General features: G+C 55.5%; 114 protein-coding genes and 1 pseudogene (2 of these 115 only partly in view). 67 read left to right on the top strand and 48 right to left on the bottom strand.

Features of this window, described 5'->3' with window-relative positions; genetic code table 11:
* Together PYR66_11585 and PYR66_11580 are read left to right on the top strand one after the other, a co-directional pair.
* Positions 1-1,258 carry the 3' portion of a DHA2 family efflux MFS transporter permease subunit gene (locus PYR66_11585; GenBank protein WEF30281.1) on the top strand. Its footprint begins 281 nt before the window's first position, so only the last 1,258 of its 1,539 coding nucleotides appear in the window; its start codon lies off the left edge, out of view; its stop codon occupies positions 1,256-1,258.
* An 89-nt stretch (positions 1,259-1,347) separates the two neighbouring features.
* Complete coding sequence (locus tag PYR66_11580) at positions 1,348-2,184, top strand: DUF3626 domain-containing protein (protein WEF30280.1); 837 nt, start codon at positions 1,348-1,350, stop codon at positions 2,182-2,184.
* 63 nt (positions 2,185-2,247) lie between these two features.
* Here PYR66_11580 and PYR66_11575 read toward each other — a convergent pair whose 3' ends face one another.
* Entirely contained in the window at positions 2,248-2,685 is a 438-nt protein-coding gene (locus tag PYR66_11575) for a cupin domain-containing protein (GenBank protein ID WEF30279.1), read from the bottom strand.
* 241 nt (positions 2,686-2,926) lie between these two features.
* Between PYR66_11575 and PYR66_11570 the strand changes: the two are divergent.
* The 5 genes and pseudogenes from PYR66_11570 to PYR66_11550 all read left to right on the top strand — a co-directional run bounded on the left by PYR66_11570 (position 2,927) and on the right by PYR66_11550 (position 6,445).
* A pseudogene (locus tag PYR66_11570) lies at positions 2,927-3,220 on the top strand (hypothetical protein).
* Positions 3,221-3,241: 21 nt separating this feature from the next.
* Positions 3,242-3,829, top strand: a complete 588-nt coding sequence (locus PYR66_11565; GenBank protein ID WEF30278.1) for a hypothetical protein — start codon at positions 3,242-3,244, stop codon at positions 3,827-3,829.
* 89 nt (positions 3,830-3,918) lie between these two features.
* On the top strand, positions 3,919-5,235 hold the full coding sequence (locus PYR66_11560) for an ATP-binding protein (GenBank protein ID WEF30277.1): 1,317 nt from the start codon (positions 3,919-3,921) through the stop codon (positions 5,233-5,235).
* Positions 5,235-5,852, top strand: a complete 618-nt coding sequence (locus PYR66_11555; protein ID WEF30276.1) for a response regulator — start codon at positions 5,235-5,237, stop codon at positions 5,850-5,852. Before PYR66_11560 ends, PYR66_11555 begins: the two co-directional genes overlap by 1 nt.
* Before the next feature lie 95 nt (positions 5,853-5,947).
* A complete protein-coding gene (locus PYR66_11550) occupies positions 5,948-6,445 on the top strand; it encodes a heme-binding protein (GenBank protein WEF30275.1) in 498 nt (165 codons plus the stop codon).
* A 69-nt stretch (positions 6,446-6,514) separates the two neighbouring features.
* On the opposite strand, the gene PYR66_11545 is transcribed toward PYR66_11550, so the two are convergent.
* Positions 6,515-7,750 (bottom strand): MFS transporter, encoded by a 1,236-nt coding sequence (locus PYR66_11545; GenBank protein WEF30274.1) that lies wholly within the window; start codon positions 7,748-7,750, stop codon positions 6,515-6,517.
* Positions 7,751-7,926: 176 nt separating this feature from the next.
* A complete protein-coding gene (locus PYR66_11540; protein ID WEF30427.1) occupies positions 7,927-8,835 on the bottom strand; it encodes a LysR substrate-binding domain-containing protein in 909 nt (302 codons plus the stop codon).
* Between the two features lie 78 nt (positions 8,836-8,913).
* Here PYR66_11540 and PYR66_11535 point away from each other — a divergent pair, with 78 nt between their 5' ends.
* Positions 8,914-9,864 (top strand): MBL fold metallo-hydrolase, encoded by a 951-nt coding sequence (locus tag PYR66_11535; GenBank protein WEF30273.1) that lies wholly within the window; start codon positions 8,914-8,916, stop codon positions 9,862-9,864.
* Between the two features lie 90 nt (positions 9,865-9,954).
* On the top strand, positions 9,955-11,055 hold the full coding sequence (locus PYR66_11530; protein WEF30272.1) for an NADH:flavin oxidoreductase/NADH oxidase: 1,101 nt from the start codon (positions 9,955-9,957) through the stop codon (positions 11,053-11,055).
* 54 nt (positions 11,056-11,109) lie between these two features.
* Here PYR66_11530 and PYR66_11525 read toward each other — a convergent pair whose 3' ends face one another.
* A complete protein-coding gene (locus tag PYR66_11525; protein ID WEF30271.1) occupies positions 11,110-11,268 on the bottom strand; it encodes a YqaE/Pmp3 family membrane protein in 159 nt (52 codons plus the stop codon).
* 323 nt (positions 11,269-11,591) lie between these two features.
* Here PYR66_11525 and uxuA point away from each other — a divergent pair, with 323 nt between their 5' ends.
* From uxuA to PYR66_11505, 4 genes are all read left to right on the top strand, one after another.
* Complete coding sequence (uxuA, locus tag PYR66_11520; protein ID WEF30270.1) at positions 11,592-12,662, top strand: mannonate dehydratase; 1,071 nt, start codon at positions 11,592-11,594, stop codon at positions 12,660-12,662.
* A gap of 70 nt (positions 12,663-12,732) precedes the next feature.
* Positions 12,733-14,067, top strand: a complete 1,335-nt coding sequence (locus tag PYR66_11515; protein ID WEF30269.1) for a gluconate:H+ symporter — start codon at positions 12,733-12,735, stop codon at positions 14,065-14,067.
* Between the two features lie 294 nt (positions 14,068-14,361).
* Entirely contained in the window at positions 14,362-15,738 is a 1,377-nt protein-coding gene (locus tag PYR66_11510; GenBank protein ID WEF30268.1) for a cystathionine beta-synthase, read from the top strand.
* Between the two features lie 9 nt (positions 15,739-15,747).
* A complete protein-coding gene (locus PYR66_11505) occupies positions 15,748-16,893 on the top strand; it encodes a PLP-dependent aspartate aminotransferase family protein (protein ID WEF30426.1) in 1,146 nt (381 codons plus the stop codon).
* A 45-nt stretch (positions 16,894-16,938) separates the two neighbouring features.
* Here the strand turns inward: PYR66_11505 and PYR66_11500 are convergent, their stop codons facing one another.
* A complete protein-coding gene (locus PYR66_11500; protein ID WEF30267.1) occupies positions 16,939-17,382 on the bottom strand; it encodes a VOC family protein in 444 nt (147 codons plus the stop codon).
* Positions 17,383-17,704: 322 nt separating this feature from the next.
* Here PYR66_11500 and PYR66_11495 point away from each other — a divergent pair, with 322 nt between their 5' ends.
* The gene (locus PYR66_11495) at positions 17,705-17,953 is read left to right on the top strand and encodes a hypothetical protein (GenBank protein ID WEF30266.1); all 249 of its coding nucleotides are present in this window, start codon (positions 17,705-17,707) and stop codon (positions 17,951-17,953) included.
* A gap of 211 nt (positions 17,954-18,164) precedes the next feature.
* Here PYR66_11495 and PYR66_11490 read toward each other — a convergent pair whose 3' ends face one another.
* The gene (locus PYR66_11490; GenBank protein WEF30265.1) at positions 18,165-19,364 is read right to left on the bottom strand and encodes an MFS transporter; all 1,200 of its coding nucleotides are present in this window, start codon (positions 19,362-19,364) and stop codon (positions 18,165-18,167) included.
* Positions 19,365-19,468: 104 nt separating this feature from the next.
* On the opposite strand from PYR66_11490, the gene PYR66_11485 reads away from it, so the two are divergent.
* Positions 19,469-20,428, top strand: coding sequence for an AraC family transcriptional regulator (locus PYR66_11485; protein WEF30264.1), 960 nt, complete (start codon positions 19,469-19,471; stop codon positions 20,426-20,428).
* Positions 20,429-20,434: 6 nt separating this feature from the next.
* Here PYR66_11485 and PYR66_11480 read toward each other — a convergent pair whose 3' ends face one another.
* Positions 20,435-20,710 (bottom strand): VF530 family protein, encoded by a 276-nt coding sequence (locus tag PYR66_11480; GenBank protein WEF30263.1) that lies wholly within the window; start codon positions 20,708-20,710, stop codon positions 20,435-20,437.
* A 283-nt stretch (positions 20,711-20,993) separates the two neighbouring features.
* On the opposite strand from PYR66_11480, the gene PYR66_11475 reads away from it, so the two are divergent.
* Genes PYR66_11475 through PYR66_11460 form a run of 4 tightly spaced genes read left to right on the top strand, consistent with a single transcriptional unit; the run spans position 20,994 to position 24,291 of the window.
* The gene (locus PYR66_11475; GenBank protein WEF30262.1) at positions 20,994-22,022 is read left to right on the top strand and encodes an isopenicillin N synthase family oxygenase; all 1,029 of its coding nucleotides are present in this window, start codon (positions 20,994-20,996) and stop codon (positions 22,020-22,022) included.
* A gap of 18 nt (positions 22,023-22,040) precedes the next feature.
* Entirely contained in the window at positions 22,041-22,847 is an 807-nt protein-coding gene (locus PYR66_11470; protein ID WEF30261.1) for a MetQ/NlpA family ABC transporter substrate-binding protein, read from the top strand.
* The gene (locus tag PYR66_11465; GenBank protein ID WEF30260.1) at positions 22,844-23,635 is read left to right on the top strand and encodes a methionine ABC transporter ATP-binding protein; all 792 of its coding nucleotides are present in this window, start codon (positions 22,844-22,846) and stop codon (positions 23,633-23,635) included. The genes PYR66_11470 and PYR66_11465 overlap by 4 nt, the downstream gene beginning before the upstream one ends.
* Complete coding sequence (locus tag PYR66_11460; protein WEF30425.1) at positions 23,632-24,291, top strand: ABC transporter permease; 660 nt, start codon at positions 23,632-23,634, stop codon at positions 24,289-24,291. Before PYR66_11465 ends, PYR66_11460 begins: the two co-directional genes overlap by 4 nt.
* Positions 24,292-24,311: 20 nt before the next feature.
* On the opposite strand, the gene PYR66_11455 is transcribed toward PYR66_11460, so the two are convergent.
* Positions 24,312-25,370 carry a nitronate monooxygenase gene (locus tag PYR66_11455; protein WEF30424.1) on the bottom strand — a complete coding sequence of 353 codons (1,059 nt, stop codon included), beginning with the start codon at positions 25,368-25,370 and terminating at the stop codon, positions 24,312-24,314.
* Positions 25,371-25,461: 91 nt separating this feature from the next.
* Between PYR66_11455 and PYR66_11450 the strand changes: the two genes are divergently transcribed.
* Positions 25,462-26,307, top strand: coding sequence for a LysR family transcriptional regulator (locus tag PYR66_11450; protein WEF30259.1), 846 nt, complete (start codon positions 25,462-25,464; stop codon positions 26,305-26,307).
* Here the strand turns inward: PYR66_11450 and PYR66_11445 are convergent.
* Positions 26,304-27,470, bottom strand: a complete 1,167-nt coding sequence (locus tag PYR66_11445; protein ID WEF30258.1) for a YbfB/YjiJ family MFS transporter — start codon at positions 27,468-27,470, stop codon at positions 26,304-26,306. The two genes, PYR66_11450 and PYR66_11445, sit on opposite strands and share 4 nt — an antisense overlap.
* 181 nt (positions 27,471-27,651) lie before the next feature.
* The gene (locus PYR66_11440; protein ID WEF30257.1) at positions 27,652-28,980 is read right to left on the bottom strand and encodes a PLP-dependent aminotransferase family protein; all 1,329 of its coding nucleotides are present in this window, start codon (positions 28,978-28,980) and stop codon (positions 27,652-27,654) included.
* Between the two features lie 98 nt (positions 28,981-29,078).
* Here PYR66_11440 and PYR66_11435 point away from each other — a divergent pair, with 98 nt between their 5' ends.
* From PYR66_11435 to PYR66_11415, 5 genes are all read left to right on the top strand, one after another.
* The gene (locus PYR66_11435; protein ID WEF30256.1) at positions 29,079-29,957 is read left to right on the top strand and encodes a DMT family transporter; all 879 of its coding nucleotides are present in this window, start codon (positions 29,079-29,081) and stop codon (positions 29,955-29,957) included.
* A gap of 140 nt (positions 29,958-30,097) precedes the next feature.
* Positions 30,098-30,475, top strand: coding sequence for a hypothetical protein (locus tag PYR66_11430; protein WEF30255.1), 378 nt, complete (start codon positions 30,098-30,100; stop codon positions 30,473-30,475).
* Positions 30,472-31,656, top strand: a complete 1,185-nt coding sequence (locus PYR66_11425) for an MFS transporter (protein WEF30254.1) — start codon at positions 30,472-30,474, stop codon at positions 31,654-31,656. Before PYR66_11430 ends, PYR66_11425 begins: the two co-directional genes overlap by 4 nt.
* A 245-nt stretch (positions 31,657-31,901) precedes the next feature.
* The gene (locus PYR66_11420; protein WEF30423.1) at positions 31,902-32,192 is read left to right on the top strand and encodes a hypothetical protein; all 291 of its coding nucleotides are present in this window, start codon (positions 31,902-31,904) and stop codon (positions 32,190-32,192) included.
* A gap of 56 nt (positions 32,193-32,248) precedes the next feature.
* Positions 32,249-33,097, top strand: a complete 849-nt coding sequence (locus tag PYR66_11415; GenBank protein ID WEF30253.1) for a DMT family transporter — start codon at positions 32,249-32,251, stop codon at positions 33,095-33,097.
* Here PYR66_11415 and PYR66_11410 read toward each other — a convergent pair.
* The gene (locus PYR66_11410) at positions 33,094-33,894 is read right to left on the bottom strand and encodes an MBL fold metallo-hydrolase (protein WEF30252.1); all 801 of its coding nucleotides are present in this window, start codon (positions 33,892-33,894) and stop codon (positions 33,094-33,096) included. The two genes, PYR66_11415 and PYR66_11410, sit on opposite strands and share 4 nt — an antisense overlap.
* 202 nt (positions 33,895-34,096) lie before the next feature.
* Here PYR66_11410 and tam point away from each other — a divergent pair, with 202 nt between their 5' ends.
* Entirely contained in the window at positions 34,097-34,855 is a 759-nt protein-coding gene (gene tam, locus PYR66_11405) for a trans-aconitate 2-methyltransferase (GenBank protein ID WEF30251.1), read from the top strand.
* Positions 34,856-34,897: 42 nt separating this feature from the next.
* On the opposite strand, the gene PYR66_11400 is transcribed toward tam, so the two are convergent.
* Positions 34,898-35,671, bottom strand: coding sequence for a DeoR/GlpR family DNA-binding transcription regulator (locus PYR66_11400; protein ID WEF30250.1), 774 nt, complete (start codon positions 35,669-35,671; stop codon positions 34,898-34,900).
* Between the two features lie 217 nt (positions 35,672-35,888).
* Between PYR66_11400 and PYR66_11395 the strand changes: the two genes are divergently transcribed.
* The 5 genes from PYR66_11395 to PYR66_11375 all read left to right on the top strand — a co-directional run bounded on the left by PYR66_11395 (position 35,889) and on the right by PYR66_11375 (position 40,946).
* Complete coding sequence (locus PYR66_11395) at positions 35,889-37,157, top strand: four-carbon acid sugar kinase family protein (protein WEF30249.1); 1,269 nt, start codon at positions 35,889-35,891, stop codon at positions 37,155-37,157.
* Entirely contained in the window at positions 37,154-37,783 is a 630-nt protein-coding gene (locus PYR66_11390; GenBank protein ID WEF30248.1) for an aldolase, read from the top strand. Before PYR66_11395 ends, PYR66_11390 begins: the two co-directional genes overlap by 4 nt.
* Complete coding sequence (locus PYR66_11385; GenBank protein WEF30247.1) at positions 37,783-38,562, top strand: TIM barrel protein; 780 nt, start codon at positions 37,783-37,785, stop codon at positions 38,560-38,562. The genes PYR66_11390 and PYR66_11385 overlap by 1 nt, the downstream gene beginning before the upstream one ends.
* Before the next feature lie 64 nt (positions 38,563-38,626).
* A complete protein-coding gene (locus PYR66_11380; GenBank protein ID WEF30246.1) occupies positions 38,627-39,943 on the top strand; it encodes an MFS transporter in 1,317 nt (438 codons plus the stop codon).
* A 19-nt stretch (positions 39,944-39,962) separates the two neighbouring features.
* Complete coding sequence (locus PYR66_11375) at positions 39,963-40,946, top strand: SDR family oxidoreductase (GenBank protein ID WEF30245.1); 984 nt, start codon at positions 39,963-39,965, stop codon at positions 40,944-40,946.
* Between the two features lie 440 nt (positions 40,947-41,386).
* Here the strand turns inward: PYR66_11375 and PYR66_11370 are convergent, their stop codons facing one another.
* From PYR66_11370 to sad, 6 genes are all read right to left on the bottom strand, one after another.
* On the bottom strand, positions 41,387-42,838 hold the full coding sequence (locus tag PYR66_11370; GenBank protein ID WEF30244.1) for a tagaturonate reductase: 1,452 nt from the start codon (positions 42,836-42,838) through the stop codon (positions 41,387-41,389).
* A gap of 103 nt (positions 42,839-42,941) precedes the next feature.
* Positions 42,942-43,481 (bottom strand): GNAT family N-acetyltransferase, encoded by a 540-nt coding sequence (locus PYR66_11365; GenBank protein WEF30243.1) that lies wholly within the window; start codon positions 43,479-43,481, stop codon positions 42,942-42,944.
* Positions 43,482-43,562: 81 nt separating this feature from the next.
* Positions 43,563-44,984, bottom strand: coding sequence for a diguanylate cyclase (locus tag PYR66_11360; GenBank protein ID WEF30242.1), 1,422 nt, complete (start codon positions 44,982-44,984; stop codon positions 43,563-43,565).
* Positions 44,985-45,098: 114 nt separating this feature from the next.
* On the bottom strand, positions 45,099-45,467 hold the full coding sequence (locus PYR66_11355; GenBank protein WEF30241.1) for a DUF4186 domain-containing protein: 369 nt from the start codon (positions 45,465-45,467) through the stop codon (positions 45,099-45,101).
* Positions 45,467-46,393 carry a glutaminase B gene (gene glsB / locus PYR66_11350; protein WEF30240.1) on the bottom strand — a complete coding sequence of 309 codons (927 nt, stop codon included), beginning with the start codon at positions 46,391-46,393 and terminating at the stop codon, positions 45,467-45,469. The genes PYR66_11355 and glsB overlap by 1 nt, the downstream gene beginning before the upstream one ends.
* Before the next feature lie 80 nt (positions 46,394-46,473).
* Positions 46,474-47,859, bottom strand: coding sequence for a succinate-semialdehyde dehydrogenase (gene sad, locus PYR66_11345; protein WEF30239.1), 1,386 nt, complete (start codon positions 47,857-47,859; stop codon positions 46,474-46,476).
* A gap of 105 nt (positions 47,860-47,964) precedes the next feature.
* Here sad and PYR66_11340 point away from each other — a divergent pair, with 105 nt between their 5' ends.
* Entirely contained in the window at positions 47,965-48,843 is an 879-nt protein-coding gene (locus PYR66_11340; protein WEF30238.1) for a LysR substrate-binding domain-containing protein, read from the top strand.
* A 172-nt stretch (positions 48,844-49,015) separates the two neighbouring features.
* Here the strand turns inward: PYR66_11340 and PYR66_11335 are convergent, their stop codons facing one another.
* On the bottom strand, positions 49,016-49,813 hold the full coding sequence (locus PYR66_11335) for a PhzF family phenazine biosynthesis protein (protein WEF30237.1): 798 nt from the start codon (positions 49,811-49,813) through the stop codon (positions 49,016-49,018).
* Positions 49,814-50,009: 196 nt separating this feature from the next.
* On the opposite strand from PYR66_11335, the gene PYR66_11330 reads away from it, so the two are divergent.
* Positions 50,010-51,209, top strand: a complete 1,200-nt coding sequence (locus tag PYR66_11330; GenBank protein ID WEF30236.1) for a sugar transporter — start codon at positions 50,010-50,012, stop codon at positions 51,207-51,209.
* 67 nt (positions 51,210-51,276) lie between these two features.
* On the opposite strand, the gene PYR66_11325 is transcribed toward PYR66_11330, so the two are convergent.
* Complete coding sequence (locus PYR66_11325; protein ID WEF30235.1) at positions 51,277-51,945, bottom strand: MarC family NAAT transporter; 669 nt, start codon at positions 51,943-51,945, stop codon at positions 51,277-51,279.
* Positions 51,946-52,207: 262 nt separating this feature from the next.
* Between PYR66_11325 and marR the strand changes: the two genes are divergently transcribed.
* Genes marR through marB form a run of 3 tightly spaced genes read left to right on the top strand, consistent with a single transcriptional unit; the run spans position 52,208 to position 53,280 of the window.
* Complete coding sequence (gene marR / locus PYR66_11320; GenBank protein WEF30234.1) at positions 52,208-52,642, top strand: multiple antibiotic resistance transcriptional regulator MarR; 435 nt, start codon at positions 52,208-52,210, stop codon at positions 52,640-52,642.
* Between the two features lie 17 nt (positions 52,643-52,659).
* Positions 52,660-53,043 (top strand): MDR efflux pump AcrAB transcriptional activator MarA, encoded by a 384-nt coding sequence (gene marA / locus PYR66_11315; GenBank protein WEF30422.1) that lies wholly within the window; start codon positions 52,660-52,662, stop codon positions 53,041-53,043.
* A gap of 30 nt (positions 53,044-53,073) precedes the next feature.
* Entirely contained in the window at positions 53,074-53,280 is a 207-nt protein-coding gene (gene marB / locus PYR66_11310) for a multiple antibiotic resistance protein MarB (protein WEF30233.1), read from the top strand.
* Between the two features lie 47 nt (positions 53,281-53,327).
* Here the strand turns inward: marB and eamA are convergent, their stop codons facing one another.
* The gene (gene eamA / locus PYR66_11305) at positions 53,328-54,227 is read right to left on the bottom strand and encodes an O-acetylserine/cysteine exporter (protein WEF30232.1); all 900 of its coding nucleotides are present in this window, start codon (positions 54,225-54,227) and stop codon (positions 53,328-53,330) included.
* Positions 54,228-54,507: 280 nt separating this feature from the next.
* Here eamA and ydeE point away from each other — a divergent pair, with 280 nt between their 5' ends.
* Complete coding sequence (gene ydeE, locus PYR66_11300) at positions 54,508-55,692, top strand: efflux MFS transporter YdeE (protein WEF30231.1); 1,185 nt, start codon at positions 54,508-54,510, stop codon at positions 55,690-55,692.
* Between the two features lie 115 nt (positions 55,693-55,807).
* Entirely contained in the window at positions 55,808-56,278 is a 471-nt protein-coding gene (locus tag PYR66_11295) for a helix-turn-helix domain-containing protein (GenBank protein WEF30230.1), read from the top strand.
* Positions 56,279-56,311: 33 nt separating this feature from the next.
* Here the strand turns inward: PYR66_11295 and PYR66_11290 are convergent, their stop codons facing one another.
* Positions 56,312-57,415 carry a cobalamin-independent methionine synthase II family protein gene (locus PYR66_11290; GenBank protein WEF30229.1) on the bottom strand — a complete coding sequence of 368 codons (1,104 nt, stop codon included), beginning with the start codon at positions 57,413-57,415 and terminating at the stop codon, positions 56,312-56,314.
* Positions 57,416-57,557: 142 nt separating this feature from the next.
* Complete coding sequence (locus PYR66_11285) at positions 57,558-57,971, bottom strand: rhodanese-like domain-containing protein (GenBank protein ID WEF30228.1); 414 nt, start codon at positions 57,969-57,971, stop codon at positions 57,558-57,560.
* A 68-nt stretch (positions 57,972-58,039) separates the two neighbouring features.
* On the opposite strand from PYR66_11285, the gene ftrA reads away from it, so the two are divergent.
* The 3 genes from ftrA to mgtS all read left to right on the top strand — a co-directional run bounded on the left by ftrA (position 58,040) and on the right by mgtS (position 59,559).
* The gene (ftrA, locus tag PYR66_11280) at positions 58,040-59,044 is read left to right on the top strand and encodes a transcriptional regulator FtrA (protein ID WEF30227.1); all 1,005 of its coding nucleotides are present in this window, start codon (positions 58,040-58,042) and stop codon (positions 59,042-59,044) included.
* Positions 59,045-59,105: 61 nt separating this feature from the next.
* Entirely contained in the window at positions 59,106-59,321 is a 216-nt protein-coding gene (locus tag PYR66_11275) for a DUF4177 domain-containing protein (protein ID WEF30226.1), read from the top strand.
* A gap of 142 nt (positions 59,322-59,463) precedes the next feature.
* Positions 59,464-59,559, top strand: a complete 96-nt coding sequence (mgtS, locus tag PYR66_11270; protein ID WEF30225.1) for a protein MgtS — start codon at positions 59,464-59,466, stop codon at positions 59,557-59,559.
* A 260-nt stretch (positions 59,560-59,819) separates the two neighbouring features.
* Here the strand turns inward: mgtS and PYR66_11265 are convergent, their stop codons facing one another.
* The 3 genes from PYR66_11265 to PYR66_11255 form a co-directional block, all read right to left on the bottom strand.
* Positions 59,820-60,047, bottom strand: a complete 228-nt coding sequence (locus PYR66_11265; GenBank protein ID WEF30224.1) for a hypothetical protein — start codon at positions 60,045-60,047, stop codon at positions 59,820-59,822.
* Between the two features lie 746 nt (positions 60,048-60,793).
* On the bottom strand, positions 60,794-61,039 hold the full coding sequence (locus tag PYR66_11260) for a hypothetical protein (protein ID WEF30223.1): 246 nt from the start codon (positions 61,037-61,039) through the stop codon (positions 60,794-60,796).
* Positions 61,040-61,492: 453 nt separating this feature from the next.
* Positions 61,493-62,557, bottom strand: coding sequence for a LacI family DNA-binding transcriptional regulator (locus PYR66_11255; protein ID WEF30222.1), 1,065 nt, complete (start codon positions 62,555-62,557; stop codon positions 61,493-61,495).
* 210 nt (positions 62,558-62,767) lie between these two features.
* Between PYR66_11255 and PYR66_11250 the strand changes: the two genes are divergently transcribed.
* Positions 62,768-65,875: a beta-galactosidase gene (locus PYR66_11250; GenBank protein ID WEF30221.1), complete on the top strand. Its 3,108-nt coding sequence runs from the start codon at positions 62,768-62,770 to the stop codon at positions 65,873-65,875.
* A gap of 24 nt (positions 65,876-65,899) precedes the next feature.
* Here PYR66_11250 and PYR66_11245 read toward each other — a convergent pair whose 3' ends face one another.
* The 3 genes from PYR66_11245 to dcp all read right to left on the bottom strand — a co-directional run bounded on the left by PYR66_11245 (position 65,900) and on the right by dcp (position 69,654).
* Positions 65,900-66,997, bottom strand: a complete 1,098-nt coding sequence (locus tag PYR66_11245; GenBank protein WEF30220.1) for an AAA family ATPase — start codon at positions 66,995-66,997, stop codon at positions 65,900-65,902.
* 37 nt (positions 66,998-67,034) lie between these two features.
* On the bottom strand, positions 67,035-67,295 hold the full coding sequence (locus PYR66_11240; GenBank protein ID WEF30219.1) for a hypothetical protein: 261 nt from the start codon (positions 67,293-67,295) through the stop codon (positions 67,035-67,037).
* 319 nt (positions 67,296-67,614) lie between these two features.
* Positions 67,615-69,654 carry a peptidyl-dipeptidase Dcp gene (gene dcp / locus PYR66_11235; GenBank protein ID WEF30218.1) on the bottom strand — a complete coding sequence of 680 codons (2,040 nt, stop codon included), beginning with the start codon at positions 69,652-69,654 and terminating at the stop codon, positions 67,615-67,617.
* Between the two features lie 171 nt (positions 69,655-69,825).
* On the opposite strand from dcp, the gene ydfG reads away from it, so the two are divergent.
* Positions 69,826-70,575: a bifunctional NADP-dependent 3-hydroxy acid dehydrogenase/3-hydroxypropionate dehydrogenase YdfG gene (ydfG, locus tag PYR66_11230; protein ID WEF30217.1), complete on the top strand. Its 750-nt coding sequence runs from the start codon at positions 69,826-69,828 to the stop codon at positions 70,573-70,575.
* Positions 70,576-70,668: 93 nt separating this feature from the next.
* Positions 70,669-71,355, top strand: coding sequence for a GntR family transcriptional regulator (locus tag PYR66_11225; protein ID WEF30216.1), 687 nt, complete (start codon positions 70,669-70,671; stop codon positions 71,353-71,355).
* Between the two features lie 44 nt (positions 71,356-71,399).
* Here PYR66_11225 and PYR66_11220 read toward each other — a convergent pair whose 3' ends face one another.
* The 9 genes from PYR66_11220 to PYR66_11180 form a co-directional block, all read right to left on the bottom strand.
* Positions 71,400-71,831, bottom strand: a complete 432-nt coding sequence (locus tag PYR66_11220) for a universal stress protein (protein WEF30215.1) — start codon at positions 71,829-71,831, stop codon at positions 71,400-71,402.
* A 342-nt stretch (positions 71,832-72,173) separates the two neighbouring features.
* On the bottom strand, positions 72,174-73,637 hold the full coding sequence (locus PYR66_11215; GenBank protein ID WEF30214.1) for a mannitol dehydrogenase family protein: 1,464 nt from the start codon (positions 73,635-73,637) through the stop codon (positions 72,174-72,176).
* A gap of 170 nt (positions 73,638-73,807) precedes the next feature.
* On the bottom strand, positions 73,808-75,349 hold the full coding sequence (locus PYR66_11210) for an MFS transporter (GenBank protein WEF30213.1): 1,542 nt from the start codon (positions 75,347-75,349) through the stop codon (positions 73,808-73,810).
* Positions 75,350-75,375: 26 nt separating this feature from the next.
* Entirely contained in the window at positions 75,376-76,782 is a 1,407-nt protein-coding gene (uxaC, locus tag PYR66_11205; GenBank protein WEF30212.1) for a glucuronate isomerase, read from the bottom strand.
* An 84-nt stretch (positions 76,783-76,866) separates the two neighbouring features.
* Positions 76,867-78,249 carry an MFS transporter gene (locus PYR66_11200; protein ID WEF30421.1) on the bottom strand — a complete coding sequence of 461 codons (1,383 nt, stop codon included), beginning with the start codon at positions 78,247-78,249 and terminating at the stop codon, positions 76,867-76,869.
* A 43-nt stretch (positions 78,250-78,292) separates the two neighbouring features.
* Entirely contained in the window at positions 78,293-79,312 is a 1,020-nt protein-coding gene (locus PYR66_11195) for a Zn-dependent oxidoreductase (protein ID WEF30211.1), read from the bottom strand.
* Between the two features lie 10 nt (positions 79,313-79,322).
* Entirely contained in the window at positions 79,323-80,537 is a 1,215-nt protein-coding gene (locus PYR66_11190; protein WEF30210.1) for a D-galactonate dehydratase family protein, read from the bottom strand.
* Between the two features lie 142 nt (positions 80,538-80,679).
* On the bottom strand, positions 80,680-81,963 hold the full coding sequence (locus PYR66_11185; protein WEF30209.1) for an MFS transporter: 1,284 nt from the start codon (positions 81,961-81,963) through the stop codon (positions 80,680-80,682).
* A gap of 132 nt (positions 81,964-82,095) precedes the next feature.
* Positions 82,096-82,422 carry a YnfA family protein gene (locus tag PYR66_11180; GenBank protein WEF30208.1) on the bottom strand — a complete coding sequence of 109 codons (327 nt, stop codon included), beginning with the start codon at positions 82,420-82,422 and terminating at the stop codon, positions 82,096-82,098.
* Positions 82,423-82,571: 149 nt separating this feature from the next.
* On the opposite strand from PYR66_11180, the gene PYR66_11175 reads away from it, so the two are divergent.
* A complete protein-coding gene (locus PYR66_11175; protein WEF30207.1) occupies positions 82,572-82,913 on the top strand; it encodes a DUF1283 family protein in 342 nt (113 codons plus the stop codon).
* A 52-nt stretch (positions 82,914-82,965) separates the two neighbouring features.
* Positions 82,966-83,526 carry a spermidine N1-acetyltransferase gene (speG, locus tag PYR66_11170; GenBank protein ID WEF30206.1) on the top strand — a complete coding sequence of 187 codons (561 nt, stop codon included), beginning with the start codon at positions 82,966-82,968 and terminating at the stop codon, positions 83,524-83,526.
* On the opposite strand, the gene PYR66_11165 is transcribed toward speG, so the two are convergent.
* On the bottom strand, positions 83,520-84,230 hold the full coding sequence (locus PYR66_11165) for a YnfC family lipoprotein (GenBank protein ID WEF30205.1): 711 nt from the start codon (positions 84,228-84,230) through the stop codon (positions 83,520-83,522). The genes speG and PYR66_11165 overlap by 7 nt on opposite strands.
* 103 nt (positions 84,231-84,333) lie before the next feature.
* Between PYR66_11165 and PYR66_11160 the strand changes: the two genes are divergently transcribed.
* The 6 genes from PYR66_11160 (at position 84,334) to clcB (ending at position 90,764) form a co-directional block, all read left to right on the top strand.
* A complete protein-coding gene (locus PYR66_11160) occupies positions 84,334-84,606 on the top strand; it encodes a DUF1161 domain-containing protein (protein WEF30420.1) in 273 nt (90 codons plus the stop codon).
* Between the two features lie 148 nt (positions 84,607-84,754).
* On the top strand, positions 84,755-87,190 hold the full coding sequence (locus tag PYR66_11155) for a dimethyl sulfoxide reductase subunit A (protein ID WEF30204.1): 2,436 nt from the start codon (positions 84,755-84,757) through the stop codon (positions 87,188-87,190).
* A gap of 10 nt (positions 87,191-87,200) precedes the next feature.
* The gene (gene dmsB, locus PYR66_11150; protein WEF30203.1) at positions 87,201-87,818 is read left to right on the top strand and encodes a dimethylsulfoxide reductase subunit B; all 618 of its coding nucleotides are present in this window, start codon (positions 87,201-87,203) and stop codon (positions 87,816-87,818) included.
* 1 nt (position 87,819) lies between these two features.
* The gene (locus tag PYR66_11145; GenBank protein WEF30202.1) at positions 87,820-88,677 is read left to right on the top strand and encodes a dimethyl sulfoxide reductase anchor subunit; all 858 of its coding nucleotides are present in this window, start codon (positions 87,820-87,822) and stop codon (positions 88,675-88,677) included.
* Between the two features lie 43 nt (positions 88,678-88,720).
* The gene (gene dmsD, locus PYR66_11140) at positions 88,721-89,329 is read left to right on the top strand and encodes a Tat proofreading chaperone DmsD (protein ID WEF30201.1); all 609 of its coding nucleotides are present in this window, start codon (positions 88,721-88,723) and stop codon (positions 89,327-89,329) included.
* 139 nt (positions 89,330-89,468) lie between these two features.
* Positions 89,469-90,764: a voltage-gated ClC-type chloride channel ClcB gene (clcB, locus tag PYR66_11135; protein ID WEF30200.1), complete on the top strand. Its 1,296-nt coding sequence runs from the start codon at positions 89,469-89,471 to the stop codon at positions 90,762-90,764.
* On the opposite strand, the gene bioD is transcribed toward clcB, so the two are convergent.
* From bioD to PYR66_11120, 3 genes are all read right to left on the bottom strand, one after another.
* Positions 90,717-91,412 carry a dethiobiotin synthase gene (gene bioD, locus PYR66_11130; GenBank protein ID WEF30199.1) on the bottom strand — a complete coding sequence of 232 codons (696 nt, stop codon included), beginning with the start codon at positions 91,410-91,412 and terminating at the stop codon, positions 90,717-90,719. The genes clcB and bioD overlap by 48 nt on opposite strands.
* A gap of 127 nt (positions 91,413-91,539) precedes the next feature.
* Positions 91,540-92,760, bottom strand: a complete 1,221-nt coding sequence (locus tag PYR66_11125) for an ROK family transcriptional regulator (GenBank protein WEF30198.1) — start codon at positions 92,758-92,760, stop codon at positions 91,540-91,542.
* A gap of 124 nt (positions 92,761-92,884) precedes the next feature.
* Positions 92,885-93,787, bottom strand: coding sequence for a LysR family transcriptional regulator (locus PYR66_11120; GenBank protein WEF30197.1), 903 nt, complete (start codon positions 93,785-93,787; stop codon positions 92,885-92,887).
* A gap of 131 nt (positions 93,788-93,918) precedes the next feature.
* On the opposite strand from PYR66_11120, the gene PYR66_11115 reads away from it, so the two are divergent.
* The 3 genes from PYR66_11115 to asr all read left to right on the top strand — a co-directional run bounded on the left by PYR66_11115 (position 93,919) and on the right by asr (position 97,543).
* Positions 93,919-95,169, top strand: coding sequence for an MFS transporter (locus PYR66_11115; protein ID WEF30196.1), 1,251 nt, complete (start codon positions 93,919-93,921; stop codon positions 95,167-95,169).
* A gap of 290 nt (positions 95,170-95,459) precedes the next feature.
* Entirely contained in the window at positions 95,460-96,947 is a 1,488-nt protein-coding gene (locus PYR66_11110) for a carboxypeptidase M32 (protein WEF30195.1), read from the top strand.
* A gap of 173 nt (positions 96,948-97,120) precedes the next feature.
* The gene (gene asr, locus PYR66_11105; protein ID WEF30194.1) at positions 97,121-97,543 is read left to right on the top strand and encodes an acid resistance repetitive basic protein Asr; all 423 of its coding nucleotides are present in this window, start codon (positions 97,121-97,123) and stop codon (positions 97,541-97,543) included.
* A 159-nt stretch (positions 97,544-97,702) separates the two neighbouring features.
* On the opposite strand, the gene PYR66_11100 is transcribed toward asr, so the two are convergent.
* A complete protein-coding gene (locus PYR66_11100; GenBank protein ID WEF30419.1) occupies positions 97,703-97,960 on the bottom strand; it encodes a hypothetical protein in 258 nt (85 codons plus the stop codon).
* On the bottom strand, positions 97,960-98,577 hold the full coding sequence (locus PYR66_11095; protein ID WEF30193.1) for a LysE family translocator: 618 nt from the start codon (positions 98,575-98,577) through the stop codon (positions 97,960-97,962). Before PYR66_11095 ends, PYR66_11100 begins: the two co-directional genes overlap by 1 nt.
* Positions 98,578-98,693: 116 nt before the next feature.
* Between PYR66_11095 and PYR66_11090 the strand changes: the two genes are divergently transcribed.
* Positions 98,694-99,608 carry a LysR substrate-binding domain-containing protein gene (locus tag PYR66_11090; GenBank protein WEF30192.1) on the top strand — a complete coding sequence of 305 codons (915 nt, stop codon included), beginning with the start codon at positions 98,694-98,696 and terminating at the stop codon, positions 99,606-99,608.
* 596 nt (positions 99,609-100,204) lie between these two features.
* Positions 100,205-101,017, top strand: coding sequence for a serine protease (locus tag PYR66_11085; GenBank protein ID WEF30191.1), 813 nt, complete (start codon positions 100,205-100,207; stop codon positions 101,015-101,017).
* Between the two features lie 61 nt (positions 101,018-101,078).
* Here the strand turns inward: PYR66_11085 and mdtI are convergent, their stop codons facing one another.
* Together mdtI and mdtJ are read right to left on the bottom strand one after the other, a co-directional pair.
* Positions 101,079-101,408 (bottom strand): multidrug/spermidine efflux SMR transporter subunit MdtI, encoded by a 330-nt coding sequence (mdtI, locus tag PYR66_11080; GenBank protein WEF30190.1) that lies wholly within the window; start codon positions 101,406-101,408, stop codon positions 101,079-101,081.
* The gene (mdtJ, locus tag PYR66_11075; GenBank protein WEF30189.1) at positions 101,395-101,757 is read right to left on the bottom strand and encodes a multidrug/spermidine efflux SMR transporter subunit MdtJ; all 363 of its coding nucleotides are present in this window, start codon (positions 101,755-101,757) and stop codon (positions 101,395-101,397) included. The genes mdtI and mdtJ overlap by 14 nt, the downstream gene beginning before the upstream one ends.
* Positions 101,758-102,205: 448 nt before the next feature.
* Between mdtJ and PYR66_11070 the strand changes: the two genes are divergently transcribed.
* The 9 genes from PYR66_11070 to mdcH all read left to right on the top strand — a co-directional run bounded on the left by PYR66_11070 (position 102,206) and on the right by mdcH (position 110,519).
* Positions 102,206-103,240, top strand: a complete 1,035-nt coding sequence (locus PYR66_11070; GenBank protein ID WEF30188.1) for an AI-2E family transporter — start codon at positions 102,206-102,208, stop codon at positions 103,238-103,240.
* 221 nt (positions 103,241-103,461) lie between these two features.
* Complete coding sequence (gene mdcA, locus PYR66_11065) at positions 103,462-105,117, top strand: malonate decarboxylase subunit alpha (protein WEF30187.1); 1,656 nt, start codon at positions 103,462-103,464, stop codon at positions 105,115-105,117.
* Positions 105,117-105,959: a triphosphoribosyl-dephospho-CoA synthase gene (locus PYR66_11060; protein ID WEF30186.1), complete on the top strand. Its 843-nt coding sequence runs from the start codon at positions 105,117-105,119 to the stop codon at positions 105,957-105,959. Before mdcA ends, PYR66_11060 begins: the two co-directional genes overlap by 1 nt.
* 17 nt (positions 105,960-105,976) lie before the next feature.
* A complete protein-coding gene (gene mdcC, locus PYR66_11055) occupies positions 105,977-106,276 on the top strand; it encodes a malonate decarboxylase acyl carrier protein (GenBank protein WEF30185.1) in 300 nt (99 codons plus the stop codon).
* On the top strand, positions 106,269-107,102 hold the full coding sequence (locus tag PYR66_11050; GenBank protein WEF30184.1) for a biotin-independent malonate decarboxylase subunit beta: 834 nt from the start codon (positions 106,269-106,271) through the stop codon (positions 107,100-107,102). Before mdcC ends, PYR66_11050 begins: the two co-directional genes overlap by 8 nt.
* On the top strand, positions 107,102-107,902 hold the full coding sequence (gene mdcE / locus PYR66_11045; protein ID WEF30183.1) for a biotin-independent malonate decarboxylase subunit gamma: 801 nt from the start codon (positions 107,102-107,104) through the stop codon (positions 107,900-107,902). The genes PYR66_11050 and mdcE overlap by 1 nt, the downstream gene beginning before the upstream one ends.
* Positions 107,903-108,036: 134 nt before the next feature.
* On the top strand, positions 108,037-108,996 hold the full coding sequence (locus tag PYR66_11040) for an AEC family transporter (protein ID WEF30182.1): 960 nt from the start codon (positions 108,037-108,039) through the stop codon (positions 108,994-108,996).
* Positions 108,997-108,999: 3 nt separating this feature from the next.
* Positions 109,000-109,620, top strand: a complete 621-nt coding sequence (locus tag PYR66_11035; protein ID WEF30181.1) for a malonate decarboxylase holo-ACP synthase — start codon at positions 109,000-109,002, stop codon at positions 109,618-109,620.
* Positions 109,617-110,519 (top strand): malonate decarboxylase subunit epsilon, encoded by a 903-nt coding sequence (gene mdcH / locus PYR66_11030; protein WEF30180.1) that lies wholly within the window; start codon positions 109,617-109,619, stop codon positions 110,517-110,519. Before PYR66_11035 ends, mdcH begins: the two co-directional genes overlap by 4 nt.
* On the opposite strand, the gene PYR66_11025 is transcribed toward mdcH, so the two are convergent.
* Both PYR66_11025 and mqo read right to left on the bottom strand, forming a co-directional pair.
* Positions 110,509-111,435, bottom strand: coding sequence for a LysR substrate-binding domain-containing protein (locus PYR66_11025; GenBank protein WEF30179.1), 927 nt, complete (start codon positions 111,433-111,435; stop codon positions 110,509-110,511). The genes mdcH and PYR66_11025 overlap by 11 nt on opposite strands.
* 386 nt (positions 111,436-111,821) lie before the next feature.
* A complete protein-coding gene (mqo, locus tag PYR66_11020; protein ID WEF30178.1) occupies positions 111,822-113,477 on the bottom strand; it encodes a malate dehydrogenase (quinone) in 1,656 nt (551 codons plus the stop codon).
* Between the two features lie 384 nt (positions 113,478-113,861).
* Here mqo and PYR66_11015 point away from each other — a divergent pair, with 384 nt between their 5' ends.
* A protein-coding gene (locus PYR66_11015; protein ID WEF30177.1) for a sensor histidine kinase crosses the window boundary here: on the top strand, positions 113,862-115,088 show its 5' portion. The gene runs 390 nt beyond the window's last position; only the first 1,227 of its 1,617 coding nucleotides appear in the window; its start codon is at positions 113,862-113,864; its stop codon lies beyond the right edge, outside the window.

Raw genomic sequence — 115,088 nt, 5'->3', positions numbered from 1 at the left:
GTTCCTGTGCGGTTTCGCCCACAGTATGACGGAGCTAATCATCTTCCGCGCGCTGCAGGGCTTTTTCGCCGGGCCGATGTTCCCGATGTGTCAGACGCTGCTGTTAGTCATCTTCCCGCCGATGAAACGCAGCATGGCGCTGGCGCTGCTGTCGATGGTGACCGTGGTCGCGCCGATTGTCGGGCCGATTACCGGCGGCTGGATCACCGATAACTACTCCTGGCCGTGGATTTTCTACATCAACGTACCGATTGGGATTTTCGCCTCCATCGTGGTGTGGACGCAGCTACGCACCCGCGAAGAGACCACTCAGTCTTCGCCTATCGACTACATCGGCATCATGCTGCTGGTGCTGGGCGTGGGGCTGCTGCAGGTGGTGCTGGATAAAGGCAACGACGAGGACTGGTTCTCTTCTACGCCGATTATCGTGATGTCGATTGTCTCGGCCATCAGCCTGATTAGCTTCGTAATTTGGGAACTGGGCGACCGCCATCCGATTGTGAACCTGCGTCTGTTCAAGGACCGCAACTTCGCGATTGGCACGCTGGCGCTGATGCTCGGCTATGCCGCCTTCTTCGCCATCAACATCATTCTGCCGCAGTGGCTGCAAACGCAGATGGGGTACACAGCGATATGGGCGGGGCTTGCCGCCGCGCCGATGGGCTTTTTACCGCTCTTACTGACGCCGATTATTGGACGCTATGCCACGAAGTTTGACCTGCGCATTCTGTGCTCTATCTCGTTCCTGACGATGGGCGCGTCGTGTTTGATGCGCGCGCAGTTCAACACCAACGTGGATTTCTACACCATCGCCAGCGTGCAGATGTTTATGGGGATCGGCGTGGCATTCTTCTTTATGCCACTGACCACCATCGTGCTGTCGAATTTGCACGGTAATGAAGTGGCGGAAGGCTCTGGTCTGGCGACGTTTTTCCGCGTGCTCGGCGGATCGTTCGCGTCGTCGCTAACTACGTGGATCTGGCAGCATCGCGCGATTTTCCATCACGCCAATCTGACGGAGAGCGTATCGCAATATAATCCGGCGGCGGTGGATTACGTGACGAAGATGGGCGGCCCGTCGCAGCAACATTTCGCGATGATCGACCAGACTATCACCCAGCAGGCCTACATGATGTCGACGATTGATTACTTCTGGATCCTCGGCTGGGGCTTTATGGCGTTGATTATCATCATCTGGTTCACCCGCCCGCCGTTCGTGAAATCGGGTATGCCAGACGCACCCGCATCAGGTCACTAAAACGCCTTCTGGCTGGCGGTTTCCCGTCAGCCCTCTCCTACATGGTCATTAATATGTAAGATATCCTTTACCGCAACCAAGGAAAAACGATGCTCGCTAACCCTGTTCTGGCCGCCCTTCTTCATATTTCCAGTAAAGCGGATGGTGATCCGTTACCAACAACGATGCCCGTCACGCTTAACTTCCATCCTGATGCGCTATGCCGTGGAATGACCATGATTGAGGCGTTAGCTGAGGATGGCGTGTATCGTTCGCAGTTTGAAACACATACCAGCAACGGCGGATTAACGGCGTACCCCGGTGGAGATCGTTGGGCGTGGGAAAACGCTATTTTTGGCATGGCGTATGCTGACGCAAGCCCGGAACTACGTCCTAAATATGGGGCGTTAAATTACCGGAACAGCATAACGGGCGGATCGCCGCGCTTTGGGTCATCGCATTTCCGTATGCGCCCAGCGGCCATGAAGAGAACGACCTTCTGTTACCCGGATAGCTTTTTCGCGCCGTCAAATTTTGGCACTGCCGAAAAGTGCGCGCTGATTGAATTAGCCGAGCGAGATCGCCTAACCACAGACGTGTTAGATAACTATATAGAAGCTCACATACACGGCATCATGACTATTGCGGACGATGTTGAAGCCGTGGTGCTGGATAGTTGCTATAAAGACACGCCGATCGGCATTTTCGCTCACCGGCTAGCCTGCCCGGTTGAATGGCATCCTGGTTACCGGCTAGCGGAAAAACACCTATCCGAGTGCGTCGATTACCGGGGAAAAGAGATTGCCGATCTGGCGCGAAAACTCGTTAACAACGGTTTTGTCACGCCATTTGATATCGGGCTAGCTCGCAGGAAAGGTTATGACCCACAGCATTTGAAGAAGGTATGGCATTGCGTCGCTAAATTTGGCAGCCCCATCACTGAGTAAAATATTCTGTAGACTCATGTGCTTGAAGCTGCGCTTCCCTACTATCAATTCGGCCCCCATTCATTACGGCTTACTGTCTGGCGTGGTGAGCTGAGTGTCTTTGGTGTCCACAACAAATACCGCCAGTAGTTTCGCCGGTTTAGTTTTGCTGGCGTTACGGCTGACAACATGGTGTGCGCCAGGATCTTCATACCAGCTTTCACCTGCCCGATAAGTCCGTTCAGGTTGACCTTCGACCTGACTGATAATCTCGCCTTCCACCACATAGGCGTAGATAAATGAAGAAGGAGCATGCGTATGGGGTGCCGATGCTGCGCCCGCAGGATAAATGACTTCCACCGCAGTAAGTGATTTACCCGGGATGTTGGGGATCGCATGAGAAAAATTGAGTTTAACCGTCTCGCCTTGCCCCTGTGGTTCAACGCCATGTGCCAAAACGGTTGTTGAGAAGATCATTCCAACAGCGGCTACTGCGGATAAAAATGGATTTCTGCTTATCATATAACGATCTCCTGACTGGAGTTGTTAAGTTTGCAGGTGTGACGCCGCACGATCGACACGTCACAACACGCAATATCAGGGTTTTTGCGCTTCCTGCGGTACATTGCGGAAACTGATAGCCAGACGGTTATAGGTATTGATTAATGCCTATCGCCATCGTCAAATCCGCCAGTTCTCTATCTTCGAAAATTTTTTACTTCCTTTATCAGTTGAAACTGATTCAAGCTTAACAGCTGGATTTACACTTAAAAGAACCAAAAAACGAAGATTTTGATGTACCACAGAAGAAATTATCCGTGCCCAAAACCCGGGAATCTCTAACGGTGGGATTAAAGCCGCCATGCAAGCACAGTTCTACCCCAAGCGCTTTCCATCTGAAGCATTACAACGTTCTTTGCAGCGTGAATTAACCAATGCGGTTATTAACACCTCAGCCTTCGCCGGTAGCGCACTCTCAGGGACGATACGCCATCCGCAGAATATTACCCAATCAGGCAAGTACGTCATTGGCGTGATACAGTCGTTCTCATTTTAGGAAGTTAAAGCGCACGTGATAATGAAATATATTAATGACAGCCTCAAACTGGCCACCATCGTTGAGCAAAAGATAAAAGCGCAGGATCCTAAGCAGCTTGAGTCCGTGAAAATGTACTTGATGGAGCGCATGGGAACGCCTGTCGGTTTACATACCGCTGGCGTGCCATTTATCCTAAGTGCATTGCTAAGTTTGATTAGTTTTTCCATGCCACAATTATCGCTCTGGGGTGCCATTTTCCAATGGTTATCATGGCCTGAGCATGCTGTTTTTGCTGGTATAATCCCAACCGGCTTTCTCTATTGCCTATTAATTTTCCCCTCGATGACGCTGTTTTCCCGTGGCTATATGGCAGCGCTTAAATTTTATCTTGCTCTGATTTTCGCGACCGCCGCGCTGGCCGCCTGCAACCTCCTCTATGCATTAATTGCTGTATTAACATTTGATGGTCATGCGGGTTTGCTTATCAGCGCTTTTATCGGTGTGTTATTTAGCACAGGGAGTATCAAACTCATCAACAGTGCTATGTTTGTAAAAACGTCAGCATTCTATTTGCATAACCGTGTTTGGCGCTGGCAATTAAAACATCACACACAAAATGCGTCTTAAGTATCGCAAATACTCTTGTTGTTTTTTCAGCGTAAGTTGCTTCATACTACCCCCCCTTTTTTAACCTGGCGCCAATACAAGGACTTAGCATGGTAAAAGCCATCAGCTGGCTTGTGCTCACGCTGCTTAGCGCGGCGGGACTTGGCGCCTGGTTTTTGCAACAGCAATATGAAGAACGTTCGGCGGACTTCCGCATCCTGTACCGCGAAATCACGGTAAAGGTATCGCAGCACGATGCGATCATCCCTCTGCTACCGAGCAATCAAAATGCCGCTGAAGTTCAACGAATACTGCCGCAAATCGTGCAATGGCGCCGTTATCATACTCTGGAGCCGCGTCTGCCGATTGTCGCCGAACCCCGAGCGCGCTATTGGCTGAATCTGCCAGGTATCTCGCTGCTGATTGATTTGCACACTCTGCTCAACGGACTGGGTGAGAAAAAGGTGTTTAAACATCTCGCCATCAGCTGGAACCACGTCACCTTGTTTGAAGAAGGCACCATCTCGCCAACCTGGTGGCGTTGGGAGAAAACCGTCGCCAGCCCCACTCAGCCACTGTTGATTAGCGCCGGGGATAATCCGCAGTGGTCGCAACTCCCATGGTGGCTGATACTCTCACCAGCGCTATTCTGGGCACTGACCATTTATCTCTTCAGCCAGTACCGGGTGAATAAACGTCGGCGGGACATTGCCGATCTGCGCTCCCGGTATGCTGAACTTACCCGCCTGAATACGATGGGGGAACTGGCTGCGGGTATCGTCCACGAACTAAACCAACCGCTGACTGCCATCATGAGCTACAACCAGGCGGCGGTTCGCCTGATGAAACAGAACGATCCTGGGCGAATCCCCGCGTTACTGGATGCCTCCGTGGTGCAAATCAAACGCATCGATGCTCTGCTGAGCCAGTTTCGCCTCAAGTTAACCAGCAAACGCGCCGAATATCAGCCGGTTGCGCTACCGCCACTGTGGCTGCGCGTCTGCGCGCTACTGGACAACGAGATCCGCGCCGGCAAAGTTCGCATAACCAGCGATTTTTCACAGGACCTCCCCGCGCTTCCCGCGCCGCCGCTATGGATTGAGCAGATCCTGCATAACATCGCCAGCAACGCCATCCAGGCGCAAAGCGCCAATCCCCCCGGCAGCGCCTGGATTCATCTGCAAGCCGAACAGATGAATAACGGCATCGCTTTAACGTTGACCGACGGCGGCCCAGGGTTATCGCCAGAAGCGCTGGAACAGGTATTTATGCCGTTTTACACCACCCGCGCCGACGGCGTTGGTCTGGGGATGGCGCTAACTGATACCCTTGTACAGCGCCTGAATGGCACTATCGACGCCAGCAATATCCCCGGGCGCGGTGCCTGCTTCCGACTGTGGTTTCCACTGCTCAGCGAGGAAAAATAATGGAACAATATATCTGGCTTATTGATGATGATGCGGCAATCCGCGACTCGCTGAGCCTGCTGCTTTCCACCGTCGGCTGGCAGACGCAGACCTTCGATAGCGCCCAATCGTTTCAACGGCAAGCGGGGAACCTCGCTGAATTAACCGGCTGTATGCTGCTGGATATCCGTATGCCCGGTAAAAGCGGGCTGACGCTGCTTGATGAGTGGATCCAGCAAGGTCTTACTTTACCGGTAATTATTATGACCGGTCACGGTAACATTGACTTATGTCGCCGCGCCTTTAAGAATGGCGCTGTCGAATTTCTGACCAAACCCATTGATGCCGACCTGCTGTTCGAAGTGGTTGGCGAGGCAATGACGCAGCAAAAAGCGCGTCTCGAAGCGCAACAAAAACGACTGCCGTTACAGGAGAAGCTGGCCACCCTTACCGCCCGCGAAAATGAAATGCTGGAGCAACTTATTCAGGGATATTCCAGCAAAGAAATTGCCCGTTTATGTTCACTGTCACCGCGTACCGTAGAAGCACACCGCGCCAATATTTTTAGCAAGCTTGAGGTCAACTCGCTGCCTAAGCTGCTGAAAATATATGGCGATATTGCTGCGGGGTCTAAGTAAAAATACCTGGAAAGTTAGGTATTCGCGGCAATAGTCCCTTTTCTCTCCGCTCCCTAGTATTGGCTTATCGCCACTAAAAACGACGGAGCATCACTATGAAACGTATCCTTTTTAGCGCCATCCTGCTGGGCAGCATGGTTTCTACCGCTGGCGCCGCAACGGGCGTCCTGAACCAGAAAAATTTGTCACTCGACCTCGCCGATAAAGTGGCGCAAAGCACGCTGCAGGCCTGCGCCAAAGACGGTTACAACGTCGCCGTGACGCTGGTCGATCGCTCCGGCACGCCGCTGCTGATGAAAAGAATGGATAATGCCGGTCCGCACACCGTTGAGGCCAGCCGTATGAAAGCCTTCACCGCACTGACCACGAAAAGCATGACGGGTAACGTGATGAAAGGCGCTCAGTCCAACGCCGGAGCCGCTAATCTGCGCGATATCCCCGATTTCCTGCTGTTAGCTGGCGGCGTACCGGTTAAGGTCGGCGATCAGGTGATTGGCGCCGTCGGCGTCGGCGGAGCGCCGGGCGGCAACTTCGATGAGGCCTGCGCGCTTGCCGGGATCAAATCCATCGAAAGCGAATTGAACGCGGGCTAATCGGAGATGAATAATAAATCGCGGGTAACCTGATGCTACCCGCGATTCCTCGTTTGACTCCACCAGCCATCATCGGCTGGCGTGCGGCATTTCGTTTTGGTTACTTGCCACGCTGATTTTCTTCGCCCGACTTTCATGCCCAAAGAAGGTCAATATCGCGATAATAATGGCCACCGTACCCGCCACAATCGCCATAGCCAGGCCATAGTTCTGGCCATGATGTTCCGCAATGGTGGCCTGTAATGTCGCATTAACGGAAGCAATTAAGTTACCGAGTTGATAAACAAACCCCGGCAGTACCGCGCGGGTATTGGCAGGCACCAGCTCATTCAGATAAGTCGGGATGACGCCCCAGGCCCCCTGCACCATAAATTGCATCAGGAATGCCCCAACGCCCAACATCAGCGAACCGCTGGCGAATGCCCACAACGGAATCACCGGCAACGCCAGTAGCGAGGCGATAATAATGGCTTTCTTACGGCCAATTCGTTCTGAAAGCGAGCCGAAGAACACCCCGCCGATAATTGACGCAATATTGTAAGTCACGGCAATAATACTGATCGTTTTCGGATCAAAGCCGTGCTGAACTTTTAAAAATACCGGATACAAATCTTGCGTACCGTGGGAGAAGAAATTAAACGCCGCCATCAGCACCACTAAATAACAACACAGTTTCCAGTGTGTTTTCAGCACCGGCCACAGCGCCGTACTCTCTTTTTTCGCCCGCGACGCCAGCCATACCGGCGACTCCTGTACGCAGAACCAGATAAACGGCAGCAGTAAAATAGGCGCAGCGCCAATCACAAACATGCCGCGCCAGCCAAGTAGATCAAATAACAGCCCGTAGGCGACAGCGGCAATCAGATAACCAAACGGATAACCCGCCTGGAAGATCCCCGACATCAGGCCACGCGAACGGTCCGGGATCGTCTCCATCGACAACGATGACGCCACGCCCCAAATACCGCCCATCGCCACACCGTATAGCACCCTCAAGACTAAGAACACCGCCAATGACGGCGCCGCAGCAGACAACAGCTCAAAGATGGAAAAGAAGACGATATTCAGCATCAGGATCGGCTTACGACCATACTTTTCCGCCGCCCGACCAAAGATAAGCGCGCCAATGGGTCGCACGGCCAGGGTCAGTAAAATAGCCAGCGTTACCTTTTCCAGCCCGACGTGAAACGTCTGCGCAATATCGCTGAGCAAGAAGACCAGCAGGAAAAAATCGAAGGCATCGAGGGTCCAGCTCAAAAAGCTGGCAATGGCGGCATTGCGCTGTAGTGAGGTCCAACCTAACATCGTGTTATCCCTATCCTGGCACATCGGCCGGGAGATGTTGCAGCTACCCGGTCGTGGATGCAGGGATAACCGCATATGTAAATGTAAAGTTTCTTAAGTTACTCATATGTTAATTACACCCATCAATAGTACGGCTGCAAGTTAATTAGCATGCTAATGTGTTTCAAATTAAGTAGCTATGTTTCCAGTAGCAGGGCTTTAAGCCACATTAACGCCGCATGACTGTTGTTACGCGCATGCCAGAGCAACGATAGCTCAAAATCCGGGATAGCCAGCGCAACCTTACAGGATGAAAAAGCGAACTGACGTTGCCATAACGCCCCCAGTTCAGCGGGCACGGTGGCGATAACCGGCATCTTTTGCAGCAAACCGGGGATCGCGGAAAAATGCGGTGTGGTATAGATGACCTGACGCGCCAACCCTTGCTCCTCCAGCAAAGCATCAATTTGGCTACGCTGCGCAGCTTGGTAGCTGACCATCAGCTGCGGCAAGGCGGCATAGTCTCGCAGCGATAACGGAGCCTCCAGCGCCAGCTGATTCGGGTGCCATAGGGTGACAAAGTTCATCGAGGCTATTGCGGCCCGGTTAATATGCGCCTGTTGCGGCAGCGCCACACTCACCGCCATATCCAGCCCGCCATTCTCCAGCTGCTGCGCATCACTAAAGGGATCACTCTTCACAATATTAATGCGTATGCCCGGCGCCGCTTGCGCCAACCGCGGCAACAGCATCGGCATCAGCAGCACCTCCACCCAGTCGGTCATTCCCAACGTCAACGTGGCTTGCGCATGGGCCGGATCAAATTCATCCGACGCGAAAATAGCGCTTTGCAGCTGGGTGATCAGCGGCAATAGCGACTGATGCAGCTGCTGCGCGCGAAATGTCGGCCGCATACGTTGCCCGCTGCGAATGAATAGCGGATCGTCAAACAGCTGCCGCAGACGGGCCAGCGAGGCACTGACCGCCGGTTGGCCAAGATGAAGTTTTCCGGCGGCGGCCGAGACGCTTTGTTCGCGAAATAACACCAGAAAGGCGATCAGCAAATTCAGGTCTATGCCTCTGAAATCATTTTCATTGATAGTCATCATTATTCCAATCAATTTGAATGATAATTATGCTCACATGATACTGAAAGCCTGTCAAACCACTCACAGGCTCAGAAAATGAAAACTGTATTGACCTTGCTTACCCTGCTTACCGTCGCGACAGCACAGGCCTCCCCGCTCCCGGTTTCACCACAGCAGGCCCCCGGTTACTATCGGATGATGGTCGGCGACTGGCAGGTCACCGCCGTGTCTGACGGTACCGTCAACGTGCCGTTAGACAAACTCCTGACCCATATTTCCGGCGACAAGCTGAAAGCCCGGTTGGCCAACGATGCTATGACGCCGCTTGCCGAGACCTCAATCAATGCTTTTGTCATTAATACGGGTAAAAAACTCATTCTGGTGGATACCGGCGCGGGCGCATTGATGGGCAAAGCTGGCGGCCATCTGTTGCAAAATCTGCGCGCCGCTGGCTTTGCGCCGGAAAACATCGATCTGGTGTTGTTGACTCATATACATGGAGATCACTCCGGCGGCGTCCAACGGAACGGCCGTCCGGCTTTTCCTCATGCCGCCGTCTATGTGGAGCAAAAAGATGTCGACTGGTGGCTCAACCCGGCGAATAGCAATAAGGTTGAGGCCAGCCAGCGACACACGTTTGCTGAGTCTGAGTTATCGATGCGACCGGTGATCAATGCCGGAAAACTACACCCCTTCCATGCGCCGACGGAGATCGTTCCCGGCATCACGGCGACGCCAGCCGCCGGGCATACACCGGGTAGCGTCATTTACCGCCTCAGCCGGAATGGCGAAAACATGATTTTCTGGGGCGATATTATTCACGCTAAAGCGGTGCAAATGCCGGATCCGCAAGTGGCCATCCATTTTGATGTCAACCAACAGCAGGCCATCGCGACCCGCGAACGGGTACTGGCCAGTACGGCGGTGTCGGGCGAGTGGGTGGCGGCGGCGCATATCGCTTTTCCGGGCTTCGGCCAGGTGAAAAAGAGTCCAGCGGGCGGCTACCGCTGGATCCCGGTGAACTACAGCGCCAGCGCGGTTAAATAGAACGTTTAAGCGCAACAACGGAATAGAGCCAGCCATTCAGCCATGCTACAAATAGAGGCTATCAGGCAGCACAACCTTCAAGAGGTACTCATGAGTCAACTTTTTAGCCCTGTGCGCATTGGGCAACTGGAGCTCGAAAACCGTATCGTCATCGCCCCGATGTGTCAGTACTCCGCCGACAATGGTAAAGCCACCGCCTGGCACCGTATTCATCTCGGGCAGTTGGCCTTTTCCGGTGCGGGATTATTGATTATCGAAGCCAGCGCCGTAGAACCGGTGGGCCGTATTTCCCCGGCCGATGTCGGTTTATGGGATGACGAAACCGAAGCCGCCCTGTACCGGGTGCTGGAAGATGTTCGCGCGTATTCCTCTACGCGTATTGGGATCCAGTTGGGCCACGCCGGGCGTAAAGCCTCCGTGGCGGCGCCCTGGCTTGGCGGGCATCAGTTGGCGCTCGATGCCGGCGGATGGCAAACCGTTGCCCCATCGCCGGTCGCCTTTCACGAAGGCGAGCGCGCGCCGGAAGCACTGAGCCAGCACGATCTTGCCCGCATTAAACAGGCATTTGTCGACAGCGCCAAACGCGCCGAACGCCTGGGCATTGAGCTGATTGAACTGCATGCCGCGCACGGTTATCTGCTTCATCAGTTCCTCTCGCCGCTCAGCAACCAGCGTACGGATGAATACGGCGGTTCGCTGGAAAACCGTTTACGTTTCCCGCTTGAGGTCTTCCAGGCGATTCGCGAAGCCGTAAGCGACAAGATTGCCGTCGGCGTGCGTCTTTCAGCGACAGATTGGGTTGATGGCGGCTGGGATACCGCGCAGTCGGTGGTCTTTAGTCAGCAGCTTGAAGCTCTCGGCAGCGACTTTATCCACGTCTCCAGCGGCGGGCTGTCGCCGCGGCAAGCGATTAACATCGGCCCCGGCTACCAGTTGCCGTTTGCGCGGGAAATCCGCCAGCAGGTGAACATCCCGGTGGTTGGCGTCGGCTTGATTACCGAACCGCAACAGGCTGAAGACGCCCTGCAGAACGGTGATGCCGATCTGATCGCGATCGCCCGTGCGGCGCTCTACAATCCGCACTGGCCATGGCAAGCCGCCGCGGCCCTGGGCGCTCAGGTCAGCGTGCCGCCGCAGTATCTGCGCTCGGAGCCGCATGGCCTGAAAGGAACGTTGAAAGGAAATCGCTAAGTCGATGACAAGGTGAAAACGAGCGACGCCGTCGCGCCGCTCGTCTGACAGGAATTAATCGCGGGTTTGTACCCAGAACGCGTGGATAAGGCCGGGAATATAGCCCAGCAGAGTCAGAATAATATTCAGAATAAACGCCCAGCCAAAACCTTTACCCAGCAGCACGCCCAGCGGCGGCAGGATAACAGTAAATACGATTCTCCAGAAACCCATACACTCTCCCGACAAACAAAATAAACGACGTAGACAGAAACCCTGTCTCTAAGCGTACCTATTTTACGTGACGCCTCCACGTTAGCCGTTGCATTTTACCCGACTTTACGCATGTCGTCTTTTCAGGCAAAAAAGGACATTTACTGCGTAGCCATTTCAGGATCTTCCACTTTCTTTCCTGCATCCCGCGTATTAACCACGCTGACAATTCATCTGATGTATGGTTTTGTGAGTTCGATCAAGTCAACACCCCACCCTCAACCGTTATGCTTACTCCAGCTAGTATGGTAGTAGACTATAAACGCGGTATAGGAAAAGTATTCATGCAAATGACGATGCGCTGGTTTGGGCCAGACGAAGATAAGGTAACCCTCGAACAGATCCGTCAGGTTCCTGGGATTGAAGGCGTGGTCGGCGCGCTGTACGACGTTCCGGTTGGCGAAGTCTGGCCGCTGGAAAAGATTAAGGCGCTGGTCGATCAGGCTCACGCCAACGGTTTGACTATGGAAGTGATTGAAAGCGTTAATATTCATGACGCCATTAAAATTGGTCTGCCGGAACGCGATCGTTATATCGCCAACTATCAGCAAACCATCCGTCACCTCGCCAGCCACGGCGTTAAGGTGATTTGCTACAACTTCATGCCGGTTTTCGACTGGATGAAGACGGATATGAATTACCGTCTACCGGACGGCTCGCTGACCATGGCGTTTGAAAAAGCCGGTATTGATAAAACGCTGGAACAGGTCGTCGCCGAAGTGCTCGGCAATGCCAACGGCTTCGCCCTGCCGGGCTGGGAGCCTGAGCGTCTGGCGCAGGTACAAACGCTATTCGACAGCTATAAAGCGGTGGATGACGACACCTTACGTCAGAACCTGGTCTATTTCCTGCAGCGCATTATTCCGGTTTGTGAAGAGGTCGGCGTGAAAATGGCCATCCACCCGGACGATCCGCCGTACTCTATTTTCGGCCTGCCGCGAATTATTAAAAACCGCGACGATCTCGACTGGCTATGCAATGCCGTTGACTCACCAGCGAACGGTATTACGTTATGTACCGGCTCTATTGCCGAAGAGCCGCAAAATAACGTCTATCAAATCCTCGCGGAATTCAGCCAGCGTGGGCGCATTCATTTCGCCCACGTCAGGAATATCAAACTCATCAAAGATAAAGATTTCTACGAGTCGGCGCACCCTACCCGCTATGGTTCGCTTGATATGTACCGGGTAATGCAGGCGCTGCACGACAACGGCTTCGACGGCTATATTCGCCCCGACCATGGCCGCTTTATCTGGGGAGAAACCGGGCGTCCGGGATACGGTTTGTATGACCGCGCGCTCGGCGCCACCTACCTGCTGGGACTGTGGGAAGCGCTGGAAAACCAGCGTTCCTGATCCGTTCTACTCTCGCGTGCCGGGCTTCTCCGGCACGTCACAATAATAAAACCGCTATCGGGAGGATGCCATGTCTCCAGCCCTGGCCTTGCTATGGGTGGTGATCGGTATTGCGCTACTGGTCATCATGAACCTGAAATACAAAGTACATAATATTTTCGCCTTATTAATTGCCGGCCTGTTCGTCGCCATTATGGAGGGGGTGCCTCTCGATAAAATTGTCTCCATGGTCCAACAAGGGTTGGGCGGAATCATGGGACATCTGGCGCTGATCATTATTTTCGGCGCGATTATCGGCAAGTTTATGACGGAATCCGGCGCCAGCCAGCAGATCGCCGATACGGTAATCAGGCGCTGCGGTACCCGTTATCTGGCGGCCGGTTTAATGTTCATCGGCGTGATCTTCGGCATCGCGATGTTTTATGAAGTGGCGTTTCTGATTGCCATGCCGCTGGTGCTCAATATCGCCAGTAAAGCCAATATTCCGTGGATGAAACTGGTGATTCCAACGGTGGTCGGCGCTACCATGGGTCATAGTCTGTTTCCGCCGCAGCCGGGGCCGGTCGCGCTTGTCAGCGCCTTCCAGGCCGATATTGTTCAGGTTTACCTCTACGGCATTATCGTCATTATTCCGGCGCTCTTTTGCGCGGGGATCCTGCTGCCAGCCTGGCTTCCGGGGATCCGCAAGATGAAGCTAAACGCCATGATCTCGCCGCAGGAGGAGAAACCCGCCGACGCGCTGCCGTCGTTTGCCGTTAGTATCGCGATTCCGCTGATCCCGGCCTTACTGATGATCGCGTCGTCGCTGATCCAGTCGTTATTTGGCGCGAATTCGGGGGCAACAAAGTTCTTCCAGCTGATCGGCAGCGCGGAGATTAGCATGCTGTTGGCAACCGGCGCCGCGATCTGGCTGCTCGGCTGTCGTCGTGGGATGAATTCCACTCAGGTCAACCACTGCGTCACGGACTCGGTGGCCAGAATCGCCAACGTACTGTTCGTCATCAGCGCCGGCGGCATTCTCAAGCAGGTGATTATCGACTCCGGCGTGGGCGACCACATCGTCACCATGATGAGCCACGTCCCTCTGTCGCCGTTTATTATCGCCTGGCTGATTACCGCCATTATCCGCATTCTCACCGGCCAGGGCGCGGTGGCGGCGATCACCTCCGCCGGTATCGTCTCGCCGATGGTCAGCGCCTTTCACCTTAACCCGGCGCTGATGTGCCTGGCGGTCGCCTGCGGCAGTAATACCATTACCCTGATGTATGACGGCGGGTTCCTGCTGTTTAAAGAAACGTTCGGCATCTCGATGCGCGATACCTTTAAGACCTGGGGGCTACTGGAGTTAATTAACTCGGTGGTCGGTTTGCTGATGGTGTTGCTATTGAGTCTGTTTATTTCCTGAAGTGAGCATAAAGCGATGGCGGCGGACATTATCGATGTTGGTCGCCATCGATTGTTTTCGGCAAAGCTTTGCCAGTTACCGCATAACCGCCCTCAATCCTGCCGTTAATGTGCCTAAAAACACGACAAAATCGCCGGTTTACGGCAATCGATACGCCCGGGCGGATAACCTGCTTTCCTTCCGGATGGCTAAAAAGCATCTTATATTCCATTTTGCGCTAAATGGCAGTTTTATATTCTTTCGAAAGCCATTTTTACAGTTCTACCATTCAGCTATCTCGATACGAATGGGCAAATGGTTATGTCACTCTTTCATTCTGTAAGCGACCTGATTGGTCACACCCCGCTGTTGCAGCTGCATAAACTGGAGACCGGTCCGTGCAGTCTGTTCTTAAAACTAGAAAACCAAAACCCGGGCGGTTCGATTAAAGATCGCGTGGCGTTGTCGATGATTAACCAGGCCGAACGCCAGGGAAAACTGCGTCCCGGCGGTACCATCATTGAAGCGACGGCGGGCAACACCGGACTAGGTCTGGCGCTCATCGCCGCGCAGAAAGGCTATCGATTAATTCTGGTCGTACCGGACAAAATGAGCCGCGAGAAAATCTTCCATCTGCGCGCGCTCGGCGCCACGGTGCAATTAACCCGCTCGGACGTCAACAAAGGTCATCCCGCCTATTATCAGGACTACGCTCGCCGCCTGGCCGATGAAACGCCGGGGGCGTTTTACATCGATCAGTTTAATAACGAAGCCAATCCGCTGGCGCATGCCACCACGACCGCGCCGGAGCTGTACGAACAACTTGATGGCGACATCGACGCTATCGTGGTCGGCGTCGGTTCCGGCGGCACACTGGGCGGACTACAGGCATGGTTCGCGCAACATTCGCCGAAGACCGAATTTATTCTCGCCGATCTGACGGGGTCAATTCTGGCCGACCAGGTTGAAACCGGACGGTACGGCGAAACCGGCTCATGGCTGGTGGAAGGGATCGGCGAAGACTTTATTCCGCCGCTGGCCCATCTGGAAAACGTCCACAACGCCTGGCGAGTGAGCGACCGTGAGGCCTTCGCCACCGCTCGCGAACTGTTGCAGGTCGAAGGTATTCTTGCCGGATCGTCGACCGGCACCCTGCTCAACGCCGCGCTGCGCTACTGCCGGGCGCAAACGTCCGCCAAACGGGTGGTTACCTTCGCCTGCGATAGCGGCAACAAATACCTGTCAAAAATGTTCAACGACGACTGGATGCGTCAGCAAGGGCTGCTGACCCGCCCGACGCGCGGCGATCTTAGCGACTTTATCGCCCTACGCCATGACGAAGGCGCAACCGTCACCGCCGCGCCGGATGACACGCTAGCGGCCATTCTCGCGCGCATGCGCCTGTACGATATCTCTCAGTTACCGGTGTTGGAAAACGGCCGCGTGGTCGGCATCGTCGATGAATGGGATCTGATAAGCCACGTACGGGGCGATAGCCAGCGTTTCTCTCTGCCGGTCAGGGAAGCAATGACCCGCAACGTGGAAACGCTGGATAAACATGCGCCGGAAAGCGCGCTAAAAGACATTTTCGATCGCGGGCGGGTGGTGATGGTCACGGATAACGATCAATTTCTCGGCCTGATTACCCGCAGTGATGTCCTGACAACCTGGCGCAACCGACTTGAAGCATAAGGAACAATGATGAAAAACTTAGACACCCTCAGCGTCCATAGCGGCACGGTAAACGATCAACACGGCGCGGTGATGCCGCCGATTTATGCCACCTCCACCTTTGCCCAGCCCGCGCCCGGCCAGCATAGCGGTTACGAATATTCCCGCAGCGGCAACCCGACCCGCCATGCGCTGGAGACAGCGATCGCCGAACTGGAAAGCGGCAGCCGCGGCTTTGCTTTCGCCTCCGGCTTGGCGACCATCTCCACGGTACTGGAACTGCTGGATAAAGATAGCCATCTGGTGGCTGTCGATGATGTCTACGGCGGGACTTATCGACTGATTGAAAACGTACGCCGACGCAGCGCCGGGCTACAGGTGAGTTGGGTGAAGCCGGACGATCTGGCCGCTATCGAAGCGGCGATCCGCCCGGATACGCGGATGATTTGGGTGGAAACGCCGACCAATCCGCTGTTGAAGCTGGCGGATCTGGCGGCTATTGCCGGGATTGCCCGTCGGCATCGCATTATCAGCGTTGCCGATAATACCTTCGCCTCGCCGGTCATCCATCGCCCCATCGAGCTGGGCTTTGATATTGTGGTGCATTCCGCCACGAAGTATCTCAACGGTCATTCAGATGTCGTCGCGGGCTTAGCGGTGGTTGGCGATAACCCTGCGCTTGCCGATAAGCTGGGTTATTTGCAAAACGCCATCGGCGGCGTGCTTGACCCGTTCAGCAGTTTCCTGACCCTACGCGGCATCCGCACCCTGGCGCTACGTATGGCGCGCCATAGCAGCAACGCCTTGCTGTTGGCGGAATGGCTGGAACAGCAACCGCAGGTAGAGAAAGTCTGGTTCCCGTGGCTCGCCAGCCATCCGCACCATGATTTAGCGCGCCAACAAATGGCGCTGCCTGGCGGCATGATATCGGTTGTGGTGAAAGGCGATGATGGCTACGCGGAGCGGATTATCAAAAAACTGCGGCTATTTACGCTGGCGGAAAGCCTTGGCGGCGTGGAGAGTCTGGTCAGCCAGCCCTTCAGCATGACCCACGCTTCTATTCCACTGGCGCAGCGGCTGGCGAACGGTATCACGCCGCAGCTGATCCGTCTTTCTGTCGGCATTGAAGACCCGCAGGATCTGATCGCCGACTGGCGACACGCGTTGCGTGATTAGCCGTCAGCCGCTGGCGTGTTTATTCACCACACCAGCGGTTTATTTTCAGGACTCCCGGCACAGCACCTCAATATTATTCTCATCCGGGTCGAGTAAAAAAGCCGCGTAATACCCCGGCGGATAGCCAACCGGCCCATCCGGGCCGCCGCGATCGCCCGGCCCACCGTTATCGCTTCCCCCGGCCGCCAGTCCGGCCTGATAGCTGCGAATCACCTGCTCACGGTCGGTAGCGCGGAAGGCAATATGCTGATATCCGTCAGGACGATGAAAAACGTCAATCCAAAAAACCGGGTAATCGATGCCAAAAGCCACACCGCCCAAATCGGTCGCGGTGTCATCCGTCACGGCAAAATGACGGTCGATACGCATTAAGATTGTTATTCGCAGCGGCGCCAGCAGCGCCTGATAGAATTCAACGCTGCGGTAAATATCGCGCACGCTGATACTGGTGTGATCGATAAGCCAGTTATCGCTGGATGATACATTCATGGATATTCTCCCTGAAATGGGAAATGCGCGCCGTTATCACCTCTTTGAAACGCTTCAGTTAACGAAGCGCGCGCCGGTATGCCGCCATTAAGTCACTGTAGCATAGCAGTCTGACGGTCAGGAGATGCGAAAGCTGACAGAAAACCAGGGTTAACGACCATATTCTGCCGGAAGCGCGATATCGGGATATTTTATTATTGGCAATACTGAAAATATAACCGTTACCTCGCGTTCTAATAGTTACCGCTATTGATTAAAAATTCAGATTGAAAGAATCGAAAAAAGGAGTAACGTTAAAAAAACATTAACAAAGAGGTGCAAAATGTTACGCGATTATTTAAAACTGGAAACAGAAGACCAGTTAGTTGAACAACAAACCGGCCATCAACATAATCAGCAATATGCCGAAGTGACGGAATGGGTGATCCTCAACAAAGAGGGGAAGAAAAAAGGCCGTGTCTCCCTGTTTGATAAATTCAATACTCGCCGCTCCTGGAACGTTAATTTCCGCATTACCCAATTTGATAACGCCGGCAAAGTTATTGTCGACCAACTGACAGACGCTATTTAACAGAATAATTAATAACATAGCGCTGGATCATCATGGAAATCACCTGACCACATCGCCGTCGCCACGTCATCCGTATTGTTACGGGTAAACATGACACCACCATTGTGAATAATTGCGAATAAATAACCAACCGATCGTTTTATATCGCTAAGGTGAGGATTGCGACGACTGAACAAAATTAAAAAATAAGCGCGCCCGCAGGCGCGTTTATTTATTCAGCACTGGTTGTTGGCGTCACCCGCACGCCGATAAAAACAATCAGCATCGCGCTTAATAATAACAGTCCGCTGCCGGTAAATACGCCGCTGGCGCCGCTGATATCAAATACCGCCCCGCCGCCTGCGGCACCGGCGCTTATTGCCAACTGGATCGCCGCAACCAATAATCCCCCGGCGCTCTCGGCCTCATCCGGCGCCGTGGTGGCAAGCCAGGTTGACCAGCCAACCGGGACCAGACCAAAAGCAAATCCCCACAGCGCCACCAACAGACCGTCCAGAAGCGCGATATGGCCAAACAGCACCATCATCAGCGCCAGCAGGCTCATGGCCAGCGGAACCAGCGCCAGCGTCATGCGCAGGCTACGCGCCAGCAGATGTCCGGCAATCGAAGTGCCGATAAAGTTGGCAATACCGAATCCCAGCAGAATCAATGACACCCCTTCTACGCTCGCCAGCGCCACGGTTTCCAGAAACGGTCGCAGGTACGTAAAGAAGGCGAAATGACCGCCAAAAATTAAAATCGATGCCAGCAGTCCGCCGACCATCCCCGGACGACGCAACACCTTAAACAGCGTACTCAAGCTGCCCGCGCTATCCGGGCGCATCGACGGCAGAACCCACAGCTGCCACAGTAGCGCCACCAGGCTCGGTACGGCGCAGATAATAAAGACGTTACGCCAGCCAATCAACGCGCCAAAATAACTGCCCAACGGCGCCGCCACGACGGTGGCGATCGACACTGCCGAGAAGATAATTGCCAGCGCCTTCGGCACCATCGCCGTCGGAACCAGACGCATGGCGGTGGCCGTTGACATCGCCCAGAACCCGCCAATGGCGATCCCCAGCAACAGCCGTCCTAACAGCAGAAACTCCAACGAACCGGCAAAGGCCACCATCAGGCTGGAGATGATTTGCAACACCGAGAAAAACATCAGCACCCAGCGTCTGTCGATATTGCGGGTGGCGGTAGTGATTAATAACCCGGTCACCAGGGCGATAAGCGCCGTGGCAGTCACCGCCTGTCCGGCCATTCCTTCGCTGACCCCAAGGCTTGACGCCATCGGGGTCAGCAAACTGGCCGGTAAAAACTCAGCGACAATCAGGCCGAATACCCCCAACGCCAGCGCATACACGGCACGCCATGCCGGGCGGACGTTAAGCGCGCTTTCTTCCGCGACAATGCAGGAACTCATATACATCTCTCCAGAATCATTAACATTCGCCAAGCTTAGAGACTTCCGTAAAGACGATATATGATACATACTCTTCAATTATTGATTATTCGTCCGGAATGTAGATGAGCCAGCAAACGTTAGATCTCACCAGCGAACTCTTGCAGGGGATGCGACTGTCGGGCGTGAAATACCGCCGCATTGAAACCTCCCGCCCCTTTGGCGTGGCGTTCAGCTCGGTTCCCGGCAAAGCCCAGTTTCATTTTGTGAGCCGCGGGCCGCTGCTGCTGCAGATGAGCAACGGTAAAGCATTCGCCCTGGAAAGCGGTGACGCGGTGTTCATTCCCAATAGCGGCGCGCATGCCCTGCTATCTGATGCCAACGCCTCACGGGTGAACGTAATGGAGCTCGACAGCCAACCGGTCTGTGCGACCGTTTCCTGCATCAAAAATGAAGGCTGCGTCAATACGCAGGACAATGCGGTAGTCTTCAGTGCCTGCATGGATTTTGAATTAGGCGGGATGCAGCCGCTGGTCAGGGCCATGCCGGAAGTGATGCTGGTCAGTAGCCTGCTCAAAACCCGGCCGGAAATTCAGCCGCTGCTGGCGGCCATGGAGCGCGAATCACTGACCCGCCAGGTCGGCTATGCCGGTATTCTGGCGCGTCTGGCCGATGTGGTCGCGGCGTTGATCGTCCGCGCCTGGGTGGAGTGCGGCTGCGGTAACGCCACCGGATGGGTGCAGGTGCTGCGCGACCCGAAGCTGTCGCGGGCGATTTACGCGATGCACCAACAACCCGGCGTTAACTGGAAGGTCGAAGATTTGGCTCGCGAATCCGGACTTTCGCGCTCGGTATTTGCCGAACGCTTTCTCAGCGCTACCGGCACCACGCCAGCCCGCTATCTGACGGAGCTGCGCATGCGTCTGGCGGTGCAATACATCAGCCATGAAGGCGAAGCGCTGGAAAAAGTCGCCTTCCGTCTGGGCTACAATTCGCTGGCCGCCTTTAGCCGCGCCTTCAAACGAATCACCGGCAAAGCGCCGGGCGCGCTGCGTAACGCGGCTCGCGAAACCGCAATGACCTGAGCGGGCCTACTTCTTGCGCCAGTTGGCCCACGGACCGGCATCGGCGGGCGCAGAGGGTTTGTCGATCAGGCCTTCCAGCGAATCAAGATAAAAGGTTTCAACCTCTTTGCGCGCCCACGGCGTCCGGCGCAGAAACTTCAGGCTGGACTTGATACTCGGGTCGCTTTTGAAGCAGTTAATTTTGATATGTTTGGCCAGTTCATCCCAGCCGTACCTGGCGACCAGGTCGGTGAGTAACGCTTCGAGCGTCACGCCGTGAAGCGGATCTTTTGAAGGCTGCATTGCCATTCCTGCATGGAAAATTTCGCACACCATACTGACTCCTGTTCCCCAGTGCAACAGGCGACGCCGCTATCGGGGCACTTTCCCGCCTTATCTGTTTTTCGCAAAAGCACTGAACCCGCCACGGTCATAAATTAGAAAAGAACGTTATTGGTCGAAAAAACTCCCCTGAGGCAAGCTGAACTCAACACCCCGACTGAGGAAATAACCATGCGCCGTTGTTGTCGCCGAACCCTGAATTTGTCCATCGCCCATTACCCGTATCCTGTTTTCGGAGAACACAATGAACGCAACGACTTTACCGATTATCGACCTGGCCCGTTACGCCAACCCCGCTGAAAAAGCGGGATTCCTTGCCGATCTCCGCCATGCCGCCCGCGACATTGGTTTTTTTTATCTGATTAACCACGGCGTCGATGACGGGCTGCAGCATGAAGTCCAGCGCCAGGCGCGGCGTTTTTTTGCACTTGAACAGGAGCAAAAGCAGCAGGTCGCGATGATCCATTCCCCGCACTTTCGCGGCTACAACCGCGCGGCCTCCGAGCTGACTCGCGGGCAGCCGGACTGGCGTGAACAGTTTGATATTGGCGCCGAACGTCCGGCATTAACCCTCAATAATGACGCCCCGCGCTGGCAGCGCCTGCAGGGCCCGAATCTCTGGCCTGTCGCGCTACCCTCATTAAAACCCACTTTGCTGAGCTGGCAACAGGCAATGACCGGCGTGGGGATCACCCTGCTACGCGCCTTTGCCGAAGCGCTACAGCTGCCAGCCAACGCCTTTGACGCGCTGTATGGCGATCAGCCGAATGAACATATCAAATTGATCCGCTACCCCGGCCAGCGCGAAACGCAAAGCGCCCAGGGCGTCGGCGCGCATAAAGACTCGGGTTTCTTAAGCTTCCTGCTTCAGGACGCTCAAAAAGGCCTGCAGGTGGAAGTTGCCCCGGATCGCTGGATTGACGCCACCCCGCTGGCGGGCAGCTTTGTGGTCAACATTGGCGAACTGCTGGAACTCGCCACTAACGGGTACCTGCGGGCCACGGTGCACCGCGTCGTCTCGCCGCCGGCAACGCAGCAACGCCTCTCGATTGCCTTCTTCCTCGGCGCCCAACTTGATGCCGTAGTGCCGGTTTATCGCCTGCCAGCCCATCTGGCGCGGGAAGCGTCTGGCCCGGATAGCGATCCGCAAAATCCGCTGCTGCGCGATGTTGGTTGGAATTACCTCAAAGGTCGACTGCGTTCCCACCCGGATGTCGCCGAACGTTACTACCAGGATGTGTATCGCGAACGTCGCGAACAACCGATTGTTTAATTTAATAAGGATAATCATATGAAATATGCCGCATTTAAACTGGCAGGGGTCGCCTTATCGCTTTCTCTGGCATGGACATCCGCGCAGGCCGCCGCGCTGCGGGTCGCCGCTGACCCGGTGCCGCACGCTGAGATCCTCAATTACATCAAAAAAATCGATCCCAGCCTTGATATTAAAGTGGTCGAACTCACCAGTGGCGTTAACGCCAACGAACTGCTGGCCAACGGCGACGTTGATGCTAACTATTTCCAGCACGTTCCCTATCTGAAAGATCAGGAAAAAGCGCTCGGCAAAACCTTTGCGGTGGCGGCCACCGTCCATATTGAGCCGCTGGGTATTTATTCCCGTAAACACAAAGATTTTACCTCCGTACCGCAGAACGGTACCGTCGCGGTGCCGAATAACACCACCAACCTCAGCCGCGCGCTGTTCCTGCTACAAAGCCAGGGACTGATAAAGCTCAATGCCAAATTTACCGATCCGGCGACCACGCTGGCGACGCCGAAAGATATTGTAGAAAACCCGAAACATCTCAACATCCTCGAAATTGAATCGCCACAGATCCCGCGTTCGTTAGACGACGTTGATCTGGCGGTGATTAACGGTAACTACGCGCTGGAAGCGGGTCTCATACCGGCAAAAGATGCCCTGGGGCTGGAAAGCGCGAGCAATAACCCTTACGCCAACATCCTGGTCACCACCCCGCAACTGGCAAACGATCCACGCATCACCGCGCTGGCGAAAGAACTGACCTCACCGCAGGTCGCCGAGTTCATTCGCAAGACCTATCACGGCTCGGTTATTCCGGTCGCGCCGCAGTCATGATTGAGATTATTGGGCTGAGCAAAACCTACGCCGGGACAGGCCGACCGGCGCTCAACGATGTATCGCTGCGGATCCCTAAAGGAGCGATTTACGGCATCCTCGGGCGCAGCGGCGCGGGAAAAAGCACGCTGATCCGCTGCCTCAATTTACTCGAACGGCCCTCCGCGGGCCGTATCGTGGTGAACGGTCAGGACATTGCACAGCTGGATAAAGCCGGTTTGCGTCAGTACCGGCTACGCACCGGAATGATATTCCAGCACTTCAACCTGCTGCATGCCCGAAGCGTTGCTGACAACATCGCCGTGCCGTTGGAAATCGCCGGTATCGGCAAAATCGCGCGCCGTGAGCGTGTAGAGGAACTGCTGGAACTGGTGGGACTGGCGGACAAAGCGGAGGCCTTTCCTTCCCAGCTTTCCGGTGGACAAAAGCAGCGCGTCGGCATCGCCCGCGCGCTGGCCGCCGGTCCGGATGTCTTGCTGTGCGATGAAGCGACCAGCGCGCTCGACCCGGAAACCACCGCCTCGGTACTGGCTTTGCTGGCAGATATCAATCAGCGGCTCAAGCTGACCATCGTCCTGATTACCCATGAGTTGGAGGTCGTCAAAACGCTGTGCGATCACGCGGCGCTACTGGAGCACGGCGATGTCATTGAGAGTGGAAAAATTGCCGACCTGCTGGTAACACCGTGGTCCAGATTACGCCAGTCATTGCTGCATAACCCGCAGGCGGAACAGGCGTTCCTCGCCCGCCACGGCTTTCATGGGAGGCCTTTATGCGTAGTCGCATGAGCTGGGAAGAGTTGTGGCCGCTGTTATGGAGCGGCACGCTGGACACCTTGTATATGGTGGGGCTGGCGGCATTATTCACTATTTTGCTCGGGTTGCCGGTCGGCGTATTGCTGTTCGTCTCCCGGCGTAACGGCCTGGCGCCGATGCCGAAGCTGAATGCGCTGCTGGGCGCCATTATAAACTTTGGCCGCTCGCTGCCCTTTATCGTCCTGCTGATCGCGTTAATCCCTTTTACGCGCCTGATTATCGGCACCACATTAGGTAGCAGCGCGGCGGTAGTGCCCATCACCATCGGCGCCTTTCCTTTCTTTGCGCGCCTGACCGAAAACGCGCTGGATGAAGTTGATTACGGGCGCATCGAGGCAATTCTGTCGATGGGTGGCAATCTGTGGCACGTGATTTTTAAATCGCTGTTGCCGGAAGCATTGCCCGCCTTACTGGCGGGAATCACTCTGACCATCGTGATGCTGATCGGCTTTTCGTCGATGGCGGGTGTCATTGGCGGCGGCGGTCTCGGCGATCTGGCGATTCGCTACGGCTATCAGCGTTTTAACGATCAGGTGATGGTCGGCACCGTGCTGATCCTGGTAGCAATGGTTCAGGGCGTACAGATGGTCGGCGATCGGCTGGTGCGTCAACTGGCCCATCGCCGCTAATGCCGTGTCAGCACAGGCGGCTACCTGAAGCCGCCTTCTTCTGCCAACACGTTAACCAGTTGCGCCGCTGGCATCTCGCGGATCATCGCCACGCCTTGTCCCGCCCAGTGAGCGCCGAAACCCTGATCGCCCTGCGCTTTCGCCGCAGCAGCCAGCGCTTTCCCGGCGGAGTAAGCGACGGGATAAGCCGGAATTCCCTGCTCCCCGGAGGCGTTCACCAGCTCGCTCCAGCTATTTTTTACACAACGCGCCGGACGCCCGGAGATTGCCGCTGTTAGATGAGTGACACTGTCACTATTTTGGGTAATGGCCTGACGGTAACCGCTATCGGTGGCCGCTTCCGGGCATAATAAAAATGCCGTTCCCAGCTGTGCGCCCGCCGCACCAAGCCGCATCAGGCTGGCAATCCCCGCGCCATCCATAATGCCACCCGCAGCAATAATCGGCAGTTCGACGGCCCGTTTCAGAGCCTGAACCAACGTGAAGGTGCTCATTTGTCGATCGTCGCCATGCGGATCAAAAATCCCGCGATGGCCGCCAGCTTCATAGCCTTGTGCAACGATGACATCGATGCCTGCTTGCACAATTAGCCGCGCTTCCGCCATACAGGTGGCGGTCGCCATGGTTACCGTCCCCTGTTGCTGGAAGCGGCGAATGACCTCTGTCGACGGCACGCCGAAATGAAAACTGACCACCGCCGGCGCCTGCTCAAGCAGCATATCGAGCATCGGTTGATGATTGTGGAAAGTTTGATAAATTTCGCTAAGTTGCGACGGCGGCGTGCCGCCGTAGCGCGAAAAGACCGGAGCCAGTCGCGCCAGCCACTGCGCTTCACGTTCACTATCGCGGCGCGCCGCGGTGTGGCAGAACACATTGACATTAAACGGACGCCCGGTAAGCTGCCGGGTCTGTTCGATCAACGATTGCGCCTGCGCGACCGTTGAAGCGCCGAGCCCCAGCGAGCCCAGGCCGCCGGCATCACTCACCGCCGCAGCCAGCGCTGGGGTCGACACCCCGGCCATCGGCGCCTGAATAATCGGATAACGAATATTAAGCCGCTGCAGTAAACGCTGATTCATCATAGTTCCTGTACAATTTGCGATATCGGGCATTAACCATCTCTTTTTAAGATGATAAGATCAACACCATTGTCATATTGAGAAGAAAAATATGAACCACACCACATTACAGATCTTCAAGCTGGTGGCCGAAACCCAGAGCGTGACCCGGGCGGCGAAGCAGCTCGGACGCGCGCAATCCAATATCACAACCCGCATTCAGCAACTGGAAGAGGAACTGGGAGCCGAGCTGTTCGTTCGCGGTAACAAGAAGATGCTGCTCTCGCCCGCCGGGCAAAATTTTCTCAGCTACGCGCGGCGAATTTTGAGCCTTGCCGAAGAAGCCAAACAGGCGCTGCATCCGGCACGGCCCGGCGGAAGCTTATCGTTAGGCGCGATGGAAGCTTGCGCCGCCAGCCGCCTGCCCGCCGTGTTGCCGATGTTTCATCAGCGCTGCCCGCAGGTCGACCTGACATTACGTACCATGCCGACACGCCAGTTAACCGAGCAGGTCGAAAACGCGACCCTGGACTGCGCCCTGGTGTGCCTCCCGAGCGGCCCCGACGGCAGTCTTCAGTGCCCTGACGCGCTTGAGTACCTACCGCTGTTTGTCGAACAACTGGTCCTGGTGACGCCATCTGACGAAGGCGACTACCGTTTTGCCGCCTTCCCGGCCGGTTGCTCGTATCGCCAGCGCGGCGTTGATTTTCTCCAGCAGGCAGGAAAAAGAATCGACATTGCCGACGTGGGGTCTTACCACGGCATGATCGCCAACCTCGCCACCGGCCGCTACGCCTGTCTGATGCCAGCCAGTGTGTTATCACTGCTAACATTGCCCGTCGGCAGCCATACGCAAATCGTCGCCGAGGCCGCCACCCAGCTTATCTGGCGCCGGGGGTATGTTTCATCTCCTCTCGACGCCCTGCGCCAGCTTTTGCTTGAGACGTCTCAATCCTAGCGGCGCTTCCCGCCGACAGCGGCCAGAGCGGCGGCAGCCAGTAATACGCTGCAGGCCGTCAGCAACGAAGGGTTAAACGATCCCGTCAGGCTGTACAATCCGTCGGCGACCAACGGCCCGATAATCTGCCCGACGCCGTAGGTCGCCGTTAAGGCAGCGATCATGTTGAATTTCACGGTCTGATTCAGCCGCTTTCCTTCCGATAGCGCAATGGTCACCGTCCCGAGGAACGTCGCCCCTACCAACAGCGCGCTCAGCAGACAGAAGAGTAATGAGTGGCTCCAGGCCGGGAGTGCCACGCCACACGCCTGCACGATAAGATTGCTGCAAAACGCGCGCCGATAACCGATCTTCACGACCAATTTGTGCCAGAGAAAGCATGATGGTACTGCGGCAAGACCGAACACCGCCCACAGATGTACCGGATCAATGCCGGACAGCGAACCGGTCAAAAACAACGGCAAGTAGGTCGCAGTAATGATGTAGCCAAAACCAGCCAGGCCATATATCAGCAGCAACTTCATCGCGTCGCGCGGGCGCCCATCGTCGCTTTGCGTCTGCACCGTTGCCGCGCCATGTAAGGCAAACAGTGAATCTGCCGGGCTCAACAACCCGCGCAGCGCGCATAAAAACAGCACCGTCGCGCTGATGGCGCACAGCAGCCAGATTTGCTGACTGGTTAACGCCAGCGTCTTCCCGGCGGCAATAAATTCCGCGGATAAGAAGATCCCCATGCCGACACCGGCGAAAAGCACCGGCGCGCCATTGTGATGTTTCATATGCTGTAGCAGCCACAGCGAAGCGGCAATGAGCGTGACTGCACTGAGTACCCCGGCAATACCGCGCACGATAACGATCGCCAACGGCGAGCTTATCCACGACAGCGCCGCCAGGCACATCAGCGTGAGAACCACGGAAATCATATTCATCCGCGTGGCGGATTCCGGTTTCGCCTTCGCCAGCATCAGCGCGCCAAGCAGGTAGCCGGCATAGTTGGCCGAGGCGGCCAGGTTCCCCTGACGCAACGTCAGGATCTGATCGCTAAGCATCACCGGCAGAATGCCGGTAAAGGCAAAACGGCCATAGCCCATACCGATCATCAGCACAGTCGATCCTGCCAGCGCCAGTAAGAACGCTTTCACTTCCGGCCTGAATTGCCCCATCTCGGTTACCCTCGCATTTGTTAATCTAAAAAAGAGAATATTATTTATTTTTAATTCTCTTTTTATTATGTGTTGAATTCATCCGCCGGGCAAGCCGCCGTGATAACACCGAGGGTAAAAGCAAGCGTCAGGAGATACTTCGCTCAGCGGCGAAATATGCCGCATGAGCCGGAGGCTGTGGTTAAACGCCAAATTCAATAATCGGACGCATCGCCGTGAGCGCGGCGTTCAGCTGATCGAGGCCCGGAGAAGCCAGCGCCAGGCGTAGGGCGTGCGGCGCGTCACGACCGACGCTGTACGGTTCGGCAGTGGAAATAGAGATGTTCATCGCGAGCAGTTGATGCGCAACGCGATCGGCGCGGATCTCTTCTCCCAAAGGTAGCCAGAGAAAATAGCTGTTTTCATGACCGATAACCGGCAATCCGCTCAGCGCCTGGCGTGCCATCGCCTGCCGCCGCCGTGCATCTTCGCGCTTTATCGTTTCAAGCCGAGTCAGCGTGCCGTCCTGAATCCAGCCGCAGACCAGAGAGGTCATTAACGCTGGCGTGTTCCAACTGGTGGCGCGGATCGCCCGTTCAATCGCCGGCATCAACGCGTCGCTGCACACCACCATCCCGACCCGCAGCCCGGTGGCGATATTTTTCGAAAATCCACATACATACGCCGTGCGCTCGGGCACCAGTGCCATCAGCGGCGGCGGCGCGTTGTCGATAAGCCAGGCGTAGGCGGCATCTTCGATCACCAACAAGTCGAACTGCCGAGCGATATCCGCCAACTCCCGACGCTGTGTCAGGCTGAGTACCCAGCCTAGCGGGTTATGCAGCGTCGGCATGGCGTACACGGCCTTTACTCGCCGGGTTCGGCACAGATCACGCAACATATTGAGGTCTGGTCCCTGCGCGTTGTACGCAATGGCAACTAATTCAAGTTGATACAGCTCGGCCAGGGCGCGAAATCCTGGATACGTCAGGGCATCCACGGCGACCACGTCGCCGGGGCGCAGCAGCCCGCCGAGCACCACCGCTAGCCCGTGTTGCGCGCCGCTAACAATAGCGACCTGCCCGGCATGCACGCGAATCCCTGCCTTATGCAGATGGTCAGCGATGATTTCCCGCTCGCTCATGCGACCGGCATGCGGTTGATAGCGTAATAGCGCCTCAAGATCGCCTGCAGTGGTCAGTTTTTTCAGCGACTCGCGCAGTAGCTCGGTCTGTTCCGGTAGCGACGGCGAGTTGAAGTTAAGGTCCACGACTTCCGGGGCCATCGCATGCTGGTCGATACCCAGACCAGGTGGTAGCGCCAGCTCACGCACAAACGTGCCGCGCCCCGTTTCACCGCTGACCAGCCCCATCCGCTCAAGCTCGCTATACACTCGCGTCGCCGTCGCGAGTGAAACCTTCTGCTCGGCCGCCAGCCGTCGATGGGTCGGCAGTTGGGTACCCGCCGTCAATGCTCCGCTGCGGATCGCCGCCGCATAGCGATCGACCAGGGCCTTGTAACGGTTTTTCATCACATTGTATCCATGACAATAATTTGATTGTCATGGATTGTGCAACCTACTATCGGCCTGGTCAACATCGACAAATCCCGTTTAAATGAGGTCTCACCGTGCCCAACCACCGCGCTCCAGCGCCCTTATCCGGCTGGATAAATGGCTTTATCGGCGTCGCGATCTTCAGCGGATCGCTGCCCGCCACCCGCATCGCCGTACTCGAGTTCGATCCGTTCTTTCTGACCTTCTGCCGGGCGGCGATTGCCGGGATTCTCGCGCTCGGGCTTGCCTGGTTTTTACGCCTCCCTCGCCCGCGCGCAGGACAATGGCGATCGCTGGTTTTAGTCGCCGCCGGGGTCGTCATGGGTTTTCCGTTGCTGACCGCGCTGGCCCTGCAACGAGTGACATCAGCGCACTCCATTGTTTTTCTCGGGCTGCTGCCGCTGGCGACGGCGATCTTCGCGGTGATCCGTGGAGGAGAAAGACCGCGCCCGGCTTTTTGGGGATTTTCACTGCTGGGCAGCCTCCTGGTCGTTAGCTTTGCGCTGGTAGGTAACGCCATGATGTCAGTATCAGGCGATCTGCTGATGCTGGCGGCAGTTGTCGTTTGTGGGCTGGGCTATGCCGAGGGCGCGCGCCTGACTCGTGAACTGGGCGGTTTAGCGGTCATCAGTTGGGCACTGATCCTCTCCCTCCCCCTGGTGCTGATAGCCAGCGGATTAACGCGCCCCGCCAGCGTTAGCGATATCAGCCCGGCCGCGTGGGGCGCACTGGCTTATGTCTCGTTATTCAGCATGCTGATTGGGTTTATCTTCTGGTATCAGGGGCTGGCGGCGGGCGGCATCGCGGCAGTCGGTCAACTGCAACTATTACAACCTTTTTTGGGGCTGTGCCTGGCGGCGTTGCTACTCCATGAAACGGTGAGCCTGCTCATGATCGCCGTGACGCTGGGGATCATTCTCTGCGTGGTCGGCTCAAAACGCTTTGCCCATTAACATCGACTGCAGCCCGCGTTGGGCTGCAGTAAAGATTAACGAGCGCATCCTGCTCGAATTCAGGCGTCATGCTCCCCCTGGAGGGCGGTTAATTAAACTGCGGTGCCACCGGATGACCGCAGTTGCTGTTGGCGTCAGACGTGTCGTTCATACAGGTCTGTGAATCCAGAGCCGAGCCGGGCGCCATACCCGACGATGACGATGGACCGCCGGAACAGGCAGATGCTGCAAAAACAATCATTAAAATCAGTAATTTTTTCATCGCGGTGACCTCCGGGAAGCCGATTGCATTACCCTACGGCGCGCAGACGTCAGCGTCGCAGCCGTTTTCCCTTTCAAACTCAGCCACCGCCACACGAAATGGCTGGAACGTTATTTATCACCCGCATGGCTATATTATCGGTCAGTTTGCCAATAAATGGGCGCCGGGTTGGCATAAAATGCTTGATCGCTCGCCGCGGCCGTTGCGCTTGCGCTATGCTTGTCCTCCCTTTTGTTTTAAACACTTAGCGTTATGACCACTTCCGTCAGCACCACACAACTCAACCTACGTATTATCTCCATCGTCGTCTTCACCTGTATCTGCTATCTGTCAATCGGTCTGCCGCTGGCGGTACTGCCCGGCTATATCCACTATCAGCTCGGTTACAGCACGCTGATCGCCGGGGTAGTCATTAGCCTGCAGTACATCTCGACGCTGGTGAGCCGCCCGCACGCTGGCCGCTACACCGACATCTGGGGGCCGAAAAAGGTCGTGAGCCTTGGGATCATCTGCTGCATGCTGAGCGGGCTGTTTACCCTCGCGGCGGTGCTGCTGCAGTCGGTGCCATTGCTCGCCGTCGGCGCCCTGCTGATTGGCCGAATATTCCTCGGCGTGGGTGAGAGTTTCACCGCTACCGGCGCGACCTTATGGGGCATAAAAACCGTTGGCGCGATCCACACTTCGCGGGTGATCTCGTGGAACGGCGTCGCCACCTATGTGGCAATGGCGGTCGGCGCGCCGCTGGGGGTGATGCTCAATAGCGCCTTCGGCATCAGCGGCTTTGCCGTAGTGGTGGTGCTGGTCGCGTTCACTGGCTTGCTCTTTGCCCGTACCCGCCAGGACGTTAGCGTCACCGCTGGCGTCAGAGCGCCTTTTCATGTGGTGGTTCGCAAAATCTGGCCTTACGGCCTCGGCCTGGCGCTAGGTACCGTGGGCTTTGGCGTCATCGCCACCTTCATTACGCTTTATTTCTCAGCGCATAGCTGGCAAGGCGCGGCGTTCACATTGTCGCTATTCAGCATTGGTTTTATCTGTATTCGCCTGATCCTTGGCAATACCATTACCCGTTACGGCGGCGTGCCGGTGTCGCTGGCCTGCTTCGTGGTAGAGTGCGTCGGACTGTTGATTATCTGGCAGGCGCCGTCGGCATGGATAGCCGGTATCGGCGCGTTTCTCACCGGCTCTGGTTTCTCCCTGATCTTCCCGGCGCTTGGCGTGGAGGCGGTGAAACAAGTTGAAGAGCAAAACCAGGGCACCGCGCTGGGAACCTATTCGGCATTTCTCGATCTGGCGCTGGGTTTGACTGGCCCGGTTGCTGGCTGGGTGGCGGGTTATTATGCGCTGGATACGCTGTATCTACTGGCGGCAGTGGTCGTCGCGCTGGCGTTTGTCCTGATCCTTCGTGTACATCTACAACAGCAAGCGCGGCCGAGATAACCCGGTTCCTGGGCCAGAAATGGGCAGCACTGGCTGCCTGTTGGTCATGATACTGGTAACAATTTAATCAATAATTGACGACTCTTTGACATCCGTGCCAACATCCCGTCAGCATCCAGCGATGGATGCCGGGCGGAACGGGTGCAGTCACAGAGATCGTCAACAATAGCGATCCCCCCGTTGCATGGCTCCATTCGGCTCGCAGCCTGATGCGGCGAGCAGCTTACCTGGCGGAAAATACCGACATGCACCAAAGTTTTAACCAGCGCGTCCATTTCTACTACTGCATCCTGGTCGCCCTAAAAATGCACGTGAAAGCTAAGAAATCCGGCGGCGCGAGAGGAAAAAACAACTTTCTTCTCAAGTGGCTGCGTAAAGCGCAGGATAACAACATTTTCCATCCCGACATTACCAGCGAAATCGAGTGGCTGCGCGGCAAAATCATTCAGGCAGGACATGATACTGACCTTGAGCCGATGCTCGAATTTGTCTACGCCACTGCACGACGCGCCGAAATGATGAAAGATGCCGATTAACCTCCCGACGACACAAGCCGCACCTGGCACACTCGTTCAACGGCGCTGACCCCAGCATGGCGAATCGTCACCTGCTGTACCGCATTCTACTGACCATGGTGGCCTTCGCCGCTAACTCGGTGTTGTGCCGGATAGCGCTGAGAGGCGGCTATATCGACCCTATCAGTTTCAGTAATCTACGTCTGTTAAGCGGCGCGCTGGCGCTGCTGCCGTTACTTATCCGCCACCGCGACGGCAAACCCACGCGAATGCATTTAAAAAACGGCTTTTATCTGATGATTTATGCCGTGTTTTTCTCGGTAGCCTACATCCATCTCGATGCCGGAACCGGTGCGTTGCTGCTGTTTGGCGCCGTGCAATTGGCCATGGTAAGCGTCGGGTTGTGGCAAGGGGAAACGCTCTCACCAGCGCGTGCGGTGGGTATTTTGCTGGCCGTGCTGGGGATTGCGGTGCTGCTACTGCCGGGGGCATCGGCGCCGCCGCTGGTCAGCGCGCTGCTGATGATTATCGCCGGGCTGGCGTGGGCGGCCTATACGCTATCGGGCAAGCGTGCGACGGCGCCAGTGCTGGCCACGGCGTGGAATTTTTTGCTGGCGCTGCCGTTTGCGCTGATTTTGCTGCCGTTTAATGCCGCCAGCCTGCATTTCAGCCTTGAAGGCATAACCCTTGGCATTTTGTCCGGCGCGATCGCGTCGGCGGGAGCCTACTCGCTGTGGTACGCCATTTTGCCACAACTCGAATCAGTCACCGCCAGCACCGTCCAGCTCAGTGTCCCTTGTCTGGCAACCCTCGGGGGCGTTATCTTCCTTGGCGAATCATTAAGCCTGCGTATTGTTGTCGCGACGCTGGTGGTGCTCGCCGGGATTTTCATCGTCATCCGCAGCCCGTCGGCGATCGGGCGTTAATCCAGCCGTAGTACATCGCCGGTGGCCGGTGCTTGCGCCCCTGCCAACCATAACTGTCCCCAGGTGCCGGTACAGTGACAGGCCATGATTTTTTCTACCCGCAGCTGCTGCAGGAAGCGCCTGACCTGCAATACTTTGCCAACTGAAGCCGTACGCAGATGCAGGCCGCCGACCACCGCGTAAACCCGCTCGATGCCGGTGATATTCTGACAATGGCGCACGATATTTTCTATCCCGCGATGACCGCAGCCGCTGATGATCACCAGTCCGCGATCGGAGAGATAAATCAGCACGCCTTCATCGACAATATAGTCCCGCGTTTCCTGCTCGCCCGCCAGAACGCCATAGGCCCGCGGGCTAGCAACCACGATCTCGCCTGACCACAGCAGGCGTTCGCTGATGGCAAAAGGCTGCCGATAGTACTCCATGTGATAACGAGAGTAATCGTGGTCGCATGAGAGTTTTTTTATTTTATGCGCGTGTCCGCCAAGGCTGATTGCGGCGTAGCGCGGTTGGGCAAGCTGCGGATGACAAATGATACGGCTGCCTTCTGGCAACCACGGCACCCCGCCGCAATGATCGTAATGGCCGTGGGATAATACTGTCGCCGTCAAATCGTCCAGCGTCATCCCTAACCGTTGCGCATTATCGGCAAAACTGCCATCCGGCCCGGTATCAAACAGGACTTTGCTCGTGTCATCTTCGATAAGCAGGCTTAGCCCGGGTTTGGCGATCAGCGCGGAGTCGGCATCTGCCGCACGGCGGTTTTCCAATAATACCCTGATAGTTAACGCCATTAGTCATTCATCCCTATGATATTTGCGCAGCCAGTCTAGCGAAGAAACCTTACTATCATTGTGATGTTGCACGCAGCACCTGTGTTTTTTAAGTGACAACGTCACTTAAAAAACAAAATACAAACATTAAAATCAAAAATATTTCACAATTACGCCAGGTTCTTTATGCTGGTGAGCGCATATCCATAATCAGGAGTAATTCATGGCAGACTGGAATCCCTCGCTGTACCTGAAATTTGCGGATGAACGTACGCGACCAGCGGCAGAACTGGCGGCGCGTATTGCGCAGCAGCCGGTAAAAGTCGCGGTTGACCTTGGTTGTGGTCCCGGCAACAGCACGGCTCTACTACGCGCAGCCTGGCCCGAGGCAACGATTATCGGCATCGATAATTCACCAGCCATGCTGGAACAAGCGACAAAAGCGCTCCCCGACTGCGAATTTATGGCGGCGGATATCGCCAACTGGCAACCTGTCGTTCCTGCCGACGTGATTTATGCCAACGCGTCTTTGCAATGGTTAACCGATCACCCAACGCTGTTCCCCCATCTGGTGGCTCAGTTAGCCGACAACGGCGTACTGGCCGTGCAAATGCCGGATAACTGGCAGGAGCCCTCCCATACTCTGATGCGCGAGGTGGCGAAAGAGATGGGGCATCGAGAAAGTGGACGGCAGCCACTGCCCAGCGTTCAGGAGTATTACGATATTCTGACTCGCAGCGGCTGTGACGTGGATATCTGGCGTACCACTTATTATCATCCGCTGGAATCACACCAGGCGATCGTTGACTGGCTGCAGGCAACCGGCTTGCGCCCATACCTGCAGGATCTTGATGAAACGGAGAAAAACGCATTTTTAGATCGCTATCTGGCGCGATTAAAAGCGCATTATCCGTTACAGTGTAACGGAAAAGTCTTATTACTGTTTCCGCGTCTGTTTATTGTCGCGCGCCGCATGGCATAAGCGTTTCTCTGGCTCATCTGGTGCCGCGTCGCGTGGCGCCTGCTAGCGTGTTGCCGCCAGCTCGACGTCGACTTTACGCTCGCTGAGCTGATTCACCACACTGCTGCTCAACCCTTCATCGCTAATAATCAGATCGAGGTCGCTCAACGGCAGAATAAGGTAATTTGCCATTTTGCCGTATTTTGAAGAGTCGCTGAGCAGGATACATTTCTCACTCACCTTCGCGACAGTCTGTTTGACGATGGCTTTGTTTTCATTGGGCGTCGACAGCCCGCGCAAGTTCCATGATGATGCCGAGATAAACGCGATATCAATGAATAGATTTTCCAGCATTTTCGCCGTCAGATGGCCGACAGTCGACTGATTTTCACGGCACAAGCGCCCGCCGGTATGAATCAGTTCTCCCTGCCCACGCTCGATCATCAAATTAGCGATGGCGAAATCATTGGTAATGATAAGCAAATCCTGACGATCGACCAGGTTTTCGGCCAACGCCAGCGTTGTGGTACCGGCGTCCAGATACACGGTACTGTTCGCAGGGATATGCTTAAGCGCCGCCAGACCAATAGCTTCTTTTTCCTGGGGGAACATCAGCGTTTTATCGCGATGCGAAGGCTCATTAAGCAGGCGGGTTCGCTGCGGCAACGCCACTCCTCCCGACACGCTCGCCAGTGCGTTGATCTGCTCCAGACGCTGGATATCGCGCCGGATGGTCATATGTGACACGCCCAACGCCTCGACCAACTCGACGACGCTGACAACGCCCTTATCTTTGATGATTTCGAGTATCTTCTCTTGTCTTTCCAACGGCAGCATCGGTTTCTCCTGGCTGTAACCGTGACATCTCATATTTTCACATTTTATCACATCGCAAACCGATGTACATGGCACAAACGCTGTGATGTCATGTTAAAAATAGATAATTAATGTTATTTATTGTGATGCTCATCGCGGATTTCATCGTACCGATCGTTGATATTAACATTTAACAACACAAACTACCGTAAATTAACACCCGCAGTAGGGAGAAGATATGAGAGCAGGCATCATTGCTGATGATTTTACCGGCGCGACGGATATCGCCAGTTTTCTGGCCAATAACGGGATTGATACCTGCCTGTTTAGCGGTATCCCCGACGAAGACTATCAAGGCGAAGCGGGCGCATTAGTCATCAGCCTGAAATCCCGCTCGATTCCGGCGGAAGAATCAGTGACGCTGTCACTGAATGCATTGCGCTGGCTACAGCAGCAACAATGCGATCGTTTTTACTTTAAGTACTGCTCTACTTTCGACAGCACGGCCAGGGGAAATATCGGGCCAGTAACGGATGCCCTCATGGCTGCGCTGGGCGTTGAAACCACGGTGATATCCCCTGCTTTGCCGATCAACGGCCGTACGGTTTATCAGGGTCATTTGTTCGTTGAGGACCGCCTGTTGCAGGAGTCTGGTATGCGTAACCACCCGGTCAATCCGATGGATGACAGTGACCTGCGCCGCTTGATGGAGCGCCAGTCTCGCGGTCAATGCGCCAGCATCAGCGCTCAGACCATCGCGTCCGGCGAGGCGGCAGTGCGCGACAGTATCAAAAGATACTCCGCCGCGGGTTATCGATATATTGCGCTGGATGCACTCAATGACCAGCATCTGCGGATTCAGGGGCAAGCGCTGCACGACATGAAACTGGTCACCGGCGGTTCCGGATTAGCCGCCGGCCTGGCGCAGTGCTGGGCCAGTAACACAGCGCCCTCTCTTCCCTTTGTCGTCACTACCCCGGTAGCCAGTACGGTGATCTTATCCGGTTCCTGTTCCATCAGAACCCAGGCGCAGGTGGAACGTTATCGTCAACTCGCGCCAGCAGTGGCTATTGATGTGGCGGGCCTGCTTGATGAGCGCTGGACGCTCGATGAATACTGCGAGCAGCTTATTGACTGGCTGCGCAAGCAGTCCGGCGCCGACTTAGCGCCCATGGTGTACGCCACGACTTCCGTCGCAGAACTGCGCAATATCCAACAACGCTATGGCGCCGAACCAAGCCGCCTGATCGTCGAAGCGCTGTTTTCACGGTTGGCCAAACAGCTCGCGCAACAAGGCATTAACCGTTTCATCGTCGCTGGCGGCGAAACTTCCGGCGCGGTAACGGAAGCCCTCAATATTCGGCATTTCGCGATTGGCGCCGCGGTTTCACCCGGCATTCCGTGGATCAGGGCCGATCAACGCGAACTTTTCCTGTTACTGAAATCCGGTAATTTTGGCGACGACAACTTTTTTGCCCGCGCCCAAGCCGTGGAGGCAACCGCATGAACGAGTCATTCTTACGCCAACAGATGGTCTCTATCGCCCGCTCTTTCTTTCAACGAGGCTACGCGACCGGATCCGCGGGCAATCTCTCCGTGTTACTTGATGACGGCACGATTCTGGCCACCCCAACGGGCTCCTGTCTCGGAGAACTGCGCGCCGAGGAGTTATCGCGCGTCACGATGGCGGGTGAACTGCTCTCGGGATTAAAACCATCCAAAGAGGTCAGCTTCCATCTTGCGCTGTACCGCAATAACCCGCAGTGCCGCGCCGTCGTGCATCTGCATTGCCATTACCTGACGGCGTTATCCTGCCTGCAGGATGTCGATCCGGCCAACACGCTTCCGGCCTGTACACCGTATGTCGTCATGCGGGTCGGCGATGTTCCATTAGTCCCCTATTTCCGTCCGGGCGATCCGCAAATTGGCCAGTGGCTCGGCAAGCGCGCAGCGGAGCATAAGGCTTTTTTACTGGCAAACCATGGTCCGGTGGTGGTTGGCAAGTCGCTGCGCGACGCGGCCGACAACCTGGAAGAAATGGAAGCGTCCGCCCGCCTGTTCTTCACTCTGAAAAATAGTCCGGTGAACTATCTCGATCATCAACAAATTAACGTGCTTCGAGGAATGCAATAATGTTGAAACTTGCTGCCAATCTATCAATGTTGTTCGGCGAAAATCTGCTGTTAGAACGCTTCTCGTTGGCTGCCGAGGCCGGATTTAAGGCCGTGGAGCTGTGGTTTCCCTATGATTACCCCGTTGCGACCATTGCCGGCGAGCTGGAAAAACACCATCTCAAACTTATCGGCATCAATACCCCCGCAGGCGATATTGCGCAAGGCGAATGGGGGTTATCCGCCATCCCCGGACGCGAAGAAGAGGCTCGGCGGGCTATTGATTTAGCGATTAGCTATGCCGCAGCCCTGCAATGCCCGGCGGTACACGTGATGGCCGGAGTTACTGAGGGGTTCGATCCGCAACAGTGCGCGGCAACATTTATTGAAAACATACGTTATGCCGCGGATAAAGCCAGACCGCATAACATAACTATTCTGTTGGAAGGTTTATCGCCCGCTACGCGGCCGGGGTATTTATTTTCCAGCCAATATCAGGCGATGGATTATATTCTCCAGGCGGCGCGCGACAATATTCGTTTGCAGCTTGATATATTCCACGCCCAGCAGGTTGATGGCAATTTAACCTATTTAATGAAAACGTTTAAACAGCATATCGGTCATATTCAGATCGCCTCGGTACCCGCGCGTCAGGAACCGATTGACGGCGAGGTGAATTATGAATGGATTTTCGCTGTACTTGAGCAAATACAATATACCGGCTATGTCGCCGCGGAATACACCCCACGCGCTGGCACACAAGCTGGACTGCACTGGGCACGCACCTGGTTGAATAACTAAAACCTACGATGATATCGATACCTCGATGAGCGTCATCGCGCGCTCATTTTTTGGAGATAGAACTATGTCAAACCACTCTACATTGAGTCTGGAGACGGCTGCGCCTGTCATCAATGAAGAATTAGTATGGAAGAAAGTCGTTCGGCGGACGCTGCCCTTATTAATGATTTGCTATATTCTGGCCTATCTTGACCGGGTCAACGTCAGTATTGCTAAATTACAAATGTCGAGCGATCTGGCATTTTCCGATACCGTTTACGGCATTGGCGCGGGCATATTTTTTATTGGCTTTTTCTTTTTTGAAATACCCAGCAATATGATCCTTCACCGCTTCGGCGCCAGACGTTTACTGGGCGGTCTGCTGATCTCCTGGGCGCTCATCGCGCCGCTCACCGCGTTCGTCAGAACGCCGCTGGAGTTTTATACCGTGCGCTTCTTTTTAGGCGTGGCGGAGTCCGGTTTTTATCCTGGCGTGATTCTGTATCTTTCTTTCTGGTTTCCCAGCTATCGCCGCGGGCGGATGTTCGCGCTCTTCGCGACCGCCGTACCGCTTTCAGGTATCCTCGGCGCCCCGCTTTCCGGCTGGATTATGGGCCATTTTCATGAGTACGGCGGCCTGGCAGGCTGGAAATGGCTGTACATTATCGAGGGCGCCCCGTCGCTGTTGATCGGCATCCTGGTTATTTTTCTACTCACCGATCGCATCTCGCAGGCGAAATGGCTGTCAGATGACGAGAAATCGTTGCTCGAAGCGCGTCTCCACAGTGATGGTAGCCATAAAACCGAACAGCACGGCTCAATGCTGGCGGTGCTGAAGAATCCGAAAGTCTGGCTGCTCACCTTTATCTATTTCTGCCTGATTGCCGGGTTCTATACCGTTAGTTTCTGGATGCCGACGTTGATTCACAATGCCGGTGAAGGCGATGTGCTGAAAGTCGGGTTATTAACCGCCATTCCCTATGCTGCGGCGATTTTCACCATGATTGCCGTCTCGCGTAGCGCCGACAAACGCAGAGAGCGCCGCTGGCATCTCGCCGTCATCGCCATCATGAGCGGACTGGGGATGATTATTGCGGCGCTGTTCAGCCACGATTTAGTCATTGCGATGATCGGTTTAACGATTGGCGCGGCGGGCGGTTTAAGCACTTTGCCGCTGTTCTGGAGTCTGCCGACGGCATTTCTCGGCGGAGCCTCCGCCGCCGTTGGTATTGCGGTGATCAACTCCTTTGGCAACCTTGCCGGATTTGTCGCGCCGTGGATTATGGGTCTGCTCACCGATATGACCCATTCAACACTGACCGGAACGTTGATTATCTCCGCGACGTTATTTATCGGCGCCGCCGCCATATTCCGTATCCCAGGCCGTATGGTTAACCATTAATAATATTGAGAAAAATGCAATGAATAAGAAACTCACGATTGCTGTCACCGGCGCGGCCGGATTCCTCGGAAACCTACTGGTAAAGGCGTTGCTTCAGCGGGGAACGTTAATCGGCTCGCAGGGCGAATTGCAAGAAATCGGTACGCTGATTGCCATCGATCGCGTGGCGTTGCAGGGTATCAACGATAGCCGTTTGCAGGTTTTGACCGGTGATATCAGCGATAGCGAATGGCTACGCACGGCTATTCCTGAAGGCGTTGATAGCGTTTTTCATTTGGCCGCCATCGTTTCAAGTCAGGCGGAGCAAGACTTCGAGTTGGGTATGAAGATTAACGTCGATGCCTTCCGTCAACTGCTTGAGCATCTGCGTCAACTGCCGAATAACGTCAAGTTGGTGACAACCAGTTCAGTCGCGGTATTCGGTGGATTACTGCCAGAGAAAGTGACGGATTCACAGGTATGGTTGCCGCAAAGTTCGTATGGCACGCAAAAAGCCATTTGCGACCTCCTACTGGCCGATTATAGCCGCCGCGGCTGGGTCAACGGCAGAAGCCTGCGTATGCCCACTATCGTAGTGCGCCCGGGAAGACCCAATCAGGCGGCCTCGAGTTTTGCCAGCGGCATTATCCGCGAACCTGTCAACGGCGAGCCGGCGGTTTGCCCGGTCTCGCCGGACACCCGGCTGTGGCTGCTGTCGCCGCGCAAAGCCATTCAGGCATTAATTCATGGTCACGACCTGGCTGAAGAGCAGTTTACTCAGGGGCGAGTCATCAACCTTTGCGGTCTCTCAGTCAGCGTCGAACAGATGATCATGGCGCTACGCCAGGTTGCTGGCGGCGAGATAACGCAGCGCATTACCTTTACCCCCGATGCGGCTATTGAGCGAATCGTCAATTCATGGCCCGGCGATTTTGACACCCATTACGCCCAGCGACTGGGGTTTAGCGCCAACAGCAGCTTTACCCAGATGATTGAAGAGTACATGGCGGATTACGCCGGATAATCTCGACAGAAGCGGCGCCCTCGGGCGCCGCAAAATTACCAGGGGAAGTCGTGAACCAACGAGAGGTCCCACGCGGTGGCCAATAACGACAGAAACATAATCAGATTAACGACTGTTTCGATACGTTTTTCCATGTTGATTCTCCTGTGTCGCACTCACCTTACGTCACACCACCAGAGCTGCATCAGATAACGAACATTCACTGGCGGGTTCTGCGCACGCTAAACGCAATGGTTAAGTCATTATTTTGCTTTCAGAATATTTCTTCAAGCGCAGAGAGCACATTTCATCCTTTTCTGGCTGCCCCGCTCTTCCCTGTTTAGCGACACGATGTAGGGGTCTGGCTGAAACGGATAAATGGGAAAATAATAAAGTATGTTGTAACTAATTAGGGAGCAAAAAAACCCGGCAGCATGCCGGGTCATCTTATTTCAGCGCACTCAGCACAGCGGTTTTACCGCCGCGCGCATACCGTCGCGTAAAATAGCCTCAAGATCGGTTGTCACCTGTGCGACCAGCCCAGGCACTTTCGTCAGATCTTGTTCCCAGTGCGCTTGCTCTGCCAATACCGCCGTTACCAGTTCCTGAGTAGAAAGCTGGACATCGCGGTGCTGCGCCCACAGCGCCTGATAACGGTCGATCCACTCGGCGTCGTCCTGCACCGGGTAGGCTTCGCCGTTACGCTCGCCGCGATAAAAGGCAATCAGCGCCGCCAGCGCAAAAGTCAGGCGTGTCGGTAGTTTACCGCTCTGCTGCTGCCCCGCCAGTAACTGCGGCAGGATACGGGTACGGAATTTGGTCATCCCGTTCAGCGCAATAGATAGCAGCTGATGCTTGATATATGGGTTACGGAAGCGCCCCGTCACCGCACTGGCAAAGGATTCCAGTTCATCGCGCGGCAGATCGAGTACCGGAATAATCTCCTGGTAAATCGCTTTTTCGACAAAAGCGCAAATTTCCGCGTCATTCATCGCTTCGCCAACGGTATCCAACCCAGCCTGCCAGGCCACCGGCACCAGCGCGGTATGCGCGCCGTTAAGGATCGCCACCTTACGTTCTTTATACGGTTTGATATCGTCAACAATCAGCACATTGAGCGGCAGTTTATCGAGACGCAGTTCGGCGGCCAGCGATTTCGGCCCCTGGATCACGAACAGATAGAAGTGTTCGGCGGTATCGAGGAAAGCGTCTTTATAGCCGAGCTGGGTTGCAATCTGTTCCACTTCGTCACGCGGATAGCCGGTGACGATGCGATCCACCAGCGTGGAACAAAAGGCATTGGCCTCTGCAAGCCAGGTGATAAAGGCCTCTGGTAACGCCCATTCGCGCGCATAGCGCAGCACCAGCTCACGCAGCGCCTCGCCATTGTAATCAATCAGTTCGCAGGGAACGATCACCCAGCCCTTATCGGCCGCGCCGGAAAAGTGGCGGTAGCGCTCAAACAGCAGTCGGGTCAGTTTTGCCGGATAGCTCACCGCCGGCGCGTCATCAAAACGGTCGCCGGCATGGTAGCTGATACCCGCTTCGGTGGTATTGGAGAACACGAAGCGCATCTCAGGATGATGCGCCAGACGCAGAAACTCGTCGTAATCGGCGTAGGCGCTGATTTCACGATTCACAGAACGGATTAAACGCGCATCGCTGACCGCCTGGCCCTGTTCATTCAGACCACGAATAATCGTGGTATAGAGGCCATCCTGAGTGCTCAGCGACGGCGGGAAATCGGTGGCGATCGGGCGGACAATCACCACGCCGGAATTCAGGTCGGTATGCTCGTTGAGCAGGTCAATCTGCCAGTCAACAAACGCGCGCAGGAAGTTGCCCTCGCCAAACTGGATGATACGTTCAGGGTACTGCGCGCCGGGGAAATCACGACGGTTTAAGGTTTTCACAATGGGTTCCCTCTTAGAGTAGTCATACAACCTGAGTAATTGGTCCAATAAGTTATCAGGTTTTATGGCTCACAACCCCCCGTTTTGATCAAACCCCGATGTATTAATCCTGTGCCGCGAGAAATTTATAGAACAGCGATGTTCCCGCCATCACACCATCTGGCATTAACGCAAAGCACGGTATTTCCCCGGCTTTTTGCCAGCCGCACTGCTGGTAGAAACGCTCCGCACCGCTTCCCGTCGTGGTGTCCAGCACGAGTACCGTTTTTCCTTTTTCCCGCGCAACGGTTTCCAGTCCGCTCATCAGCAAATTGGCAACTCCCTGGCGACGCGCATTTTGGTGAACCAAAAGTTTGGCAACCTCGGCGCGATGCGGTTGGTTTTCCGGCTGATCGATAATCAGTTGGACGGTGCCGACAATTCGCCCTTGCGCATTTTCCGCCGCCAGTACAATCCGCTCACCTTCAGCGACGCTTTGCGCCATCCGTTGCCAGAAGCGCTCGCCGGTATGCGGCGAAAACGGCAGCATAAAGCTGACCGAGGCCCCACCGTTGACGCAGCTGGCAAGAATTTCATTTAATTGCGGAAGGTTTTCGAGAATAGATTCACGCGTCAGCGTGTGAAGAGAAATGGATGTGGCCATGGGTTGCTCCCTGAAAATGACCACATCACTATGTTTTTAACCAAAATTTAACTCAAGCAAAAAAGCCATCGTATTTTCTTATTACACGCCCGCCGGAAGATCCTGCACGCAAATACGATTTCGCCCGGCCTGCTTGGCACTCACCAGCAGATCATCGGCTTCCATCAGCAGTTGATTAAACAGCTCGCCAATCCGCTCTCCCCCGGCTTCCCGGCACTTCAGGCCGAGGCTCACCGTCAGACGAATACGCTGTTGCCCCCAACTGAACGTTTCTGACTCTACGCCCTGGCGAATTTTTTCCGCCAGTAGATGCGCTTCCTGCGTACTGGAAACCTGCGCGGCAACGGCGAACTCTTCGCCGCCGATACGCGCTACCATCCCGTCATCTCCGGCCAACTCGCGTACCCGCTGGGCAAACTGGGTCAGAATACAGTCGCCGCACTCGTGGCCCCAGGAGTCGTTTACCCGCTTAAAGCCATCGATATCCATGACCATCACCGACAGTAATTTATCCTGCTGCGGCGTCTGACGCTTCAGCGCCTCGCCCAAGCCGGAGCGGGAATAGACGCGGGTCTGGAAATCAAAATCGGCGCGCAACGCCAGCTGTTTCACGAGGTTGTTGATCGCCTCGACGCTGGTCGCGACAATCACCGGGCTAATCAGCATCGCCGCCATTCCGAGTCGGGTTGAAAACAGCTGCCACGGTTGCGGGCGCGCGTCCGGCGACAAATGAATCAGTGAGTTCGCCACCAGCAAAATTTCGCTGATGCCGGTAATGAAAGTCAGCAGACAGGTCAGCGGCAGCGGATAACAAATCGCGCACCAGATCAGCGCCGGCAGCGGGAAAGTCAGACTTCCTGCACCGCCAACCGCCACGCCAAGCGCCACCGACAGCACTAATGCAATCACCGGCAGCAGTTGGCTAAAACGAAAGCGCCCCAGTACCGAAGGTAACGTCAGGGTCAGAATAAACGGCAGGATCAGCACCGCGGTGGAGAACTGTTCGCTAAACCAGTCCGCCAGCTGCGGAATAAAAGTCGCGCGCTCGACGTCAACGGAACCCAGCGCGCCGACCGCCGCGCAAACCAGCGCCGCCAGCAGGCAGTAACAAAACAGATTCAGGGCGTTAATCGGCCCCGGCATCGAATCAGAGCGTCGCTTATCCCACAGCACCAGTTGCGCGAGAATAACGATAAAGACGAGATTGGAGAAGTTAATCAGCAACGACGCGAAGCCCATTCCCCAGCGGGAGGTCAGGCCGTCATATACCAGCATCGCGGCAAAACAGATGGCATAGAAATAGCTGCGATTAAGCCAGACGTAGCGCGCGAACACACCCGCCATAACGGCGTTGAGCGGCCAAAAGAACGACAGCTCCTGCACCAGACGCAGCATGGCGCCGAGGAAGTGCAGTAAGATCGTCAGCGTGAATAACACCAGCGCATCGCGCACGGGTTGATCCTCGCGAAACAGCGTGAATGACCGAATCGACAGTGAAGACATTCAGTAATTATCCGTCTTATTGTTTCAGGCAATTATTATGTAAATAATTAGTTAGCGGATTATCATAGCATGAGAATATTTGTTAGGCATACTGCCAAGGCTGTGCGTTATATGTTAACGCATATTACCCGCGTTCATTTCGACAACCAGCCAGTGGTGAATCACCTGCACCACGTAACGTTGTTCGTCGCTGCTCAGTTCCCGCCCGCGCGGGATCGCATGCCACTTTTCAAGGCAGCCGCGACAGCAGGTAGCCGTCGCGTGTTGGGCAATAAACACCGGGTGCCCACGCATCGGCGTCTGTTTACCGTCATTGGCAATGTGCGCCGGAGCCAGGCGTTTGGCGATAAAATCCGCCGCGTGGCTGTCGATAATCTCCGGCCCTTTATCGTAACAATACTGCCGCTCTTTCACGCCAAGGTGAAAGCGTGAACGGAACGTTGAGCGCCCGAGACGGGCGAACACATTTTCCAGCGAAGACATCAGAATACCGACCTTCCCAGCCGTTGCGTCAGTTTTTCCAGCAAAGCAATCCCCGCCAGTGAGTTACCGGCGTCATCGAGTTCCGGGCTCCATACCGCAATCGCCATCTCCTGCGGAACTATCGCCACGATACCGCCGCCGACCCCGGATTTTGCCGGCAGGCCGACGCGCCAGGCAAACTCACCGGCGTTCTGATACATACCGCTGGTCATCATTAGCGCATTAACCTGGCGTGACTGAATCGGCGCAATCACCGGATTCGGCAGATGCGGCGCAATACCGCGATCGGCGAGGAACAGGAAAGTCCGCGCCAGTTCGACGCAGCTCATTTCCAGTGAACAGTAATGGAAGTAGTTTTGCAGCACCGTCGCGACATCGTTATGGAAGTTGCCAAAGGATTTCATCAGCCAGGCGATCGCCGCGTTACGTGCGGAATGTTCGAATTCCGAACGTGCGACCACCGGGTCATAGGCGATATCGTCAACGCCGCTCAGACGCCGCACGATTTCCAGCATCCGCTGACGCGGCGCGCTCAGGCGGCTTTGCAGCATGTCGCAGACCACCAGCGCCCCGGCGTTGATAAACGGGTTGCGCGGTTTCCCCTGCTCAATTTCCAGCTGTAATAAGGAGTTGAAAGGCTGGCCGGAGGGATCTTTGCCGACGCGCTGCCAGATCTCCTCTTCCTGATAATGGTTCATCGCCACCACCAGACTCAGCACTTTAGAAATGGATTGAATCGAGAAACGTTCGTGGGCATCGCCAGCGCTATATTGCTGGCCGTCGACCGTGCAAATGGCCACGCCAAGCTTATCGCCGCTGACCCGCGCCAGCGCCGGAATATAGTCCGCCACCTTGCCGCGTCCAATCAGCGGCCTGATTTCTGCCAGAACGGCATCCAGCATTGCATTATTAATAACCGTCGCCACACTCGGCTCCTTGCCCACCATCGAAATTCGGGGGGCGAGTATAACAGAGCGCAGCGACGGTCGTCAGGCGCTAACGTCGATTAGCGACGGTCTTTCCACACGGTCTGAATGTTGCAGAATTCATGCAAGCCGAAATGCGATAGTTCTCGACCAAAACCGCTCTTCTTGACGCCGCCGAAAGCCACGCGGGCATCGCTGGCGCTGTAGCCATTGATGAACACGCCGCCGCACTCCAGGCCGCGAGAAAAACGCTCGGCTTCATCAACGCTGGTGGTAAACACGGTAGCGGAAAGGCCAAACTCGCTATCGTTAGCCAGTTCAAGCGCATGCGCCGCATCGCGCGCTTCGGTAAGGGTGGCGACCGGGCCGAACAGCTCCTGGCGGAAGCCGGTCATCTCTGCGGTCACGTTCGCCAGTACGGTCGGCGCATAATAGTTGCCGGCGCCGGCGATTTTCTCGCCGCCAAGCAGCAGTGTCGCCCCTTCATTCAGCGTCGCCTCAACCTGTTGATGCAATTCATCGCGCAGATCGAAGCGCGCCATCGGCCCGATATAGTTTTGTTCGTCGCGCGGGTCGCCCATTTTCAGCGCCGCCACGGCGGCAACAAATTTCTGCGTAAACGCATCGGCGATTCCAGCTTCGACGATAAAGCGTTTTGACGCCGCGCAGACCTGACCGCTGTTCTGATAACGGCCTGCGACGGCGGCCTTCACCGCGTCGTCCAGGTCGGCATCGTTCAGCACGATAAAGGGATCGGAACCGCCCAGCTCCAGTACGCATTTTTTCAGCGCCGCCCCAGCCTGCGCGCCAATTGCCCGTCCGGCGCGCACGCTACCGGTAACCGTGACCGCCGCAATACGATCATCATTGATAATCTGCGATACGCCGTCATTGGTGGCGTTGATCCAACCAAACACGCCAGCAGGCACGCCAGCCTCGGCAAACAGTTCACCTAACAGCTGCGCGCTACCCATTACGTTTGGCGCATGCTTCAGCAGATAACTATTACCGGCGAGCAGAATCGGCACCGCGCCACGCAGCACCTGCCAGACCGGGAAGTTCCACGGCATCACCGCCAGAATCGGCCCCAGCGGGCGGTATTCAATTACCGCCTTATTGTCTTCTACCTGGGTCGCTTCGGTCGCCAGCATTGCCGGACCGTGCTCGGCATACCAGTCGCAGAGATTAGCTGATTTGGTTACTTCGCCGCGCGCCTGAGCAATGGGTTTACCCATCTCAAGGCTAATCATTTGCGCCAGCTCCTCGCCGCGGGCGCGCATGGCGCTGCCGACACGGCGCAGCGCGGCGGCGCGGTCAGCGACAGCCACGTTGCGCCACTGGCGATAGGCCTGCTCCGCCAGGGCAATCGCCGAATCAACCTGTTGTTCGGTCGACCAGGGCAGAGACGACACTACTTCACCTGTGGTCGGGTTTACGGAAACCGCGTGAGTTGCAGATAAATTCATGGGTATTCTCTCTGTATTGATTGCGAATTGACCTTATTGTGGCTTACCCTTCCTTTCATTGAAAATGAATAATATTAAGTAACACATTCACAAAAGAAGAATACTATGGACCTGACTCAGCTTGAGATGTTTAACGCCGTCGCCAGCACCGGCAGTATTACCCAGGCGGCGCAGAAGGTGCATCGCGTCCCTTCTAACCTGACCACCCGTATTCGCCAACTGGAATCCGACCTCGGCGTCGATCTGTTTATTCGTGAGAATCAGCGGCTGCGACTGTCGCCCGCCGGACACAGTTTTCTGCGCTACAGCCAGCAGATCCTGGCGCTGGTCGATGAAGCCCGAATGGTGGTCGCCGGTGACGAACCACAGGGGCTGTTTTCACTCGGCTCGCTGGAAAGCACCGCTGCGGTGCGAATTCCCACGACGCTGGCTCATTTCAACCAGCGTTACCCGAAGATCCACCTGGCGCTGTCAACCGGCCCTTCCGGCACCATGATTGACGGGGTACTGGAAGGCGCGCTCAGCGCGGCGTTCGTTGACGGCCCGCTGGTCCACCCCGGCCTCGAAGGGCTGCCGGTATTCCCGGAAGAGATGATGATCGTCGCTCCTTATGGCCATTCGCCCGTCAACCGCGCCAGCGAGGTCAACGGCGCTAATGTCTACGCGTTTCGCGCCAACTGCTCTTATCGCCGTCATTTTGAGAGCTGGTTTCACGCCGACCGCGCGACGCCAGGAAGGATCCATGAGATGGAGTCTTATCACGGAATGCTGGCCTGCGTGATCGCTGGCGCCGGGCTGGCGCTGATCCCGCGCAGCATGCTGGAGAGTATGCCCGGCCATCAGCAGGTTTCCGCCTGGCCGCTCGCCGAAGAGTGGCGCTGGCTGACGACCTGGTTGGTTTGGCGACGCGGCGCGAAAACGCGCCAGCTGGAAGCATTTATTGAATTGTTGAACGAAGACCGTCTGGCGGCCATTGCAGGATAAGGCTCGTGGTTAATCAGCAATCACCAGCCGTGGCGGCCATCGGCGTCGAGCACAATGGCATCGCCGGCTGCGAGGGAATATTTCCCTGCTCGCTCTGCGCTTAGCAGGGCTACGTTTCTGCGCTATCTGGTAGCCCGGATAAGGCGTAAGCCGCCATCCGGGGGAACTAATCTCAACCCTCGCGCAGGTAAACCGTGCCGCGCAGATAGGTGGTTGCCTGGCCGCTGATCCGCACTCGCTCACCGCGCCACTGGCAGCGCAATTCGCCGCTACGCGCTGAAACCTGCCGCGCCAGCATCTCGGTTTTCCCCAGTTTTTCGCCCCAATAGGGAATCAACATGCTGTGCGTCGAGCCTGTCACCGGATCTTCAGGTACTGACTCCCCGGGACAGAAAAAGCGGCTGACGAAATCGTATTCTTCATCGGCCGCGCTGATACAGATCATCTTATCCAGCGTCTCCAGCGCCGCCATATTCGGGCGTACTGCTTCAACCTGCGCCCGGTCGCGCAGCACCACCAGGTAATCACGCCCTTCCCGCACTTCCAGAGGCTCCTCAATGCCCAGGCCGGCCAACAGCGCGGGTGGAAGCGGACTCACCGCGGTAGTCCGCCAGGCCGGGAAATCGAGCGTCAGCCAGTCGCCGCTGCGTGTCACCCGCAGTTCACCCACAAAACGGGTACTGAAAACGATAGTTGCCGATGGGTGTTCGAGATACTCAAAAATGACATGCGATGCCGCTAACGTGGCGTGACCGCAGAGATTAATTTCACCCAGCGTGGTGAACCAGCGCAGTTCGTAACCGCTGTCGGTGCGGACAAAGAATGCCGTTTCGGACTGGTTATGCTGTTGCGCCATCTTCAGTAGCGTGTCATCAGGCAGCCATTCACTTAATGGACACACCGCCGCCGCGTTGCCGCCAAAATTGCGATCGCTAAAGGCATCGACCAGGTAAAAGTTAATTTCTTTCATCACGTTCCCCTTTTTTATTGTCTATCAACATGACATAAAAACAGCTGCCACACACTATTGGCTGAAAAATTAAGTTGTTAGCTCACCGTAGCAACCAAAAATAAAATGAGACACAGATCACAAAGTGATTGTATTTTCAGCAGCATTCGTTTTAAGATCGTCCCCTCTTCTCCTTATTACTACCAGCCCGGAATTTATGCTTACAAATACGGTCTCACGCAAGGTCGCGTGGCTGCGGGTCGTCACGCTGGCAATTGCCGCTTTTATCTTTAATACCACTGAATTTGCCCCGGTCGGCCTGTTGTCCGATATCGCCGATAGCTTCGGTATGGAAACGGCGCAGGTCGGGATCATGCTCACTATCTATGCCTGGGTGGTGGCGCTAATGTCGCTGCCGTTTATGCTGCTGACCAGCCAGATGGAGCGTCGGCGGTTGCTGATCGGTCTGTTCGCACTGTTTATCGTCAGTCACGTGCTGTCCTTCTTCGCATGGAATTTTACCGTACTGGTGATTAGCCGCATCGGTATCGCCTTCGCCCATGCGGTATTCTGGTCTATCACCTCAGCGCTGGCCATCCGTATGGCGCCGCCCGGCAAGCGCGCGCAAGCGCTAAGCCTGATCGCCACCGGTACCGCACTGGCGATGGTCTTCGGCATCCCCATTGGCCGTATCGTCGGGCAATATTTCGGCTGGCGCGTCACCTTCCTGGCCATTGGCCTCGGCGCCTTAGCGACGCTGGTCTGTCTGGCTAAACTACTGCCAGCGCTGCCAAGCGAACATTCCGGTTCGCTGAAGAGCCTACCGGTACTGTTTCGCCGCCCGGCGCTACTCGGTATTTATCTGCTGACGGCAATCGTGGTGACCGCCCATTACACGGCTTACAGCTATATCGAGCCATTCGTGCAGACCGTCGCCGGTTTGAGCGGCAACTTCGCCACCCTGCTGCTGCTGGTGCTCGGCGGCGCGGGGATTATCGGCAGCATTCTGTTCGGTAAACTTGGCAATCAGCATGCCTCTGGTCTGATTAATATCGCCATCGGCCTGCTGCTGGTTTGCCTGCTGTTGCTGTTGCCAGCCTCACAAAACGCCAATCACCTGATGCTGCTCAGCGTGTTCTGGGGGATGGCGATTATGATCATCGGCCTCGGTATGCAGGTGAAGGTGCTGGCGCTGGCATCGGATGCCACCGACGTTGCCATGTCGTTGTTCTCAGGGATTTTCAATATTGGCATCGGCGCCGGTGCGCTGGTCGGCAGCCAGGTCAGCACGCAGTTGTCGATGTCGGCGATTGGCTACGTGGGCGCGGTGCCAGCACTGGTTGCGCTGGTGTGGTCGGTGATGATCTTCCGCCGCTGGCCGACCCCGGTCGAAGAGCAGCAGCCCCATCATTCCTGATAAACCAGACAAATAAAAAACCCGGCGCGCTGCAAGCCGCCGGGTTTTTTCATGCGTCAATGCGCTATCAGGCGTGATAATTCGTAATAATTTCCAGCACGCCGTTAATGATGAACTGTACGCCCATACAGACCAGCAGAAAGCCCATCAGGCGGGAAATCGCCTCAATCCCGCCTTTACCCACCAGACGCATAATCGCCCCGGAACTGCGCAAGCAACCCCACAGAATCACCCCCACCAACGCAAAGATAATCGGCGGCGCCACCAGCACCACCCAGTCCGGAAAATCGACGCCGTGTCTGACCGTCGAAGCAGAGCTGATAATCATCGCGATGGTACCAGGCCCGGCGGTACTGGGCATCGCCAGCGGCACGAAAGCGATATTGGCCGTCGGCTCATTCTGCAGCTCTTCCGATTTGATCTTCGCTTCCATCGAATCATGGGCTTTCTGCTGTGGGAACAGCATCCGAAAACCGATGAAAGCCACGATTAGGCCGCCGGCGATACGCAGACCCGGAATGGAGATACCAAAGGTATTCATCACCACCTGGCCGGCGTACCACGCTACCATCAGGATTGCGAAAACATAAACCGATGCCATCAACGACTGGCGGTTGCGCTCAGCGTTGTTCATATTACCCGCCAGGCCAAGGAACAAGGCCACGGTGGTCAGCGGGTTCGCCAGCGGTAAAATCACCACCAGCCCGATCCCGATTGCTTTAAAGAGTTCCAGCATAGTTAATCAACGTCCCGTTAAGTCTCATGTTTTCAGCACAGTTTGGCCTGGTGAGTATATCGGTAGCCGCTACCCCGACGCCACATTGGTTAAAAAAATTGCACTTTCAAAAAATAACAAGCGTTAGTAAAATCAAAAACAGTGATGCATATCAAGTTCCTTATCTTTAGCAAATCGTGGCATCGGCCAATTCATAATGTTGACTTATGATTGCCGCGGCAATAATATCCTTCGCAACTAAGTAATTGCCTGGGCAACTATCATGGAAAACGCTAACAACCTGTTCAATGAGATGATCCCTCTTGGCCGGTTGATCCAGATGGTTAACCAGAAGAAAGATCGACTGCTCAACGACTACCTTTCACCCATGGATATCACCGCCACCCAGTTCCGGGTGCTCTGCTCCATTCGCTGCGAAGTATGTACCACCCCCGTTGAGTTGAAGACCGTCCTGTCGGTCGATCCGGGCGCAATGACGCGCATGCTCGACAGGCTAGTCTGCAAAGGCTGGATAGAACGGTTGCCCAACCCAAATGACAAGCGCGGTGTTCTGGTTCAGTTAACACCAGAAGGCGCAGCCCTTTGTGAGCACTGTCATCAAGTTGTGGGTCAGAAATTGCACCAGGAACTAACAAAAAATCTAACGGCTGACGAAGTGGCCATGCTTGAGCTATTGCTCAAGAAAGTCCTGCCGTAATAAGAAGAGGTAAGATGATGTCCAGACGCAATAACGACGCCATCACTATCCATAGTATTTTGTCGTGGATCGAAGAGAACCTGGAATCTCCGCTGTCGCTGGAGAAAGTTTCGGAGCGCTCAGGTTACTCCAAATGGCACCTGCAAAGAATGTTTAAGAAAGAGACGGGTCACTCGCTGGGCCAGTACATCCGCAGCCGTAAGCTGACGGAGATTGCGCAGAAGCTCAAGCAAAGTAATGAACCGATTCTGTATCTGGCTGAGCGCTACGGCTTTGAATCGCAACAGACGCTGACGCGGACGTTTAAAAACTATTTCGATGTCCCGCCGCACAAATACCGTATCACCAACGTACCGGGCGAATCCCGCTACCTGATGCCGTTAAATAATTATTGTTGTTAATCGCCTGCAAAAAGACGTATTGAGGAAATCATGAAATTATTCGCTACCGCCGCCATCGTGCTAATGGCGCTGGCTTCCAGCCAGAGTTATGCGGAGCAAACCACCACTCCGGTGCGCCACAATAACCGGGATGCGATGATCATACCTTCCGAACATAATGACTCGCCGTTTGATTTCAATCATATGGCTGCCGGCAATGATAAATCGGATGAGCTGGGCGTACCGTATTACAACTAACGCCCGCCCGTTCTGATCTCTCCAGGGCCCCGCTAACGCGGGGCTTTTTATCTCCGCGCAGCGCCAGGACGCACTAACCGCAGGCCAAAGACATTAATATACAGCCCGGCCAGAATCAGCGCCGCGCCCAACAGCTGCAGACCATTCAACCTTTCGCCGAGCAACAATGCCGCGCTGGCCATCCCCACCACCGGCACCAACAGCGACAGCGGCGCCACACGCCAGGTTTCATAACGCCCGAGCAGCGATCCCCAGATACCGTAACCAACAATCGTGGCGACAAACGCCAGATACAGCAGTGACAGTATGGTGGTGGTATCCATATTGACCAAACTCGCCGCCATCGCCTGTGGACCGTCGATAAGCCAGGACGCCAGCATAAACGGCAGTATCGGGATCAGCGCACTCCATACCACCAGCGACATAATCGGCGGTTTGTGCTGCTGAGACATAATCTTCTTATTGAAAATATTGCCGCAGGCCCAGCTGAGCGCCGCCGCCAGCGTTAGCATAAAGCCCACCAGCGGTACATGCTGGCCGCCAAGGCTGGCTTCAACCAGCACCAGAACGCCAAATATCGCCAGCGCGATCCCGGCAACCTGTTTGCCCTGCAGGCGTTCGCCAAAGACAAACGCGCCCAACACGATGGTGAAAAAGGCCTGCGCCTGCAGCACCAACGACGCCAGACCGGCTGGCATCCCCAGATTAATCGCGCAGAATAAAAAGGCGAACTGGCCGAAGCTGATGGTCAAACCATAACCCAGCAGCAGGCGCAGCGATATTTTGGGCCGCGCGACAAATAGCAGCGCCGGAAACGCCACCAGCAAAAAACGCAGTCCCGCCAGCATCAGCGGCGGCATATTATGCAACCCGAGCTTAATCACGACAAAATTAAGCCCCCACACCACGACCACCAGCAATGCCAGTAGCCCATCTTTACGCGTCATACTCGCCCTTGTCATAAATTATCATTTAACAATTAGTTATTATAAAAATATCATCAATTTAACAATAAACCTCACGCAGGCGCTCTTTCGCCATGTCGGCATACGCGAAAAAAGATGACTGAAGCCAAAGTAACCAAATTCCCACCGCGCGAACAGATCATTATTTTTAGCAGGTACGGAAGGCACGTTCCGACACGGGGCCTGCTATACAAGCCTCAATTCGCATGCTATTTGTGATCGGGCACAACAAAAATAAAACATCTCATCGGGCAAGGAAAAAATGACAACCACCATCAGGCGCTCAACGGTAGCGCTGCTGGCGTCGTCGTTGCTGTTAACTATCGGCCGCGGCGCAACGCTTCCTTTTATGACGATCTACCTCACCCGCCGCTTCCAACTGGAGGTTGACGTCATCGGCTATGCGCTGTCGATTGCGTTGGTTGTCGGCGTGATTTTCAGCATGGGCTTCGGCATCCTCGCCGACAAATTCGACAAAAAGCGCTATATGCTGATCGCCATCCTGGCATTTATCGTCGGTTTTATTGCCATTCCGGCGGTGAATAGCGTCGCGCTGGTGGTGTTTTTCTTTTCGCTGATTAATTGCGCCTACTCGGTGTTCTCTACGGTGCTGAAAGCCTGGTTCGCCGACGTACTGTCGCCGGAAAAGAAAGCGCGCATCTTTTCGCTCAATTATACCTTTCTGAATATTGGTTGGACCGTAGGGCCGCCGATTGGCACGCTACTGGTGATGCAGAGTATCAATCTGCCGTTCTGGCTGGCGGCGCTGTGCGCCGCCTTCCCGCTGATGTTCATTCAGATCTTCGTTGAGCGCACATCCGCCGCCAGCGTGGAAGGCATCACCCCGGAGTGGACGCCATCGGTGCTTTTGCGCGACCGTGCCCTGCTGTGGTTCACCTTTTCCGGCCTGTTGGCTTCATTTGTCGGCGGCTCTTTTGCCTCCTGTATTTCACAGTATGTCCTGGTCGCAGGCACCAGCGATTTTGCGGAGAAGGTCGTTGCAGTGGTGCTGCCGGTGAATGCCGCCGTGGTGGTCGCCCTGCAATATGCCGTCGGTCGTCGGCTATCCGCGCGAAATATTCGCCCGCTGATGACCTTCGGTACCTTATGCTATGTGGTCGGCCTCGGCGGATTTATCATCTCTGGTAATAACCTCATGCTGTGGGGGCTCTCCGCCGCTGTCTTTACCCTCGGTGAAGTTATTTATGCACCGGGTGAATATATGTTGATCGATCAGATTGCGCCTGCGGGGATGAAAGCCAGCTATTTTTCCGCCCAGTCATTAGGTTGGTTAGGCGCGGCCTTTAACCCGATGCTGACCGGGGTGATCCTGACCCATCTGCCGCACTGGTCTCTGTTCGTTATTTTAATGCTGGCGATTACCGCCGCGTGGCTCATGATTTTCCGCGGCATGAACGTGCGTCCGTGGCAAACGGTTCAGGCGTAAGCCTGCCGTCGCACGGTTGTCGGGTTGCTGTCACCTGGCTGTCAGGTGCCTGTCGTGGCGCCCGACGTTCTGATACGCAACACTGGTCTCAGGTTTACATCCGGAGATTGACACCATGAACAGCAGCACCCGAGTGAAACAATTACGTTTGCAACGCGCCTGGTCTCAGGAACAGCTCGCCGAACTGGCTGGCGTCAGCGTACGTACTATCCAACGCATCGAAAACGGCGATCGTCCTGGGTTGGAAACCCTTAGCGCGCTTGCCGCCGTATTTGAGATAAACGTCGCTGAACTTAGCGATGAACCGCCTGCCGGGCATGAAGCGTCGCTTGACCTGCGGATTGAAGAAGCCAAAGCGCGGGTGCGCCAGGAGAGCCGCTTTTTCCGCTCGCTCAGCGTGGCGGTGACCGTCTGCATTCTGCTGCTGGTGATTAATCGGCTCACCGAACCGGGCTACTATTGGTCCGCATGGGTGGCGATCATTTGGGGCGTATTGCTGCTGATCCGCGGATTGCGTCTGTTCGTCTTTGCCGGTTGGATCCGCCAGTGGCGACAGGCGCGTCTACAGCGACTGTTGCGTAAATAGACAAGGCCCGCGTTCTGCGGGCCGGTGATGAACTTACCAGACCTGGGCGGCGATGCCGGTCACGAGGCGGACTTTATCCCACTGTTGGGTTTCGCTTAGCGAGTTGCCCTCTTCAGTGGAGGCAAAACCGCACTGCGGGCTTAAGCAAATTTGTTCCAGCGGCACGTACTGCGCTGCCTCCTGCAGACGCGCCTTCACACCTTCCGGGTTTTCCAGCTCGCCGTTTTTGGTGGTGATAAGCCCCAGTACAACCTGCTGATGTCCCGGGCGGATAAAGCGCAGCGGCGCAAAATCACCGGAGCGGTCGTTATCATATTCAAGGAAGAACGCATCAATATTGACGCCGCCGAAGAGAATTTCCGCGACGGGCTCGTAGCCGCCTGCCGAGATCCAGGTCGAGCGGAAGTTGCCGCGGCAGACATGCAGACCGACGGTAAGATCCTGCGGTTTACCTTCCAGCGCTTTATTCAACACCCGGGCATAGGTACGCGCCAGTTCGTCCGGATCATCGCCGCGCTCGCGCACCTGCTGACGCTGTTCATCCGAACATAAATAAGCCCAGACGGTATCATCCAGTTGCAGATAACGGCAGCCGGCATCATAAAACGAGCGGATGGCGTCACGCCAGGTGGTCGCCAGATCGTCGAAATAGTCGGCCAGATCCGGATATACCGCGCTATCGATATCTTTGCGTCCACCGCGGAAATGCAGCACGCTCGGGCTCGGAATGGTCATTTTAGGTTGCGCGTTGCCGCTAATGCTTTTCAGGAAGCGGAAATCCTCCAGCATCGGATGATCGCCAAAAGCCAGTTTGCCGGTGACGCGAATACCGTGCGCTTTGGTCTGCACGCCGTTGAATTGAATTCCCTTTTCTGAATCGTAACGCTCAACGCCCTGCAGGCCGTCAAAGAAATCGAAGTGCCACCACGCGCGACGGAATTCGCCATCGGTCACCACGTGCAGGCCGCAGTCGCACTGCTGCTGTACCAGTTGACGAATGGCTTCATTCTCGATCTGGCGCAGATGCTGAGCGTCGATGTTGCCTTCCGCCAGCTGAATACGCGCCTGTTTGATGGCGTTAGGACGTAAAAAACTGCCGACGATATCTGCACGGAACGGGGCCTGATGACGTTGCATGGTCTCTCCTTAAAGGTAGGCAGGTAGTTGCCTACCGTGATAGTTCATTATTTGAATTTTTAGACTTCTGGATGGCTATATGTCCAGATACTGTCATGCAGGATGGCCATCAGCAAACGAGAAAAATTCATGACCATTGAATTTATTTCATGTTGGTCGTGGCGCTTTCGGCAAAAGCCAGCCCTTCGTCCGCCCAACCGGTCAGACCACCAAGCATCATTTTGACCGGTCGACCAAGCTGCGCCAGTTTTAACGCGGCAATATCCGCGCCGTTACAGTGCGGCCCCGCGCAGTAGACGACAAACAGCGTTTCCACTGGCCACTGCGCCATACGCTGAGCATTGATGTCGCGATGCGGCAGATGCAGCGCGCCAGGCAAATGACGGCGGGTGAACATCGCATGGCTGCCGATAACGTGCAGCAAAACGAAGTCCGGTTCGCCCTCCTGCAGGGCGCGATGAACGTCGGCACAGTCGGTCTCGACGCTCAGTTTACGGGCAAACCAGGCGGCAGCATCGGCCGGGGCGGCAGGGGTAAAGTCGGTTACAACACTCATGGCGTATTCTCCTTGTCTGTGGTACCACTACTCTACCTAACTCTTTACCCGTACCGCCGCGGCGATTGATGACAGAAAACGCTGAGATCCTGACAACCAAAAACGTGACATTGTCACAACCATTGATCGTCGCCGTCGCCTATGATGGCCTCTGCACGTTTGAATTCGGCGTAGCGGTCGAGATTTTTGCTCTCCCGCGCCCGGAAATGGGCGATCGGTGGTACCGTTTTGCGGTGGCTGCCATCGATGATGGCGAACTTCGCGCTACCGGCGGCATTCGCCTGGTCGCTGACGGCGGGCTGGCGCTGCTCAAAGAAGCAAGCACGATTATCGTCCCTGGCTGGCGCGATATTGACGGCGATGTCCCCGCCGCGCTGTGTCAGGCGCTGGTCGCCGCTCACGCCCGCGGCTGTCGTATCATTTCCATCTGTTCCGGGGTGTTTGTCCTTGCCGCCGCCGGATTGCTCAATGGTCGCCAGGCCACCACGCACTGGCGCTATACCGAGCGGCTACAGCAGCGTTTTCCACTGATTGAGGTGATTGAAGATGTGCTGTACGTCGGCGACGAGCGGCTGATGACTTCCGCTGGCAGCGCCGCCGGTATCGATCTCTGTCTGCACCTGGTGCGCGAAGATTACGGCCACGACGCCGCCAATATCGTCGCCCGGCGACTGGTGGTTTCGCCGCACCGTGATGGCCGACAGGCACAGCAGGTGATCCGCCCGGTGGCTAAAGCGCGCGAAAGTCAGCGCCTCGGTCAATTATTTGATTATCTGCATCAGCACCTCGCCGACCGTCATACTCTGGCGTCGCTGGCGCAGCGAATGGGCATGAGTCCACGTACCTTCCTGCGCCGTTTTCAGCAGGCGACCGGTAAATCCCCGGCACGCTGGTTACTGGATGAGCGGCTTATTCGCGCCCGCCAGCAACTGACGGATAGCCGTCTCAGCATCGACAGTATTGCTGAGCTCTGCGGTTTCGCCAATGCCAGCACCCTACGCCGCCACTTTAGCCAGCAATTCTCTATCAGCCCCTTACAGTACCGGAAAAAGTTTTCCGCCGAACGGTTGTAAAATGACAGTGACCAGCGACAATAACCTTCATCTATGAGTTACGCCTGCAAGGATTATGCTGATGAAAAAAGAGTGCCGTGTTGTTATCTATAAAGAAGGGATATTGGGCAGTATGGTGTTCGGCGAATCCAAAGCCGATCCCGATAAGATGAGCCGCTTTCTCACCGAATACACTCAGCAAGGATGGGAAGTCAAAGCCATGTCGGTAGAACGCCGACGCACCGCCCTGTTCTGGTCGCGTGAAGCCTATCTGTTTGTCCTCGAACGCGCGATCTAATCCCCCTGATTTGTTTCATTGCGAAATAGTTAAACTGGTTAATCTTTTGTTTAGGTTGACCAGGTTATTATTCATCCAACAACCGTAAACCCTGTTCAATGAGGACAACTTAGCGCAAAGCAAAACGTAATGGAGGTAGACCATGCTGGGAAACATGCATGTATTTATGGCAGTACTGGGAACGATTCTGTTCTTTGGTTTTCTTGCCGCGTATCTAAGTCACAAATGGGATGACTAATGAACGACGATAATCCCCACCCGTAAGCGCCCCCTGCTGCTTTTGCACCAGGGGGCGTTCTGCTTTTTTTGTACACAGTGGCATTCGGCCATTTGTTGGTATCAGAGAGATATTTCCCGCTAACTATGTCAGAAACGAACATACTTACCCTAAATTATAACAGTCTCTTCATTGAAGTTAACGTCACCCATTGGGAGATGAAGAAACAATGAAATATTGGCATGCAAGATTTTTAGACTAATAGTCTTGCTATAGGTACATCATCTTGCAAGATTTTTAACGATAGATATAAATCGATCTTCTCCACGCAAGCCTATCGAATTAATCAAAGCTTTATCAATGCTGTCACTAATTAAGAAATATAGCACTTCAATATTATTTGAATAAAAATCCTGATACAACCCTGGAGATAGTTGATGCAATCTTCTGGCAGCTAATGCAGCCACCTGAACTTTACCATAAAAAGATGCTGCAGTGACAATTGCCATAGAGTATTTATTAAGCCTGGTCAAAACTTCATTTTTAAAACAAAATGAATTAACCACTACCGGGATTTTATGATTGATGATATATACATTACAGTGTATCCTTCTCATAATAAAAACATTATTCCCTATACTATCATGAGGTAATGGGTTTTGAAAAAGAAGATTTTAAAAATTATCCTGTTTCTTGCTTTGTTTATTATAGTATCAGCGCTGACTTTTGAAATAGTATTCAGATTTGGGAATGCTGATACTTTCATCTCATTACTAGAGCATTTGTCATTTTTAGGATTTAACGCATCATTTGACTCGCTATTTATTTTCTTGTTACTTCTTTCACTTTTAATAACCATATCAATTCACTATGGCATAATGAAATTCCTCAAAGAGAAACGGAACAAATGAAAGGCTTTTTCTTCTCTTTTTTTAAAGACGCAACTTCATATGTAAGTATTTATGTCGTTGTCATACTTTTATTCATTTTTTATTATTTCATACTTCCCGATTATTGGTTTTTGTGTAGTGTATTAACAATTATCATTGCTGCCATCGTGGATATAACCCTTCTTTCCAGGAAAAAAGATAAATAGTTATTCCAAATGGGCAGTCACAATGAATAAACTGCCAACTACGCATGTTTATTCATTTTTAGTAGAATCAATGAGATGCCGTTAGAGGCTTTTGCTCGTTGGTTACATACTGAAATCAAGGCGCCAGGCGCTGGGTAACACCGTGTTCCCGCGTGGACGTCATTCCACTGGCTGGAACCGCGTTAGCGCCCCGTACCAGTCGTAGTTGCCCTGGGTGCCGATTTCGCGCTCCCCCTCTTCCAGCTTGAGTAGAAAACGCCGTTTGTTCATCTGATCGAGACGGTGGAAATAAGCCGCCAGACGCCTGGCTAAATCTTCATACATGGCGAACGCCACCGCCGTCCCTTTCGCTGCATCGTCATACTTTTCAAATTCGTTCTTAATGGCCTGAAAATCATCGTTCATCGGAATTACCACCAGGTTGCATAATGCGATCAGTATGATTAACCACGACCGTTTTTTCCACCATCCGCTCTCGCAGCATTTTATGCTGCCTTGAAAATTACAACCCGCGAGAAATTCGAGACAAGGTCGATAGAAAACAGCGTGTTTATGCTGGTGTTAGCGTGTTTTATCGACAGCCAGAAGATGATAATAAAATCAGAGTTTAGTGATGTGCAGAGATAATAGGCAAAAAAAACCGCCATGTGACTGGCGGTGAATTAATGCTTGCATGGATTTACCCGTCATACTTCAAGTTGCATGTGCGTTGGCTGCTTCGCCGCCTGCCTGCAACCCGAATTATTTAGGGTATAGATTGTATTTAATATTTTACGCAGAAAAATCGTTGGGACTTCCCTACGCCAGGATTGCAGGCTAGCACGCCATTGTTCAATAAATCATAAACCGCTGGCGTACTCATAGTTTTTCCACCAGCGCTTTCAGTTCGGCGATAAGCGGCGCTTTTTCATCGCCCGTCGCGATTGGCCAGGTCGACTGACGTATCACCAACCGCGCTGGCAGGAGTTCGCGCAGGCGGCCTGTCGGCGCAGCCATCTGCTGAATAAGCAGTTCCACCGCGCGCTGGCCCAACAGGTCGAAATCCTGAGCGACGGTGGTCAATGGCGGCTGGAAATAGAGGCTGTCGGCGGTATCGTCATAACCGGTCACCGATATCGCCTGACTGCCGCGACGATTAAGCTGCGCCAGCGCGCTGAGCACCCCTAGCGCCATCTGATCGTTGGCCACCACGATCGCGCTTAGCTTCGGATTCTTATGCAGTAGCTCAAAGGTTTTTTGCCAACCGCTGGCGGCGCCCCAGTCACCAAACACCGTCACCGATTGACTCACGCCCAGCCGGTGCAACGTTTCGCGCCAGCTGCCAAGACGCATCCGCGCCGACACCGAACTTTCCGGCCCTGCCAGCAGACCGAATTCACGATGCCCCAGCCCCCAAAGATGGCGCACGCAAGCGCCGCAACCATCACGATGATCGAAACGCACGCAAGAGACCTCAGTTTCCGGCGATACATCAAGAAACAGGCAGGCAATATCCGTGTTTTCCGCCGCCAGCCGTTCGGCAACGCTACTCTCCAGGGGCAGCCCGATAATAGCGCCGCGAATATGCTGGGCGCGAAACTCATCCAGCCGTGCCTGCAGCGCCGGATAATCACTTTGCGCTGGCATAGCGATAGCAACCTCCAGCCGCTGCTCGCCAGCGTGCCGCTTCACCGCCGCCGCAATTTGCGATGGCGCATGCAGGGTTAGCGAGGCGCTGATCAAGCCAATCGACGGCGCCGCTTTACCCGCCAGCAGCTGCGCTGAACGGTTCGGCACATAGTGCAGCGTCTGCATCGCACGCAACACTTTCTCTCGGGTACGTAGCGCGACAATATGCGGCTGATTTACCACCCGCGAAACCGTCTGTTGCGAGACACCCGCCTCACGGGCGACATCTTCTAATGTGGCTGAACGGCGCTGCATCGCCCACTCCTGTTAGTGAGAATTTATTGAATGTATTACGCTAACATTTTATGTCTTATTCACGACAGAATTTTGCCATTTCCGCCGTGATTCGTGATCGTTAACGGGTTTCATTTTCACCAATATTGCGGCGTTATGCAAAATACCTGATAACCGAATCATGATTGTCTAGCGAATAACATTCTTCACAATTATCCGTCAGGTACGCGTATGCAACAATATGATCCAGGCGCCGCTCGCGGCCCGTGTTTTAACGAAGTACTGGCCCGCGAGGACTGGCAGAACCAGAACATCACCCAGATCAACCGCCTGCCCGCCCATCCGTCTTTTGCCAGTTGGCGCGATCCTGAGGCGGCAAGATCGGGTCGTCCTTCGCCCCGCCGCCGCCAACTGGATGGCGAATGGCAATTTTCCTTCGCCAGCAGTCCGTTTGCCGTCGATGCCAGCTGGCTGCAGCGTGATCTGCCCGACAGTCGCGCGACGCCGGTGCCCTCAAACTGGCAGATCGAGGGCTATGACACGCCGATCTACACCAACGTCCGCTACCCGATTGACACCCTACCGCCGCGGGTACCGGAGGAAAACCCCACTGGTTGCTACTCGCTGCAGTTAATCGTTGATGACGCATGGCGCGCCGAGGGGCAAACGCAAATTATCTTTGACGGCGTCAACTCCGCCTTTCATTTGTGGTGCAACGGCGAATGGGTCGGCTATTCCCAGGACAGCCGCCTGCCCGCCGCCTTTGATCTGAGCCCGTTCCTGCAGGCTGGCGACAACCGCTTGTGCGTGATGGTGATGCGCTGGAGCGCCGGTACCTGGCTTGAAGATCAGGATATGTGGCGTATGAGCGGTATTTTTCGCTCTGTCTGGTTGCTCCATAAACCGCAGCAGCATCTCAGCGATGTGCAATTAACCCCGCAGCTTGACGCGCTTTATCGCGATGCACAGCTACAGATCAATCTTAGCGTCGCCGCCGAACCACAAGCGCTGGCGGCGCTGGAAGTCGAAGTGGCGCTATGGGATGGTGAAACGCAGGTGGCCTGCCAGCGCCAGCCGCTGGGTTCGCCGGTCATTGATGAACGCGGCCGCTACGGCGAACGAGCGATGTTCAATCTCGACATCGCGCGTCCGCGGCTGTGGAGCGCCGAGCAGCCTGATTGTTACCGCGCCGTGGTGTCGCTATGGCGCGGCGAAAAGCTGCTGGAAGCGGAGGCCTGGGATATCGGTTTTCGCCGGATAGAGATCCGCGACGGTCTGCTGCTGCTCAATGGCAAACCACTGCTGATCCGCGGCGTCAACCGCCACGAACATCATCATCAGCGCGGTCAGGTCGTCAGTGAAGAGGATATGGTGCAAGACATTCTGCTGATGAAGCAGAATAATTTTAACGCCGTGCGCTGTTCACACTACCCCAACGCGCCGCGTTGGTATGAGCTTTGCAACCGTTACGGTCTGTATGTGGTGGACGAAGCCAACATCGAAACCCACGGCATGGTGCCGATGAACCGACTTTCTGACGATCCGGCCTGGCTTGCCGCCTTCAGCGCGCGCGTGACGCGCATGGTGCAAAGCAACCGCAACCACCCGTCGATTATTATCTGGTCGCTGGGCAATGAATCCGGCGGCGGCGGCAACCATGAAGCGATGTACCACTGGCTGAAACGCAACGATCCTTCGCGCCCGGTGCAATATGAAGGCGGCGGCGCCGACAGCAGCGCCACCGATATTATTTGCCCGATGTATGCCCGCGTCGAGCGCGATCAGCCGTTTCCGGCAGTACCGAAATGGTCGATCAAAAAGTGGATCAGCCTGCCGGGAGAACAGCGTCCGCTGGTCCTCTGCGAATATGCCCATGCGATGGGCAACAGTCTCGGTAATTTCGCCGACTACTGGCAGGCCTTTCGCGACTATCCCCGCCTGCAGGGCGGTTTTATCTGGGACTGGGCCGATCAGGCGATTGAGAAAACTTTCGCTGACGGCAGCGTCGGCTGGGCCTACGGCGGCGATTTCGGCGATAAGCCTAACGACCGTCAATTCTGCATGAATGGTCTGGTATTCCCGGACCGCCGCGCGCATCCAGCGCTTATTGAAGCAAAACACGCGCAGCAGTACTTCCAGTTCGCCTTGCTCGAACAAAATCCGCTGCGGATTGCCATCAACAGCGAATACCTGTTCCGCGCCACCGACAACGAAAGCCTGCGTTGGCAGGTGCAGTGCCGTGGAGACACGATCGCCAGCGGCAGCCTTGATCTCGCGCTGGCGCCGCAGGATCGCACGGAACTCACGCTGAGCGATACGCTAACGCTGCCGGACGGCGCCAGCGATGTCTGGCTGATGCTGGAAGTGGTCCAGCCGCAGGCCACCGCGTGGTCAGAAGCCGGTCATCGCGTCGCCTGGCAACAGTTCCCGATCGCCGCGCCGCTGGCCTTACGCGAAGCGGCCTCTGACGGCCCGGCGCCGATGCTGACGATTGATGCCGCAACCTACCAGGTTCGCGCGGGATCCCAACTCTGGACAATCAACCGTCAAAGCGGGCAGCTCTGTGAATGGTTCGTGGCTGGGGAACAACAGCTGCTGACGCCGCTGGAAGACCAGTTTGTCCGCGCGCCGCTGGATAATGATATTGGCGTTAGCGAAGTTGAGCGTATCGACCCGAACGCCTGGATCGAACGCTGGAAGAGCGCCGGGTTGTATCAGCTTACCGCCCGCTGCGTCGAATGCGAGGCCCAGCAGCTGGCGCGGGAAGTGGTGATTGATAGCCGCTGGCGCTATCAACGCGGCGAGGAGACGGTCATCGTCAGCCACTGGCGGATGACTTTCACAGCCGACGGTAAGCTCCAGCTCACCGTCAACGGCGAACGAGCCGGTACGCTGCCTCCGCTGCCGCGTGTCGGGCTACGCTTCCAGGTGCCGGATCAACGCGCTGAGGTCAGTTGGCTGGGATTTGGCCCACATGAAAACTACCCGGATCGCAAAAGCAGCGCCTGCTTCTCACGCTGGCAGCAGCCACTGCATGAGATGAGCACGCCGTACATCTTCCCGACGGAGAACGGTCTGCGCTGCGATAGCACGGCCCTGGACTGGGGGCGCTGGCACGTTGAAGGTCACTTCCATTTCTCAGTGCAGCCGTACAGCAGCGAACAACTCATGGCCACCGATCACTGGCATCGTATGCAACCGGAGGATGGCGTCTGGATAACCCTCGACGCCCGGCATATGGGCGTTGGCGGGGATGACTCCTGGACCCCGAGCGTACTGTCGCAGTGGCTGCTGCTCGATACCCAATGGCATTATCAGGTCACGCTTCATTGTCAATAATAACGGGGGCTACGGCCCCCAACCTTACCGGTATAATACTCGGATTCGCGTCTGCCCGCCGCTATTTTCCAGTTCGTAACTCCGGCTTTCCGCCGTGGCCGAGATAAGCCCCGCCAACTCCGCCGAGTGGCTGGTGAGCCAAATCTGGCTGTAACGCGAAGCTTCGACGATCAGCCGGGCCAGCGCCGGGAACATCTGGCGATGCAGGCTGTTTTCCGGTTCGTTGATCGCCAGAAATGCAGGAGGCCGCGGGCTTAACAGCGCCACCGCCAGGCACAGAAAACGCAGAGTGCCATCAGACATTTCCGCCGCCAGCAGAGGCCGATGAATACCATTGCGGCGCATTTTCATCACGAAGCGTGAGTTTTCATTCTCGCAGAAAAAGGTACAGTCGGGGAAAGCCTCGGCAAGAATTTCATACAGCAACGCCTCAGCGCCGATTTCAACGATGGTCTGGAAAGCCGCCGCGAGATTGCCGCCGTCACTATCCAGCACCGGTGAACGGTAACCAACTGCCGGCTGGCGCAGCGGCGAAAGTCTGCCGATAGCAAACTCATGATAAAACCGCCAGCGGCGCATAGTTTCACGCACCCGCGAAACTTCCGGAAAACGGTGCGGCTCGCCAAGCTGGCCAAAGATGGACTCGTTTTCATAGATGGCATCGGTGAAAGTGCTTTTTTCACCATTCACGTCAACCAGAAAAGCCGCCTGGTTTTTCCGCTGCAGCACCCGCGATGACGGACGCCGGTTAAAGCCCGACAGCCATATGTTCTCTTCTTTAACAATCGGGTCCAGCATGAAATGCGTGGCATATGGCAGCTTCTCCGGAAAACCGACCTGCAGTTCGTAATCGAACTCATCGGTCAGACAGGAGATTTGCAGGCGATGCGGGTAGCGGTCGGTTGGCGCCTGTTTCCCCGACCACATAATATTCTCAAGCCCGCCCTCTTCGCTAATATAGCTGGAAAACTGGCCGTCAGCGGAAGCGGTCAACAGATGAATGGCTTTGTAAATATTCGATTTCCCGCATCCATTAGGGCCAAACACGATATTCAACGGCCCCAGTTCCAGCTCAATCTCCCTGACTGAACGAAAGTTGTTGATACGGATACGGTTTATCATGGCAATCCCTTGCTGTTACGCACGCGGAAAATGACGCTCAGCTGAGTGATTTTTTCATCCCACGGGTCAACGCCACTCTGGCGAGCTTATCGGCATCCTGATGTGAATCGCTGAACACGCCAAAGAACAGACGCTCATCATCAATCATCTGTGAGACTACCCGGTAGCTGAGCGGCAGCCCGGATTGCGCGCCATACTGCGCGGGGGTAACGGAAATTTCCGTCGCGGTGTCGGCGACGCTGACCAGTAGACCGTCTGCTTTGCCGCCCACCAGCATGACCTTAATTAACGGGTGCACTGTATTCCTCCCGATTGGGGTCAACATTGACATTGAAAAAGTCCCTGGCCACGGTTCGTCACCGCAGGCAAAAACATCGTCGTTAGTACTTTCTTATAGTCCATACCGGCCTTGAGTATAAAAATATCTTTCTCGCACTTTGTAAGCGCTGATTATTAATAGTAAAAGCCGACAAATGATGAAGGAAAAATGCGGAATTGTGAATCTTAACAACTCCGATTTGTTCGCTGAGGGGGTGAGAATGGTCGGAAAACGTACACCACTAACGCGGAAATGCCCGCCAGACCTGAGTGACGCACTGGCGGGCAGAGTCGCTGGTTTACAACCCGCGATTTTCCAGCATCGGCTCGATCTTAGGATCGCGGCCGCGCCAGTCGTGGTACAACGCCTCGAGATCGCTGCTGTTACCGCGCGACAAAATCGCCTCGCGGAAACGCTGACCATTTTTGCGGGTTAACCCTCCCTGCTCAACGAACCACTGATAACCGTCATCGGCCAGCATCTGCGTCCACAGATAGGCATAGTAACCCGCAGCATAACCACCGCCGAAGATGTGCGAAAAGTAGCTGCTGCGATAACGCGGCGGCACCGCCGCCAGATCCATCAGCTCTTCGCGCAACGATTGTTGCTCAAAGTCATCAACGTCCTGCGGTAACGCCTGCGGGGTGACGCTATGCCAGTGCATATCCAGCAGCGCTGCCGCCAACAGTTCGCTCATATCGTAACCTTTGTTGAACGTCGAGGCGCGGAACATGCTATCACGCAAACTCTCCGGCATCGCCTCGCCGGTCTGGTAATGTCTGGCGTAGTGGGCGAAAACCTGTGGTTCACGGGCCCAGTGTTCGTAGAATTGCGACGGAAATTCCACAAAATCGCGCGGCGTATTGGTGCCCGACAGGCTGGCGTAGCGCTGGCTGGCGAACAGGCCGTGCAATGCGTGACCGAATTCGTGAAACAGGGTGATGACATCGTCCCACGACAGCAATGCGCAACCGCCGGCTTTCGGTTTCTGGTAATTACAGACGTTGTAGATCACCGGACGCTGAGCGCGAAGCGTGGATTGCTCCACGAACACATCCATCCATGCGCCGCCGCTTTTTGCATCACGCGAGAAATAGTCGCCGTAAAACAGCGCCATTCCCTCGCCGTTGACATCGAAGATCTCCCATACTCTCACGTCGGGATGGTAAACCGGAATATCAAAACGTTCGACAAAACGAATGCCGAACAGCTGCGTCGCCGTCCAGAAAACGCCGTCTTCCAGCACGCGGTCAAGGGCGAAATAGGGTTTAAGCTGCGCCTCATCGAGGGCGAATTTAGCACGCCGGACCTGTTCGCTGTAGTACGCCCAGTCCCACGCCGTAGCCCTGAAACCACCGCCCTCTTCATCAATCACTTGCTGAATATCCGCCAGTTCCTGTTCGGCGCGACGGCGAGCCGCTGGCGCGATTCGACGCATAAAGGCAAACGCCTCGGAGGGGGTTTTAGCCATCTGATCGGCCAGTGACCAACTGGCGTAGTCGGCGACGCCCAGCAGTTCGGCTTTGTGCGCGCGGATCGCCGCCAGGCGCAGAACCCGTTCACGAGTATCGTTGGCGTCACCCTTTTGGTTACGCGTCCAGCCAGCAGCAAACAGGTTTTGTCGGGTCTGACGATCGGCAAGCGTTTGCAGCGCTGGCTGTTGGGTGGTATTGGTCAGCGCCAGCAACCAACGATCGTTCAGACCTTTGTCGCGCGCGGCATCAGCAGCCGCGGCGATTTCATCAGCAGTCAGACCGTCAAGCTGATGCCGATAATCGACGACCAGACCGCCGGATTTCACCGCCGCCAGTAGCCGCTGCTGGAACTGGCTTTGCAGAGACGCTTCTTCCGTATTCAACGCTTTTAGCGCGGACTTTTGTGCTTCCGCCAGCCCCGCTCCTGCTAACTGGAAACGCTGCCAGCTCACGTCAAGCAGTCGACGCGATTCTTGATCCAGATTTAGCGCGTCACGCTGCTGCCAGATCTGACTGACCCGCTGATATAAGGCCTCGTTAAGCCAAATATCATTGCTAAGTTCCGCCAGCTCAGCGGAAAACGCTTCGTCCAACTGCTGTATCAGCGGGTTGGTATTCGCGCCCGCCATGGCGAAAAAGACGCGAGTCACGCGCGCCAGCAGTTGTCCACTTTGCTCCAGGGCGACCAGCGTATTGTCGAAGTCCGCCGGGGCCGGATTATTAACGATTGCCGCGATCTCCTCGCGCTGGCGCCGCACGCCCTCATCAAAAGCCGGGCGATAGTGGCTATCCTCAATGAGATCAAAATGCGGCGCCTGATACGGCAGCAAACTGACGTGTAAAAAGGGATTCGTGTCCGTCATGATTCTCTCCTGAACGCAATTATCCCCTAAGAGTAGGCAACTCATTGATTGGCCGCAATGATTTATCAAAGACGCGTTTTTTGCCGACATCTTGCGATACGATTTACATTACCGCGCGGCAATAACGCATGCTATGTTATGACAACACAAAAAGCTTTGAGGAACAGTAAGATGATTATCCTGGTGACTGGCGCAACTGCTGGATTTGGTGAGAGTATTACTCGTCGTTTTATCGCTAACGGCCACAAAGTGATCGCCACCGGGCGTCGTGAAGAGCGCCTGAAGACGCTAAAAGAAGAACTTGGCGACAACCTGTACACCGCACAGCTTGATGTGCGTAACCGCGCGGCTATCGAAGAGATGATCGCCGGGCTGCCCGCCGACTGGCAAGCTATCGACGTGTTGGTCAATAACGCCGGTCTGGCGTTGGGCCTGGAGCCCGCCCACCGCGCCTGCGTGGAAGACTGGGAAGATATGATCGATACCAACAATAAAGGCCTGGTTTACATGACCCGCGCAGTGCTGCCGGGGATGGTTGAGCGCAATCGCGGCCATATTATTAATATCGGTTCTACCGCCGGTAACTGGCCTTACGCTGGCGGCAACGTCTACGGCGCGACCAAAGCCTTTGTTCGCCAGTTCAGTCTGAACCTGCGCACCGATTTGCACGGTACGGCCATTCGCGTGACAGATGTCGAGCCGGGTCTGGTTGGCGGCACCGAATTCTCCAACGTCCGCTTTAAAGGCGACGATGCGAAAGCCGGAAAAACCTACGAAAACACCGAAGCGCTGACGCCGGAAGACGTCACGGAAGCGGTGTGGTGGGTCGCTAATCTGCCGAAACACGTGAACATTAACACGCTCGAGATGATGCCGGTGAGCCAGAGCTTCGCCGGGCTCAGCATTCACCGTCAGGGCTAATTCCCTCCGCGACCTGGCCTGTCGGCCAGGTCTGGGCGGAACAACAAAAAACGAGTAAAATAACACTCATAACCCATTAAAAAGTAATCATCAATGGCCGCAGAAACGCAACTGAATCCGACCCAGCCCGTCAATCAGCAAATCTATCGCATCCTTCGCCGGGATATTGTTCATTGCCTGATCCCACCTGGAACGCCGCTGTCGGAAAAAGAGGTCTCAGTCCGTTTTGACGTTTCCCGTCAGCCGGTGCGCGAAGCCTTTATCAAGCTGGCGGAAAACGGTCTGATTCAGATTCGCCCGCAGCGCGGCAGCTATGTGAACAAAATCTCAATGACCCAGGTGCGTAACGGCTGTTTTGTTCGCCAGGCGATTGAGTGCGCGGTAGTGCGTCGCGCGGCGTCGATGATCAATAACGAGCAGCTCTATCAACTGGAGCAGAACCTCAATCAGCAGCGGGTTGCGGTAGAGCGCCAGCAGCTCAACGACTTTTTCCAGCTTGATGATGAGTTCCACCAGAAACTGTCGGTCATTGCCGACTGCCAGCTGGCGTGGGATACGGTTGAAAACATTAAAGCGACGATCGACCGGGTGCGTTATATGAGCCTCGACCACGTCACGCCGCCAGAGATGCTGCTGCGCCAACATCTGGATATCTTCGAGGCGCTGGAAAAGCGCGATCTCGACGCGGTTGAAAAGGCGATGAATATTCACCTGCACGAAATTAGCGAATCGGTATTGTTAATTCGTCAGGAAAACAGCGAGTGGTTTAGCGAAGAATAATGAGTTAAGCGGCAGCCAGCGCATGGTTGGCTGCCATCAATAAATTATCTGACGACTAACACCGGAATTTTAGCGTAGCGTAAAATAGATTCCGCGTTTGAACCCAATAAATGCGTTGAAATACCCGGTTTACGCGATCCGATGACGATAACGTCATATTCTTCTTTATTACTCAGCGCTAAAATTTCATCGCGGACGTTACCAAATACGACTTTGGTGTGGATCCGCGAGACCGGAATGGAAAACAGCCGCGAAAGCGCACGCATTTTCTTTTCCGACTCCTCTTTCATAAACGCTTCGAATTTACGAATGTCCGCCGCGAAGCCGCGCAACACCGAACTACTGCTGTTTGGTAGCACACTCAGTAAGGTGAGCTCGCCCTCTTCCGCGGTCGCTAAAAAGTCGGCATGACGAACTGCTTTATCGCTTAAGTCCATTTCAAAAACATCGACAGGCAACAATATTTTCTTGTACATAGCCCGGCTCCTTAATCCTGAAGAAACTGATGGTATGACGCTATCATGGCATATCTGGCACTGAGGGAAAATAAACAATTATCGAAATAAATACTTTGATCATTAAAATAAACATCAACTATATATAATTAATTATGGATAGTTGTAGTTATGTATATGCAACGATCTTGATCATATTTCTGCATGATTTTTATTTTTTCACAGCGGAGGGGAATATCCAACAGAACGTGTATTGCTACGCGCAGAAATAACCCGGCTCGCGCTATGCTTCGCCGGGTTACCCGATCGGGCGGACGACGTGTTGGTCGCCTCCGGGAAGGGGTTCCGGAGGCGACAAGGCTGTTACTGACTTTTGGCCCACCCGGCGACGGTCGCTTTCGCGCCGTTGAGCTGCAGCGACAGATAGGCGCAGGTTACCGCGTCAACAAAACGACCTTCCTGCGGCAGGCTATCGCCAAAGATCGCCTTGATGCCCAGCAACGCCTGCACGCGCTCGGTGCCATCCTGGCTGCCCTGCACCGCCTGTTGGATCACGGGCAGCAGCGGATCGCTGATGTCGATCGCCTGCCCCTGGTCATCCACTCCGCCAACGTAGCGCATCCAACCGGCAACGCCCATCGCCAGCAGGCTGAAATCGCGTTGATGCGCTAAATGCCAGCGCACGGAATCCAGCATCCGCTGCGGCAGCTTCTGACTGCCGTCCATCGCAATCTGCCAGGTGCGGTGTTTCAGTGCTGGATTGCTATAGCGTTCAATCAGCAGCCCGGCGTAGCGCGCCAGATCCACCCCCTGCACTTTCAAGGTCGGCGCTTGTTCCTGCAGCATTAACGCCTGTGCGGCCAGACGGTAGTTGTCATCCTGCATGCAGTCATTGATATGCTGATAGCCCGCCAGGTAACCCAGATAGGCCAGGAATGAATGGCTGCCATTCAGCATGCGCAGCTTCATTTCTTCAAATGGCACCACGTCTGAGACCAGCTCAGCGCCTGCTTTTTCCCATGCAGGACGGCCAGCAACGAAATTATCTTCGATAACCCACTGACGGAACGGTTCGCAGGCCACGCCGGCCGGATCGCGCACGCCGGTCAGTTGTGCAATTTTATCCAGCGTATCCGCGGTGACGGCCGGGACGATACGGTCAACCATCGTTGAAGGGAAAGTCACGTTTTGCTCAATCCACTGCGCCAGATCGGCGTCAACGGCGCGGGCAAACGCGCAAACCACGTTACGCATCACGTGGCCGTTTTCCGGCATGTTGTCGCAGGACATCACGCTGAAGGCCGGCAGGCCAGCGGCGCGACGGCGCGCCAGCGCTTCGACCACCACGCCCGGTGCGGATTTTGGCTGGTGCGGTTGCTGTAAATCGGCGGCAATCAGCGAGTTATCCAGCTGCAGCTGGCCGGTCGCCGGAGAGTGGCAATAGCCTTTTTCGGTGATAGTCAGCGATACGATCGCCACCTGCGGCTCGCACATTTTCGCTAACACGCTTTCCAGGCCATCGACCTGCGCGTGCATCGCCTGTTTCACCACGCCGACGACGCGCGCCGTCCAGGCATCGGCCGACATTTCAGCGACCGTGTATAACAAATCCTGCTGCTGTAGATCGGCAATCTGCTGCTCGCCGCCAATCAGGTTGACTTCGGTATAGCCCCAGTCGCTGCCATGTTCAGAGGCAAGGATATCGGCATACACCGCCTGGTGCGCACGATGGAAAGCGCCGAAGCCGAGATGAACGATTCGAGAAACCAGTTTGCTGCGATCGTAAGTTGGGAGAGTTGCCTTGGCGGCTAATAGCTTATTCTGCATCTTTTTTGACTCACTATAGAGAACGTTGATTGCCATACTAGATTAACGAGTTCGCCGCTCGAGATTTTGATTTGTATTAATATACGGGCGATTGGTATGACATGATTTTTAAGTTGTGTGACAACATAGGCAGAAGCGAACGCCCATTACCTATGCTGCCACCGTTGGCATTAACTCAGCTGCGCGGTACGACTCAGCGCTGTTTTCGCGTTCTGTGGCTCATTCCACAGATCGTCGTATGAATAGCCGGTCAGATCTTCAACAATGTGCCGCGTTTCAGGCGTCACATCCTGTTTGGATCCTCTGGCTTTCAGGCGCTCGACCTCATCCACGAAGATTTTGTGAGTACGTTTATTTAAATGGAAGGTCATCGCTTGCCATAGCGCAATCAGCAACAAGCCCGCAGTGCCGATGAACAGCAACATGGCGATGGTGTTCACGGCGCTTTCCGGCTGCGCCTGGCTCCCCTTCACAAAACCACCGCTCTGCAGCATCACGCCCACCACAAAAGTCGCAATGGCTACCGTCGTTTTACGAGAGAAAGTCATGACTGCGGCGAACAGACCTTCACGGCGTTGGCGGGTGATCATTTCATCGATATCAGGGATAAATGGGAACACGTTCCACGGCGTAAACTCCAGCACGCAGCGCCCAACCTGATACAGTGCAGCCAGAACCACCAGGATCGTCACTTTGTTATCGCTCGGGAACTGGTACACCATAAACAGCCCTGCCAGGCACAGCATCATCACGGTATAGGCGAACACATACAGGCGTGATGGACCATATTTAATGATGGCCACACCGGCCAGCAGCGTAACCGGCAACCCAACAATACTCATCGATAACAACGTACCGGAGAGCGAGGAAGAGACGTTCAGGCAATATACGCAGAAGAAGACAAATACCGTGTTGTAGACATCCTTCGCGGTAAACGAGAATAAATAGATAGCCAGGTGTTTCCTGAACGCGCGTACTTTCAACGTGGAGTAGTAATCTTTGAATAATTTACCGGTCGCCGCGACTTTCTCAAGAAAAGACATCGGCTGACGGTTATTTTCCAGCTCGGCCTGCATTTCCGGGGTCAGTTCGCGCTCCCACGTTACTTTCCACGAAATAAAAACGCACAGCATAAAGATAACAGAGAAAACAACGCCATTAATAAAATACGCATGCGGATCGTGTTCGCCAAAATGACTAATGAGCAGACCAGGAATAAACGTTGCCAGGAACGTACCAGAAGCCGACAGGAACATACGACAAGTCGACAGCTTTGTTCTGGAGTTAAAGTCTTTGGTCATTTCGGACGGCAGGGTCTCCCATGGAATCAGCACCATTGCCGCAATAATTTCAAAGGCCAGATATACCGCCAGATAAAACCAGAAACTCATGCCGGTAACCCACAGCAGAATATAGACCAGCATCAGCGGCGCGCCAATTAGCAGGAAGAATCGTCTGCGACCAAACCGTTTACCTAAAGGATTTTTATAAAAATGATCGGTAAAGCTGCCCATGAATAGACTGACGATCGCGTCCACGATACGCGCAATCGCGACAATGGATGCCGCTTCTACCGGTGATAACCCCACAAATGTGGTATAAAAAAACAACAACCAGGCGCCAATAACGGTAAACGCACCGCCGCCCATGATATCTGTCAAGCCATAGCCAATGCTGACCGGAATCGTTATTTTTCTAGTGGTACGAGACATGTTCTACCCTCATGTAAGGAAGGACGTTAGAATCTGAAATAATTCACCGCATTATCGTGACAAATATTTTTAATCATCCGGGTTAAGATCCGATCGTCATCAGGGACTTCGCCGCGTTCGACCCAATGCCCAATAATATTGCAAAGGATCCGGCGGAAATAATCATGGCGAGTGTAAGAAACCAGACTGCGGGAATCGGTCAGCATGCCAACAAAATTCATTAACAACCCCTGATCGGCCAGGCTATTAATCTGATTCTCCATTCCACGGCGAGTGTCGTTAAACCACCAGCCTGAACCAAACTGCATCGGCGACTTCACCCCGTCTTCTCCGGACTGAAAATTGGCAATCGTCGTGGCGACGATATCGTTGTCGCTGCCATTCAGGTTGTAGAGGATGGTTTTCGGTAACCCATCCGCCTGCGCCATCGCATCCAGCAAACGGTTCAGGTTGACGGCCAGATCGCCTTGATCGGCAATAGAATCGAAGCCGGTATTCATTCCCAACTTCTGCAGCATCCGGCTGTTGTTGCTACGCAGCGCGCCGAAGTGAATCTGCATCGCCCAGTGGCGCTGCTTATACGCTTTCGCCAGCATGACGAATATGGCGCTGTTCAGTTGCGCGGTTTCATGCGTGGTTAATATCTCGCCAGACCGCTTCCGACGGAATAACGCCTCAATGCACGGCGCGTCGGCGGCCTGGTAATCAATGGTCACCAGCCCGTGATCGGAAATGCGACACCCCGATTCATGGAACCAATCGATACGCTGCGCTAGCGCTTTCGAGAAATCAGCAAAAGAGTGAATATCCTGATTGGTCACCTGCGCCAGTTGATCGACAAACAGAGCAAAGGCCTCTGCACTTTCGGCAAAAACATCATCCGGCCGGAAAGTCGGCAGCACTTTCGTGTTAAATGATGTGTCCTGCTGCAATAACCGATGATATTCCAGTGAATCCAGCGGAGAATCAGTCGTACAAATGACTTCAACATGGGAACGGGTAATTAAACTGCGCGGCTTAAACGCTTCAGTACTCAATTGCTGATTACAATGCTGCATAATATCCTGCCAGTTTTCGCTACTGAGCATGTCATGACAGGAAAAATATTTATTCAACTCCAGATGAGTCCAGTGATATAAGGGGTTACCAAATGCCGCTTCAACCGTTTCTGACCAGGCTTTAAATTTTTCCTCTGCCGGGGCATCGCCGGTAATAAAATGCTCTGCGATTCCGTTTGCGCGCATCGCTCGCCATTTATAATGGTCGCCAGCTAGCCACAATTGAGTGATATTATCGAAGTTTTTATTTTCATAGATTTCTTTTGCATCAAGGTGACAGTGATAGTCGATGATCGGCAATGACGCGGCAACATCTTTATATAACCGAGCACCGATTTCACTATCGAGCATAAAACGATCGTTAATGAAGCCCATGTTGATTCTCTTTTTTGACCCATAAAAGTGGCGCGATAGCACTAACAGAATGATCCGCGCCACGGCTCGAAAATAATGACAGGATTAAGATTTCGCGTACTGACCGGAAGCGCCAGGTACCTGTCGTGGATTGGCATCCGCCGCGTCATAGTCCAGGCTCAGGTCGCGGTCACACACTTCCGGCATCAGCAAGGAAGAAATTAAGCCAATCACGGAATAGCAAATCAGCATGGCCACTATCGGCCACCATGAAGCGGTCAAATTACAGAAAATCCCCGCCAGCACCGGGCCGAAGCCAACGGCGACCAGACCACCCGCTTCTTTCGATATCGCCATTCGCGTAAAGCGATTACGTGAACCGAACATTTCCGCCATGGTGATATTTTCCAGAGCAAACAGCCCCAGCACTGCCACGTTATGAATCACAATCAGCGATAACATAATCGTGCTGGCGCTATAACTTTTATCGACAATGATCGCCAGCATCGGGTAAGCCAAAATAATCGCGGAAATATTAACGATAATATAGGGCAAACGGCGCCCGACTTTATCCGAAAGCCAACCTAACAACGGGATAGTGAAAAATCCGATGACTGAGCTAATCATTAAAGCATCGGTAGGAATCGCTTTATCGAATAATAAGGTCTGCACCAGATATCCGGCGAGGAAGGTTTGCAAAAGCCCTGAATTACCGGCCTGACCAAAACGTAATCCCGTCGCCAGCCAGAAAAATTTGCTTTTTAACATGGCGCCAAACGTGTTTTGCGCAGCGGCGGCTCTTGCCTGAACCTCGTCAGCTTCGCTGACTTGCTCAAATACCGGGCTCTCTTTCAGATTCAGACGCAGCCAGATGGCAAAGATCATCACCACGACGCTGGCAAGGAACGGAATACGCCAGCCCCAGGCGATCAGCTGTTCGCGATCGAGCAGGAAGAACATGACCGCCCAGATAGCCGTGGCGCTCAGCGTACCGCAGTTGGTGCCCATCGCCACCAGCGAAGAGATAATGCCGCGTTTCCCTTTCGGCGCGTACTCCGCCAGCATAGTCCCGGCGCCGGAAATCTCAGCGCCCGCGCCCAGCCCCTGAATAATACGCAGAGTCACCAGTAACACGGGAGCAAAAATACCAATCTGCGCGTAGGTCGGTAATACGCCGATTAATGTGGTGCAAATTCCCATCATGGTGATAGTAATAAACAGTACCTTTTTGCGGCCGATACGGTCGCCCATTTTACCAAAGATAAAAGCGCCGACGATCCTCGCAATATAACCTGCGCCATAGGTTCCCATCGCTAATATCAGCGCCATCGCCGCCGATTGTTCAGGGAAAAATATTTCATGGAATACCAGTGCGGCGCCGAGCGAATAAAGCTGGAAATCCATAAACTCTAACGCCGTGCCGAGCCACCCGGATACGGCGGCGCGAATCAGATCTGAGGTGGTTCTCTCATTTTTAGCTGTCGTCATCATAATAATCTCTGAATGTAGGATACAGCGATATTGTTTGTATTTATTTATTGAAAGTTAATAACACCTTGCAGCAACGCTTTCTATCTTCTTCAAATAAGGTAATCGCATCGACGACATGCTCAAAAGCAAACTGATGGGTAATTAACTGATCCGGATTAATTAATCCCTTGCCCAGCCATTCGAGAACCAGCGGGAATTTATTAGCATTAAGCCTGGATGAGTAGATGGCGAGTTCTTTACCGGTGATCCCCTGCTGCGGCACCAGGGACGGTTCGGTGGAAAAGCCCATCACCACGATCCTGCCCGCAGGAGAAGCCAGCGCAATGGCCTCCGCTAAAATCGCCGGATGGCAGGCGGCGTCGATAATCAGCGTCGGGCGAATCCCCTGATCTTCCAGCGCCTGCGCCAGCGGCTGCTCTTTATTATTGATGGTCCAGTCGGCGCCGTTTTGCTGCGCCATCTGCAGACGTTCGGGGATCGGGTCAGCCACGATGACCTGATGGACGTTATAGACGCGCTTCAGCACCTGAATAGTGGTTAAGCCCATCGGCCCGGCGCCGTAAACCAGCGCGATGTCCTGCTCACTGGGCTTGGCCCGCCCGGTGACGTTAGCGGCGATAGTAAAAGGTTCCACCATGACCGCATGGTTATCGCTGACGCTATCCGGCACTGGCCAGGCGTTTTTCGCCGGCACTACAGCGTATTCGCTAAAACCGCCATCGCGGTGGACGCCAAGCACGACCAGCGAAGTACAGACATTCGGTTTACCGACTGAACAGGGATAACACTGGCCACAGCTGATCACCGGATCAACCGTCACCCGCTGGCCCACGGTTTTATCCGTCACGCCCTCGCCCACGGCGTCAATCACGCCGAAAAACTCATGACCAATCACCCGTGGATATCTGGCAAATGGATTATGCCCGCGATAAATATGGCTATCGGAACCGCAAATACCCGCAAGCAGAACCTTTACGCGGACTTCTCCGGGAGCCGGCTGCGGCAACGGACGTTCTTCAATCACTAACGCATTCGGTTGCTGGATAACAATGCTCTTCATTTTCCTCTCCTTACCAGTTCCACAAGGTGCCATCTTCCAAACGTGCGACCGGTAAATAAGCCGGATCGTAGGGATATTTCGCCGCCAGTTTTTCGTCGAATTCGATACCCAGGCCCGGTTTTTCGCCCGGGTGCATATAGCCGTTATCGAAAGTCCAGCTATGCGGGAAGACTTCCAGCATTTGCTCGGAATAACCCATATATTCCTGCACGCCGAAATTCGGTACCCACAGGTCGAAATGTAGCGCCGCCGCCATGCACACCGGCGACAGATCGGACGGCCCATGCGAGCCGGTACGCACCTGATACAGCGCAGCAAAATCGGCGATCCGCCGCATGCCGCTGATACCGCCAGCGTGCGTTATGGTGGTGCGGATATAGTCAATCAACTGCTCTTCAATCAGCTGCTTGCAATCCCAGATGCTATTAAAGACTTCACCAACGGCAATCGGCGTCACGGTATGCTGGCGAATTAAGCGGAAGCACGCTTGATTCTCGGCAGGCGTCGGATCTTCCATCCAGAACAGACGGTACTCCTCAACACTTTTACCAAAACGCGCGGCTTCAATCGGCGTTAAACGATGGTGCATGTCGTGCAGCAGGTGTTCGTTGAAGCCAAACCTTTCACGCACGGCGGCGAACAGTTGCGGGGTAAAATCGAGATACTTTTCCGTCGACCATAACTGCTCTTCCGGCCACTGGCCTTTGGTCGCCGGTTCGTACGCCTGACCTTTCCCCTTGGCCATGCCGTACGTGGTTTTCATCCCCGGAATGCCGCACTGCACACGGATGGCCTTAAAGCCCATTTCCTGATGACGGGCATAGTCATCCAGCACTTCATCAATGGAATGACCGGTGGTGTGGCAATACACCATGACGCCTTCACGCGACGCGCCGCCCAGTAACTGGTACAACGGCATTCCCGCCGCCTTAGCTTTGATATCCCACAATGCCATATCCACAGCGGAGATCGCCGACATGGTCACCGGGCCGCGGCGCCAGTAAGCGCCTTTATAGAAAAACTGCCAGATATCTTCGATGCGGTGCGCATCGCGGCCAATCAGCTGCGGACAAAGGTGATCTTTCAGGTATGAAGCGACCGATAATTCGCGGCCGTTTAGCGTGGCGTCTCCGAGGCCGACGATCCCCTCATCGGTGGTGATTTTTAAGGTGACGAAATTACGTCCAGGGCAGGTAACAAAAACGTCGGCGGCAACGATCTTCATCTGTCATTCCTTGTATCTTGGCGGTGAGTGATCAAAATTAAATCACCAGACCTACTACCATACAAGTATGATATTTAAAAAAGATGCGGGGGATCACAAATGAATAATGCAGCGGGTGACGCCCAACGCCACCCGCTGACGGCTAGTGAATACGATCTTTCACGATGAAGAAATAGCACAACGCACCGGTAAAGGTCACACAAGCGGCGATAACCAATGCGAGATTAAAGGAGTGAGTCGTATCCACCACCCAGCCGGTCACCACCGGGGCAAAGGAGGCGAAAACAAAGCTGCCGAAGTTCTGAATCGCCGCCACTGAAGCCACTTTATTCTCGCTAACCATCACCTGCACCAGCCCCCAGGCCGAGGTTCCGGCAAAATGGACGCAGAATAGCGCCATCGAGATAAAGGCCACCGCCTGCGTCGGTGAACTCGATTGCACAACCAGCAGCGTGCCGAGCGCGGAAAGCACCAAACCAACGACGATGGCCGTTTTCCGCGTCTTCGCCAGATCATAGCCGCGACGCGCCAGCGCATCGACCACCAGGCCATTGACCCACATCCCTACCGCCGCGGCGAGAAACGGGATCGCCGCCACCCAACCGGTTTTCGCCAGGCTCAATCCTTGCTGCGCCTGCAAATAGCCCGGCAGCCACGCGATATACAGCCAGCCGGTATAGTTGACCCCGGAGAAACCTAAAATCATCCCCCAGGTAGTACGCCGTTTGAACAACGCCAACCATTCGCTAAACACCAGCGTCGGGCGCGCTTTTTCCGGCGCCGCCAGATACTGGCGCTCCTCCTGTTGCAGGTCGAACTGCGCACGGTTGCGATACCACGCGTACCAGCACAGGCCGACAACGATCCCGGCGAGGCCGATAACCACAAACATGGTGCGCCAGCCCCAGGCGATTTGCATCAACACCAGCGCTGGCGGAGCGATTGCCTGACCAAGCACCGTTGACGAGTTAAAAATGCCCACCGCGGTGCCGCGCTCTTTTTGCACATACCAGTCGGTAATCGATTTCACGCCCGCCGGCATAAACGGCGCCTCCCCAATCCCGAGGCCGATACGCAACAAAATGAAATGGCTAAAGGAGTTCACCACCCCGGTCAGCGCCTGCATCAATGACCAGAAAATCAGCCCGGCCCCCAACACGATGCGAGGACCAAAGCGATCCAGCAAAATACCAGATGGGAGTTGCGCAAAACCGTAGGACAGCGAAAACGCCGACAGCAGAACACCAAATTCGGTCGCGCTAAGGCCGAGATCGCCGCGGATCGCCTCACCGGCGACGCTTAATGACGAGCGATCGAGGAAGTTGACGATACCGGCGATAAACAGCAACGTCAGAGTGACTTTTTGTACCCGGCCAATACGCGCGGGTTTCACGCCAGCTTCGCTGACGAGGGGTTGTGTAGCCATGATTGCCTCTTACAATAAACAGCACAGTGCAGTTAGCGTAAGTAAGGCAACTAGTCGGCTACCATACAAGAACCAAGGTTAAAATTAGCGTGGAAGATCACAAAGCGAGATTTTTTTCGCTCGGGCGGCGCGCTACGCCCGCCCCCAGCCAGCCACGATGATCAGCATGCCGCACAGCGCAATCGCCGCGCCCGCCCAGTCATAGTGGCTCAGCTTAACGCCGTCGACAAAACGTAGCCACAGCAGCGCGGTACAGACATAAACGCCGCCGTAGGCGGCATACACTCTGCCGCTGGCTTCCGGGTGAAGCGTTAGCAGCCAGACGAACATTGCCAGCGCCAGACCAGTTGGGATCAGCAGCAGCGGCGAACCGCCCCGCTTTAACCATAGCCATGGCAAATAGCAGCCGATGATTTCGCACAGCGCGGTAGCAAAGAAAAGCAGCGTGGTTTTCAGCATTAAAAGTTAGGTAAATGAGACAATACATGGCGCTAGTGTACGCGATAATGCGCAGGCGCCCACGCCATTTTGTCAGGTAGGCGCGGGTAGCGAGTTGTAGTAAACTCATACAACTGATTAACCCTTTTTATCACTCAAAGGAAATCGTGATGAAAATGACACGCAATAAACGCTGGTGCCTGACAGCCCTGCTGGCGGCGAGCGCGATGGTCTATACCGCTTCGTCCTTCGCACAAACCGACAGACTGGTGATCGAGTCCGGCGACAGCGCACAGAGCCGCCAGCAAGCCGCGATGGAAAAAGAGCAGTGGAACGATACCCGCTCTTTACGTCAGAAGGTTAATAAACGCACGGAGAAAGAGTGGGATAAAACCGACGTAGCTTTTGATGCGCAGGATAACTGCCAGAAGAGCGCCAACGTCAACGCCTATTGGGAGCCCAACACCCTGCGCTGCCTTGACCGTCGCACCGGTCGCGTGATTACGCCATAATCCCCCGGCGCCTGCGGGCGCCATCATTTATTACTGCACACAGGAACACCCCATGTCTGACGCTTATCACGTCAAACTCCGTCCGCTTGAGCGCGAAGATCTGCGCTTCGTCCATCAACTTGATAACAACGCCAGCGTGATGCGTTACTGGTTTGAAGAGCCGTATGAAGCCTTCGTCGAGCTCTCCGACCTTTACGACAAACACATTCACGATCAGAGCGAACGCCGCTTTGTTATCGAATGTGATGGTGAAAAAGCCGGGCTGGTGGAACTGGTGGAAATTAACCACGTTCACCGCCGCGCGGAGTTTCAGATTATTATTTCCCCGGAATATCAGGGCAAAGGCCTGGCGACGCGCGCCGCCGGGCTGGCGATGGACTACGGTTTTACCGTTCTCAATCTGTATAAGCTGTATCTGATCGTCGATAAAGAAAACGAAAAAGCAATCCACATCTACCGCAAACTCGGCTTTATGGTAGAAGGCGAACTCATTCACGAATTCTTTATCAATGGCGAATACCGCAACACCATTCGCATGTGCCTGTTCCAGCATCAGTATCTTGAGAAGCATCGCCATCAGGGGCAGACGTTGCTCAAACCGACGGCTCAATAATAGTCGATACTGTTTTTGATGCTGTAATGGCGCGTCACCGCTGGCTGGACGCTTTCATCGACAACCTGCATCTCGCAGCGGATCGGGTTGTCGTGATCGTCATAGTCGCAGGTTTGTTTCACCTTGCCTAACGCCCGGTCGTTGAACACGCTCACGGCGCTGTAGTCGAGTTTTTTGCGCGGATCGCTGGACGGCGTCGATACCACGCTGAAACGCTCGTCTTTCGCGGTGGTCGTTTTCCCTAACGGGTAGCCTTCCCCATCGTAGCGATAGCTGGAGGTGCTCCCTTTCCCGCGAGCGGTCACCACAAAACCGTTATCATCCGTCTCCCAGTTGATGCCCGCCGCCGGCATCTCGGCCAGCTGACATTTTCCCTGTAGCCGCAGGCGTTTCTCATGCGTTTGCGCGTCAAGATAGTAGTTAGCATCCAGCACCAGCGTGCCGCCGGTTTTACTTTCGAGGTCGGTAAAGTCCAGCAGATCGAAACAACCTTCTGTCGATAGCTGCGCACGCACCCGCTTCACCATTTCCCCCTGATCATCAAACAGGATCTGCGTAAACGTTTTCACCGGGCCACGCAGCGGGTCGAACTCAAACTCATTGGAAAAACTGGCCATCTCCGGGGTAAAGGCTACCGGCGTCGAGGGCTTATCGCAGGCGCTGAGCAGTGCCGCCGCCGGGATCAGCAAAAACAGTTTATTCACAGCTGCTACCTTTTTGGGAATATTCCAATCATTTTAGCAAATACAATTGTTTACACCAATTCTGCTATGCTTAAAACTGGATAACGTCAATAAGGAGCTTATGATGAAACTATCCCCATGGCTATGCGCGACCCTACTGCTGGGCTCGACATCCGTACTGGCAGCGCCGGATTCCTGCGAGCGGGTGAAAGGCGAGATCCAGCAAAAAATCGTCAATAACGGCGTACCGGCTTCTGGTTTTAGCCTCGCGATCGTTCCTAACGATCAACCAGACCAGCCCGGCGCTCAGGTTGTCGGCCACTGCGCCAACGATACCTTCAAGATAATCTATACCCGCAGCGCCGACGCTGCCGCGACGGATACCGACGCTCAATAACCCCCACTTTCAAGTGAAGGATCTTATCTCCGGTTGACCGGGGATAAGATTCGTCTACCCCTAATTAAGTATTATTCCTCACCCATGCGCCAGCAATGACCCGGTAGCTGGCGGCATTTCGCATAATAAAAATCATGGAGTGAGCACAATGTCTTATCCTGAACATCCCGGCGGTCTCAGCCGTCGCACGCTAATTAAATCCTCGGCGATCGGTTCCCTGGCGTTGGCCGCTGGCGGTCTGTCGCTGCCCTTCAGTCTGCGCGCCGCGGCAGCGGCTGTTCAGCACGCTGTCGGAGGTGAAGAAAAAATCGTCTGGGGCGCTTGCTCCGTCAACTGCGGCAGCCGTTGCGCGCTGCGCCTGCATGTTCGCGATGACGAAGTGGTATGGGTCGAAACCGATAACACCGGTCACGATGTCTACGGCGACCATCAGGTTCGCGCCTGTCTGCGCGGGCGATCCATTCGCCGTCGTATCAACCACCCCGACCGCCTCAACTACCCCATGAAACGTGTCGGCAAACGCGGTGAAGGAAAATTCGAGCGTATTAGCTGGGCGGAGGCGCTGGACGCGATCGCCGGCAATCTGGCGCGAGTCGTAAAAGAGTACGGCAACGAAGCGGTCTACATTAATTACTCTTCCGGCATTGTCGGCGGCAATATGACCCGCTCATCCCCTTCCGCTTCGCCGGTCATGCGGTTGATGAACTGCTACGGCGGTTCACTCAACCAGTACGGTACCTACAGCACGGCGCAGATCGCCTGCGCGATGCCCTATACCTACGGTAGCAACGACGGCAACAGCACCTCGGATATTGAAAACAGCAAACTGGTGGTGATGTTCGGCAATAACCCGGCGGAAACCCGCATGAGCGGCGGCGGCATTACCTGGTATCTTGAGCAGGCGCGCGAACGCTCTAACGCGCGAATGATCGTTATCGATCCGCGCTACACCGATACCGCCGCCGGTCGAGAAGATGAGTGGATCCCGATTCGCCCCGGTACCGATGCCGCGCTGGTGGCCGGTATCGCCTGGGTGTTGATCAACGAAAACCTGGTTGACCAGCCGTTCCTCGATCAATACTGCGTCGGCTATGATGAAAAAACGCTGCCAGCTGACGCCCCGGCCAACGCTCACTACAAAGCCTACATCCTTGGCCAGGGCGATGACGCTACAGCCAAAACGCCGCAGTGGGCTTCACGTATTACCGGTATTCCCGCCGATCGCATCATTAAACTGGCGCGTGAAATCGGCATGACCAAACCCGCCTATATTTGCCAGGGCTGGGGCCCGCAGCGTCAGGCGAACGGCGAACTGGCGGCTCGCGCTATCGCCATGCTGCCGATTTTAACCGGCAACGTCGGTATCAATGGCGGCAACAGCGGCGCCCGCGAATCCACCTACACCATCACCATCGAACGCCTGCCGGTGCTGGAAAACCCGGTGAAAACCGCCATCTCCTGCTTTAGCTGGACCGATGCTATCGCCCGCGGGCCGGAAATGACCGCCACCCGCGACGGCGTGCGCGGTAAAGAGAAGCTGGATGTGCCAATCAAATTCCTGTGGAACTACGCGGGCAACACCATTATCAACCAGCATTCCGACATCAATAAAACCCACGATATTCTGCAGGATGAGCGCAAATGCGAGATGATCGTGGTCATCGAAAACTTTATGACCTCGTCGGCGAAGTATGCCGATATCCTGCTGCCGGATCTGATGACCGTAGAACAGGAAGATATTATTCCTAACGATTATGCCGGTAACATGGGCTATCTGATTTTCATCCAGCCCGCCACCTCGGCCAAGTTTGAACGCAAACCTATCTACTGGATCTTAAGCGAGGTGGCGAAACGCCTCGGCGACGACGTGTACCAGCGTTTTACCGAAGGTCGTACCCAGGAGCAGTGGCTACAGTATCTGTACGCCAAAATGGTTGCCAAAGACCCGGCACTGCCGAGCTACGACGCGCTCAAGCAAATGGGCATTTACAAACGTAAAGACCCGAACGGCCATTTCGTCGCCTATCGCGATTTCCGCCGCGATCCTGAAGCGCATCCGTTGAAGACCCCCTCAGGAAAAATCGAGATCTACTCCAGCCGCCTCGCCGACATCGCTAACCAGTGGCAACTGGAAAAAGACGAGGTCATCAGCCCGCTGCCGGTGTATGCCTCCACTTTTGAAGGCTGGGACGATCCGCTGCGCAGCCAATTCCCGCTGCAGCTGTTCGGCTTTCATTATAAGGCGCGCACCCACTCCAGCTACGGCAACGTTGATGTGCTGCAGGCCGCTTGTCGTCAGGAAGTCTGGCTTAACCCTATCGACGCGGAGAAACGCGGAATTAAAAACGGCGACATGGTGCGGGTGTTCAACCCGCGCGGCGAGCTGCGTATTCCGGCTAAGGTGACGCCGCGCATCATGCCCGGCGTCTCGGCCATGGGCCAGGGAGCGTGGCACGACGCCAATATGGCTGGCGACCGCATCGACCATGGTGCCTGTATGAATACCCTGACGACTCATCGGCCTTCGCCGCTGGCAAAGGGGAATCCACAGCACACCAATCTGGTCGAAATCGAGAAGGTTTAAGGAGTAAACCATGAGCACGCAATATGGATTCTTTATCGATTCCGCCCGTTGCACCGGTTGCAAAACCTGCGAGCTGGCCTGTAAAGACTACAAGAACCTGACGCCGGACGTCAGCTTCCGCCGTATTTATGAATATGCTGGCGGGGGCTGGCAGGAGGACAACGGCGTCTGGAACCAGAACGTTTTTGCCTATTACCTCTCCATCGCCTGCAACCATTGTGAGGACCCGGCCTGTACCAAAGTCTGTCCGAGCGGGGCGATGCACAAGCGCGAAGACGGTTTTGTGGTGGTCAACGAAGAGGTCTGCATTGGTTGCCGCTACTGCCATATGGCCTGCCCGTACGGTGCGCCGCAGTACAACGCCGCCAAAGGTCACATGACCAAGTGCGATGGGTGCCACGAGCGCGTGGCAGAAGGCAAGAAGCCTGTCTGCGTCGAATCCTGCCCGCTACGCGCGCTGGACTTCGGGCCGATTGCCGAACTGCGTGAAAAACACGGCCAACTGGCCGCCGTCGCGCCGTTGCCGTCGGCGCGCTTCACGAAGCCAAGCATCGTCATTAAACCTAACGCCAACAGCCGCCCGTGCGGCGATACCACCGGCTATCTGGCTAATCCGAAGGAGGTCTAAAATGGGAAATGGATGGCATGAATGGCCGCTGGTACTGTTCACGGTTCTCGGACAATGCGTCGTTGGCGCGATCATTGTCAGCGGTCTTGGCTGGATGTCGCAGACAGGCCAGCGCGACGCGCAACAGCGACTGGTTCGCGGCATGTTCTTTATTTGGCTGATGATGGGGATCGGCTTTCTCGCCTCAGTCATCCATCTGGGTTCGCCGCTGCGTGCGTTTAACTCACTGAACCGCGTCGGCGCATCGGCGCTGAGCAACGAAATCGCCAGCGGCGCCCTCTTCTTCGCCGTAGGCGGATTGTGGTGGCTGCTGGCGGCGCTGGGAAAAATGCCTGCGGCGCTCGGTAAAATCTGGTTGCTGATCACCATGCTGTTGGGTCTGATGTTTATCGTGGCGATGACCCGGGTCTATCAAATCGACACCGTGCCGACATGGTACACTGGCTACACCACCAGCGCGTTCTTCCTGACGGCGCTGCTGAGCGGGCCGCTGTTCGCCGCCCTGCTGCTGCAGGCAGCGAGAATCAACTTTAACGGCTGGTTTTTTGCCGCCATCAGCGTTGCTGCGCTGATGGTTAGCGCAGCGGTGATGGTTCTACAAAGCGCCGACCTCGGCGTAATCCACAGTTCAGTACAGCAGGCGAATACTTTATTGCCGGAATACGGCAGGCTGCAGGTGCTGCGGCTGGTCCTGCTGGCGCTCGGCCTCGGCTGCTGGCTATGTCCGTTGATTCGCCGTCAGTCGCCGCGCGTCGCCGGGCTATGGGTTGGTCTGGTGTTGGTATTGGTCGCTGAATGTATTGGCCGGGGCCTGTTTTATGGTCTGCATATGACCGTGGGTATGGCGGTTGCGGGTTAATGAGACGGCGCGCCAACGCGCGCCGCAGTAAGGAATTAAAGTCATGATGCAAATCCTAAACCGCGACGCTGTCGCGTTAAGCGCCCGAACGTTGGGCGCGCTGTTCTCTTTTGCTCCGGACAGCGAGCAAAATGCGCCGTTAGTCGCCGCCTTCCAGGACGGTACCTGGCAGCCGCAGTGGCCATTTCCAGTAGCGGATTCGCTGGTCACGGGTTTTGCCGCCATGAGCGACGAAACGCTGCCGGAAGCCTGGCAGCGCTTGTTTATCGGCCCGTGGGCGCTGCCAGCGCCCCCATGGGGCTCGGTCTGGCTGGATAAAGAATCCGTACTGTTCGGCGATTCAACGCTGGCGCTGCGCGAATGGATGCGGACAAACGGCATCGCGCTGGATATCGAACGTAACGAACCGGAAGACCATTTTGGAACCTTACTGCTGCTGGCGGCATGGCTGTGTGAAAGCCAGCAGGATGAAGCATTTGCGCAACTGCTCGCCTGGCATCTACTGCCGTGGTCCGGGCGCTTCCTCAGCGTCTTTACTGAGCACGCCGGGCACCCGTTCTATCAGGCCCTGGGGCAACTGGCGCAGACGACGCTGGCGCAATGGCAGGAAAATTTGCCCATCGCCGTGGCGGAAAAACAGCTGTATCGTTAACTCCCCGCCGCGTCGACGCTCCGGCGCGGCTTTTTATGCTTTCTCACCCAGGATAAAAACAGGCGGCATTTATAGCTTTTGCATCTAAGGTTATTCCCTATCACAATAACGCTATGACTCCCGAACCTCGCAGCCACTGATGCAACGTCTTCATAATTACCCCGATATTCAGGTGATGTTTCGCCGCCTGCTCATCGCCACCCTAATTGGCATTCTCGCCGCGCTGGCCGTCGCGCTGTTTCGCCACGCCATGATGGTGCTGGAAACGCTATTTCTCGGCAACGATAGCGGCAGTCTGGTCAACGCCGCGCAGTCGCTGCCATGGTGGCGCCGGCTGCTTACCCCGGCGCTGGGCGGATTAGCCGCAGGGACATTACTGTGGTTGTGGCAACGGCGCAGCGTGGAGCGTCCGCACGCGGCGACCGATTACATGGAAGCGCTGGAAACCGGCGACGGTTGCTTCGACGTTCCGGCAAGTCTCGTTAAATCCCTGGCGTCGCTACTGGTGGTGGTCACCGGCAGCGCCATTGGCCGCGAAGGCGCGATGATCCTGCTGGCTGCATTGGCCGCTTCGCTGTTCGCCCGTCGTTTCACGCCGCAGTCCGAATGGAAACTGTGGGTCGCCTGCGGGGCCGCCGCGGGGATGGCCAGCGCGTATCACGCGCCGCTGGCGGGTAGCCTGTTCATCGCCGAAATTCTCTTTGGCACGTTGATGCTGGCCTCGCTTGGTCCAGTGGTCATCTCAGCGGTCGTCGCGCTACTGCTCACCAACCTGCTGAATGACACTTCCGCGCCGCTCTATCATGTTGTATTTCAGCAAAACCTGACCGTCCTGCATTATGGTTTAATGCTGGCGACCGGTCTGCTGGCAGGGCTGTGCGGCCCGCTATTTATCTGGTTAATGAGCTACAGCCATCGTTGTTTCGTAAAACTAAAACTGTCGCCGCCGTGGCAATTGGCGTTGGGGGGGCTTATTGTCGGCATGTTGTCGCTCGTTACCCCCGCGGTGTGGGGCAACGGTTATAGCGTGGTGCAAAGCTACCTGCTGTCGCCGCCGCTGTTTAGCGTAATCGTCATCGTCTTTGCCTGCAAACTACTGGCGGTGCTGGCCAGCAGTGGTTCCGGCGCCCCGGGCGGCGTATTTACCCCGACGCTGTTCGTCGGGCTGGCGATGGGCATGCTATTTGCCAGCTTCAGCGGGCTGTGGCTGCATGGCGATCAGGGGATGGCGATTATGATTGGTCTCACCGGGATGGCGGCGTTCCTCGCGGCGACAACCCATGCGCCGATTATGTCGACCCTGATGATATGTGAAATGACCGGGCAGTATATGCTGCTGCCCGGTCTCCTGGTTGCCTGCGTACTGGCGTCAGTGCTATCGCGGACCCTACGCCGGGATTCGATCTATCGCCATTACGCTGCCGAGAACGTCTAGATCAACGTACTGGCTTAGTTCACGCTGCTCAGCGCGCGGTAGATAAGGCAGTTCGCCAATCAGCGGCGCCGGCAGCTTTTTGCGCAGTACATCAATGATTTCGGCGTAGTGGGCCAGCCCCGGGTTAATACGGTTCGCCACCCAGCCGATCAGCGGCAAACCATCACTGGCGATCGCCTGGGCAGTCAGCAGGGCATGGTTGATACAGCCTTCCTGAATTCCCACCACCAGCACCACCGGCAACTGTTCCTGTACCACCCACTCTGAGAGCGGACGCAAATCGTTCATCAGGCTGCGCCAACCACCGGTGCCTTCAACCACAACGTGCTCAACCTTACCGCTGAGCTGCTGCAGGCCGTCGCTTAATAAGCTGTAGTTAATCGGGCAGCTGTGCGCCACGCTGCTTTCTTCTTCACTTAAGGCTATGGGATTGACAGCATCATACGGCAGCGACAGCGTTGACACGCTCTGTAATACCAGCGCGTCTTTGTTACGCAGCCCGTCCGGCGTCTCTTTGCTGCCCTTCGCCACAGGCTTATACCCGGCGACGCTTTTACCGCTGGCAGCAAGTGCCTGCAGCAGCGCACGGGAAACCACTGTCTTCCCGACAGCGGTGTCAGTACCTGTTATAAAGAAACGCTTAAACATCACTAACCCCACAGTTATGTTAACGAAAGATACATAAGAGAAATAATAAACTGTGGGAAAAGTCTACGCGAAGCCACCAGAGCCCAGATTGAGATAGCGCAATTTTTGGTGCGACTATGAAAAAATGTTAACCCTGTAACAGTCGGATCAGCAACGATCCGTTATAGAGGGCATCTTTCACCAGTGCCGCGCCAGCCATCGTTCCGCGGTTGGAGAACTGTGTGCTTTCAACCGCGATATGGCGGCTGTACGCCGGTAGCGCCTGTTGCCGAATACAGTCAGAAATTGCTGGAAACAAAATATCGGCAGCCTGGTTAAACGGCGACCCGATAAGAATTTTTTGTGGGTTAAACAGGTTAACCATGATGGCGAGAATGCGCCCAACGTGCGTGCCGACGCCGGTAATAATGTCCCGCGCCAGCAAATCGCCCTGCTGCGCGGCCTGGCATAGCCACTCGACGCTCAATTGCTGCTGATGCAGCATCGAGCTCATGGATTTCGCCATTCGCATCTGCGCCAGTTCCAGCACGCTTTCGACGCTGGCGATGGTTTCCAGGCAACCGTGGTTGCCGCAGTAACAGCGTTTGCCGTAAGGGTCGACCTGGGTATGGCCGATTTCCACCAGGCTGCTGCTGCCAGCGTGCAGCAGGCGACCATCGGTAATCACCCCGGCGCCGACGTTATGGTCGATCACCACCTGGATGACGTCTCGCGCGCCACGGGAAGCGCCAAACAGCGATTCCGCCATCGTCCAGGCGCTGATATCGTGCTGAATGTAGACCGAGACCCCGGTATGGTTGGCCAACACTTCGCCAAGCGGCATGTCTTTCACGTCGTCATAAAACGGCATGCGGTGGATGATGCCGTTTTCGGTATCAATAATCCCCGGCATGGTAATGGCGATGGCGGTCAGACGCTCCAGCTTCTTTTGGTGACGAATAAAAAACTGGTCGATATGATCGATGATCCGCGTCAGTAGCGGTTGCGCATGCTGCAGTGGTAGCTCCAGCTGCTCTTCCACCACCAGCTTGCTGCTCAGGTCGCGCAACGCCAGATGGATTTCACCGCGGTTGATGCGCAACGAAAGGTAGTGCCAGGCCTCGGTTTCGACCATCAGCCCGACCGCCGGGCGACCGCGGCTGCCCGGCTCCTGGATTTCCGTTTCCTGCACCAGGTGCGCTTCCAGCATTTCGCGGACGATTTTGGTGATACTGGCAGGCGCCAGTTGCGCAAATCGGGACAGGTCGATACGCGACACCGGGCCAAGCTGATCAATCAGGCGATACACGGCTCCTGCGTTGGTCTGCTTTATTTGATCGATATGGCCTGGTTGACTATCCGCTACCACCGTTGACTCCCTTTATTTTCGCGCTTCGAAATAAACTTTCGGCTATGGTGAAGCACTTCGATGGTACACGTCAAATTTTTACTTAGCCTTGTGATTTGCCGCACGTTTTTGACCGATTTTTGTCTCATTTTGCCAGGGCGGCAGCGGCGAGGAGATAGTCGCGAAAACGCTGCGCCGCCAACCCCTGCTCGCGGTGTTTGGCCCACACCAGCCACATTTCCGATACCGCATCCGGTTCGCTAATCGGCAGCCAGCGCATTTCGTTCAATTGTACCCGCTTAAACGACGCGGGCAGGATCGACACACCAAGGCCAGAAGCCACAAGGCCGATAATCGTCATCGCCTCGCCCACCTCTTGCGTAATCACCGGCGCAGTCCCGTAGCGACGCATTAACCCCAAAATATCGTCGTACAAACCGGTACCGACGTGCGGGTCGAAAAATACGAATGGTTCACGCGCCAGTTCAACCAGACTGACCGTATGCTGGCAAGCCAGAGGATGATCGCCGGGCACCATCGCCAGTAACGGCTCACGCAATACCCTTTCCCAACACAGGGTTTCCGGCAACTGCGTATTGCGCATCAGGCCAAGATCGAGCGCCCCTTCATTCAGCGGCATAATTTGCTCACGAGTATTGGTTTCACGGGTCTGAATATGCACATCGGGAAAACGACGGCGAAACGTCGAGAGCGTATCGGAAACCGCTTTAATAAACGGTGCCGACGAGGTAAAGCCAATGCGCAGCTCGCCGGTCTCGCCATGGTGCAGACGCCCGGCGCGGGCGGCGGCATCTTCCACCTGCGCCAGAATTTGCCGGCTATCGGCGAGAAACTGTTTTCCTGCCGCCGTCAGGCTGACGCTGCGGTTGGTACGGGCAAAAAGACGCGCGCCAATCTGTTGTTCCAGAATCTGAATTTGCTGACTTAACGGCGGTTGGGAGATGTTCAGACGCGCCGCCGCGCGACCAAAATGCAGCTCTTCCGCCACGGCGACAAAGTAACGCAAATGACGCAGCTCGATATTCATATTTAAAACGTCTTATTTGAGATTATTAATATATTAGACGGAATATTTACAATTTTATACCCTAAAAATGTGAGCTGAATGGTCACATCAGTTTGTTTGTAATCCAGCTGTATATAAGCAAGGAATTCTCCGTGAGTAACACAACAACCGCTGACACCGCACCGGCGAGTGACGTCAGAGATAAGGTCGTTTCCCAGCCAAATCAATTCATTAAACGCGGCACGCCGGCGTTTATACGCGTCACCCTGGCGCTGTTTTCCGCCGGACTGGCTACCTTCGCCCTGCTTTATTGCGTACAGCCCATTCTGCCAGTGCTGTCGAGCGAGTTCGGCGTAACGCCTGCCAGTAGCAGTATCTCACTGTCGATTTCCACCGCGATGCTCGCCGTCGGCCTGCTGTTTACCGGCCCGCTGTCGGATGCCATTGGCCGCAAGCCGGTGATGGTCACCGCGCTGCTGCTGGCGGCGTGTTGCTCGTTATTATCAACGGTGATGACCAGTTGGCACGGCATTCTGATCATGCGTGCGCTGATCGGTCTGTCGCTCAGTGGCGTGGCGGCTGTTGGCATGACTTATCTTAGCGAAGAGATCCATCCAAGCTTCGTGGCATTTTCGATGGGGCTGTACATCAGCGGCAACTCGATTGGCGGCATGAGCGGCCGTCTGCTCACCGGGGTATTTACCGATTTCTTCGGCTGGCGCGTGGCGCTGGCGGTCATTAGCGGCTTCGCGCTGGCAGCGGCCATTATGTTCTGGCGTATCCTGCCGGAGTCGCGCCATTTCCGCCCAATGTCGCTGAAACCCAAATCGTTGCTGATTAACTTCCACCTGCACTGGCGCGATCGCGGCCTGCCGTTGCTGTTCCTCGAAGGTTTTCTGCTGATGGGCGCGTTCGTCACCCTGTTTAACTATATCGGCTACCGTTTGATGATGTCGCCGTGGTCGTTGAATCAGGCAGTGGTCGGCCTGCTGTCGGTCGCCTATCTGACCGGGACCTGGAGCTCGCCGAAGGCTGGTGCGCTGACGGTGCGTTACGGCCGTGGTCCAGTGATGCTGTTCTTTATTGCGGTGATGCTGTTTGGCCTGTTGATGACGCTGTTCTCGCCGCTGTGGCTGATTTTCATCGGCATGCTGCTGTTCTCCGCCGGTTTCTTTGCCGCTCACTCGGTCGCCAGCAGTTGGATCGGCCCAAGAGCGCGCCGCGCCCGCGGCCAGGCCTCATCGCTGTATCTGTTTAGTTATTATTTGGGATCCAGCATTGCGGGGACATTAGGCGGGGTATTCTGGCACAACTACGGTTGGAACGGCGTCGGCGGCTTTATTGCGCTGCTGCTGATGGCCGCACTCCTGACCGGCGCCTGTTTGCACAACCGCCTGAAATAACCTTTAGCGACGTGGCCCTTGCGGGTCACGTCCGCTCACCACAGCCCGAGTACCGACGGTAATCCCAACAGTTCTCTGAGAGCATCCATAGAGAGCAGTGCGAAAAACACCCACGTGAACGGATTCATACTCGCCTCCGCTGACAGCCAGCGCCTGAATTAAGTTTAGCCGAGGGTAAACCGCGCCGCTGGCAAAAAGTCGCCGCTCGCGACTCGACCAAATCCTGTCGACACGATAGTGTAGAACCGGACAATCGATACTTTCCCACTCGCTACAGGCCAGAAGAGACTATGACTGAAAATAACAACTATCAGCAGCTCACCCGCACCTTCCAACGCCTTTCCCGCTTCTCTCATCTGGCCGCTATCGCCGGTTGGGATATGTTCGCCATGATGCCGCCCGGCGGCAGCCGCGCACGCGGCGAAGCGCTGGCGGAACTCGGCGTGCTGCAGCACCAGATTTTAACCGACAAGAAGGTTGGTGAATGGCTGGAGCACGCGCAGCAGGAAGACCTTAATGACCTGGAGCAGGCCAACCTGCGCGAAATGACTCGTCAGTACCAACAGGCGGCGCTGCTGCCGGAAAGTCTGGTGGAAGCGAAATCGCTGGCCGGCAGTCGCTGTGAACACGCCTGGCGCAGCCAGCGCCCGGCCAACGACTGGCAGGGTTTTGCCGAAAACCTGCGCGAGGTAGTTAAACTCAGCCGCGAAGAGGCGCAGATCCGCGCCGAAGCCAAAGGATGCTCACGCTACGACGCGTTGCTGGATATTTTTGAACCCGATATGACCAGCGCGCGCCTCGACGTTCTGTTCGCCGATCTTAAATCCTGGCTGCCGTCGCTACTGACCAATGTCGTTGATAAGCAAGCGCAACAAACGCGGCTTGCGCCACAGGGGCCATTCGCCGTTGCCGATCAGCGCGAGCTGGGGCTGGAAGCGATGCGGGTACTGGGGTTTGATTTTGACGGCGGGCGGCTCGACATCAGCGCCCACCCGTTCTGCGGCGGCGTCCCGCAGGATGTCCGCATCACCACCCGCTACAATGAGAGCGATTTACTGAGCGCCCTGTTCGGCGTGATCCACGAAACTGGTCACGCGCGCTATGAGCAAAATCTACCACGCAACTGGGTCGATCAGCCGGTGGGGCTGGCCCGTTCAACCGCCATTCACGAATCGCAGAGTTTGTTCTTCGAAATGCAGCTTGGCCGCAGCGAAGCATTCCTCGACCGCCTGCTGCCCGCCGTGCGGCAGCGTTTTGGCGACCAGCCAGCGTTCAGCGCAGAGAACTTTATCGCCTGGAACCAACGCGTGAAGCCAGGCTTCATTCGCGTCGATGCCGATGAAGTCAGTTATCCGGCGCACGTCATTCTGCGCTACGAAATCGAGCGCGCGCTGATCGACGGCGAGATTGACGTTGACGATATTCCGACGCTGTGGGATGAGAAAATGCAAAGCTGGCTGGGTATTTCGACCACCGGTAACTATCGCGATGGCTGTATGCAGGATATTCACTGGACCGATGGCGGCTTCGGCTATTTCCCTTCCTACACGTTGGGGGCAATGTACGCCGCGCAGCTAATGGCCGCCGCCAAACGCGCGCTGCCTAATCTTGCGCAGGACGTGGCCAACGGCGACTTCCATACCCTGTTCGACTGGCTGCGGCACAATATCTGGCAGCACGGCAGCCGCTTCACCACCTCGCAACTGATTAAAAATGCCACCGGCGAAGATCTCAACAGCGACTACTTCCGCCAGCATCTTACCGCCCGTTACCTCTAAACCTTCTGCGCCGGGGCCTGCTCCGGCGCGCGATTCCTGTGTACATTCACATTGTACAAACGGTTACATGCCGATACCAAACACTCACGGAAAGCTCGAAAAGACAAGCATATAGTTATTTCAACGGCCCCGCAGTGGGGTTGAAATGAAGAAAACTTTTCGAGGATATCAGAATGAAAAAAGTATTAGCTCTGGTCGTTGCCGCTGCTATGGGTCTGTCTTCCGCTGCTTTCGCTGCTGATGCAGCAAGCACCACTCAGGCTCCGGCTGCTGCAACTCACAGCACCACTGCCAAGACTACGCATCATAAAAAACACCACAAAGCTGCCGCCAAACCTGCTGCAGAACAGAAAGCACAGGCTGCCAAGAAACACAAAAAAGCCGCTGCTAAACCAGCTGTAGAGCAAAAAGCTCAGGCTGCGAAAAAACACCACAAAAAAGCGGCAACCAAACCCGCTGCACAGAAAGCGCAGGCCGCTAAAAAGCACCACAAAACTGCCGCTAAGCCAGTAGCACAGAAAGCTCAGGCTGCGAAAAAACATCACAAAGCCACCAAACACACCGCGGCTAAACCAGCTGCACAGCCAGCTGCATAATCTTCCCGCTTAGTCTGGTATCGTGTAAATCGGCGCTGTTTCAGCGCCGTTTTTTTCTGGAGAGCGCTATGCTGCGACGTTATCGTTTTGAGCTCATCCTGATACTGCTGATTATCTGCGCGCTGGTGGCAACACGTTTTTTCCTCTACTAGGCAGGCGTTAATCATCCCCTTCAATGGGAAAACCGGCTTCACGAATAGCCTGACGACTATCGCTGACTCCCGCAGCATACCCGGCTTCAATCTCACACACCGGGCTCGCGCTGGATAAAGGTAAGCGAATCGGCGTCGCCAGTTGACGTTCCAGTTCGCGGATCTTTTGCCGTGCCATAAGTAGCTCCTGCGCCAGCTCCTCCACCTTTATTTCTGTTGTCGCGCCAGCCGCTAGCGCCTGTAATAGCGTTTCATCGATCGTCATCATGTCCCCCATCTCTGCAGCAACTGCCAGGAATTATAGCCAAAACCGTACAATGCCATCGTCAACAACAACAGCGCTGAAATTTTCGTGAGCAGACGGACCCGCGTGGGTTGCAGCCAACGATCAATCGCCAGGATATATAGCGACAGTACACCAAGATCGATAGCTGCCCAAAGAAGGGTCAGCAGTCCCAGACTGAGCCCAAATTCGCCGGTGACCGGGACAAACTGTGGGAAAAAGGCGGCAAAAAACAGGATATCTTTGGGATTACTTAATGCCGTAATAAATCCTTTTCCCACCCCACCACGCATTTTTTTCACCTCTGACAACGTCTCTTCATCACGCCACATCGCCAGCCCGAGGACGGCAATGTAGACGGAACCGCCCAGCGCCAGCAGCGTGAGCGCCAGGGGATCCACCGCTACCAGCCCGTATAGCATCATCGCCGCGAAGGTTATCAGTAACAATGACGCCAGATGACTGCCAAACATAGTCCGTATTGCGCAAGTCGCCCCTTCCCGCGCCGCCGTCCCCGTCACCAGCATCACCACCGGGCCCGGCGTGGCAACCAGCGCCAATACCGTCAGGCAATAGGCCATTAACAAAGAATAATTCATGAAATTGACTCACCCTCAACGTGGAAAAAACCGCATTTTCCCCTTCAATTTGAGAGTTGAAAAACGATCTATCCTGAGTTTGAATGTGAGTTTTACTCAACATAGATAAAAGAATAATGTCGATGCCGCCGCTGTACGCGCTCCGCGCTTTTGAAACCGCCACCCGCCTTGGTTCGTTCAGCAAGGCCGCACAGGCGCTGCACGTCACTCCTGGCGCCATCAGCCGCCATATCAGTACCCTGGAAAGTTGGTTTAACTGCCAGCTATTCACGCGCCATGGTCCCAAAGTCACCGTTAGCGCCGCTGGCGAACGGTTAGCCTCCGCCCTCGGCGAGCATTTCGCCGCCATCGAACACGCTTGCCAGACTCTGCGTCAGCAGGCCGGAAAACTGCGGTTGAAAGCGCCATCGACCTTGACCATGCGTTGGCTGTTGGATGCACTGCAGCAATTCCGCCAGCAGCATCCGCAGCCGGTGATTGAGATGAGTAGCGTATGGATGGATCGCGATAGCGTTGATTTTACCCGCGAACCCTATGATTGCGCGATTCTGCTGGGCGATGGCGACTTTGGTGAGGAGAACGCCAGGCAACTGCTGTTCGCTGAATGGTTGATCCCACTTTGCGCGCCGGGGATGCTGGCGGCGGCGCGGCGCGATTTGTCCGCCTGCCCACTGATCCACCCCACGACCGATCGGCGCGACTGGCAGCGCTGGCTCAAGCAAAGCGGACGCCTGGCCCCACAGGGAATGGCGCAAGGGATGATTTTTGATACCCTGGAACAGGGAAATATGGCGGCGATGAGCGGCCACGGCGTTTCGGTAGGCGATCTCTTGCTAAGCCTGGAAACCATCCGCGCCGGGCTGCTGGCGACCCCCTTCCCTGAGGCGGTCGCCACCGGCGAGGGGTACTACCTGGTATGGCCGAAAAACAGCCTTAACGTACAACCGATCGCACTATTGCAGGCATTTTTGCTGGCGCATCTTCCCGGCCCCGTACCCACCGATATCCTTCGTCTCGGCACACCCGCGTGATAACGCTCGCCACTACATCGCATGTACGGCTTCAATCACCAGGTAGCCCATCGCTCCCCACATCAGAACCGAAACCAGTGAAACATAAACTAATGCGCGAATACCTTGTTTAGACATACACCCTCCCGCTGCGGGATCAGACATTACGCTTATGATCGCCGGGAGAACCTCTCTTTTTATTCAACGAAACCTGTCGGCTGCGATGTTTACGGTGAGAAAATGTTTCGCAGTGAAAATAATTGAGAAGATGGTAAAAAAACGCCAACATCCCTAAACTTTTTCGCCTTCCTGGCGACTGAAATACTCGCGATGAACGGCATTTTGCGAATGACCAGCAACGCAAATTGATTATTTTATCGACGCCTTACGTACGTTCCGATACACGAATTATGTTGCGTTGACCGGCGCTTTCTGCGGAAATGGCAACGGCAGAGATAAAGTGTTAACCATTTGAATTAACATGGTTCTTTCACGACAGAAATGAAGTTCGGAGTGGTTTTAACCGCCGTTTGGCTTAATTAGAATTATTCTTAACTTTCATAAACTTAAATCTCCTGCTACTTTCAATAGACATAATTATCTCCCCAGAGAGTGATATGCGTAGAGACGTACTGTTATTACTGTGTTCGTTTTGTGTATTTCCCCTGTTTGCTCATGCTGATGATGACAACATGAGCGCAAAAGATATCAAAACGCTCTTTTTCGGCCATGACGACCGTAAAGCGGTCAGTAATCCGGCCGATTCCCCCTGGGATGCTATCGGCCAGTTAGAAACCGCCAGCGGTAATCTGTGTACCGCCACATTGATTTCACCTCATCTGGCATTAACCGCCGGGCACTGCCTGTTGCAGCCGCCGAAAGGCAAACCGGATAAAGCCGTCGCGCTGCGCTTTATCTCGCGTAAAGGCAACTGGGTTTATGAAATTCACGGTATTGATGGACGCACCGACCCGTCGTTAGGCAGACGGCTCAAAGCGGACGGCGATGGCTGGATTGTGCCTTCCGCTGCCGCGCCGTGGGATTTCGGCCTGATCGTCCTGCGCTATGCGCCTGGCGGCATTACGCCAATTCCGATCTTTAGCGGTGATAAAGAAGCGCTGACCGCAGCGCTGAAAGCGGCAGACCGCAAGGTCACGCAGTCCGGCTATCCGGAGGATCATCTGGATAGTCTTTATAGTCACCAGGACTGTCTGGTCACCGGTTGGGCGCAAACCTCAGTGCTTTCTCACCAGTGCGATACTCTGCCGGGCGATAGCGGCTCCCCGCTGTTGTTGAAGACTGATGACGGCTGGCGGGTGATCGCGGTACAGAGCTCGGCACCGGGGCCGAAGGATCGTTACCGCGCCGATAACCGGGCCATTTCGGTGACCGGATTTCGCGACAAACTGGAAGCATTAGCCAACGAGTGATTAGCGATGCGTACGGTACCGCGCCCCCGCTCCGCCGCCTGCTCCCGCAGGCGGCATAACATCAAGCCAGTTTAATCAACACCATACCGACGACCAGCAACACAACGCCAGCCCAGCCTTTATGGTTCAAACGCTGGCCGAAAAGGATCCATCCCGCAGCGAGGGTCGCGGCAATACCAAACCCGCCCCACAGGGCATAAGCGACGGAAAGATCGATACCTTTTACCGCTTGCGACAGGGCGCTAAAGGCGCCCAACACCGCCGCCAGCGACAGGATGCCGTAGAACTTGCGTCGGAATCCGTCGGAGAATTTCAGCAATACGTTAGCGGTAATTTCCAGCACAATTGCCAGCGCCAGCCAGGCGCCATGGATCCACTCAAACTGTTGCATGAGCCGTCTCCTTACGCTGTTTTACCGCTTTTTTGGTGCCGGATTTAATCAGCACGATACCCGCGACCAGGGTGACCAAACCGGCGATTTTCACGCCCGACAGGCTTTCATCGAACAACAGCACGCTAAACATGGTAATCAACAAAATACCGATACCTTCCCACAGCGCATACGCCACACCGAGAGCAATTTTTTTAACGGCGAAGGCCAGGAAAATATAAGAAAGCGCAATCATTGCCAGCATTAAAATATAACCTGTATGACCGCCGCTAACGCTTGCCCATTTCATAAACAGCGTGCCGGTAATTTCAGCGACAATAGCTAAGGCTAATAAAATCCAATAAAACATAATCCCTTCTCCTGCTTGAGAATATAATCCTTGGCGGCTTACAAAGGTAAACCGAAAAATTCTGACGTAGGTTTAGCCGTGCGCGGTGCGCCAGCTCAGGCAGAAAGAATGGGACTATAGCGCTGAGCGCCAGTGCTGTTCGCCAGCAAATCGAGAGATGGTGAGAGGTAATGCGAGATGAGTTGATAAATAAAGGCTGAACTGATTGTTCATAAAATTACAATTACCCGCGGTGTTGCTTCTCGTCATTGCGGAAAAAAATTGTCCTCGGTAGTTAAACACAAGTAAATTTGTACCATAGTGCTACAATTAACTCAAAGTCTTTGCAATTCTTTACGTCTAACTTCCGATTTAGATTAGCTTTTTCTCAAGCTGATCTTCATCATAAAAACGCATAGCAAAGTCGCTATGATCAAGGAAGTTTTTCACCCCCATAGCAAGGAATCCAATGGCTAAACCCATCATTACCCTTAATGGACTAAAGATCGTCATCATGCTGGGCATGCTGGTTATCATCCTCACTGGCATCCGCTTTGCCGCCGATATCATCGTCCCGTTTATCTTAGCGCTGTTCCTTGCGGTGGTGATTAACCCACTGGTACAGCTGATGGTACGCTGCCGGGTGCCGCGCGTATTGGCCATCTCGCTGCTGGTCGGCTTAATCGTCCTGCTGGCGGTCGTGTTGTTGGCATCGCTAGGCACCTCGCTCAATGAGCTGGCGCGTACCCTACCGCAGTATCGCACTTCGCTGTCGGAGCCATTGAAGACGGTGACGCCGTGGCTGCAGCGCTTTGGCTTTACCGTCTCCGTCATCGAGCTGAACAAATATATCGATCCCAACGCCGTGATGACGTTAGTCACCGGTCTGTTGACGCAACTGTCGAATGCCATGTCGTCCATTTTCCTGCTCCTACTGACCGTGGTATTTATGCTGTTGGAAGTCCCGCAACTGCCCGCCAAGCTACAGCAGCTCATGGCGCGGCCGGTTGAAGGCATGGGCGCAATTCAGCGGGCGATCGATAGCGTGTCGCACTATCTGGTGCTGAAAACCGCTATCAGCCTGGTGACCGGGCTGGTGGTCTGGGGCATGCTGGTGCTGCTGGACGTGCGTTTTGCCTTTATGTGGGGGCTATTGGCCTTCGCGCTTAACTATATTCCTAATATCGGTTCGGTGCTGGCGGCCATTCCGCCGATTTTGCAGGTGATGGTTTTTGGCGGCCTGTACGAGGCGCTGATCGTCGCCGCCGGTTATCTGATCATCAACCTGGTGTTCGGCAATATTCTCGAACCACGCATTATGGGCCGTGGATTGGGGCTCTCAACGCTGGTGGTCTTCTTGTCGTTGATATTCTGGGGCTGGCTGTTGGGGCCGGTCGGCATGTTGCTCTCGGTACCCTTAACTATCATTGCGAAAATTGCCCTTGAACAGACCAACGGCGGTCAGAGCATTGCTTATTTACTCAGTGACCTGAGTAAAGAATAAATCCGTTACGGGCTGGCTGATTTGCCAGCCCCCTTCCTCGTCTTTCCCTCGTAGACTGCAACTCCTTTTTTATTATTGATCCCCATCACAATCAGGCTCATCCAATCATTACTCTCAGGCTAACGATTGGCCGCTGTGCTTAATTGATGCGCTACGCCGCGCATCGCACACTAACTTCCACCAGGACAAACAAAACGATTTGTCGAATCAGGAGGTTAACAATGAATGCCGAACAAACGACGGGACGGGTCTGGAACCGTCGCCGGACGGAAAAACAGCGGCGACTGGCCGAAGCGAAGATCGCCGGTAAGGTCATCCCGACTGACCAACTGGTCAGCGTACTGGAAAATCTGCTCGCTCCCGGCGACCGGGTCGTGCTGGAAGGCAACAACCAGAAGCAGGCGGATTTCCTTTCCCGCATGCTGGCGGAGGTTAATCCGCAGAAAATTCACGACCTGCATATGATTATGCCCAGCGTCGGGCGCAGCGAACATCTGGATCTGTTTGAAAAAGGCATCGCCCGTAAACTCGATTTCTCTTTCTCCGGCACGCAAAGCCTGCGCATCTCGCAGCTACTGGAAGATGGGCTGCTCGAAATCGGCGCCATCCACACCTATATCGAGCTCTATTCACGCCTGTACGTTGACCTGTCGCCGAACGTCGCGCTGATTGCCGGCTATAAAGCCGACCGCAAAGGCAACCTGTACACCGGGCCAAGCACCGAAGATACCCCGGCGCTGGTGGAAGCTGCCGCCTTCCACGACGGCATTGTTATCGCCCAGGTCAATGAACTGGTGGATGACGAATGCGACCTGCCGCGCGTCGATATTCCCGGCTCGTGGATCGATTACGTGGTGGTCGCCGATAAGCCATTCTTTATTGAACCGTTGTTTACCCGCGACCCGCGTCTGATCAAACAAGAACACATCCTGATGGCGATGATGGCGATTAAAGGCATCTATGCCGAGCATCAGGTGCAGTCGCTAAATCACGGTATCGGTTTTAACACCGCCGCCATCGAACTGCTGCTGCCGACCTACGGCGAACAGCTCGGTCTGAAAGGCAAAATCTGTAAACACTGGACGCTGAATCCGCATCCGACGTTAATCCCGGCGATTGAGAGCGGCTGGGTGGAGAGCGTGCACTGCTTCGGCGGCGAGCTGGGGATGGAAGAGTACATCCGTGCCCGCCCGGATATCTTCTTTACCGGTCCGGATGGTTCGATGCGTTCGAACCGCGCCTTCTGTCAGTTAGCGGGGCAGTACGCGGTGGATATGTTCATCGGGTCGACCCTGCAGGTTGATGGCCTGGCCAACTCCTCCACCGTCACCCGCGGGCGGCTTTCCGGTTTCGGCGGCGCGCCGAATATGGGCCACGACCCGCACGGCCGCCGCCACGCCACCCCCGCCTGGCTCAATATGATCACCGAACCCGACCCGATGCAGCGCGGGAAAAAACTGGTCGTGCAGATGGTCGAAACCTTCCAGGCTGGCGTCAAACCGACATTCGTAGAGACTCTCGATGCAGTTGACGTGGCGAAAACCTCCGGCATGCCGCTGGCGCCGGTGATGATTTACGGCGACGACGTCACCCACGTGCTGACTGAAGAAGGCATCGCCTACCTCTACCGCGCGGAAAGCCTTGAAGAGCGCCGGGCGATGGTCGCCGCCGTTGCCGGGATCACCGATATCGGATTGGGCGTTGATGCCAAACGCGTCGCTGCGCTGCGCCAGAGCGGCAAAGTCGTCTACCCGGAAGATATTGGCATTCGCCGCAGCGACGCCACTCGGTCGCTGTTAGCCGCCGGTAGCGTCGCCGAGCTGGTGGAATGGTCTGACGGACTGTACAACCCACCGGCTAAATTCCGGAGCTGGTAATGAAAAAACTCTCCTCCCAACACGCAGAAAACCGCGTCAGCTGGCTGGCGCATACCGCCAGCGCCTGCCTGATTGACGAAGCCCGTCTGAGCCCGAAACCGGGACTGGTCGATAGCCGGGGCAACGGCGCGCACCAGGATCTCAACCTGGCGCTGATGGAGCGCTCCGCCCACAGCCTGCAGCCAACGTTCCACGCGCTGGCGCAGCAAAGCTGGCAACGCCCGGTCGATATCGCGCTGCGTGAAACCGTCGGCCGCCTGGGGCGTGAAGGCGAAGCGCAGATGATGCAGGCCACTGCTGGGGTCAATACCCATCGCGGCGCGATCTGGGCAATGGGCCTGCTGGTCAGCGCCGCGGCGATGTTGGGCGGAGAGGGTCACTCACAGGCGATCGCCGCCGCCGCCGCCGCCCTTGCCCGCCTGCCAGACGGTTTTGCGCCGAAAAGCTTTAGTAAAGGGTTGCGCGCCAGCCGCCGCTGGCAGGTCCCCGGCGCGCGCGAAGAGGCACAGCGCGGTTTTCCGCATATCACCACCCTGGCGCTGCCGCAGTTGCTGAGTAGCCGGGCGCTGGGCGCCAGCGAACAGCAAGCGCGACTCGATGCGCTGATGGCCATCATGACCTCGCTAAGCGATACCTGCGTGCTGTCGCGCGCCGGGATGAGCGGCCTGCAAACCATGCAGGAAGGCGCCCGCGAGGTACTGGCGGCGGGCGGTTGCGCCAGCGTCGCCGGTCGCGCCGCGCTGGCGCGCCTTGATACACAAATGCTGGCGCAAAACGCCTCGCCGGGTGGCGCGGCCGATCTCCTTGCCGCCACCCTGTTTCTCGACCGGGTTTCCGGCTAACGCATTCAGAGGATGTTATGGAACAGATTACATTGTCATTTCCTGCCAACCGCGCCCTCCGCGGCAAAGCGCTGGCAGGCGTAGTAGGTTCCGGCGATATGGAAGTGCTCTATACCGCCGGACAGAGCGCCACGCTCAACATACAAATCACCACCTCAGTGGATAACAGCCAGGCACGCTGGCAGGCGCTTTTCGAGCGACTGAACCTGATCAACGGTCTACCCGCCGGACAACTGATTATTCACGATTTCGGCGCCACGCCGGGCGTCGCCCGCATTCGTATCGAACAGGTTTTTGAGGAGGCCGCCCATGCGTAACGATCGCAGCTTTATCGAACTCCGCGCTCGTGAACGCGCTCACGCCCTGCTGGATGACGGCAGCTATCGCGAGCTGCTGGATCCGTTTGAGGGGATTATATCGCCGTGGCTCGGCGCGCAGGGCATCGTCCCGCAAGCCGACGACGGTATGGTGGTCGCCAAAGGGACGATCAACGGCCAACCAGCGGTGGTCATCGCCATCGAAGGTACCTTCCAGGGCGGCAGCATGGGGGAAGTGTCGGGCGCCAAAATGGCCGCCGCGCTGGAGCTGGCGGCGGAAGATAACCGCAACGGCATCCCAACCCAGGCCGTGCTGTGCCTCGAAACCGGCGGCGTGCGTCTGCAGGAAGCTAACCTCGGTCTTGCCGCGATTGCCGATATTCACGCCGCGATCGTCGACCTGCGCCGTTACACTCCGGTGATCGGCATTATCACCGGTACCGTCGGCTGCTTCGGCGGCATGTCCATCGCCGCTGCGCTGTGTAGCTATCTTATCGTTACCCGCGAAGCCCGCCTCGGCCTCAACGGCCCGCAGGTTATCGAACAGGAAGCCGGTATTGAAGAATACGACTCCCGCAACCGTCCGTTTATCTGGAGCATGACCGGCGGTGAAATTCGCGCCGCCAGCGGCCTGGTTGACGCACTGGTTAACGATGGCGTCAACGCGGTGAAAACGGCGATGAACGAGGCGATCGCGAAAGGCGTACCCGCGTCGCACCGCAGCGACCAATACGACGATTATCTGAGCCGTCTGAGCCAATTCGATACCCGCCTGCAGGCGGATACCGCGCAGATCAAACAGCTTTTTGCCCGGGAGGATAAATAATGAGTCAGTTCCCAAACCGCGCCGCGCTGTGGTTAAACAAACTGGCGTCTGACGCGCCGCTGATGAGCGGGCTGTGCCCGTCTGTTCAGGTCGCCGATAGTGTTTTTGATGGCGAGAATGTCCGTTTTATCGCCGTCGTACCGGATGCCGATAATCACTATCCGCGCGCCGCTGGCGGCGAAGTCGGTCTGCTGGAAGGTTGGACGCTGGCGAAAGTGGTCAATGAAACCATCGCCGCCGACGCCAGCCAGACCCGTAAACGCCCGATAGTCGCGGTGATCGATGTCCCAAGCCAGGCCTACGGCCGCCGCGAAGAAGCGTTCGGTATTCACCAGGCGCTGGCAGGCGCCGCAGGCGCTTACGCCAAAGCGCGTCTTGCCGGCCACCCGGTGATTGGCCTGATCGTCGGTAAAGCGATGTCCGGGGCGTTTCTGGCCCACGGCTACCAGGCCAACCGTCTGATCGCCTTCAACGATAGCGGCGTGCTGGTTCACGCGATGGGTAAAGCGTCGGCGGCGCGTATTACCCTGCGTACCGTGGAGGCACTGGAAAAACTGGCGGCGACCATTCCGCCGATGGCCTATGACGTCAGCAACTACGCGACGCTCGGTCTGCTCGCCGCCCTGCTCGATATCAACAATCCGGATGCGCCCGACGACCACGATTTGTCGCTGGTCAGCCGCACCCTGCGCGACGCCATCGCTGACGCGCGCAACGATACCTCGCTGAAGTGTCGTCTGGGTGCGGAAAACCGCCGCAGCTCGCAGCAGGTTCGCGACCGCATGCGCTCCAGCTGGTAAGCCGTTCGTACGTAAGTAGTAGAAGAAAACCTGCCGGAAGCAGTCTCCCGGAGCGCCGTTGGCGCCCCGGGAAGGGACGGCTTTTAGAAAAAATAACAATCGCGCCAGTACTCTATTTTATTGACAGGTGATTTATGACTTATGTAATTATTCATGCTCTCGCACCCATTTTCGTCATTATGCTACTGGGCTTCTGGGCCGGTAAGGCCAGGATGGTCGATAACAAAAACGTCTCGCTGCTTAATATTTTTGTTATGGACTTTGCGCTACCCGCGACGCTGTTTAGCGCAACGGTACAAACGCCGTGGAGCGGTATTGTCGCCCAATCGCCGCTGGTGCTGGTCTTGACCGGCGCGATGTGGATTACCTATGCCGCTATCTACTTCCTCGCCACCAGCGTATTTAAACGTTCGCCGCAGGATGCCGCGGTGCTGACCCTGACCGTCGCCCTGCCGAACTATGCCGCATTGGGCCTGCCGATCCTCGGCAGCGTGCTCGGTGAAGGTCCATCAACATCGTTGTCGGTGGCGGTCTCTATCGCCTGCGGCTCCGTCCTGATGACCCCGTTCTGCCTGCTGATTCTGGAACGTGAAAAAGCCCGCGCCGCTGGCGAGAACACCGGTTCGACGCTGGCGATGCTGCCAGTGCTCATGTGGCGTTCGGTGAAAAAACCGATCGTCTGGGGGCCGCTGCTCGGGGTGGTGCTTTCCGCTATCGGCATAAAAATGCCGGATCTGCTGCTGGCGTCGATCAAACCGCTGGGCCTGGCCGCAACCGCCGCCGCGCTGTTCCTGACCGGGGTGATTCTGTCAGCGCGTAAACTGCAGCTCAATGCGCTTATCGCGACGTCGACCATCGTCAAATTGCTGGTTCAGCCGTTTATCGCCTGGGGTCTGGTCATGCTGCTCGGCCTGCACGGATCCATCGCCATTACCGCGATCCTGATGATTGCGCTGGCCGCTGGCTTCTTCGGCGTAGTCTTCGGCAACCGCTTCGGCGTGCAGTCGCCGGATGCCGAGGCAGTGCTGCTGTTGAGCTCGGTTCTGTGTATCCTGTCGCTACCGCTGTTTATCTCTTTAACTTCAGGACTGTAAACCATGTCATCAACACCGCGTCCGCACGACTTAATTTGGTTAAATCACGCCAGCGCGCTGGAAGCGATTGCCGAGCCATGGGTGGCTCAGCAGTGGCGAGCCGCGCTGCCGGTGGTGGTGAGACGCGACGTTGACGACCCATCCCGCATCCCGGTCGGGGTGCGGGGAATGAAACGCGAACAGCGCGCCGCCGGTTGGGTACAGGCGCAAAATATCGTGCGCCGCGCAACGCCGGAAATGCTCGTCGCGCGGGAAACGCTGCTCGGTTCCCCTTTTGTCTCACAGCCGCCGATTCAGGCGGCTATCGCGCTCACCTTACACGCCTGGCCCTGGTGCTGGGGCGTCACCGGCAGTACCGGTTACGCACTGGCGACCGAGATCCCGGTACTGCATGCGGACAGCGATCTGGATCTGTTGATCCGCGCCCCGCAGCCGCTGGCCCGCGAAGTGCTGCTTGAATGGCAGGCTCGCGTCGCGCAACTACCGTGCCGGGCCGACACCCAGGTAGAAACACCATACGGCGCCTTCGCCCTCAATGAGTGGCTGCGCGACGGTCGGGCGCTGTTGAAAACATCCCGCGGCGCACGCTTAACCGATGCACCGTGGCGCAGGGAGGAAATATGAAGATTCTGTTTACCTTTCCCGGTCAGGGAGGCCAGCATCCCGCCATGCTGGCGGCTATCCCCGACCGTGAGACGGTCTTCGCGCAGGCGCGCGAAGTGCTGGGAGATGAAGTTGACACCCTCGATAGCGCCGAGGCGCTAAAACATACCCGCGCGGTGCAGCTATGCCTGCTGATCGCCGGGGTCGCCTGGGCGCGTGAACTACAACGCCAGGGCGTTAACCCGCAGTTAGTCAGCGGCCTGTCGATCGGCGCATTTCCCGCAGCGGTGATTGCCGGCGCGCTCGACTTCACCAGCGCCCTGCGGCTGGTCGCCCTGCGCGGCGATTTAATGGAGCAAGCTTACCCCGAGGGCTATGGATTGACGGCGATCATGGGCCTGAGCCGATCGCGTGTTGAAGCGTTAATGCAGGGTCATGACGTCTATCTCGCCAACCTCAATGCCGAAACGCAGATCGTGATCGCTGGCCGCAATGAGGCGATGGCGCAGGTGGCGCGGCTGGCGCAACAGGCTGGCGCCAGTAAGGCGCAGCGGCTGGCCGTCAGCGTGCCGTCGCACTGTGCGCTGTTGGATAAACCCGCCGCTGAACTGGCGAACGCCTTTGCTGAGGTCACGCTTAAGCGTCCGCGCTGCGCCTACCTGAGCGGCTCGACGGCGCGCGTGCTATGGGATCCGCTACGGATCGCCGACGATCTGGCGATGAATATGGCGCGCACGGTGCACTGGCAGGAGGCGATGGTTGCTGCCGATGAACGCGACGCCAGGCTGGCGATAGAGATGCCGCCCGGCGGCGTGCTCACTTGCCTGACCCGCCAGGCGGGCTGGCGCGGCGAGAGTATTTCGCTGGAACGCAGCGGCGTTGACGTTGCCCGCCACCTGGCGCAGCGTCTTAACGATTAAGGCTACGGGCATACATGCGCCCTTCCGCCGCCAACGCCAGCAGGTCGGCATCGCGTTCACGATGGTGCGAATAGACGATAGAGATCAGCTGGCGCATCTGGTACGGTTCCGCCAGCTTTAACAGCTGTACATCCTTTTCATAAACTTTCTTCATGCGCCCGGGCAGCAACGCGAAACCAACACCCGCCTGCACCAGGCTTATCATCGAAAAGATATCATTCACCCGGGTGACGATCTCCGGTTCAAAACCCGCCACCTGAAACGCCTCCTGAAAGCCGGCATAGGTGGCAAAGCCCTCCGCCAGCGAGACAAACTTGTGGTTGCCGTAATCGCGCAGATCGGCGGGCTGCGACGTATCCAACGGCTCCGTTGCCGGGGCGGCAAGAAAGATATCGTCTTCGAATAGCGGCACCACGTCGAAGGCCGAATTGTTGTACTCGCCTTCATTGGTGGCGATTAAGATAGCGTCGAGGGCATCATCTTCCAGCATATCCAGCAGCATCTGGTTAGAACCCATCGTCAGATCCAGCTCCAGCTCCGGGCGACGCAATTTCATGCCCATGATGATGCGTGGGACGGTTTCGAGCGTCAGGGAATAGAGAGTGCCGATGCGCAGCCGCCCCTGACCGACGCCGGCGACTTTGCGCGTCGCTTCGAGACCGCGACTCATCAGGCTCATGACATCCTGGCAGTATTCGAGCAGCGTCCATGCCGCCTGCAGCGGCAGCAAATTGCGGCCTTTATGGACAAACAACGGGCAACCGACACCCTCTTCCAGGGTATGCAGCGCGCGGTGAACGCTAACGCTGCTGAGCTTCATCGCTTCGGCGGTTCTGGCGATATTGCCTTTCGCCATAAACATCATGAATACCGACAGCTTGCGGAAGGTGATCTCCTGGTTGATATCATCTTTCATAGCCCTTCCACACTCCTGGTTATCGTTTTCCTGCGTCAATTCAAGGCAGTATACCAATAACCTATGAGTATGCTTTGACCGAGACCTATTTTAGCGGTTTCGGGGTAACGGATAATCCGCGGAAATCATAATGAGGTTATGAGCGGCATTCATAAATAACGCCTGGAATGGTGATGTAAAAAAGGGAAGACCGTGGTCTTCCCTGCCTGCGCTTAGCAGGGCTACGGTTCCAGTGCTTACCGGGATGGCAAATGGCACGAAACATAGGTCGGATAAGCGTAGCGCCATCCGACACAATACGGCACAACCAGGATTTTCCCTGCTCGCGCTGCGCTTAGCAGGGCTACACATGGCACGAAACGTAGCCGCCACCCGGCATATCGACGTTACAGCGCCATATCGTGCTGCGGCGAAGTTTCGCGTTGCGGCTCAGCCGGTTTTGCGGTCGAGGTTGGCGCGGCAGCATTCATCTGAATCACCGGCGGCTTGGTCAACTGCAGCGCTGCGGCGGTATCGTCCCAAACCTGCTGGGTCAGCGCCACATTACCGTTCAGCTTCTCGCCGTAGCTCGGCACGATAGCGTGAATACGGCTCTGCCACTCCGGCGAGTTAAACTGCTGCGGGAACATTTGCTTAATGACGTTCAGCGTAATCGGCGCGGCGGTGGAAGCGCCCGGAGACGCGCCGAGCAGCGCAGAAATGGTTTTCTGCTGATCGACCACTACTTCGGTACCGAGTTTCAGTACGCCGCCTTTCTCTGCGTCTTTCTTGATGATCTGCACGCGCTGGCCTGCCTGGATAAGCTTCCAGTCTTCTTTACGCGCATTCGGATAGTACTCTTTCAGCGCCGCAAAGCGGTCGTCATCGCTTAGCATCACCTGGCTCACCAGATATTTCACCAGATCGAAGTTATCGAGACCGACGTGGGTCATCGGCAGCACGTTGCTGGTGGTGGTGGTGCTCAACAGATCAAAGAAAGAGCCGTTTTTCAGGAACTTGGTCGAGAATGTCGCGAATGGTCCGAATAACACCACGCGCTTACCGTCGAGGTAACGCGCATCAAGGTGCGGTACCGACATCGGCGGCGCGCCTACCGAGGCCTGACCATAAACTTTCTGCTGGTGTTGTTGGGTCAGTTGCGGGTTTTCGGTCATCAGGAACGAACCGCCAACCGGGAAGCCTGCATAGTTGTCAGCTTCCGGAATGCCGGTTTTCTGCAGTAATTTCAGCGCGCCGCCGCCAGCGCCAATGAAGACATATTTGGCGTCGATCGCCTGCTCTTCACCACTCTGCACGTTTTTAATCGTCACATGCCAGGAGTTATCGGCGTTACGTTTGAAATCGGTCACTTCAGAGGAGGTCTGCAGGGTGAAGTTGCTGCTTTTTTTCAGGCTGCCGATCAACTGACGGGTAATTTCGCCGTAGTTAACATCAGTGCCGACCGGCGTCCAGGTCGCGGCTACTTTCTGCTGCGGGTCGCGCCCTTCCATCACCAACGGCGCCCACTGTTTAATTTGCGCGTGATCGGTGGAGAATTTCATCCCCTGGAATAACGTGGTTTGCTGCAGTGCGTTATAACGTTTCTGCAGATAATCAACATTATCGCCCCACACGAAGCTCATATGCGGCGTGGAATTAATAAACGAATGCGGGTCGTGCAAAATACCGCGCTTAACCTGCGCCGACCAGAACTGGCGGGAAATCATAAACTGTTCGTTGATATCCAACGCTTTGCTGACATCAATGGAACCGTCTGCGCGCTGCGGCGTATAGTTCAGTTCCATATTCGCCGAGTGACCGGTACCAGCGTTATTCCAACCGTTAGAAGACTCCAGCGCGACGCCGTCGAGTTTCTCCACCATCACCTGTTTCCATTCCGGCTGCAGCTCCTGCAGCCAGGTGCCCAGCGACGCGCTCATGATGCCGCCACCGATCAGCAGAAAGTCAGTTTTTTTCGAGGTATCGCCATTCGCGTAGGTCGCCGTACTGACGAACATCGCTAATGCGGTCATAGATATAATCGTTTTTTTAATTGCAGGCATAATAGAAATATCGCGTAGCAAAAGTGTAATAAGAATCGCTATATTAACGCACTTTTACTTTATTTTAAAATATCATTTACACTTTGGCATTTTTAATCAAATACTTTTTTAACTTAAAAAAGCCAATGATTAATTTCATCTCCAGTCATGCTGTAAATAACAACGAAAAAATCAGGATTATTCAGGCAATAAGAAATACCCCAACGGTTTATTTAGTTATTTAACAAACCTGTGCGGGGAAATATTAATGAGCGGTGCTGGCAACATTCTCTTTCGCTTCACATAACGCGATACACCGATCGTTGCTGTTTACTGTTATGACGCGGCTTTATGAAAGCGCCCCTATCGGCGATAATACCCTCCAACGATTTAACCGGGGTTGTCATGAAGGAAGCCGAACTACTGCCACCTGCCCGCACGCGCGCCCGCAGCCTGAAATTAAGCACCGCCGTTACGCTGATGATAGGCAGCGTCATTGGCGCGGTCCTGATACTGGTGTATGCGCTGTGGTTTATGCAAATCAGCCATGCCACCCGCGACGGCTTAAAAGAAACTGCGCTGGCCGTGGCGCGCACCATGGCCGATATGCCGCAGGTGAAGCGTGGCCTTGGCGAACCGCCACAGAGCAATATTATTCAGCCGCTGGCGCTGGCGATTACCCAGCGTAACGATCTGCTGTATGCCATCGTCACCGATATGCACGGCATTCGCTATTCACACCCGAATAGCGCCATTATCGGCAAACCTTTTATCGGCGAGGATATCCGCCCGACGCTGGCCGGTCGCGAGAACGTCGCGATTAACCACGGCATACTGGCCCCGGCGCTACGCGTGTTCACTCCGGTATTCAATGAACAGCATCAACAGATTGGCGTGGTGGTGGTGGGGATTTCGCTCAGCAAAGTCGATGAGCAGCTCGCCGACAGCCGCTGGGACGTACTGCTGACCATCCTGTTCAGCGCGCTGGTATGCGCCATTGGAACCTGGAGCCTGGTTCGTGGCTTGAAACGTATTCTGCTGGGGCTGGAGCCGCAGGAGATCTCCGCCCAATTCCAGCAGCGTCAGGCAATGCTGCACTCACTGAAAGAAGGCGTAATCGCGGTGGATGCCAGCGGCCAGGTCACCCTGATTAACCCGGCGGCGCGCGGTATGTTGCTGAGCGGCCCGGATAAAAGCATCGATCATGCCCCGCTGCTGGCGGATCTGCAGGAGGTCTTGCGCAGCGGCGAGCCCATCTATGACCGGGCGCTCGGCTGCAACGGCTTGCTGCTGATCTGCAACACCGTCCCGGTACGCAGCCAGAACGCCATCGTCGGCGCGATTAGCACCTTCCGCGACAAAACCGAGATGAGCCAACTGATGCAGCGGCTGGATGGGATGATGACCTATGTCGACGCGCTGCGTACCACCTCGCATGAGTTCATGAATAAACTGCACGTGATCCTCGGCCTGCTGAATATGAAAAGCTATGACAAACTGGAAGGGTATGTGCTGCAAACCGCCCATGCCTACCAGGCCGACATTGGCGAAATTCAGCGCCGGATAAAATCTCCGGTGGTCGCCGGCTTTCTGATTGGTAAAATCCAGCGCGCCAAAGAACGAGGCTTCGCG

The organism is Klebsiella aerogenes (assembly GCA_029027985.1).
Taxonomy (GTDB): Bacteria; Pseudomonadota; Gammaproteobacteria; order Enterobacterales; family Enterobacteriaceae; genus Klebsiella; species Klebsiella aerogenes_A.
This window is presented reverse-complemented; position numbering and strand designations above follow the sequence as displayed.

Coding starts and splice junctions, on each gene's coding strand:
- uxaC (WEF30212.1), bottom strand. CDS start 76,782: ATGGGCTTCATTAACGATCGTTTTATGCTCGATAGTGAAATCGGTGCT.
- marR (WEF30234.1), top strand. CDS start 52,208: ATGGAAAACGCTAACAACCTGTTCAATGAGATGATCCCTCTTGGCCGG.
- PYR66_11255 (WEF30222.1), bottom strand. CDS start 62,557: ATGCAGCGCCGTTCAGCCACATTAGAAGATGTCGCCCGTGAGGCGGGT.
- PYR66_11460 (WEF30425.1), top strand. CDS start 23,632: ATGAGCTGGGAAGAGTTGTGGCCGCTGTTATGGAGCGGCACGCTGGAC.
- PYR66_11505 (WEF30426.1), top strand. CDS start 15,748: ATGAAAAACTTAGACACCCTCAGCGTCCATAGCGGCACGGTAAACGAT.
- PYR66_11175 (WEF30207.1), top strand. CDS start 82,572: ATGAAAATGACACGCAATAAACGCTGGTGCCTGACAGCCCTGCTGGCG.
- mdtJ (WEF30189.1), bottom strand. CDS start 101,757: ATGTTTTATTGGATTTTATTAGCCTTAGCTATTGTCGCTGAAATTACC.
- mdcC (WEF30185.1), top strand. CDS start 105,977: ATGGAACAGATTACATTGTCATTTCCTGCCAACCGCGCCCTCCGCGGC.
- PYR66_11210 (WEF30213.1), bottom strand. CDS start 75,349: ATGTCTCGTACCACTAGAAAAATAACGATTCCGGTCAGCATTGGCTAT.
- PYR66_11225 (WEF30216.1), top strand. CDS start 70,669: ATGGCCGCAGAAACGCAACTGAATCCGACCCAGCCCGTCAATCAGCAA.
- PYR66_11090 (WEF30192.1), top strand. CDS start 98,694: ATGTCGATGCCGCCGCTGTACGCGCTCCGCGCTTTTGAAACCGCCACC.
- PYR66_11390 (WEF30248.1), top strand. CDS start 37,154: ATGAACGAGTCATTCTTACGCCAACAGATGGTCTCTATCGCCCGCTCT.
- PYR66_11295 (WEF30230.1), top strand. CDS start 55,808: ATGAACAGCAGCACCCGAGTGAAACAATTACGTTTGCAACGCGCCTGG.
- marB (WEF30233.1), top strand. CDS start 53,074: ATGAAATTATTCGCTACCGCCGCCATCGTGCTAATGGCGCTGGCTTCC.
- mdcA (WEF30187.1), top strand. CDS start 103,462: ATGAATGCCGAACAAACGACGGGACGGGTCTGGAACCGTCGCCGGACG.
- PYR66_11325 (WEF30235.1), bottom strand. CDS start 51,945: ATGCTGGAACTCTTTAAAGCAATCGGGATCGGGCTGGTGGTGATTTTA.
- mdcH (WEF30180.1), top strand. CDS start 109,617: ATGAAGATTCTGTTTACCTTTCCCGGTCAGGGAGGCCAGCATCCCGCC.
- PYR66_11245 (WEF30220.1), bottom strand. CDS start 66,997: ATGATAAACCGTATCCGTATCAACAACTTTCGTTCAGTCAGGGAGATT.
- PYR66_11580 (WEF30280.1), top strand. CDS start 1,348: ATGCTCGCTAACCCTGTTCTGGCCGCCCTTCTTCATATTTCCAGTAAA.
- PYR66_11415 (WEF30253.1), top strand. CDS start 32,249: ATGGCGAATCGTCACCTGCTGTACCGCATTCTACTGACCATGGTGGCC.
- PYR66_11485 (WEF30264.1), top strand. CDS start 19,469: ATGAGCCAGCAAACGTTAGATCTCACCAGCGAACTCTTGCAGGGGATG.
- ydeE (WEF30231.1), top strand. CDS start 54,508: ATGACAACCACCATCAGGCGCTCAACGGTAGCGCTGCTGGCGTCGTCG.
- sad (WEF30239.1), bottom strand. CDS start 47,859: ATGAATTTATCTGCAACTCACGCGGTTTCCGTAAACCCGACCACAGGT.
- speG (WEF30206.1), top strand. CDS start 82,966: ATGTCTGACGCTTATCACGTCAAACTCCGTCCGCTTGAGCGCGAAGAT.
- PYR66_11145 (WEF30202.1), top strand. CDS start 87,820: ATGGGAAATGGATGGCATGAATGGCCGCTGGTACTGTTCACGGTTCTC.
- PYR66_11180 (WEF30208.1), bottom strand. CDS start 82,422: ATGCTGAAAACCACGCTGCTTTTCTTTGCTACCGCGCTGTGCGAAATC.
- PYR66_11400 (WEF30250.1), bottom strand. CDS start 35,671: ATGCTGCCGTTGGAAAGACAAGAGAAGATACTCGAAATCATCAAAGAT.
- mdcE (WEF30183.1), top strand. CDS start 107,102: ATGAGTCAGTTCCCAAACCGCGCCGCGCTGTGGTTAAACAAACTGGCG.
- PYR66_11465 (WEF30260.1), top strand. CDS start 22,844: ATGATTGAGATTATTGGGCTGAGCAAAACCTACGCCGGGACAGGCCGA.
- PYR66_11515 (WEF30269.1), top strand. CDS start 12,733: ATGTCTCCAGCCCTGGCCTTGCTATGGGTGGTGATCGGTATTGCGCTA.
- PYR66_11190 (WEF30210.1), bottom strand. CDS start 80,537: ATGAAGATCGTTGCCGCCGACGTTTTTGTTACCTGCCCTGGACGTAAT.
- PYR66_11275 (WEF30226.1), top strand. CDS start 59,106: ATGAAAAAAGAGTGCCGTGTTGTTATCTATAAAGAAGGGATATTGGGC.
- PYR66_11575 (WEF30279.1), bottom strand. CDS start 2,685: ATGATAAGCAGAAATCCATTTTTATCCGCAGTAGCCGCTGTTGGAATG.
- PYR66_11500 (WEF30267.1), bottom strand. CDS start 17,382: ATGAATGTATCATCCAGCGATAACTGGCTTATCGATCACACCAGTATC.
- PYR66_11450 (WEF30259.1), top strand. CDS start 25,462: ATGAACCACACCACATTACAGATCTTCAAGCTGGTGGCCGAAACCCAG.
- mdtI (WEF30190.1), bottom strand. CDS start 101,408: ATGCAACAGTTTGAGTGGATCCATGGCGCCTGGCTGGCGCTGGCAATT.
- PYR66_11525 (WEF30271.1), bottom strand. CDS start 11,268: ATGGGTTTCTGGAGAATCGTATTTACTGTTATCCTGCCGCCGCTGGGC.
- ydfG (WEF30217.1), top strand. CDS start 69,826: ATGATTATCCTGGTGACTGGCGCAACTGCTGGATTTGGTGAGAGTATT.
- PYR66_11565 (WEF30278.1), top strand. CDS start 3,242: ATGAAATATATTAATGACAGCCTCAAACTGGCCACCATCGTTGAGCAA.
- PYR66_11155 (WEF30204.1), top strand. CDS start 84,755: ATGTCTTATCCTGAACATCCCGGCGGTCTCAGCCGTCGCACGCTAATT.
- asr (WEF30194.1), top strand. CDS start 97,121: ATGAAAAAAGTATTAGCTCTGGTCGTTGCCGCTGCTATGGGTCTGTCT.
- PYR66_11085 (WEF30191.1), top strand. CDS start 100,205: ATGCGTAGAGACGTACTGTTATTACTGTGTTCGTTTTGTGTATTTCCC.
- PYR66_11120 (WEF30197.1), bottom strand. CDS start 93,787: ATGAATATCGAGCTGCGTCATTTGCGTTACTTTGTCGCCGTGGCGGAA.
- ftrA (WEF30227.1), top strand. CDS start 58,040: ATGACAGAAAACGCTGAGATCCTGACAACCAAAAACGTGACATTGTCA.
- PYR66_11455 (WEF30424.1), bottom strand. CDS start 25,370: ATGAATCAGCGTTTACTGCAGCGGCTTAATATTCGTTATCCGATTATT.
- tam (WEF30251.1), top strand. CDS start 34,097: ATGGCAGACTGGAATCCCTCGCTGTACCTGAAATTTGCGGATGAACGT.
- dmsD (WEF30201.1), top strand. CDS start 88,721: ATGATGCAAATCCTAAACCGCGACGCTGTCGCGTTAAGCGCCCGAACG.
- dcp (WEF30218.1), bottom strand. CDS start 69,654: ATGACGGACACGAATCCCTTTTTACACGTCAGTTTGCTGCCGTATCAG.
- mgtS (WEF30225.1), top strand. CDS start 59,464: ATGCTGGGAAACATGCATGTATTTATGGCAGTACTGGGAACGATTCTG.
- PYR66_11475 (WEF30262.1), top strand. CDS start 20,994: ATGAACGCAACGACTTTACCGATTATCGACCTGGCCCGTTACGCCAAC.
- PYR66_11425 (WEF30254.1), top strand. CDS start 30,472: ATGACCACTTCCGTCAGCACCACACAACTCAACCTACGTATTATCTCC.
- PYR66_11060 (WEF30186.1), top strand. CDS start 105,117: ATGAAAAAACTCTCCTCCCAACACGCAGAAAACCGCGTCAGCTGGCTG.
- eamA (WEF30232.1), bottom strand. CDS start 54,227: ATGACGCGTAAAGATGGGCTACTGGCATTGCTGGTGGTCGTGGTGTGG.
- PYR66_11420 (WEF30423.1), top strand. CDS start 31,902: ATGCACCAAAGTTTTAACCAGCGCGTCCATTTCTACTACTGCATCCTG.
- uxuA (WEF30270.1), top strand. CDS start 11,592: ATGCAAATGACGATGCGCTGGTTTGGGCCAGACGAAGATAAGGTAACC.
- PYR66_11285 (WEF30228.1), bottom strand. CDS start 57,971: ATGAGTGTTGTAACCGACTTTACCCCTGCCGCCCCGGCCGATGCTGCC.
- PYR66_11495 (WEF30266.1), top strand. CDS start 17,705: ATGTTACGCGATTATTTAAAACTGGAAACAGAAGACCAGTTAGTTGAA.
- PYR66_11385 (WEF30247.1), top strand. CDS start 37,783: ATGTTGAAACTTGCTGCCAATCTATCAATGTTGTTCGGCGAAAATCTG.
- PYR66_11250 (WEF30221.1), top strand. CDS start 62,768: ATGCAACAATATGATCCAGGCGCCGCTCGCGGCCCGTGTTTTAACGAA.
- PYR66_11195 (WEF30211.1), bottom strand. CDS start 79,312: ATGAAGAGCATTGTTATCCAGCAACCGAATGCGTTAGTGATTGAAGAA.
- PYR66_11160 (WEF30420.1), top strand. CDS start 84,334: ATGAAACTATCCCCATGGCTATGCGCGACCCTACTGCTGGGCTCGACA.
- PYR66_11355 (WEF30241.1), bottom strand. CDS start 45,467: ATGTCTTCGCTGGAAAATGTGTTCGCCCGTCTCGGGCGCTCAACGTTC.
- PYR66_11490 (WEF30265.1), bottom strand. CDS start 19,364: ATGAGTTCCTGCATTGTCGCGGAAGAAAGCGCGCTTAACGTCCGCCCG.
- PYR66_11540 (WEF30427.1), bottom strand. CDS start 8,835: ATGACTATCAATGAAAATGATTTCAGAGGCATAGACCTGAATTTGCTG.
- dmsB (WEF30203.1), top strand. CDS start 87,201: ATGAGCACGCAATATGGATTCTTTATCGATTCCGCCCGTTGCACCGGT.
- PYR66_11095 (WEF30193.1), bottom strand. CDS start 98,577: ATGAATTATTCTTTGTTAATGGCCTATTGCCTGACGGTATTGGCGCTG.
- PYR66_11335 (WEF30237.1), bottom strand. CDS start 49,813: ATGAAAGAAATTAACTTTTACCTGGTCGATGCCTTTAGCGATCGCAAT.
- PYR66_11360 (WEF30242.1), bottom strand. CDS start 44,984: ATGTCTTCACTGTCGATTCGGTCATTCACGCTGTTTCGCGAGGATCAA.
- PYR66_11100 (WEF30419.1), bottom strand. CDS start 97,960: ATGACGATCGATGAAACGCTATTACAGGCGCTAGCGGCTGGCGCGACA.
- PYR66_11340 (WEF30238.1), top strand. CDS start 47,965: ATGGACCTGACTCAGCTTGAGATGTTTAACGCCGTCGCCAGCACCGGC.
- PYR66_11070 (WEF30188.1), top strand. CDS start 102,206: ATGGCTAAACCCATCATTACCCTTAATGGACTAAAGATCGTCATCATG.
- PYR66_11470 (WEF30261.1), top strand. CDS start 22,041: ATGAAATATGCCGCATTTAAACTGGCAGGGGTCGCCTTATCGCTTTCT.
- PYR66_11375 (WEF30245.1), top strand. CDS start 39,963: ATGAATAAGAAACTCACGATTGCTGTCACCGGCGCGGCCGGATTCCTC.
- PYR66_11110 (WEF30195.1), top strand. CDS start 95,460: ATGACTGAAAATAACAACTATCAGCAGCTCACCCGCACCTTCCAACGC.
- PYR66_11050 (WEF30184.1), top strand. CDS start 106,269: ATGCGTAACGATCGCAGCTTTATCGAACTCCGCGCTCGTGAACGCGCT.
- PYR66_11550 (WEF30275.1), top strand. CDS start 5,948: ATGAAACGTATCCTTTTTAGCGCCATCCTGCTGGGCAGCATGGTTTCT.
- PYR66_11200 (WEF30421.1), bottom strand. CDS start 78,249: ATGACGACAGCTAAAAATGAGAGAACCACCTCAGATCTGATTCGCGCC.
- PYR66_11025 (WEF30179.1), bottom strand. CDS start 111,435: ATGAAAGATGATATCAACCAGGAGATCACCTTCCGCAAGCTGTCGGTA.
- PYR66_11265 (WEF30224.1), bottom strand. CDS start 60,047: ATGGCAATTGTCACTGCAGCATCTTTTTATGGTAAAGTTCAGGTGGCT.
- PYR66_11440 (WEF30257.1), bottom strand. CDS start 28,980: ATGAAAAACCGTTACAAGGCCCTGGTCGATCGCTATGCGGCGGCGATC.
- PYR66_11380 (WEF30246.1), top strand. CDS start 38,627: ATGTCAAACCACTCTACATTGAGTCTGGAGACGGCTGCGCCTGTCATC.
- PYR66_11535 (WEF30273.1), top strand. CDS start 8,914: ATGAAAACTGTATTGACCTTGCTTACCCTGCTTACCGTCGCGACAGCA.
- PYR66_11410 (WEF30252.1), bottom strand. CDS start 33,894: ATGGCGTTAACTATCAGGGTATTATTGGAAAACCGCCGTGCGGCAGAT.
- PYR66_11545 (WEF30274.1), bottom strand. CDS start 7,750: ATGTTAGGTTGGACCTCACTACAGCGCAATGCCGCCATTGCCAGCTTT.
- PYR66_11330 (WEF30236.1), top strand. CDS start 50,010: ATGCTTACAAATACGGTCTCACGCAAGGTCGCGTGGCTGCGGGTCGTC.
- mqo (WEF30178.1), bottom strand. CDS start 113,477: ATGCCTGCAATTAAAAAAACGATTATATCTATGACCGCATTAGCGATG.
- PYR66_11530 (WEF30272.1), top strand. CDS start 9,955: ATGAGTCAACTTTTTAGCCCTGTGCGCATTGGGCAACTGGAGCTCGAA.
- PYR66_11560 (WEF30277.1), top strand. CDS start 3,919: ATGGTAAAAGCCATCAGCTGGCTTGTGCTCACGCTGCTTAGCGCGGCG.
- marA (WEF30422.1), top strand. CDS start 52,660: ATGTCCAGACGCAATAACGACGCCATCACTATCCATAGTATTTTGTCG.
- PYR66_11035 (WEF30181.1), top strand. CDS start 109,000: ATGTCATCAACACCGCGTCCGCACGACTTAATTTGGTTAAATCACGCC.
- PYR66_11185 (WEF30209.1), bottom strand. CDS start 81,963: ATGGCTACACAACCCCTCGTCAGCGAAGCTGGCGTGAAACCCGCGCGT.
- PYR66_11040 (WEF30182.1), top strand. CDS start 108,037: ATGACTTATGTAATTATTCATGCTCTCGCACCCATTTTCGTCATTATG.
- PYR66_11260 (WEF30223.1), bottom strand. CDS start 61,039: ATGAACGATGATTTTCAGGCCATTAAGAACGAATTTGAAAAGTATGAC.
- PYR66_11445 (WEF30258.1), bottom strand. CDS start 27,470: ATGGGGCAATTCAGGCCGGAAGTGAAAGCGTTCTTACTGGCGCTGGCA.
- PYR66_11220 (WEF30215.1), bottom strand. CDS start 71,831: ATGTACAAGAAAATATTGTTGCCTGTCGATGTTTTTGAAATGGACTTA.
- PYR66_11215 (WEF30214.1), bottom strand. CDS start 73,637: ATGCAGAATAAGCTATTAGCCGCCAAGGCAACTCTCCCAACTTACGAT.
- PYR66_11480 (WEF30263.1), bottom strand. CDS start 20,710: ATGCAGCCTTCAAAAGATCCGCTTCACGGCGTGACGCTCGAAGCGTTA.
- PYR66_11365 (WEF30243.1), bottom strand. CDS start 43,481: ATGGCCACATCCATTTCTCTTCACACGCTGACGCGTGAATCTATTCTC.
- clcB (WEF30200.1), top strand. CDS start 89,469: ATGCAACGTCTTCATAATTACCCCGATATTCAGGTGATGTTTCGCCGC.
- bioD (WEF30199.1), bottom strand. CDS start 91,412: ATGTTTAAGCGTTTCTTTATAACAGGTACTGACACCGCTGTCGGGAAG.
- PYR66_11555 (WEF30276.1), top strand. CDS start 5,235: ATGGAACAATATATCTGGCTTATTGATGATGATGCGGCAATCCGCGAC.
- PYR66_11395 (WEF30249.1), top strand. CDS start 35,889: ATGAGAGCAGGCATCATTGCTGATGATTTTACCGGCGCGACGGATATC.
- PYR66_11290 (WEF30229.1), bottom strand. CDS start 57,415: ATGCAACGTCATCAGGCCCCGTTCCGTGCAGATATCGTCGGCAGTTTT.
- PYR66_11510 (WEF30268.1), top strand. CDS start 14,362: ATGGTTATGTCACTCTTTCATTCTGTAAGCGACCTGATTGGTCACACC.